This window comes from Pseudoalteromonas sp. 3D05, from assembly GCF_002723455.1.
GTDB lineage: Bacteria > Pseudomonadota > Gammaproteobacteria > Enterobacterales > Alteromonadaceae > Pseudoalteromonas.
Window position 1 is genome coordinate 115,343 of the sequence record NZ_PDUS01000006.1, and the last position, 94,147, is coordinate 209,489.

84 protein-coding genes and 1 pseudogene (1 of these 85 only partly in view) are annotated in these 94,147 nt (G+C 41.2%); 29 read left to right on the top strand and 56 right to left on the bottom strand.

What is annotated here, in order from left to right:
* The 3 genes in view from hslV to CSC79_RS08375 are tightly spaced (at most 54 nt apart) and all read left to right on the top strand, a layout consistent with a single transcriptional unit that may run on beyond the window.
* Positions 1–88, top strand: partial view of an ATP-dependent protease subunit HslV gene (gene hslV, locus CSC79_RS08365; RefSeq protein WP_099295373.1) — the final stretch only. Its footprint begins 431 nt before the window's first position; the window shows 88 of its 519 coding nt (coding positions 432–519); its start codon lies off the left edge, out of view; it ends in the stop codon at positions 86–88.
* Between the two features lie 11 nt (positions 89–99).
* Positions 100–1,428: an HslU--HslV peptidase ATPase subunit gene (gene hslU, locus CSC79_RS08370; RefSeq protein WP_099295374.1), complete on the top strand. Its 1,329-nt coding sequence runs from the start codon at positions 100–102 to the stop codon at positions 1,426–1,428.
* Between the two features lie 54 nt (positions 1,429–1,482).
* A complete protein-coding gene (locus tag CSC79_RS08375; protein ID WP_099295375.1) occupies positions 1,483–1,857 on the top strand; it encodes a gamma-butyrobetaine hydroxylase-like domain-containing protein in 375 nt (124 codons plus the stop codon).
* A gap of 282 nt (positions 1,858–2,139) precedes the next feature.
* Here CSC79_RS08375 and CSC79_RS08380 read toward each other — a convergent pair whose 3' ends face one another.
* From CSC79_RS08380 to CSC79_RS08400, 5 genes are all read right to left on the bottom strand, one after another.
* Positions 2,140–2,475, bottom strand: coding sequence for a hypothetical protein (locus CSC79_RS08380; protein WP_099295376.1), 336 nt, complete (start codon positions 2,473–2,475; stop codon positions 2,140–2,142).
* 452 nt (positions 2,476–2,927) lie between these two features.
* Positions 2,928–3,314, bottom strand: coding sequence for a hypothetical protein (locus CSC79_RS08385; RefSeq protein ID WP_237113990.1), 387 nt, complete (start codon positions 3,312–3,314; stop codon positions 2,928–2,930).
* Positions 3,315–3,561: 247 nt separating this feature from the next.
* Positions 3,562–5,442: a HAMP domain-containing methyl-accepting chemotaxis protein gene (locus tag CSC79_RS08390; RefSeq protein WP_099295377.1), complete on the bottom strand. Its 1,881-nt coding sequence runs from the start codon at positions 5,440–5,442 to the stop codon at positions 3,562–3,564.
* A 117-nt stretch (positions 5,443–5,559) separates the two neighbouring features.
* Entirely contained in the window at positions 5,560–6,588 is a 1,029-nt protein-coding gene (locus CSC79_RS08395; protein ID WP_099295378.1) for an MJ1255/VC2487 family glycosyltransferase, read from the bottom strand.
* Positions 6,585–7,124, bottom strand: coding sequence for a phosphatase PAP2 family protein (locus CSC79_RS08400; RefSeq protein WP_099295379.1), 540 nt, complete (start codon positions 7,122–7,124; stop codon positions 6,585–6,587). The genes CSC79_RS08395 and CSC79_RS08400 overlap by 4 nt, the downstream gene beginning before the upstream one ends.
* A 207-nt stretch (positions 7,125–7,331) precedes the next feature.
* Here CSC79_RS08400 and rraA point away from each other — a divergent pair, with 207 nt between their 5' ends.
* Together rraA and CSC79_RS08410 are read left to right on the top strand one after the other, a co-directional pair.
* Positions 7,332–7,826, top strand: coding sequence for a ribonuclease E activity regulator RraA (gene rraA / locus CSC79_RS08405; protein WP_099295380.1), 495 nt, complete (start codon positions 7,332–7,334; stop codon positions 7,824–7,826).
* Positions 7,827–7,829: 3 nt separating this feature from the next.
* Entirely contained in the window at positions 7,830–8,876 is a 1,047-nt protein-coding gene (locus CSC79_RS08410) for a formimidoylglutamase (protein ID WP_099295381.1), read from the top strand.
* 21 nt (positions 8,877–8,897) lie between these two features.
* On the opposite strand, the gene CSC79_RS08415 is transcribed toward CSC79_RS08410, so the two are convergent.
* Both CSC79_RS08415 and hutI read right to left on the bottom strand, forming a co-directional pair.
* Positions 8,898–10,556, bottom strand: coding sequence for a GGDEF domain-containing phosphodiesterase (locus CSC79_RS08415; protein WP_180270409.1), 1,659 nt, complete (start codon positions 10,554–10,556; stop codon positions 8,898–8,900).
* Positions 10,557–10,686: 130 nt separating this feature from the next.
* Positions 10,687–11,931 carry an imidazolonepropionase gene (gene hutI, locus CSC79_RS08420; protein WP_099295383.1) on the bottom strand — a complete coding sequence of 415 codons (1,245 nt, stop codon included), beginning with the start codon at positions 11,929–11,931 and terminating at the stop codon, positions 10,687–10,689.
* Between the two features lie 111 nt (positions 11,932–12,042).
* On the opposite strand from hutI, the gene hutC reads away from it, so the two are divergent.
* From hutC to hutH, 3 genes are all read left to right on the top strand, one after another.
* Positions 12,043–12,750 carry a histidine utilization repressor gene (hutC, locus tag CSC79_RS08425; RefSeq protein WP_099295384.1) on the top strand — a complete coding sequence of 236 codons (708 nt, stop codon included), beginning with the start codon at positions 12,043–12,045 and terminating at the stop codon, positions 12,748–12,750.
* Between the two features lie 76 nt (positions 12,751–12,826).
* Entirely contained in the window at positions 12,827–14,500 is a 1,674-nt protein-coding gene (gene hutU, locus CSC79_RS08430) for a urocanate hydratase (protein WP_099295385.1), read from the top strand.
* Positions 14,501–14,502: 2 nt separating this feature from the next.
* Positions 14,503–16,035, top strand: a complete 1,533-nt coding sequence (hutH, locus tag CSC79_RS08435; protein ID WP_099295386.1) for a histidine ammonia-lyase — start codon at positions 14,503–14,505, stop codon at positions 16,033–16,035.
* A gap of 16 nt (positions 16,036–16,051) precedes the next feature.
* On the opposite strand, the gene CSC79_RS08440 is transcribed toward hutH, so the two are convergent.
* Positions 16,052–16,822, bottom strand: a complete 771-nt coding sequence (locus tag CSC79_RS08440; protein WP_099295387.1) for an NADP-binding protein — start codon at positions 16,820–16,822, stop codon at positions 16,052–16,054.
* Positions 16,823–16,955: 133 nt separating this feature from the next.
* Here CSC79_RS08440 and CSC79_RS08445 point away from each other — a divergent pair, with 133 nt between their 5' ends.
* Both CSC79_RS08445 and hemN read left to right on the top strand, forming a co-directional pair.
* Positions 16,956–18,983: a methyl-accepting chemotaxis protein gene (locus CSC79_RS08445; RefSeq protein WP_099295388.1), complete on the top strand. Its 2,028-nt coding sequence runs from the start codon at positions 16,956–16,958 to the stop codon at positions 18,981–18,983.
* Between the two features lie 114 nt (positions 18,984–19,097).
* The gene (gene hemN, locus CSC79_RS08450; protein ID WP_099295389.1) at positions 19,098–20,471 is read left to right on the top strand and encodes an oxygen-independent coproporphyrinogen III oxidase; all 1,374 of its coding nucleotides are present in this window, start codon (positions 19,098–19,100) and stop codon (positions 20,469–20,471) included.
* Positions 20,472–20,530: 59 nt separating this feature from the next.
* Here the strand turns inward: hemN and CSC79_RS08455 are convergent, their stop codons facing one another.
* From CSC79_RS08455 to CSC79_RS08465, 3 genes are all read right to left on the bottom strand, one after another.
* On the bottom strand, positions 20,531–21,046 hold the full coding sequence (locus CSC79_RS08455; RefSeq protein ID WP_099295390.1) for a DUF2489 domain-containing protein: 516 nt from the start codon (positions 21,044–21,046) through the stop codon (positions 20,531–20,533).
* Positions 21,043–21,633 (bottom strand): Der GTPase-activating protein YihI, encoded by a 591-nt coding sequence (gene yihI / locus CSC79_RS08460; RefSeq protein WP_099295391.1) that lies wholly within the window; start codon positions 21,631–21,633, stop codon positions 21,043–21,045. Before yihI ends, CSC79_RS08455 begins: the two co-directional genes overlap by 4 nt.
* A 735-nt stretch (positions 21,634–22,368) precedes the next feature.
* Positions 22,369–23,001 carry a c-type cytochrome gene (locus CSC79_RS08465; RefSeq protein WP_099295392.1) on the bottom strand — a complete coding sequence of 211 codons (633 nt, stop codon included), beginning with the start codon at positions 22,999–23,001 and terminating at the stop codon, positions 22,369–22,371.
* Between the two features lie 282 nt (positions 23,002–23,283).
* Here CSC79_RS08465 and yihA point away from each other — a divergent pair, with 282 nt between their 5' ends.
* Positions 23,284–23,940, top strand: a complete 657-nt coding sequence (gene yihA / locus CSC79_RS08470) for a ribosome biogenesis GTP-binding protein YihA/YsxC (RefSeq protein ID WP_099295393.1) — start codon at positions 23,284–23,286, stop codon at positions 23,938–23,940.
* Here the strand turns inward: yihA and CSC79_RS08475 are convergent.
* From CSC79_RS08475 to polA, 3 genes are all read right to left on the bottom strand, one after another.
* Positions 23,937–24,461 carry a DUF1285 domain-containing protein gene (locus CSC79_RS08475; protein ID WP_099295394.1) on the bottom strand — a complete coding sequence of 175 codons (525 nt, stop codon included), beginning with the start codon at positions 24,459–24,461 and terminating at the stop codon, positions 23,937–23,939. The two genes, yihA and CSC79_RS08475, sit on opposite strands and share 4 nt — an antisense overlap.
* 128 nt (positions 24,462–24,589) lie before the next feature.
* Positions 24,590–25,177: a YceI family protein gene (locus tag CSC79_RS08480; RefSeq protein ID WP_099295395.1), complete on the bottom strand. Its 588-nt coding sequence runs from the start codon at positions 25,175–25,177 to the stop codon at positions 24,590–24,592.
* A 513-nt stretch (positions 25,178–25,690) separates the two neighbouring features.
* The gene (gene polA / locus CSC79_RS08485; RefSeq protein ID WP_099295396.1) at positions 25,691–28,426 is read right to left on the bottom strand and encodes a DNA polymerase I; all 2,736 of its coding nucleotides are present in this window, start codon (positions 28,424–28,426) and stop codon (positions 25,691–25,693) included.
* Positions 28,427–28,981: 555 nt separating this feature from the next.
* On the opposite strand from polA, the gene elbB reads away from it, so the two are divergent.
* From elbB to CSC79_RS08500, 3 genes are all read left to right on the top strand, one after another.
* Entirely contained in the window at positions 28,982–29,632 is a 651-nt protein-coding gene (gene elbB / locus CSC79_RS08490; protein WP_099295397.1) for an isoprenoid biosynthesis glyoxalase ElbB, read from the top strand.
* A 198-nt stretch (positions 29,633–29,830) separates the two neighbouring features.
* Positions 29,831–30,223 carry a cytochrome c5 family protein gene (locus CSC79_RS08495; RefSeq protein WP_099295398.1) on the top strand — a complete coding sequence of 131 codons (393 nt, stop codon included), beginning with the start codon at positions 29,831–29,833 and terminating at the stop codon, positions 30,221–30,223.
* 189 nt (positions 30,224–30,412) lie between these two features.
* Positions 30,413–32,992: a diguanylate cyclase gene (locus CSC79_RS08500; RefSeq protein ID WP_099295399.1), complete on the top strand. Its 2,580-nt coding sequence runs from the start codon at positions 30,413–30,415 to the stop codon at positions 32,990–32,992.
* On the opposite strand, the gene rep is transcribed toward CSC79_RS08500, so the two are convergent.
* Entirely contained in the window at positions 32,993–35,011 is a 2,019-nt protein-coding gene (rep, locus tag CSC79_RS08505; RefSeq protein WP_099295489.1) for a DNA helicase Rep, read from the bottom strand.
* A 116-nt stretch (positions 35,012–35,127) separates the two neighbouring features.
* Here rep and CSC79_RS08510 point away from each other — a divergent pair, with 116 nt between their 5' ends.
* The 4 genes and pseudogenes from CSC79_RS08510 to map all read left to right on the top strand — a co-directional run bounded on the left by CSC79_RS08510 (position 35,128) and on the right by map (position 36,745).
* Positions 35,128–35,388: an accessory factor UbiK family protein gene (locus CSC79_RS08510; protein ID WP_099295400.1), complete on the top strand. Its 261-nt coding sequence runs from the start codon at positions 35,128–35,130 to the stop codon at positions 35,386–35,388.
* 124 nt (positions 35,389–35,512) lie between these two features.
* Positions 35,513–35,719, top strand: a complete 207-nt coding sequence (locus CSC79_RS08515; protein WP_099295401.1) for a ParD-like family protein — start codon at positions 35,513–35,515, stop codon at positions 35,717–35,719.
* Positions 35,712–35,852, top strand: a pseudogene (locus CSC79_RS08520) (type I methionyl aminopeptidase); the annotation flags it as partial. The gene CSC79_RS08515 and the pseudogene CSC79_RS08520, both read left to right, overlap by 8 nt.
* Positions 35,853–36,022: 170 nt before the next feature.
* Complete coding sequence (map, locus tag CSC79_RS08530; RefSeq protein WP_343255692.1) at positions 36,023–36,745, top strand: type I methionyl aminopeptidase; 723 nt, start codon at positions 36,023–36,025, stop codon at positions 36,743–36,745.
* A gap of 17 nt (positions 36,746–36,762) precedes the next feature.
* On the opposite strand, the gene can is transcribed toward map, so the two are convergent.
* The 7 genes from can to ilvG all read right to left on the bottom strand — a co-directional run bounded on the left by can (position 36,763) and on the right by ilvG (position 45,195).
* Positions 36,763–37,419, bottom strand: a complete 657-nt coding sequence (gene can, locus CSC79_RS08535) for a carbonate dehydratase (protein WP_099295402.1) — start codon at positions 37,417–37,419, stop codon at positions 36,763–36,765.
* A gap of 16 nt (positions 37,420–37,435) precedes the next feature.
* The gene (locus tag CSC79_RS08540; protein WP_099295403.1) at positions 37,436–38,614 is read right to left on the bottom strand and encodes a methyltransferase; all 1,179 of its coding nucleotides are present in this window, start codon (positions 38,612–38,614) and stop codon (positions 37,436–37,438) included.
* Between the two features lie 31 nt (positions 38,615–38,645).
* Positions 38,646–39,698 carry an ABC transporter substrate-binding protein gene (locus tag CSC79_RS08545; RefSeq protein WP_099295404.1) on the bottom strand — a complete coding sequence of 351 codons (1,053 nt, stop codon included), beginning with the start codon at positions 39,696–39,698 and terminating at the stop codon, positions 38,646–38,648.
* Between the two features lie 100 nt (positions 39,699–39,798).
* Positions 39,799–41,349, bottom strand: coding sequence for a threonine ammonia-lyase, biosynthetic (ilvA, locus tag CSC79_RS08550; protein WP_099295405.1), 1,551 nt, complete (start codon positions 41,347–41,349; stop codon positions 39,799–39,801).
* 2 nt (positions 41,350–41,351) lie between these two features.
* Positions 41,352–43,208, bottom strand: coding sequence for a dihydroxy-acid dehydratase (ilvD, locus tag CSC79_RS08555; RefSeq protein WP_099295406.1), 1,857 nt, complete (start codon positions 43,206–43,208; stop codon positions 41,352–41,354).
* A gap of 95 nt (positions 43,209–43,303) precedes the next feature.
* Positions 43,304–43,549, bottom strand: a complete 246-nt coding sequence (gene ilvM / locus CSC79_RS08560; protein ID WP_099295407.1) for an acetolactate synthase 2 small subunit — start codon at positions 43,547–43,549, stop codon at positions 43,304–43,306.
* Positions 43,546–45,195, bottom strand: coding sequence for an acetolactate synthase 2 catalytic subunit (gene ilvG, locus CSC79_RS08565; RefSeq protein WP_099295408.1), 1,650 nt, complete (start codon positions 45,193–45,195; stop codon positions 43,546–43,548). Before ilvG ends, ilvM begins: the two co-directional genes overlap by 4 nt.
* Before the next feature lie 640 nt (positions 45,196–45,835).
* Between ilvG and CSC79_RS08575 the strand changes: the two genes are divergently transcribed.
* Positions 45,836–46,714: a TraB/GumN family protein gene (locus CSC79_RS08575; RefSeq protein ID WP_099295410.1), complete on the top strand. Its 879-nt coding sequence runs from the start codon at positions 45,836–45,838 to the stop codon at positions 46,712–46,714.
* A gap of 842 nt (positions 46,715–47,556) precedes the next feature.
* Entirely contained in the window at positions 47,557–48,174 is a 618-nt protein-coding gene (locus CSC79_RS08580; protein WP_099295411.1) for a hypothetical protein, read from the top strand.
* 247 nt (positions 48,175–48,421) lie between these two features.
* On the opposite strand, the gene CSC79_RS08585 is transcribed toward CSC79_RS08580, so the two are convergent.
* The 23 genes from CSC79_RS08585 to cutA form a co-directional block, all read right to left on the bottom strand.
* Positions 48,422–50,149, bottom strand: coding sequence for a response regulator (locus CSC79_RS08585; RefSeq protein WP_099295412.1), 1,728 nt, complete (start codon positions 50,147–50,149; stop codon positions 48,422–48,424).
* Between the two features lie 298 nt (positions 50,150–50,447).
* Positions 50,448–52,781: a fatty acid cis/trans isomerase gene (locus tag CSC79_RS08590; protein ID WP_099295413.1), complete on the bottom strand. Its 2,334-nt coding sequence runs from the start codon at positions 52,779–52,781 to the stop codon at positions 50,448–50,450.
* 4 nt (positions 52,782–52,785) lie between these two features.
* Positions 52,786–53,148, bottom strand: coding sequence for a hypothetical protein (locus CSC79_RS08595; RefSeq protein WP_099295414.1), 363 nt, complete (start codon positions 53,146–53,148; stop codon positions 52,786–52,788).
* Between the two features lie 140 nt (positions 53,149–53,288).
* Positions 53,289–53,954, bottom strand: a complete 666-nt coding sequence (locus CSC79_RS08600) for an SDR family oxidoreductase (protein ID WP_099295415.1) — start codon at positions 53,952–53,954, stop codon at positions 53,289–53,291.
* A gap of 103 nt (positions 53,955–54,057) precedes the next feature.
* Positions 54,058–54,864 carry a VOC family protein gene (locus tag CSC79_RS08605; protein ID WP_099295416.1) on the bottom strand — a complete coding sequence of 269 codons (807 nt, stop codon included), beginning with the start codon at positions 54,862–54,864 and terminating at the stop codon, positions 54,058–54,060.
* Positions 54,865–54,968: 104 nt separating this feature from the next.
* Positions 54,969–55,682, bottom strand: coding sequence for a hypothetical protein (locus CSC79_RS08610; RefSeq protein ID WP_099295417.1), 714 nt, complete (start codon positions 55,680–55,682; stop codon positions 54,969–54,971).
* Between the two features lie 112 nt (positions 55,683–55,794).
* Positions 55,795–57,588, bottom strand: a complete 1,794-nt coding sequence (locus CSC79_RS08615) for an alkaline phosphatase (RefSeq protein ID WP_099295418.1) — start codon at positions 57,586–57,588, stop codon at positions 55,795–55,797.
* A gap of 11 nt (positions 57,589–57,599) precedes the next feature.
* Positions 57,600–59,189, bottom strand: coding sequence for an alkaline phosphatase (locus CSC79_RS08620; protein ID WP_099295419.1), 1,590 nt, complete (start codon positions 59,187–59,189; stop codon positions 57,600–57,602).
* 254 nt (positions 59,190–59,443) lie between these two features.
* Entirely contained in the window at positions 59,444–60,067 is a 624-nt protein-coding gene (locus tag CSC79_RS08625; protein ID WP_099295420.1) for a tetratricopeptide repeat protein, read from the bottom strand.
* 115 nt (positions 60,068–60,182) lie between these two features.
* A complete protein-coding gene (locus tag CSC79_RS08630) occupies positions 60,183–61,496 on the bottom strand; it encodes an adenylosuccinate synthase (protein ID WP_099295421.1) in 1,314 nt (437 codons plus the stop codon).
* A gap of 218 nt (positions 61,497–61,714) precedes the next feature.
* Positions 61,715–62,593, bottom strand: a complete 879-nt coding sequence (hflC, locus tag CSC79_RS08635; protein ID WP_099295422.1) for a protease modulator HflC — start codon at positions 62,591–62,593, stop codon at positions 61,715–61,717.
* 5 nt (positions 62,594–62,598) lie between these two features.
* The gene (gene hflK / locus CSC79_RS08640) at positions 62,599–63,765 is read right to left on the bottom strand and encodes an FtsH protease activity modulator HflK (protein WP_099295423.1); all 1,167 of its coding nucleotides are present in this window, start codon (positions 63,763–63,765) and stop codon (positions 62,599–62,601) included.
* A 106-nt stretch (positions 63,766–63,871) separates the two neighbouring features.
* Entirely contained in the window at positions 63,872–65,155 is a 1,284-nt protein-coding gene (gene hflX, locus CSC79_RS08645; protein ID WP_058560838.1) for a ribosome rescue GTPase HflX, read from the bottom strand.
* 16 nt (positions 65,156–65,171) lie between these two features.
* The gene (gene hfq / locus CSC79_RS08650) at positions 65,172–65,438 is read right to left on the bottom strand and encodes an RNA chaperone Hfq (protein WP_058560837.1); all 267 of its coding nucleotides are present in this window, start codon (positions 65,436–65,438) and stop codon (positions 65,172–65,174) included.
* 80 nt (positions 65,439–65,518) lie between these two features.
* Positions 65,519–66,436: a tRNA (adenosine(37)-N6)-dimethylallyltransferase MiaA gene (miaA, locus tag CSC79_RS08655; protein ID WP_099295424.1), complete on the bottom strand. Its 918-nt coding sequence runs from the start codon at positions 66,434–66,436 to the stop codon at positions 65,519–65,521.
* Between the two features lie 10 nt (positions 66,437–66,446).
* Positions 66,447–68,282, bottom strand: coding sequence for a DNA mismatch repair endonuclease MutL (gene mutL / locus CSC79_RS08660; RefSeq protein ID WP_099295425.1), 1,836 nt, complete (start codon positions 68,280–68,282; stop codon positions 66,447–66,449).
* 16 nt (positions 68,283–68,298) lie between these two features.
* The gene (locus CSC79_RS08665) at positions 68,299–69,642 is read right to left on the bottom strand and encodes an N-acetylmuramoyl-L-alanine amidase (protein WP_099295426.1); all 1,344 of its coding nucleotides are present in this window, start codon (positions 69,640–69,642) and stop codon (positions 68,299–68,301) included.
* 30 nt (positions 69,643–69,672) lie between these two features.
* Positions 69,673–70,140 carry a tRNA (adenosine(37)-N6)-threonylcarbamoyltransferase complex ATPase subunit type 1 TsaE gene (tsaE, locus tag CSC79_RS08670; protein WP_099295427.1) on the bottom strand — a complete coding sequence of 156 codons (468 nt, stop codon included), beginning with the start codon at positions 70,138–70,140 and terminating at the stop codon, positions 69,673–69,675.
* Between the two features lie 144 nt (positions 70,141–70,284).
* Positions 70,285–71,625, bottom strand: a complete 1,341-nt coding sequence (gene accC, locus CSC79_RS08675; RefSeq protein WP_099295428.1) for an acetyl-CoA carboxylase biotin carboxylase subunit — start codon at positions 71,623–71,625, stop codon at positions 70,285–70,287.
* A 26-nt stretch (positions 71,626–71,651) separates the two neighbouring features.
* Complete coding sequence (gene accB, locus CSC79_RS08680) at positions 71,652–72,116, bottom strand: acetyl-CoA carboxylase biotin carboxyl carrier protein (protein ID WP_099295429.1); 465 nt, start codon at positions 72,114–72,116, stop codon at positions 71,652–71,654.
* Positions 72,117–72,149: 33 nt separating this feature from the next.
* Entirely contained in the window at positions 72,150–72,602 is a 453-nt protein-coding gene (gene aroQ / locus CSC79_RS08685; protein ID WP_099295430.1) for a type II 3-dehydroquinate dehydratase, read from the bottom strand.
* A 225-nt stretch (positions 72,603–72,827) separates the two neighbouring features.
* The gene (locus CSC79_RS08690; protein WP_099295431.1) at positions 72,828–74,663 is read right to left on the bottom strand and encodes a protein-disulfide reductase DsbD; all 1,836 of its coding nucleotides are present in this window, start codon (positions 74,661–74,663) and stop codon (positions 72,828–72,830) included.
* Positions 74,663–74,983 carry a divalent-cation tolerance protein CutA gene (gene cutA, locus CSC79_RS08695; RefSeq protein ID WP_099295432.1) on the bottom strand — a complete coding sequence of 107 codons (321 nt, stop codon included), beginning with the start codon at positions 74,981–74,983 and terminating at the stop codon, positions 74,663–74,665. Before cutA ends, CSC79_RS08690 begins: the two co-directional genes overlap by 1 nt.
* Positions 74,984–75,147: 164 nt before the next feature.
* Here cutA and CSC79_RS08700 point away from each other — a divergent pair, with 164 nt between their 5' ends.
* The 5 genes from CSC79_RS08700 (at position 75,148) to CSC79_RS08720 (ending at position 80,974) form a co-directional block, all read left to right on the top strand.
* Positions 75,148–75,624 carry an FxsA family protein gene (locus CSC79_RS08700; RefSeq protein ID WP_099295490.1) on the top strand — a complete coding sequence of 159 codons (477 nt, stop codon included), beginning with the start codon at positions 75,148–75,150 and terminating at the stop codon, positions 75,622–75,624.
* A 151-nt stretch (positions 75,625–75,775) separates the two neighbouring features.
* Positions 75,776–76,063, top strand: a complete 288-nt coding sequence (locus tag CSC79_RS08705; protein WP_016709118.1) for a co-chaperone GroES — start codon at positions 75,776–75,778, stop codon at positions 76,061–76,063.
* A 47-nt stretch (positions 76,064–76,110) separates the two neighbouring features.
* A complete protein-coding gene (groL, locus tag CSC79_RS08710; protein WP_099295433.1) occupies positions 76,111–77,760 on the top strand; it encodes a chaperonin GroEL in 1,650 nt (549 codons plus the stop codon).
* 242 nt (positions 77,761–78,002) lie between these two features.
* Positions 78,003–78,635, top strand: a complete 633-nt coding sequence (locus tag CSC79_RS08715) for a biliverdin-producing heme oxygenase (RefSeq protein WP_099295434.1) — start codon at positions 78,003–78,005, stop codon at positions 78,633–78,635.
* Entirely contained in the window at positions 78,632–80,974 is a 2,343-nt protein-coding gene (locus tag CSC79_RS08720; RefSeq protein ID WP_099295435.1) for an ATP-binding protein, read from the top strand. Before CSC79_RS08715 ends, CSC79_RS08720 begins: the two co-directional genes overlap by 4 nt.
* 10 nt (positions 80,975–80,984) lie before the next feature.
* Here CSC79_RS08720 and CSC79_RS08725 read toward each other — a convergent pair whose 3' ends face one another.
* The gene (locus tag CSC79_RS08725; protein WP_167850812.1) at positions 80,985–81,713 is read right to left on the bottom strand and encodes a LexA family transcriptional regulator; all 729 of its coding nucleotides are present in this window, start codon (positions 81,711–81,713) and stop codon (positions 80,985–80,987) included.
* A 200-nt stretch (positions 81,714–81,913) separates the two neighbouring features.
* Between CSC79_RS08725 and CSC79_RS08730 the strand changes: the two genes are divergently transcribed.
* On the top strand, positions 81,914–82,363 hold the full coding sequence (locus CSC79_RS08730) for a response regulator (RefSeq protein ID WP_099295437.1): 450 nt from the start codon (positions 81,914–81,916) through the stop codon (positions 82,361–82,363).
* 19 nt (positions 82,364–82,382) lie between these two features.
* On the opposite strand, the gene CSC79_RS08735 is transcribed toward CSC79_RS08730, so the two are convergent.
* Complete coding sequence (locus tag CSC79_RS08735; RefSeq protein WP_099295438.1) at positions 82,383–83,894, bottom strand: NAD(P)H-hydrate dehydratase; 1,512 nt, start codon at positions 83,892–83,894, stop codon at positions 82,383–82,385.
* A gap of 222 nt (positions 83,895–84,116) precedes the next feature.
* Between CSC79_RS08735 and CSC79_RS08740 the strand changes: the two genes are divergently transcribed.
* Positions 84,117–84,305: a hypothetical protein gene (locus tag CSC79_RS08740; RefSeq protein WP_143483825.1), complete on the top strand. Its 189-nt coding sequence runs from the start codon at positions 84,117–84,119 to the stop codon at positions 84,303–84,305.
* 18 nt (positions 84,306–84,323) lie between these two features.
* On the top strand, positions 84,324–84,764 hold the full coding sequence (locus tag CSC79_RS08745) for a hypothetical protein (RefSeq protein ID WP_099295440.1): 441 nt from the start codon (positions 84,324–84,326) through the stop codon (positions 84,762–84,764).
* A 97-nt stretch (positions 84,765–84,861) separates the two neighbouring features.
* Here CSC79_RS08745 and speD read toward each other — a convergent pair whose 3' ends face one another.
* The 9 genes from speD to CSC79_RS08790 form a co-directional block, all read right to left on the bottom strand.
* A complete protein-coding gene (gene speD, locus CSC79_RS08750; protein WP_058560823.1) occupies positions 84,862–85,674 on the bottom strand; it encodes an adenosylmethionine decarboxylase in 813 nt (270 codons plus the stop codon).
* A gap of 87 nt (positions 85,675–85,761) precedes the next feature.
* Positions 85,762–86,175, bottom strand: a complete 414-nt coding sequence (locus CSC79_RS08755; RefSeq protein WP_099295441.1) for an OsmC family protein — start codon at positions 86,173–86,175, stop codon at positions 85,762–85,764.
* A gap of 78 nt (positions 86,176–86,253) precedes the next feature.
* A complete protein-coding gene (locus CSC79_RS08760) occupies positions 86,254–86,601 on the bottom strand; it encodes a DUF3802 family protein (protein WP_058560821.1) in 348 nt (115 codons plus the stop codon).
* A gap of 146 nt (positions 86,602–86,747) precedes the next feature.
* On the bottom strand, positions 86,748–88,217 hold the full coding sequence (gene astD / locus CSC79_RS08765) for a succinylglutamate-semialdehyde dehydrogenase (RefSeq protein WP_099295442.1): 1,470 nt from the start codon (positions 88,215–88,217) through the stop codon (positions 86,748–86,750).
* Between the two features lie 15 nt (positions 88,218–88,232).
* A complete protein-coding gene (gene astA, locus CSC79_RS08770; RefSeq protein WP_099295443.1) occupies positions 88,233–89,249 on the bottom strand; it encodes an arginine N-succinyltransferase in 1,017 nt (338 codons plus the stop codon).
* A gap of 86 nt (positions 89,250–89,335) precedes the next feature.
* Positions 89,336–90,541, bottom strand: a complete 1,206-nt coding sequence (locus tag CSC79_RS08775; RefSeq protein ID WP_099295444.1) for an aspartate aminotransferase family protein — start codon at positions 90,539–90,541, stop codon at positions 89,336–89,338.
* Between the two features lie 515 nt (positions 90,542–91,056).
* The gene (locus CSC79_RS08780) at positions 91,057–92,217 is read right to left on the bottom strand and encodes an HDOD domain-containing protein (protein ID WP_099295445.1); all 1,161 of its coding nucleotides are present in this window, start codon (positions 92,215–92,217) and stop codon (positions 91,057–91,059) included.
* A 50-nt stretch (positions 92,218–92,267) separates the two neighbouring features.
* Positions 92,268–92,849, bottom strand: coding sequence for an aminodeoxychorismate/anthranilate synthase component II (locus CSC79_RS08785; RefSeq protein ID WP_099295446.1), 582 nt, complete (start codon positions 92,847–92,849; stop codon positions 92,268–92,270).
* Between the two features lie 140 nt (positions 92,850–92,989).
* Entirely contained in the window at positions 92,990–93,394 is a 405-nt protein-coding gene (locus CSC79_RS08790) for a thioesterase family protein (RefSeq protein WP_099295447.1), read from the bottom strand.
* Positions 93,395–93,417: 23 nt separating this feature from the next.
* Between CSC79_RS08790 and CSC79_RS08795 the strand changes: the two genes are divergently transcribed.
* Positions 93,418–94,122: a 2OG-Fe(II) oxygenase gene (locus CSC79_RS08795; RefSeq protein ID WP_099295448.1), complete on the top strand. Its 705-nt coding sequence runs from the start codon at positions 93,418–93,420 to the stop codon at positions 94,120–94,122.
* Positions 94,123–94,147: the final 25 nt, after the last annotated feature.

Below are 94,147 nucleotides of genomic sequence, written 5' to 3' on the forward strand. Positions count from 1 at the left end.
CGCCCGTGATATCGTAGAAAAAAGCCTCACTATTGCAGGCGACATTTGCGTATTCACTAATAACTTCCAAACTATCGAAGAATTGTAATAGGAACCGCTATGTCTGCTATGACTCCAAGAGAAATCGTTCATGAACTTGACCAACATATCATTGGTCAAGCTAAAGCCAAAAAAGCCGTTTCTATTGCGCTTCGTAATCGCTGGCGCCGTATGCAATTAAACGACGACTTACGTGCTGAAGTTACCCCTAAAAATATCTTAATGATTGGGCCTACCGGTGTGGGTAAAACTGAAATTGCGCGCCGTTTAGCAAAACTTGCTAACGCGCCATTTATCAAAGTTGAAGCCACTAAATTCACCGAAGTAGGTTATGTCGGTAAAGAAGTTGAAACCATCATTCGTGATTTAGTCGATGTGTCGATTAAAATGACGCGTGAACAGCAAACTAAAAAGTTTAAGCACCGCGCTGAAGAAGCTGCAGAAGAGCGCATTTTAGACGCCCTATTGCCACCAGCGAAAGACTCATACGGTGAAGCTCAGCGTGATGACAACTCATCTACACGCCAAACGTTTCGTAAAAAGCTTCGCGAAGGTCAGCTAGACGACAAAGAAATTGATATTGATGTTGCTCAAGCGCAACCTAATGTTGAGATCATGTCGCCACCGGGCATGGAAGAAATGACCAACCAGCTGCAAAGCATGTTCCAAAACATGTCATCTGATAAAAAAGCGAAACGTAAGCTGAAAATCAAAGAAGCGTTTAAACTATTAGCCGAAGAAGAAGCTGCTAAATTAGTGAACCCTGAAGAGCTTAAAGAACAAGCTATCTTTGCGGTTGAGCAAAACGGTATTGTGTTTATCGATGAGATAGACAAAATCTGTAAGCGTGGTGAATCATCAGGTCCAGACGTAAGCCGTGAAGGTGTACAACGCGACTTACTACCATTGATTGAAGGTTCAACCGTCAACACTAAACATGGCATGGTTAAAACCGATCACATGCTATTTATTGCCTCTGGTGCATTCCAAATGTCAAAACCATCTGACATGATCCCAGAACTGCAAGGTCGCTTACCAATTCGTGTTGAGTTAGAAGCACTTACAGCTAATGACTTCAAACGCATTCTTACCGAGCCTCATGCATCGCTTACCGAGCAGCAACGCGAACTGCTTAAAACTGAGAAAGTGAATATAGAGTTTGCCGATGATGCTATTGAACGTATTGCAAAAGCCGCTTGGCAGGTAAATGAAAAGACCGAAAATATCGGTGCTCGTCGCTTACATACTGTGATGGAAAAACTAATGGAAGAAATTTCATTTGATGCTTCTGAGCAAGCAGGTTCAAATCTTGTGATAGACGCCGCTTATGTTGAAAAACATTTAGGCGCATTAGTTGAAGATGAAGACCTAAGCCGCTTTATTCTTTAATTTTCAAACTAGGATCTAGGGCCTAGGTTCTAGGTTAATCACAAAGGTATAACAATGAAACAAGTGATCAAGGTACACCATCATACCGTTAGCAAAACCCTTGATGTTTATTTTGATGACGACTCAACATGCACTTTCAGCAGTGAGTTTCTGCGTGTTCACTCCCCCTCTGCCGAAGTACAAGGCCATGGCAATGAGCCAATGAAGCTAGTACTGGGTAAATCACAGGTTGGCATTAGTAAAATAGAACCTGTTGGCCACTATGCTATTAAGCTCATTTTCGACGACAACCACAACAGCGGCTTATTTAGCTGGAGCTACTTCTCGCACCTACAAGCTAAGCATGATGAGTTATGGCAAACATATCAACAACGTGTCACAGAGCATCAAGCGAGTAAAGATAGCGTACCAATAAAGTTTGTGCCTTGATAAATTGGCGTGAGTAAAGTTAGCAGTTAAAAGGTTCAAGATAAAAGTTCACAGCTCAAAAAGTCATCTAAATAAGTCTTAGTAAGCCTTTAAAATTAGTGAAAATTCAACCAAACCTAACAACCCCGTTTGTGCTAATACAGTCTTTGAACATTAGTAACGCCCGCACAAGGAGCCGGTAATGCTTGGATAAAATTGTATAGTGAAGCGAAACCAAGCCAAACTTTAGCAGTCTCGTCACTTTATGCGCTTGCCATACACTTCTAGCGTTTGCCGAACCAATTAAGGCAATATAACTAAAGGCGCTTGAGCAAGAAACATTATCGCTGAGCCCCAGAAAAATGCCCACACCCCACCATGAACACCACGGTATTTTATAAGGACTTGACTGACAGCTAGTAATGCTAAAGGCAGCGATATGCATGAAAAAATAGACACTAATTTTATGTTTAGGTTACTGAGGTCATAACCTGAATACTTGGTTGCCAAGGGTGATTCTAGCGAAACTGAAAATAGATGAATACTGATTAATACCATCAGTAAAGATGCAGAAACCAAAAACATGGCTCTATTAAGAGTGATAGTTGGCTGGTTAATACGCGTAAAAACTTGTTCCATGAGTGTTCCTTTTTGCTAAGCCCTCTGGCAGAGAAGTGTATAATATTTTAGTATTTATGCGACACGCAGCTTGTTTTGCAAGGTCGCTTGTTGGACTGAGGCGTTACCTGCTCGGTGTGTCAGTGTGGGTGTTGTTTATGCTATGGACTTAACTATATAGAAAGGCTTTTTATGAACTAAGTTTATCAAGCCAATTTCATTGGCGTGCCTATCGTTTCTAAGCTATCCCTGCATTACTCAGCGCTTACCACGTCCCCATTATTAAACCAAACGTTTAACATTTAAGCAATTGCTATTTTTCTCAAGTGCATATGCTACTTACCTGAGCAGTTAAACTCATTAGTGTTTGATTTTTTAATAAGTAGTTTGCTAACTAAATCTTCTTTATTAGTCGCCATACCTTGACTCATCACTTGAGTAGCATCGACTATATCATCACTTTAGATTAGCTATTACTTGCTTTCTGGCAGCCTAACTTTTTTATACGTTTTATTACACTTCTGGCAAAAGAGGTCTAAATCAAATTTATAATTTACACATTGAAAAAAGAAACCATATATTTTGCTACCAAGTTTTATAAAGGTAAGCAAAAATGCCGTCGCAATCATTAAGCTAAACTCATACATTCCAGCCTGTTCAAGAGCCCAATCAATGACAAGCTCAACGATTAAAAGTACAACTACTTTTTCGTGTTTTTTAATTACAGCAAAAATGAGAACTACAAAAGCAATAAAACGAGCAAAACTTTGCGATTCCTCGGCTAAGAAAGCCACAATTCCAATGGGTATAGCTAAACAAATGCTAAGAAAGATAAACCCAATCATGTCTATTTTTGACATCCAAAAATGTACTTTGAAGTCTTTTTTAACCGCACACTGATTACACTTTAGCAATGAGGCTCCAATTAACTGGTTTATCGTCGAGGAATAAAACTGAGAGTAACCTTTAACTTAAAAATAGAAAAGAGTACAAACAAAAAAGCCATAAGTTTCAAGCAACTCAGGGCTGCTTAAAATTTATGGCTTATAACTTTAAAACTGACGGCTGACGGCTGACGGCTGACGGCTGACGGCTAACGGCTGACGGCTAAACCTTAAACTTATCTATCGCTTGATGAAGTACTTTCGCTTGCTCTGATACTTCTTCACTGGTTTGTGCGTTCGTTGTGGCATGAGTCGACGCATCCTCTGCAATATCACGAATACGTACTACATTTTTATTCACTTCTGACGCCACTTGGCTTTGCTCATCAATAGCGGCGGCGATATGCGTACTCATATCCATAATTGTTTGTACATCTTCGGTAATTGAGCCCAGTAATTCACCCGCTCTAGTGGCTTGTTCAGCGCTCTCACCACCTTGTGTACGGCAGCGTTGCATTATGCTTACCACTTCTTGCGTACGACCTTGTAGCGTTGAAATAATACTTTCAATTTCTTTCGTGGATTCTTGCGTACGTTGGGCAAGTGAACGCACTTCGTCTGCAACCACCGCAAAGCCTCGACCTTGTTCGCCTGCGCGAGCTGCCTCTATGGCTGCGTTAAGGGCAAGTAAGTTTGTCTGCTCGGCAATACCACGTATTACGTCAAGAACCGACCCAATGGTTTCACCGTCTTTTTCTAGCTGCGATACAACTGCAGACGCATCACCTAATGAATTAGATAACTGGTTAATATGATTAACTGTTGATTCTACTTCTGAACGACCTTTCTGCGCATTCAGATTGGTTGATTCAGCTTTTTTAGCTGCGGCTTCTGTGTTGTGTGAAATATCTTGAATCGTTGCCTGCATCTCTGTTGCAGCCGTTGCTACCATATCAGCTTCATGCAGTTGCTCTTGCATACCAGAACTAGTTGCAGCGGTTGTTTCTGATAAGTTGCCAGTGGCAATATTCAGTGTGGTCAACGCCGTATTTACTTCATAAATTAGCTTTTTAAAATCACCAATTAAGCTATTAAAGTCTACGGTCATTGTAGTTATTTCGTCTTTACCTGTTTCTTCAATAAATAAGCTTAGGTCGTTGTTACGCCTGATATCATTTATTGTGTGATACACGCGCTCAATAGGCTGGATAATTGAACGGCTAGTAAAGTACACCAATAGCATAACAATTAGCCCTGCAATACCAAAAATAGCAATTGCCAACATTTGCACTCTATCGGCGGTATCAGTAACTTGTTGCTTTGTTGCACTGGTTATTCTAGATACAACTTCATCGCTTTTCTTTACACTTACTCTCATTTTACCGAGCGCGCCAGAATTAAGATCTAGACCGAGTGACTTTTGTGCATCCACCAATGCTGTAAATTTGCTTTCATAACTACTTAACAACGATACTAATTCATTACGAGTACTACTATTAATACTTGAGCTTTTAATTTGCTGCTCAAGGTCATTCGCTATACCTTCAAAGCGCGATAAATACTTTATATCCAAACGCAGCATAAAGTCTTTTTCAGCGCGGCGAAGTTGTAACATTAAGGTAAGTAATTGATAGTTATCTTGCTCATTTAACAGAGTTTCTATCTGGTGTACTGCACTTCGTAGCTCACCATACAGCGCATCTTTTGGGTGCAAACCAATTGCTCTTTGAAATTCAACTACGACCTGAAAATCATCGTAGTATTTTTGAGCTAGCACTCCAAATTGATTCACATCCGCAGTCGCTATCCCTAACTCGTTTGATAATACCTTTAGTTTGTCTAGCTTAACTTGAAGCTGCTGATACTCTTTATCAAACAACGCTAATTTAGATTCATCTTTATAAAATAAGAAGTCTTTTTCGTATTTGCGCATTGATAATTCATGAATATCTAGCTCCTCCGCATACTGAATAGTTTCATTTAATTTCAGCATGACTCTTGCTTCATAAATGATGATAAATAACATAACTATCATTGCTAAACCAACAACGAGCGCATTAATTTGTAGCCGACGCTTTATCGTCAAGTTTTGGAGAATTGTCATCTACTGCAGCCTTTTAGTTAGGGTCACTAGATTTTCTAGTAAAGTGTTTAACCTATAGTGTAGATTATCCCACGAATTTATCACTATTCACTACAAAAAAATGTGTCCGATTACAATTTAGCACACTGATTTCCATAAGCTTTGATGTAGTTTTTCTGTATTTTCCCATTGTTTATCTACCAACCAATTAACTAATGGCTTAGGGTCACTGGGAAAGTTAATCCGCTTATGCGCTTTGCTCACAATCCACTCATCTAACGCACAGGGGTTTAAGTAACGCATAACATGCGCAGCATTCATTGCTAATAATGTATGTGCATTTGCATCTTGCTCAAATTGCCCAGCTAACGGTTTTAGCAACAATTTTTTACCCAATTTAAGGGCTTCACTTGATAGCTCAAACCCAGCATTTGCAATAACACCGCTGGTGTTAGCTAAATCATTTAAAAAGCCACTGCGTGATGGCTTACGCAAATGTATATGCCCTTGAGAACTATTTTGTGCGCTGGGGTGGTAGCAATAAAACTCTTTATCAGGAAAGTCTTTTAAGTAGTCTATAACACTTGCAAGCTCTTCAAAGGGTAAATAGACCAACACCTTATTATCTATACTCACTGGGTTATTATGCCAATGACTGGCAATAAAAGGAGGTATAATATTATCTGCAAACGGCTGCCAATGGACGCCTAAATATATATTTGCAGGTGCATAATAACGAATTAAAGACCGATGCAGCAAAGCATTACCAGTCATAGGTACCTTAGGTGATAAAAAAGCTGCTTGGTGGCTCATGCCAATAACAGGCACGCCTTGTCGCTTGGCAGCCCAAGCTGAAACAGGTTCAAAGTCATTAAAAACAAAATCATAACCAGATACATCAAGCTGCTTTATGTCATGCACCAGCTTACATAATTTGGCATTTTTTACTGTGTCATAGCTTTTAATTTTGCCGTTTTGTGTTGAAAAAGATAAACCATGAAAGCGCCGGTAATCTGAAAACTCTTCCATGTCAAAATAGTCTTGTTCTGCGCGACCTGAAAAAACATAATCAACGTCAATTCCCATTTCAGAAAATGCATTCGCCATCACGCGCGCGCGGGTGATATGCCCATTACCAGTCCCTTGAATGCCATACAGTATTCTCATAGGTAACCCACCAACAAAATAGCCGTTAAACCACAACTTGCTCCCATTAAGGCCCCAAGCACAACATCAGCAGGAAAATGGACACCCAAAACAACGCGAGAAGCAGCAACACCACTTGCCCAAGCGAACCATAAACCAATTAAGTCAGGAAAATAATGCGTAAGTATAATGGCAACTAAAAATGCACCTGCGCTATGACCAGAGGGCAAACTAAATTTATCACTTGGAATTATATAAGCGCCTTTGACTAAACAATCACAAGGGCGAATTCGCGCAAAACTTTTTTTCGCTACAAAGTAAATAGGCCTTTCAATCACAAAGCCCAGCAACAAAGTAACCGACAACATTTGTAGCTGTTGCGCCTGCCCAAACCAACCACATGCCAGGGCTAACACAACATATAAGCCTCCATCGCCACTTTTTGATAACCCCAAAGCAGAGTTTTTTAGCCATGTTGGTGAGTTACCATTAAATAGCTTTAGAAATAAGTGTTCATCCAACTGTGCCATTTTTTTAAATATGTTGTACTGACTCATGGTGTGACCCTTTTTTATACAATATTTTTAGCATAGGCGCTCAAAATAACAATTGGGTGACGCTTTTAAGACACTAATATTGCTTTTCCTGATTTAGCACAATTGCTGCTTAAAAATAGGCCAATTAACTACCATTAAGTCGTTGTTATTGCATTTAAGAGAGGTATACTGAGAACTCGCTCTTATGTCTTTTAGAAGGATAGAAAAATGGATTACAGCACCTCTGATTTATGTGACCACTTCGCCGATGTGGTTGATGTGCTCGAACCTATGTTTATCAATTTTGGTGGACGTCACAGTTTTTGCGGCCGAATCAAAACCGTTAAATGTTTTGAAAATAATGAATTGATCAGGGAAATCCTGAGCGAAGACGGTGATGATTGCGTTTTACTTATTGATGGCGGTGGCTCAACACGCCGCGCACTAATTGATATTGAATTAGCGGAATTAGCTGTTCAGAACAACTGGCAAGGTATTGTTGTTTATGGCGCAGTTCGCCATGTTGACGAACTTGAAGAAATTGATTTAGGCATTCAAGCCATTGCGTCAATTCCTGTAGCAGCTGATAGCCAAGGAGCTGGAGAAGACGGCATTGGTGTTAATTTTGCTGGCGTTTCATTCTTTGATGATGATTTTGTCTATGCCGATAGCACTGGTATTGTATTATCTGCAGAAGAGCTTGAGCTGGAAGTCGTAGAATAATAAATGACTGACTATTTACAAATCTACGACGAAGCGACTGTTAAACCTTGGTGTAGCAGTCGCTTGAATGAAAAAAAAGCCTGGCAATCTATTGCTCTTTTAGACACCCAAGTTAATCCTTTACAAGCACTGCAAGATGCCGCCCAATTTGGTATTAAATATGTACTCGTGGGTGTTTGCGAAGATATAGGCCCACGAGCAAATTTAGGTAATGAGGGAGCAACTGATGGCTGGCATGCCTTCATCAAACGTTTTCTAAATCAGCCTGACAACCAATTTCTAGCCAACGAAAAAGTCTTATTACTTGGCGAAGTAGCAGTTGAAGACCTTTGCAAAGCTGCTGCGCATTTAGACAACAAAATACCTGAGCAACTAGGTCAATTGCGCGACTACTGCGAACAAATAGACAGTCGTGTAGAGCATGTTTTAAGCTTAATATTTAATGCAGGCCTTGAGCCTATTATTATTGGTGGCGGCCATAATAACTGTTTAGGAATTATTCGCGCTTTAAGTAAGCATAAAAATAAGCCTATTAACGCAATGAATTTTGACCCCCACGCCGACTTTCGTGACTGTGAAGGGCGCCATTCAGGTAATGGATTTCGCTATGCGTATAATGAAAAACACCTGCACAATTACCATGTTATCGGCTTGCATGAACTAAAGAATAACCAAGCGATTCTGGATGCACTAGCCGAGGCAAACTTTCATTATGATAGTTATCAATCCTTACAAGTTAGACGCGAAAAGTCGTTAACAGAAGCCTGCCAACAGGCACTTGATACGCTTTGCGATCACCCGCTTGGCATTGAAGTGGATTTGGACAGTATTTCACTTATGCCAGTTAGTGCTTATACTAACTGCGGTTTTAGTGTGAGTGATGCTGAACATTTTGTACATCTAGGGGCAAGTAGGCCTAATAGCTGTTACTTGCATTTATGTGAAGCAGCCCCAAACCAGCACCCTAGCGGTTTAAAAGCAGGTTTAAATGACGCAGCTCAAATAATAACGGCGCTGGTTAACGCCTACTTACAAGCAAAAGAGAGTTAATCTCTTTTGCTTGAGCACTTTTTATGAATGCTCTATTTGCCATTGTTTCAACCACGTGATCATACCGACACTGCTTAATGGGTGGCTGAAATAATAACCCTGAGCCGCAAATACGTTAAGACTATTGGCAAAGTTTAATTGCTCTTGTGTTTCAACGCCCTCACAGATAACTTTACTATTTTGTTGATTGTGCATTTCAACCATACCGCTTACTAAGCTTCGTATGTGCCCTTGTTGACTAAAGTCAGCCGTTAACGAAGGCGCCACTTTTACATATTCTACAGCCAAATTTGGCAGTTTAGCTAGCCATACAGGGCTATCGCCAAGGCCATCTACGCACATTTTTACACCTTGACTACTTAACCGTGCAACCATTGCCTTACCTTGTGCATCTAAGTTTAAAAACACCTCTAGTGGGCATTCTATAATTAAGTCTCCAGGCAATAGTTTATGTTCATTAAAAACCTGATCAATAAAGGATATAAACTCTTCATTTAGCATTTCAGAGCCAAATACATTAATGCTCAATGGCATTTTTATCCCTTCCATGCGTAGCGCCATTATGAGCTCAGCCGCTCTTTCAATAACAAACTCAGCTAACGGGTAAGCTAATCCCGCAATGCGAATATCATCAATAAACCGATTGGCGGATAAAATACCTTGCTTGGGATGCTGCCAACGTAATAGTAATTCTAAAAATTCAATATTCTCATCTGCGCTACGTATAATAGGTTGAAAATAAAGCTCCAATTCACTTGAAAAATCAATACTAGCCAGTTCTTTAAGTCGCGCTTGTTGCTCTAATCGCTCTACCATCATGTGCTGTTGATACGCGACTATTTGCTTATTTGGCTGGCTATCGAGTGCTAAGTAAGCATGCGATATTAAACTATCAAAGCTGACTTCATCCGTGTCGCACTTTACAAAACTAGCCCGCGCCTTAACTTCAATAGTACAGTTAGCCACATTAAAAGGCTTGAGTGTTGCGCCGAGTATTCGGTCGATTAATTGCTCATGCAGATGATTTTGGTTATCTAAGCTGCAAATAAATGCAAAGTTTAAACCGCCTAGGTGCGCTAGCTTTTCAGAGCTACCTAGACTGACAACTTCATCGAGCATTAAAAGCTCTTTAATTCTATTTGCCGATTGCGCCAACAGTAAATCACCAAAATCCCGCCCAATATGCTGATTAACCTCTGCAAATCCTTCTAATCGAATAATGACAAGTGCGCCCATGTGAGGGGCCTCTTCTCGCCAATGATAAAAGTAAGCTTGTAATTGCGTACGATTAGGGAAGCTAGCGAGGGGTGATAGTGTTAGCGCATGTTCATTTACTACGGCATTTGGCTCAATGTCATCCGCAGGCTCTTCATCAATAAAATACCCTGAGCTGGCAAGAATTAATGTTGCTACAACGAGCCAATGAATTGGCAAGGCAACTAACCCATTAGCAGCGTACAAGATCAAAAAACAAAGTGCGGCGGCAAAACTAATACTGAGCATAGTCCAGTTATTTTGCTTTGATACGAGCCATACATGGGTAACGGTCGCTAACGCTAAGAGTAATTCAATGTAGGGAGGATGGAAGCTTAATAATGCTAGCGCAATAAAAGCATTAATAATATAACTTAGTCGCAGAGTGGCTTGTTTAGCAACGCATAAAGCACACACCATCGACATAAGAACAGCCCCGCTTAAAAAAACGGGTACTTGTGTATTTGTAAATAAAGCACTCCCTGCTACCGATTCAAATCCAGTATTTGTTAATAGTACGAGTAAAGACATTAAGTAAATACAACATAGGGTAGGTCTAATTAAGTCTACCTAATATCCACAGATTTAACAGTTTATTTACGCCCAATTGATAACTTAATTGTGCTGGGTGAGATATTTGCCAATGAGCAATGTCGGCTCGCATACCCACTTTAAGTATTCCACGGTCTTTTAAACCCAGTGCTGTAGCCGCATTGCGAGTGACTCCCGCCAAGGTTTGCGCCGGTGTTAAGCGAAACAATGTACACCCCATATTCATCATTAATTGCAAAGAACACAATGGCGATGTTCCCGGGTTAAAGTCTGTTGATAATGCAATTGGCACATTGTGCTGTTGCAATAAAGCAATGGGGGGTTGTTTTGTTTCACGTAAAAAATAGAACGCTCCAGGTAAAAGTACAGCCACAGTGCCAGCTGCTGCCATTGCTTTTACTCCCGCTTCGTCTAAATATTCGATATGATCCGCTGATAAGCCTTTGAATTCTGCCACCAGCTCAGCACCTTGTTGGTTTGATAGTTGTTCCGCATGACATTTTACAGGTAGGTTGTGTTTGCTCGCGGCTTCAAATACACGACGAGTCTGATCATTGCTAAAGCCCACATTTTCACAAAATACATCGACTGCATCAGCTAAATTTGCTGCAACAACGTGTTCCAACATCTCGTTGCAAACAAGCTCTATGTATTCATCACTTTTACCTTTATATTCGAGCGGTAATGCATGCGCGCCAAGAAATGTTGTTTTGATATCAACTGGGTGGTTTTCGCCAAGTAACCGAGCAACTTCAAGGATTTTTATTTCATTCTCGCAATCAAGTCCGTAACCAGATTTAATTTCAACGGTTGTCACACCCTCTGCGTAAAGCGCATTTAATCTGTCTTTTGCCAGCACGAATAACGCTTCGTGGTCAGCCTCACGAGTCGCTTTTACGGTACTCGCAATTCCGCCACCTTGGGCTGCGATTTGCTCGTAGCTCACACCTTGTAATCGTTGCTCAAATTCTTCTGCCCGCGAGCCTGCAAATACCAAGTGTGTATGACAATCTATTAATCCTGGTGTAAGCCATTGGCCTTTGGCCGATATCGTCGGTGTTGCAAAAGCATCAAACGTAGGTAAGTCAGTTTGCTTTCCAAGCCAAGCGATATGACCATCTTTAATCGCTAAGGCGGCATTTTCAATTGCACCATAAGTATCATCAATGTCGCTATCCATCGTAGCAACATTGGCGTCTGTGATTAATAAATCCCATTCATGAGATGACGTATCTGCAATTGAATTCATGTGAGCACCCTTAATAATGTTTTTTATAGTTTAACAAGCCATCTTGTATATACAAGGTAATTGTGTCATCTTATATTTAACAAGCAATTCACAAGTAGTGTTTTTAAACTAATGACGACGCCAAAATTCGCACAAATAAAGCAATTCATTGTTGATAATATTCGCTCTGGCGCATGGCTTGAAAACCAACGCGTACCGTCTGAAAATGAGTTAGCAGAGCAGTTCAGTGTTAGCAGAATGACTGCACGACGTGCTTTAAGTGAATTGACTGAGGCAGGTATTCTTACCCGAAGCCAAGGGCTTGGAACGTTTGTTGCCAGCTTTAAGTCGCAATCGTCATTGCTTGAAATTAAAAATATTGCTGACGAAGTGAAGGCACGTAATGGTAATTATAGCTGTACCGTGTTGGTACTTGAGTCTATCAACGCGCTAGCACCTATTGCAATTGCACTGGGTGTTGAAGCCGATAGTGTTGTTTATCGCAGTGTATTAGTGCACAACGAGAACGATCAACCGTTACAAGTTGAAGAACGTTTTGTAAACCCTTCACTGGCAAGCAGCTATTTACAACAAGATTTTACTCACTTGACGCCACACGAATACCTATCAAGTGTTGCACCACTGACTGAGGCACGTCATACCGTTGAGGCCATTATGCCTACCAGTGAAATGTGTCAGTGGTTAAATTTATATCATGAAGAGCCTTGCTTACAGGTTATACGCCGTACATGGTCATCGCATGGCATAGTTAGCTTTGCTCGTCTCGTATCCCCAGGCAGTAAATACCGTCTTGGTGGGCACTTAACATTTAAAAAATAATCTAAATATCAATGAAATGCGCTTAACTGCGTATTTTTTGAAATCAAATAGCTTGTATATACAACAGGAGCATATTATGAATAATAGACTTGACGAATCGCGTATTATCCGCGCCCCGCATGGTGATAAAATCAGTGCTAAAAGCTGGCTCACCGAAGCGGCTAAACGTATGCTAATGAACAACCTCGATCCTGAGGTTGCTGAACACCCTCATGCACTTGTTGTATATGGTGGTATTGGCCGTGCTGCGCGCGATTGGCCATGCTTTGATAAGATCATCGAAACATTAGACCGACTTGAGGACGACGAAACCCTGTTAGTGCAATCAGGTAAACCTGTTGGCGTGTTTAAAACACACAGCAACGCACCTCGTGTATTAATTGCCAACTCTAACCTTGTGCCCCACTGGGCTAATTGGGATCACTTTAATGAGCTCGATAAACTTGGCCTGATGATGTACGGACAAATGACAGCGGGCTCTTGGATTTACATCGGTTCGCAAGGCATAGTGCAAGGCACGTATGAGACCTTTGTCGCGATGGCTAAACAACACTTTAACGGTGAAGCAAAAGGCAAATGGGTATTAACTGGCGGTTTAGGCGGAATGGGTGGCGCACAACCTCTTGCTGCAACTATGGCGGGCTTTAGTGCGCTAGTGGTTGAATGTGATGAAAGCCGCATCGACTTTAGAATTAACACCCGCTATGTTGATGTAAAAGCCACTGACCTAGATCACGCATTAACCCTTATTAATGAAGCCTGTGCAAAAGGCGAAGCCTTATCTGTGGGCTTACTTGGCAATGCTGCAGATGTATTTAGTGAACTTGTTAAACGCAATATCACCCCGGATGTCGTTACAGATCAAACGTCAGCTCACGATCCTCTTAATGGTTATTTACCGCAAGATTGGAGCATGGAACACGCCGCAGCAATGCGCGAACAAAACCCACAAGCTGTTGTAAAAGCTGCGAAGCAGTCAATGGCTGTGCAAGTTAAAGCGATGTTGGCATTACAAAAAGCCGGCGCTGCAACAACTGACTATGGTAATAACATTCGTCAAATGGCATTAGAAGAAGGGGTAGAGAATGCCTTTGACTTCCCAGGTTTTGTACCTGCTTACATTCGCCCATTATTCTGTGAAGGTATTGGCCCGTTCCGTTGGGTTGCACTTTCTGGTGATCCAGAAGACATATATAAAACAGATGCTAAAGTTAAAGAGCTTATCCCTGATGATAAACACTTACATAACTGGCTTGATATGGCCCGTGAGCGTATTCAATTTCAAGGGTTACCAGCACGAATTTGCTGGGTTGGCTTAAAAGACCGCGCTCGCTTAGCGCTTGCGTTTAATGAAATGGTGAAAAATGGTGAGCTTAAAGCGCCAGTGGTTATTGGTCGTGATCATTTAGATTCAGGTTCAGTTGCTAGCCCTAACCGTGAAACAGAAGCGATGAAAGATGGCTCTGATGCTGTATCCGATTGGCCATTACTAAATGCACTTCTGAACACAGCTGGTGGTGCAACTTGGGTATCACTGCATCATGGTGGTGGCGTAGGTATGGGCTTTAGCCAACACTCAGGCGTTGTTATTGTTGCAGACGGCACAGACGAAGCCGCCGCACGTGTAGGCCGCGTTTTATGGAACGACCCTGCCACAGGCGTGATGCGCCATGCGGATGCAGGTTACGACATTGCAATTAATTGTGCCAACGAGCAAGGTTTAGACTTGCCAATGCTTAATAAGGAATAATCATGTTTGAATACACTCTCACACCCGGCCAGCTTGATTTAGCGACATTGCGTAAAATAAACCAATCGCCAGTTGCACTAACATTGGCCGCTGACAGCGAGATAAAAATTGCTGCCAGTGCGCAAACAGTACAAGATGTGATTGATGAAAACCGAACTGTATACGGTATTAACACCGGGTTTGGTTTATTGGCTAACACCAAAATAGCTGAACATGAGCTTGAGTTATTACAGCGCTCAATTGTACTGTCTCATGCCGCTGGTATTGGTGAGTATATGGATGACAGCACGGTACGTTTAATGATGGTTTTAAAAATCAATTCGTTATCACGTGGCTTTTCTGGTATTCGCTTAAAAGTGATTGAGTTTTTTATGCAATTACTTGCTGCAGAAGTCTACCCTTGCGTGCCTAAAAAAGGCTCTGTGGGCGCATCGGGTGATTTAGCTCCATTATCACATATGTGCTTACCTTTATTAGGTGAAGGCGAAATGCGCCACCAAGGCAAACTTATAAAAGCCACTGAAGGACTTGAAATTGCAGGGTTAGCACCACTTACTCTAGCAGCAAAAGAAGGCCTAGCATTATTAAACGGCACACAAGCATCTACCGCTTTTGCTTTACAAGGTTTATTCCGTACTGAGAATCTGTATGCACAAAGTTGCGCCATTGGTTCTATGAGTATCGAAGCCGCTATGGGTAGTCGCTCTCCTTTTGATGCACGTATTCATGAAGTGCGCGGTCAACGTGGACAAATTGATTCTGCGGCTATTTTTCGTAACATGTTGGATGAACATTCTGAAATTAGTGAAGCGCATATTGATTGTGAAAAAGTACAAGACCCTTACTGCTTACGCTGCCAACCCCAAGTTTTAGGTGCTTGCTTAACACAAATTCGCCAAGCCGCTGAAGTATTATTGTGTGAATCAAATGGTGTGACTGATAACCCGCTCGTATTTGCTGATGTAGGCGATATTATTTCTGGTGGTAACTTCCATGCAGAGCCCGTTGCAATGGCAGCAGATAACTTAGCCTTAGCTATTGCTGAAATTGGCGCACTCGCTGAACGTCGTATTGCCTTATTGATCGATTCAAACCTATCGAAACTGCCCCCGTTTTTAGTTGAAAATGGCGGCGTTAACTCAGGCTTTATGATTGCCCAAGTTACGGCAGCTGCACTCGCGTCAGAAAACAAATCACTCGCGCACCCGGCATCGGTAGACAGCTTACCGACCTCTGCAAACCAAGAAGACCATGTATCAATGGCGACGTTTGCTGCTCGCCGGTTGGGTGAAATGGCAGACAATACACAAGGCGTACTCGCTGTTGAGTGGTTGGCTTCTGCGCAGGGCTTGGATTTTAGAGCGCCACTTAAAGCATCTGCTAAAGTAGAGCAAGCAAAAGCAACCTTACGCGAGAAAGTGAGCTACTACGATAAGGACCGTTACTTTGGTCCAGATATCGAAGCGGCAAACACTTTGCTAGCGCAAGGCGAGCTTTGTAGCTTATTGCCTAAAAATGTACTGACATCATTCTAAGTAATAAACACAGGGTTTAAATATCGTATTGATACGTAAACCCAAGTGACTCTATAGCCGAGCCATCAATAATTCGCTCGGCTTTTTCATGACTTGAAAACGTAGGAGGTTGTGTCCCATTTTGCGTACATTTTTGTTGGTAGTAATCAACCTTGCTTGGATGCGATGGGTTAACCACATTATAAATTGGGTCGGCCTCCTGCCAATGTTCAAACACTGAAACAATCGCGTTAATCACATCCTGCTGGTGCACCATGTTTACCACTTGCTGACTAGAACTATTCAGCTCCTTACCTGCTACAAACTGACCGGGGTCACGGTTTGGGCCAACTAGGCCAGCTAAACGTAAAACTTTACCACCGGTATTTAACACACTTTGCTCAGCATCGATTAGCTTTTGCTGGCGCTCACTTGAGCCAGTAATAGCAATACTCTCATCGTATACTCGGGCTTCTTGATTATAAATACCTGTGGATGAACACAAGACAAATCCTCGCATATTCATGTTTTTTGCAAGCGATAAGCACTGTGTAAGTGTTGCTTGATAGTCGCTGTCTTTTTTTCGACTACGGGGGGGAATGGCACAAACCCACCACGCATTTTCTAAATCGAGTTGATGATGAAGGTGATTGTCTTTAAATTCCAACTGACGTAAAAAATCATGGTCATGGTCAGTACTTCTATGTGTTCCTTGCACTAACCAATCATGCTCAAGCCTATCGAAACATAAAGCTTGACCTAACCAACCGGCGCCTAATACAACTAATCGCTGTTTATTTTCACCCATAAAATAACTAAATCCTTACATTTTTGTAATATTCGACATATTTGTCTTACCTCAGAATATGGCGAATAAGACAAAGATATGATTAGATACATACTTACTGCTTACTTTACTAAATAATAAGAATGTGTGCATCATGCTTAAAAATCTATCACTGCAAAAGAAAATATTATTCCTAATTGGGGGAACAATTAGTGTATTACTGCTTATTGCTTCAGCCTATTTTGTTAATCATATCGCCTCACTCTCTCGACAAGGCATTGAACGTGAAGCTCATAGCTACTTGCAAAGTGAACAACTATCCATGCAAGGCTACTTTGCTAAGTACGGTAAACTAGTCAGTACGTTTATTAATAATCCACATCTCGTTAATTGGTTTGATGCGTGGGATAAACGCGATCAACCTCTTGATAACGCGCCTGGCTATGATGAAGTTGACCAAGATTTTGTGCGGATCAGCAGCAGTGACGAGAATGTTTTGTCAGCATTTTTTGCCTCTGCGAAAACCGGTGAATACTTCAAAGAACACGAACGCACTACGCACTACAATGGCCAACCATACTATGCATACAAGCGTGGATGGTGGCAAGATGCACTCAAACTCAATCGACTTTATGTTGGCCCAATATCTGTTGATTTAACTACAGGTAATGCGTCTGCGGTGGTTCAACAACCTGTATATAACCAGCAAAACGAATTAGTGGGTTTTGGTGGTGTTGATTTGCAGCTTAATAAAATCAATAAAATGGTTGAAGATATTCGCTTTAATGGGCAAGGCTATGGCTTTTTACTCGATGGCGATCAAAAAGTAGTGCACCTTTCAAACCGCACTAACCATAAGTTATCTGTGACCGACGAAGGCCCTAATGGTAAAGAAGGCTTAGAACAATTAGAAAAGCAATTCAGTAATACCAGCGGCTTTAGCGAGCTTAACCTTGCAATGAAAAACAACACACGTGGAGATGCGAGCGTTACCCTGCAAGGACAAGAATACTTTGTTGTTTACGACCGCCTACAATTAGAAGAACCTTACCTAAACTGGTACGTTGGTATTTTAGTCCCGCGCTCAATGATTGATGAACCCGTTAATCAAGCCGTCACCACCACAACCACCTCTGTGATAATTATTCTTATAATTATTATCGCTATGATCGTTTGGGCCACCCATATGATCTCAAAACCAATTAAAACACTCACTAACATCATGCGTGATATCGCCTCAGGAGATGGTGATTTAACCCAAAAAATCACTATTGATAGTAAAGATGAAGTGGGCCAATTAGCTCTTCACATGAATACTTTCATCGATAAGCTTCGCGCCATGATGTTAGATACTGCCGCACAGGCTGAACAATTGACGAATGCGGCTGCTCAGTTAAAGTCAGTTTCAACAAAAACTAACGACGAAATCCAGCAAGAAAAGCAACAAGTTGATAGTGTCAGTGCTGCGGTTACAGAAATGGCTACCACCGTGATGGAGATTTCGCGTAATGCTCAGCACACCAATAGTGCCGCAGAAGAAGTGCAACATATTACCGCTGACGGCGCCTCTCGTTCGCAAAACGCCCAAAGTGTGATGACTGCATTAGCTGATCACATTGGTGAGGCATCAAAAGTGGTTGCAGGATTAGAGCAAGAAAGTGGCAATATAGGTGCCGTTGTAGACGTTATTAACTCGATTGCAGAACAAACCAACTTGCTGGCACTGAACGCCGCAATAGAGGCCGCGCGTGCTGGTGAACAAGGTCGTGGCTTTGCGGTTGTTGCAGATGAGGTTCGCTCGCTCGCCAGCCGTACTCAAGAGTCAACAGATGATATTCGCAATATGATCACGCGCCTGCAACAAATTGCTCAGCAAGCATCCACCATGATGCAACAAGGCCAAGAGCGCGCTCAAGGCTCTGTTGAGCAAACGCAAGAAGTACTTGATGCTCTGAAAAACATTGCAGACTCTGTGACCAAAGTACAAGATCAAAGTCATCAAATAGCAACTTCTACTGAGCAGCAAACAGTAGTCGCTGAAGATATTAATAGTAGCTTATCGGCTATTAATAATTTAGTGAACAGTACCGCAGATCACGCTTTGGAACTTGCCGACGAAGCACGTGATCTTAATGACCTTGCCAGCTCTCTCAATAATACGGTCAATCAGTTTAAACTTTAAAGCTGATTTAAACATACAAAAAAGAGTGCCGAGTGCACTCTTTTTTGTTGTAGATCAATAACGCTTCACTGCAATTTTTTATAATGACGCAAACTGAATATAAAGGTGCGCGTGATGATAAATTTACCCAAGTGGGATCAAAGCTTAATAAATAAATACAATGTATCAGGGCCAAGGTATACCTCTTACCCGACAGCTTTATCCTTTAATGAAGGTTATCAGCAAAATGACCTTATTGATGCTATAGCGTCTTCATCTAGCAATAGCTTGTCTTTATATATACATATTCCGTTTTGCAGTCAGCTTTGTTATTACTGTGGCTGCAACAAGGTGATTACACGCCATCAATCGAAAGCCGACCTTTACCTAGATTACTTAGAAAAAGAAATCATCGCGCAAGCACCACTTTTTAATCATTATCACGTTGAGCAACTTCATTTAGGCGGCGGCACCCCTACATTTTTAACCGCCGAGCAAATGACTCGTTTAATGACCTTATTAAGCCAGCATTTCAGTTTTACCGACGATGCTGAACGAGGGATTGAAATAGACCCCCGCTCGCTTGCTGACGGCATGCTTATTCACTTAAGCAGTCTAGGCTTTAACCGCGTATCATTTGGCATACAAGACTTTAATGATGCAGTACAACTGGCGGTTAATCGCCCGCAAAGCGCTGAAGACGTGAAAGGTCTTATAAGCCAAGCGCGTGAATTAGGTTTTTCATCGATTAATGCTGATATGATTTATGGCTTGCCACTGCAAACACCTGCAAGTTTTAAAGAGACAATAGAGCAGCTCATTGAACTGAGCCCTGATAGAGTGTCCGTGTTCAATTATGCTCACTTACCTGATCGTTTTGCTGCACAACGAAAAATAAAAGACGCAGATTTACCAAGCGCTCATGACAAACTTACCATGTTTAAAAATACGCTTGAGCAAATGACAAAGGCTGGTTATCAATTTATCGGTATGGATCACTTCGCAAAAGCTGACAATGAGCTTGCTGTTGCACAAAATAATCAACATTTGCATCGTAATTTTCAAGGTTATACAACCCATGGAAATTGTGACTTATTAGGTTTAGGTGTGTCATCAATTTCACAAATTGGTACCTCTATTTTACAAAACCAAAAAGAATTAAAGCATTACTATAGTGCCTTAGAAAACCAAGCGGGTTGTGCTGTCATAAAAGGAATGAAATTGAGCAGTGATGACGTGATCCGCGCAGATGTTATCAAGCAACTGATCTGTCATTTTGAACTTGATATGCAACATATCGCTGCAAAATATCAATTAGCATTTGATACTTACTTTGAGGATTCGTTACAAGCATTAAAGCCATTACAAGAGGATGGCTTGGTTACCATAGAGAATCATCGCATTACCGTTACCGCACGGGGCAACTTATTTATTCGTATTATTTGTATGTGTTTTGATGCGCACTTACAACAACAAATAAGTGCCACTCGGTTTTCTCGGGTCATTTAGAGAATAATAAAAAAGCAGACCTAGGTCTGCTTTTTTAATGCATTCATTGATAGAGTCGCTTAGTTAAAAACCACGTTCTCACTACCAGGAGCCGCTTTAAACTCCTCGATGATCTTTTTACAGTCCGCTTTAATTTGAGCTGCATGCGTTTCTTCTGCACGCCAACGGGCCGTATCTTGTTTGAAAATTTCTTTTTTTGAATACTTTTTACGTGCATCGTGAGTTGGCATTTCTTTCACCACTTCATACATTGCAAAAATACCCGGATAGCGAAGTGTTAAATCACTCTCTTGTGCAAAACTGTACTGCGACATTAACACCCATATGCGTAAACTGCCCTCAGAGAACTCACATTGCTCTTGCTCCATAGCACGGGCAATTAGGTGAATACTATCAGCAAGCTTTGCATTACGCTCCATACGCGATTTAGCAAGCTGTTGTTGTTGCTTAGCTTGCTCCTTCGCTATTTGCTCGTTTTGCGCTTTGAGCTTATAGAGTAGTTGCCCTGCGTAAAACGCTAGCCCTGCGATGATCACAGCGCCCACACACAGAGCCAAGACCATCATATTCATTATTTATCATCCTCATCATCTAGCCACTCATTAGCTAGATCGTTTGACAAGTATTGATCAAAATCACTATTGCCTTGATCTTCATATTCTTCATCTTCAAAGTCGTCTTCTGGCTCATCTTCAATGCCCAGAATTTCGCATAACACTTGATGACGATCTATTCGGCTATTAAAGTATTTAGCATCTTTACCTGTTAGCATTTCACCTTGCTCATGGCGCTCAACAAGCTTTAACAAGCGCTCATCATTCTCTAATGCTTCAAGCTCTTGCGCTGGTGATAACTCTGGCTCAGTGACTTTTACAAGCTCAACCTGAGGCTTTAGGTTGCGTTTCAATTCAACTACTGGCTCAGGCGCTTTAGCAACTAAAGGTACAGGCTTTTTACTGCCCACACGCTTGTCTTTATTCTGAGGATTGCTACTTTTTGTTTCCTGCTCGAGCGCATCTACGGCGTTACGAGAGCCCGGTTTTGCACCTTTGTGCTTTTTAACGCGCTGCTCTTTCAAAGCACGTATTTCCTTTAGCTTGTCTTGACTCAAACGAACCGGTCCGTTTGATGGAATTTTACGTGATTTTTTCTTTCTACTCATATCTTGATCGTCTCACTTAAGAGGTTTTGAACAACACACACTATGGCGTTGCAGTGCTGGCCTTGCCAGAAGAATTCGGTCAGTGCTGAATGAGGTTGGGTTACTCGACTACTAGCGCACTTTTTCGCTCGCTATTGTAACAGGACAAATAAAAAGGCGGTAGAGAAAACATCTCTACCGCCTACTAATCTGAGCGCCATAATTCTGGACACTTCTCCCTTCGACTTTTTAGTCTTTATTATTTTTATTATTGCTGTTCCATTTTGTTATTGTTATTACCTTCCCTGTAGCATTCCATTTTATTGTTATTATCAAACTTCCATGATTTTTTATTATTCTCGGTCTTCAATGACACTTTTTTAGTATTTCCTTTGAGTACATCAATCGATGTAAATCCTCAATATTGACGCTAACTACTTTCCTTATAGCTAAATCCATTTTGTTTTTATTGTTCGTTGCGACAGGGGATAATTTACGCATTAATAATTTTGTTACAACTAATTTATATATTTTTTCTTACAAGAAACAAGTTGAAACATTACCAAGGTAATAATTTACAATAACTTACGAAAAATTTAAAAATAAAAATAAGACTTTACTCACACATGACTATGGTCAATGTCTTACAAAGTGACGGGGGGAAAACGATGAATTTTAGATACAAAAAAAGCAGCGTGAGCTGCTTTTTCGCTAATATGTAGTTTAGTACTAGTTAAAAAACCAGTCTATACTACTTTAGTGTAGTCCACCTAGGTACTGAGAAAGTACTTCAATATCTTTGTCAGTTAGCTTTTTAGCTATATCTTGCATCATACCGTTTAGGTCATTGTTACGACTGCCATCACGAAACTTTTCAAGCTGCGATTTTATGTAACCTGGGTGCTGAAACGAGATCTTAGGAAACTTAGCCAGTGAAGAGCCATTACCTCGTGGGCCATGACATGAAGCACATGACGGAATGCCACGCTCAGCATCACCTGCTTTGTATAGCATTGCGCCTACTTCAACTACATCTTTAGGTGTTGACCCTTCAGACATATTCAGTGAAGAAAAGTAAACCGCTATATCTTTCATGTCTTGATCACTAAGAGGCATTGCCATAGCGCTCATAACAGGATCCATACGACCCTCTTTACCGCCAGACGTCATACCTGATTTGAACTCGACTAATTGTTTATAAATGTAATCTGCGTGTTGACCTGCAATCTTAGGGTAGATATTAACCGGCGCATTACCGTCTGGGCCGTGACAAGCCGCACACGTTGCTGATTTTTCTTTACCTGCGTTTACATCGCCATCAAATGCTGTTGCGTTGCTTGCTGACAACGCACCAAGCAATATAGTTAAAGATAGTGCTATTTTTTTCATGGTGAATTCTCTGTTTCCGACCCTGTATCATCTACAATATGGATGTTGCGATTTATATATTCTACACGATAATAAATTCTCTGGCACGTTTTCTACTCATATTAAACTTATAAATTATAGGGTTTTGACCTAGATTAAGCTTTATTCACATGCTTTTGCTTTATTTGAGACACTTTTGTTGCCTTAAATCCGCTTTTTAATGTGTTGGTAATAGTATAAAATACGCGCCCTGAGTAAACTTAGTTTACTTTTTATTCTTTTTCACTGTACTTAGGAAAGCCTGTGCTTAAATCTCGTATCAAATACAACACTGCGTCGTTCGTTACCAGCGCTCCAGATATCACTAAATTACCTGCTGATACGGGAATTGAAGTTGCTTTCGCGGGTCGTTCCAATGCTGGTAAATCAAGTGCATTAAACGCACTAACCGATCAAAAACTAGCACGTACTAGTAAAACACCTGGACGCACGCAACTAATTAATACCTTTGAATTAGCAGATGTTGATGACATGCGGCTCATTGATTTACCTGGCTATGGATTTGCCAAAGTACCTATTGAAATGAAAAAGAAATGGCAAAAGTCATTAGGTGAGTATTTACAAAAACGCCAAAGTTTAAAAGGTATTGTGGTACTCATGGATATCCGCCACCCACTAAAAGATCTCGATTTAGATTTAATTAACTGGGCTATTGGTAGTGATATTCCAGTATTAGCGCTTCTAACCAAAGCAGATAAGCTCAAGCAAGGTGCTCGTAAAGCACAAGTTCTTCAAGTACGCCGTGAATTAAGCAATCTTGAAGGTGATATTACAGTCCATGCATTTTCATCTTTGAAAGGTACGGGCTTACCTGAGTTGGCTAAAAAGCTAGATGAATGGTACCTAGGACCTGTTGTTGCAGTTCCACCGAGTAATGATACACCCGACTCAGAGGCTTAATTAGCCAAGTAAAAGCGCTGCGATGCGGATTGAATGAAATAGCCCTGCTCATCCGCTTGTGCTATTTCTTCTGCCCATTGATAAAAAACACTTCGCGTTACTCGTGCACTACACCCATTCGGCAATTGTAAATACGGTACTTCATTACCTTGATAGTGTTGCATTATTAAAGGCTGCTCAGGGGTTACTAACCACACTCGCTCAAGATTATCAGTACAACATAATACGTCACCCTGCTCTGTTTGTTCATAACGCCAACTCACAACCATAAATGGTGCATCAGCAACAGTTATCGCAATCTTTTCTGCAGGTGTTTTTAAATAAAATGCTCCCTGCTCTTTACATAAGACAGACGCAAACAACTTTACCAAGTTCAATCGCGTTATCTCGCTGCCTTGATAGTACCACTTTGCATGGCAATCTATTTCAATCGGCAATGAACCACACAATGAGGGGTGCCATTGTTCAAATGGCTTACTGGGCTGAGATAACAATGCCGCTAAATCTGAAACTGACTGCATAAATTACCTTAACAATAATAAAAATTGATTTTTTACCATATGCATTTGTATTGAACAAATGCATATATACCCAAACCAGCTCAATAGGCCGAATTCAGCGTTTTACAGGGGCTTGGGTATACTACATATTATTGCGCTTTTTCTAGGGTGAGTGAATAACTTATAGGCACAGCGGTGGCTATCGCAGACAGCCCTGCTAGTTTTTGTAGTGTTGCAATTCCCTCTGTAACAGAAAAATCAGCCGCATTAATAATCAAAGGCGATAAAGACGAGACTGTTATATCACCATCTTGAGAGACATTTACTAACACGTCTGTGCTGATCTGTTTTTGTTGTCCATGAAAGTTAAGCTCAGCTGAAACTGCTTTCAGTGTATGCTGGCCAGTCTTAAGCTGGGGCAGTTGCTTACTTAAATCCGCACGTAAAATTGCTTTTGGGAATTTGGCGGTTTCAAATACAAATTCAGTCATACGCTGGTTGCGAATTGGGATCATTGTCTCCACTGATGCTAGATCGATATTCACTTTAAAGTTGCCTTGCTCAGATAGTGAACCAGATACAGCATTAAAATAATGTACTTCAGCGATACTACTATTCTTGATTGAAACAAAACTCACTTTGCTTTTATCGTTGTTTAACTGCCAATCAGCATGTGCGGTGTTGCTCACAAATATACTTGCCAATGAAAAGCCTAATACAGTAAAAGATTTAACCACGACACTATCCTTTCAAAAATGAAAATGAGGTCAAATGGTATCACTTAGACACTTTAGTGCAATAAATAGTACGGCGGAAACACACGTTGAAGACAAGAAAAAACGGCTCTGTAAATACATACAGAGCCGGTATAGCAAACTGGGGAGAAGCTATCAATAAGTTGCACCCTTTCGAGTGCATCATCAACAGGATGTCCTACAGGATGAGGACGGCGCGGACTTTAGCAAATCAATTAGCATAAATAAACAAAATACACTGACCAAATCGCATAATTGATAAACATATAACGTAACCTACAAAATATATTTCATTTTAACATTTAAATAACACTGTAAATGAGTGAAATTTGTTCTACTTATCTGGATAGAACATATACTCAACTGTTATTGGTGACTCACTAACAACACCTTAAAACGCAATAAAACGACGCTTTTAGCGCCGTATTCTCAAACATAAAAAAGCGCGGCCAAATTGGCTGCGCTTTTTATAAGCTCATTCACTAATCGCAATTACTAGTGCGCTTGTTCCCAGTTATCGCCGGTGTCGGCTTCAACAATCAATGGAACATCTAATTTAGCGGCATCAGACATCAACTGACAAATTTGAGCGGTGTATTGCTCTGCACACTCCGCTTTAATTTCAAACACTAATTCATCGTGTACTTGCATCAATAGTTTTACCGTATTGGGTGCTTGCTCATTGACCCACTTGTGTACAGTGAGCATCGCCTTTTTAATGATATCAGCAGCAGTACCTTGCATTGGTGCATTAATAGCTGCGCGTTCTGCTCCTTTTCGACGAGCGCCATTACGGGCATTGATTTCTGGTAAATGTAACCGACGTCCAAAAATAGTCTCGACGTAGCCATTCTCAGCAGCTTTCTCGCGTGTTGATTCCATATAATCAAGTACACCAGGGAAACGCTCAAAGTACTTATCAATATAATGCTGCGCTTCATGACGTGGCACATCAAGTTGACGCGCTAAACCAAATGCTGACATGCCATAAATCAAACCAAAATTGACCGCTTTAGCTTTACGACGCATATCTGTGGTAACGTCTTCAAGCTCAACACAAAATACTTCTGCAGCAGTTGCACTGTGTACATCGAGGCCATTAGCAAAGGCATTTAGTAAGCCTTTATCTTGCGATAAATGCGCCATTATGCGCAGCTCAATTTGGCTGTAATCGGCCGCAACTATTTTATACCCATCAGCAGCAATAAAGGCTTCACGGATACGACGCCCTTCTTCTGAACGAATTGGAATATTTTGCAAGTTAGGATCGGTAGAGCTTAATCGCCCTGTTGCTGTAACAGCTTGATGGTAAGAAGTATGAACACGGTTGGTTTGTTCATTAACCATCAGTGGCAATTTATCGGTATAAGTCGATTTAAGTTTAGATAATCCACGATGCTCAATAATAAGTTTTGGCAATGGGTAATCATGCGCCAGCTCTTGCAATACCTCTTCAGCAGTTGACGGTGCACCTTTTGGGGTCTTTTTAATTACAGGCAGTTCAAGCTTTTCAAACAATAACACTTGGAGCTGTTTCGGTGAGCTTAAGTTAAATGGTTCGCCGGCAATTTCAAACGCTTCTTTTTCAAGCTCTATTAATCGCTCACCTAAGCGTTGACTGTGTGCTGCCAGCATTTTACTGTCAATGGCCACACCTGTACGTTCTATATCTGAAATAACGCTTACTAAGGGTAATTCAATTTCTTCAAAAACTGATTTTAGTTTTTCATCTGCTTCAATTTTAGGCCAAAGTACTTGGTGTAAACGCAAGGTAATATCGGCATCTTCAGCAGCATAAGGCGCTGCTTTTTCAAGTTCTATTTGATTGAACGTTAACTGCTTTTTGCCTTTACCTGCGATATCTTCAAAACTGATATTCTTATGCCCTAAATACTTAAGCGCCAATGAATCCATATCGTGGCGTGTACCGACGCTATTAAATACATAAGACTCTAGCATCGTATCGAACTTGATCCCGTTTAATTCAAAGCCAGCATTCGCTAACACACTCTTATCATATTTGAGGTTTTGACCAACTTTGGCTTTATTCGCATCGGCTAAAATAGGACCAATTTTAGCCATTACGGTTTCAACCGATAGCTGCTCTGGCGCATCAGGATAGTCATGTGCCACAGGTAAATAGAACGCTTCACCTGCTTTAACTGCAAAGCTCATCCCCACTAACTGCGCCTGCATATAGTCTAAGCTTGTTGTTTCAGTATCAAAAGCAAACAGCTCTGCATCATTTAATTGCTTAACTAATGTATCTAACTGCTCGGCTGTTAGAACCGTTTCGTAATGAGCTTCTGCCACTTTAGGCAGTTCATTGGCTTCACTTGGTACTGCTAGGTTTGTATCGGCATCTTTTGGATTATCAAGTAGCTCTGCTAACCAACGGCGGAATTCACATTCACCATATAATGCAATAAGTTCATCACGGTTAGGCTCTTGCAGCTTAAATGTATTTAAGTCTGATTCTACCTCAACATCACATTTTATAGTTGCAAGCTCATAACTTAGCGGTAAGTGATCAACTGCCGCTGCCAGTTTTTCACCAATCTTGCCTTTTATCTCACCCGCATTATCTAATACGCCCTGTAATGAACCGTATTTTTGTAACCATTTAACCGCTGTTTTTGGACCACAGCCATCAACACCTGGAATATTATCAACCTTATCTCCCATTAAAGCTAAATAATCGATAATCAACTCAGGGCCAACACCAAACTTTTCAACAACCGTGACAGGGTCTGAAATGCTATCTGTCATGGTGTTGATCAAGGTAACGTGCTCATTTACCAGCTGAGCCATATCTTTGTCACCAGTAGAGACAAGCACATGTCGCTTCTGCTCAGTTGCGATACGGGCAAATGTACCAATCACATCATCCGCTTCAACACCTTCGATACTAATTAGCGGAAACCCCATTGCTTTAATGATGCTGTGTAATGGTGCAATTTGCGTACGCAAATCGTCAGGCATAGGCGGTCGATTCGCTTTATATTCACTGTACATATCATTTCTAAAGGTTTTACCTTTGGCATCAAAAACAACCACCATATGCGACGGATCATATTGTTTGATCAAGCTTTTAAGCATATTGATCACGCCATAAATTGCACCTGTTGCTTCTCCTTTAGAGTTAGTTAAGTGCGGAGGAGAATGATAAGCACGAAATAAGTAAGAAGAGCCATCAACTAAAATGAGTGGGTTTTCTGGGATCTGAGCCATGGTGTAATTGGATCCTAAATAAAAGATAAACAGAATTATGATAAGCATGCCATAAGGCAAAACATAAAACGACTGTGAATTAGTGAACTAATTTTTTAATGATAGAGTAAGTTGTGGATAACTTTGTAGATAACAAGCACAAGAAATTCTTCCAAAGTAGTTAATACGACCTAGAAATGATATAAGTGTTTGTTTTTATATAAAAAGATAATACGACGTTCTTTTTTATTATTTTTTGGCAAATGTGGAAAAGCAATTTTAACTCTTTTACATCTAGCCTTTTACACGGTTATTTTTTACCCTTCTAAATAACCGGACGAGCATTCTACCACAATGGATCAAAGATCATAGTGATCCTTTATAATTTTTTCCTCTTATAAGGGATCAATAAAAGTATATGCCCTGATTTTACAATGCATAAATAAGATTGAGGGCGCTACTTTCACAAAAATTAATTTTAGTTGCATGCTAAACTCGGGTCTGTTGACCTTTCAAGATTAAATTTGCAAAGGTCAACAGACCCTAAGCAATATTCGCAAAAGGAGAACCTCTATAATGAAAAAAATAGCAGTCATTTTATCAGGCAATGGTGTGTACGACGGCGCAGAAATAAATGAAGCAGTGCTAACCCTACTGCATATCGCAAAAGCCGGTGCGGCGTATCAATGTTTTGCACCAGATATAGACCAAATGCATACTATTAATCATTTAACCGGCGAGCCAATGGATCAAAATCGAAACGTATTGATTGAAGCTGCGCGTATTGCAAGAGGCGATATCAAGCCACTTACTGAGCTTAATGCAGAACACTTTGATGCAGTGATCTTACCTGGCGGATTTGGCGCTGCAAAAAACCTCTGTGACTTTGCAGTAAAAGGAGCTGAAGCACAGCTTCAATCTGATATCAAAGTTGCTTGTCAGCAGTTCGCATCACTTAAAAAACCTGCTGGTTATATCTGTATTGCTCCCGTTATGATCCCACTAATTTACGGTGCAGGCGCTAAAGCAACAATAGGTAATGATGCTGATACAGCCGCCGCAATCAATACTCTTGGCGCAGAACATATTAATTGCGCAGTTAATGATATTATTGTCGATAAGCAGCATAAATTAGTAAGCACACCCGCATACATGCTTGCAGAATCTATTTTAGAAGCGGATGCCGGGATCGAAAAGCTCGTTACAGCCGTAATAAATATGTGTTAATCCAAATAAAGCAGCTAAAACCGCGATCAAATTAATGATCAGTAAATCGATATTTTTTGCGTTAAAGCAAAAAATGTCGATTTTTCAAAATAAAAACGACTCACAGCGTTTTATAAATTGTAGCTAAGCGTTATAATCGTTCTAAATTCCGTCATCTATCGTGATTGATCACGTTCAAATCGAAGTGAGCAAGGCAAAATGAAAAAACTATCAGCAGCATTATTATTGCTAGCAACCACCGTAAACGCACAAGCATATGATAACTCTATGACTGAAGATGCGATCAAAAAACGTATCGCACCAATCGGTGCAGTATACTTTGAAGGCGATAAAGCCGCTGCTGCTGAAGTACCAGCAGGCCCTCGCTCTGGCGAACAGGTGTATCAAGCCTCGTGTTTTGCATGTCACGGAACAGGTGCACTAGGCGCGCCTAAATCTGCTGATGACTGGGCTCCTCGCCTAGCTAAAGGTGCAGAGACATTATTAGACCATGCAATAAATGGTTTTAATGCGATGCCACCAAAAGGCACATGTATGGATTGTTCTGATGATGAAATTCAAGCAGCCATCACATTCATGACTAAAAAGTAATACTTAATTACTAAATAAAATAAAAAAAGCTGAATTTATTCAGCTTTTTTTATGTTCAGCGAAATAAAAACACATACTTTATGACTGCTAATTATTATTTTTCTCTAATACTATTATCTACTTGACGGTAAGCATAAAAAATGAAAATATAAGGACAATAATTATACAATAATAGATGGTTCAACATCAGTGGAAGATAAAGTAGCTTTACTCAAAAAGCTAGAGCACAAAAACGCACGTTTATCCGCCTTAGTAAAAAAGTATAAGCAGTCCCACCATTTACAACATGCACTGATACAATTATCAGAGCAGGCGAGCAATGTTGCAGAATTGACGCTGCTTTATCCTGCTATTCACGATATTCTTCAAGATTATGTTCCAAGTAAAAGTTTCTACGTTGTTTTATTAAATCCATTCACAAACACATTAGAGCTTTCTTACTTCGCTGACGAAAAAGACGGCATTGCCATTCCCCTCAATCAAGATCACAATTTTAGTCAAGGTGTTACAGGCTATGTATTCAAACAGGGGAAAACAACCTATTTCCGCGGTGAGGAAATGCAAGCGGCTGCTGACGAGGGCAAGTTTAAAGTACTAGGCACACCCGCTGAGCATTGGGTGGGCGTACCTGTTTATCGTAACAAGCAAATCATTGGCGTATTAGTTGCGCAAAGCTATGATAAAAAACAAAATTATTCAGATCAGCAGATTGAGTTGCTTGAGGTTATGTCGATGTACCTCTCGACTGCTATCGAACGTGTTAAGAAACGTGAACTACTAGAATCAGAAGTTAAGATAAGAACTCGCGCATTAACGCAAAGTAACGAAGCACTTAATTTAGAAGTAGAGCAACACAAAAAGACCCTCGAGCGTCAGCATATTTTATTTAAAATATCTGAACTGGCAACGCAAAGTAAACAAATTGAAGAAGTCTATCAGCAGGTCCACGAGATAATAAAATCAATAACATACGCTGATAACTTATACATAGCACTGTATGACAAAGAGTCTGCTTGGCTAACATTTCCGTATTGCGTAGATGAGTTTAGTAGTAATACCCAGCCACGTCCCTTTGCTAAAGGCTACAGTGAATTAGTGCTAAGCACTGAGCAAACTCAACTTCTAGATACTAAACGCTCTGAAAAACTCATTGCGCAAGGTGTTATTGAGCGACCTGAAAAAGTACCCGCTAAGAAAACCGCAACAAGTTGGTTGGGTGCTCCACTAAAAACATCCCAGGGCGTGATTGGCTTGATTGTTTGTCAAGCTTACCAAAATAAGCATATTTTTAATCAAGATGATTTTGAGCTGATTACGTTTGTTTCTCACCAAATAGCCACGGTATTACAAGCACATTTAGCACACCAAGCGCTTAAGCAAAGTAATCAAAATCTTGAGCATCGTGTAGCAGAAAAAACAAAAGAAATTCGCCAAACCAATATGCATTTACAAATGCAAATTGAAGAGCGAAAGAAAATAGAGCAACAGCTATATCATGACGCTCATCATGACTCATTAACGGGTTTACCTAATAGAAGCTTGTTTTTAACCCAATTAGAAAAAACATTGCAGCACAATCAACGTTTCCCCGAACAACAATTTGCAGTGCTATTTATTGATTTAGACAAATTCAAAGATATCAATGATCAATTAGGTCACCAAGCTGGCGATCAATTTTTAATTGGTGTCGCTGAGTCTTTCTCGCAATGTATTCGTGAGCATGATTTATTGGCGCGCTTAGGTGGCGATGAGTTTGTTATTTTGTTGACCCACTTAACTGAACGTCAACAAGCTGAAGATGTTGCAAAACGCATTATTAAATTAATGAAAAAGCCGTTTTGCATGAAGGGAATATGTGTACAAAGTGGTGCCAGCGTAGGCATTACATACTCTAAAGTTGGCTATAAGCACACTGATGAAATTATCAGAGATGCGGATGCCGCAATGTACTATGCCAAAAATGCAGGCAGAAGTCGGTTTGAGTTTTTTCATCCACTACTTAATGCGGGCTCCAATCCACATGAATTTGAGGCTAATCATCATTTAGATACTCTACCTATGCATTTTCGCAGCTCAGAGATAATCACATTGGATGAGAAATTCCAGCCCGAAGTGCTGATTGAAGCATTTGGTGAACACCCAGTTCTTGGCAGTACAAGCTTTGATATATTGAAAAAGTTTACAGCGGATAAAGCACAGCAACTAGAGGTTGAATTACAGCTTTTAAACCAAGTTTGCCAACAAGCAAGCGCAGCTAAACTAAATCTTGTATTAGTGCCTTGCTCGGCCTTATTACTAGAAAAAGTCGAATTTCAGTCACTGTGTTTAACACTCAATAACCAAACAAACAAAAAGCAATTGTGCTTGTTATTTAATGAACAAGAGATTCGGTATGCATCTGCAGTGCAAATCAATAACCTCAAACAATTAAGTAAACTTGGCTTTGCGATTGGTTTAAATGACTTCGCTAAAGATCGCTGTGAATTAAACTTACTCACCGAGATTGATTTTAACTATGTGCTGCTCAGCTCAACATTTAGCAAACGTGTACTGCAACAACAAAGCTATGATTTGCAGTTACAAGGCGTATTAGCAATTACTAAAATTAAACAGATAAAAGTCATCGCAAAAGGCCCCTCTATTTTAAACTTTAGAGCTCTATTAGACACCCACGGCCTTTCGCTTTTTGTTGGTAAACAGCACGCAATGACAATACCAGCTGAAAATACTTTAACGCCAGATGATGACGCGGAACAACAGTTAAACTGATTAGTTTGGTTTTTTTAGCATTGCCCGTAAGTTAGCAACTCGGGCTTGGCCTTTTTCCATTCGCTCGGCTTGGGTATTGGGTGCCTTTTTGTTTTCAAACGCCAAATCATCTTGTGGCAACTCTTGTACAAAACGACTTAACTCAGTTTGTGATGTTTCGCCAAATTGCCGGCGTATTTTCGCATAGGTCATGGTGAGCTCTTGTTGTGCACGCGTGATACCTACGTAAGCTAAACGTCGTTCTTCATCAACATTTTCTTCATCAATACTCACTTGATGCGGCAGCAGGCCTTCTTCCATCCCTACCATAAATACGTACGGGTATTCGAGGCCTTTTGAGGCATGCAGTGTCAACAGTTGCACTGCATCACTTTCATCTTCCTCTTCGTTGCGCTCAAGCATGTCGCGTAATGTTAATTTACTGACAACCTCAGCGAGTGTCATAGGCGGGTTATCAGCATCCCCTGTCAACATGTCAGTGATCCAACGGTATAACTCAGAGACATTTTTCATCCGCATTTCAGCTGCTTTGGCACTTGGCGATGATTCGTATAAATAGGCTTCGTAATTAATTTGCCTGATCAAATCTTTTACCGCTTCGAGTGTATCACCCCGTACAGCATTATCAGACAACTCAACCACCCAACGCGCAAACCCTGCTAACGAGTTTAAGCCGCGCCCTTTTAAGCGATAGCTAAGATCGTTATCAAAACAGGTGGCAAATAAACTCGCATGCTTTTCATTCGCTAATGTGCCAAGCTTTTCAAGAGTAACCGTGCCTATTTCTCGGCGCGGTGTATTAACAATACGTAAAAATGCATTATCGTCATCTTGGTTCACTAATAAACGCAGGTACGCCATGATGTCTTTAATTTCAGAGCGTGAGAAAAACGACATACCACCGCTAATTTTATACGGAATACGGTTACTCATTAATGATTTTTCAAACCCACGAGCCTGATGATTACCCCGATACAAAATCGCATAATCTTTATAGCTAGTGCGTTTCATAAACTTATGAGAAATAATTTCCGCCACAACCCGCTCAGACTCATGTTCTTCATCACGACAACCAATCACTTTAAGTGGCTCACCATACCCAAGCTCACTGAATAGTTTTTTATCAAACTCATGAGGGTTATTGGCTATTAATATATTAGCGGCTTTAAGGATTCGCCCCGCGCTGCGATAGTTTTGTTCAAGCTTAATAAGCCTCAGGCCTGGAAAATCTTTACTTAGTAGTACAAGGTTTTGTGGACGAGCACCACGCCATGAATATATCGATTGGTCGTCATCCCCTACCACCGTAAAGCGCGCGCGTTCACCTACTAATAGCTTTACTAACTGGTATTGGCTGGTGTTGGTATCTTGGTATTCATCCACCAGCAAATAGCGAAAACGTTGCTGCCACCGTTCACGAGACGTGGCATTAGTGGTTAATAACAAAGTTGGGATCATGATCAGATCATCAAAATCCAGTGCATTATAAGCGCGTAACTGTGTTTGGTAACGAGCATACAATTGAGCGAATAAGGCCTTTTGTGGCTCTTTGGCCTCGCGAATTGCTTGCTCAGGTAGAATGAGCTCATTCTTCCAACTGCCAATTTGCATTTTCAACAAATTAAGTAAGTCTTTATCTTTTTTCAGCTCATCTTCTGTCAAATCACCTAAGAGCTGATTCGTATCTTGATCGTCAAACAGTGAAAAACCCGGTTTAAAACCTAATGTTTTTAATTCTTTTTTAATGATTTCAAGGCCGAGTGTATGAAACGTAGATACCCATAACCCTTTTGACTCTTGCTTACCGAGCGTTTGCATGACTCGTTCACGCATCTCTTTGGCTGCTTTATTAGTAAAGGTAACTGCGGCAATATTGCGTGCTTGATACTCACACTTTTGCACTAAGTAAGCGATTTTATTAGTAATAACTCGTGTTTTACCTGAGCCTGCTCCTGCTAGCACCAAACACGGACCACTAATATATTTTACCGCTTCATCTTGTTTAGGATTGAGTTTCATAACGACCAAAGAGATTGCATTAAAGACGGGCAATTTTAACGTAATCACTACAATACGCCTAGCCAATAAGGTAATATTATAGCTATTATCATTTTACGCGACACCGAGGGATAGATATGATCAACCCAGCAAAAATTGAAGAAATCGCCAAGCAAATCTCTAGCAACATGCCACAGGGTGTTAAAAACCTCGCGGATACATTTGAAGCAAAAACCAAGCAAGCTATTCAAAGTAAGCTATCTGAAATGGACTTTGTTAGCCGTGAAGAATTTGATATTCAGAGCAAAGTACTCATTCGTACGCGTGAAAAGCTAACTGAACTTGAAGAGAAGGTTGCGCTGTTAGAACAGCAATTAGCAAATAAAGATGATGCATAATTAGCGCATCAACTCACTATAAAAGGCAGCATTCGCTGCTTTTTTAATACCTGTAAAAAAATTATGCTTGAAACACATTTTAAATAATATACGATATGTATACATTTCGTATATTGGTAGATTCATGGGTATTGTAAAAATTAGCGACGAATTGCACGAAGAAATTCGTAAGGCCAGTGGCACTATGGTGCGCTCAATCAATTCGCAATCTGAGTACTGGATAAAGATAGGTATGCTTGCTGAGCTTAACCCTACGATGACTTACGCTGAAATTTTAAAGCAGCAACTGGCGCAAGCTGATGTCAATGCAGGACAACCTGACCATGAGTGACATAGTAATCAAAACACCTGAGCAAATTGCTTTAATGCGTGAATCTGGCCATTTACTTGCACAAGTGTTTGCCTATTTAGATGAACATGTGAAAGTCGGTGTTACCACAATGCAAATTAATGATTTAGTTGAGCGCTAAATACCCAAACCACCTCAAGATGCAGAATTCAGCGTTTCACAGGGACTTAATATCAAGGCGTTACTTTGCAAGAATGGCCATCCCTTTTAAGAAGTAACAACGATGAGAGTAAGTTCCTGTGAAGCGCCCAATGGGTTGGTTTAAAAGCGATTTATACTGCGTTATTGATTTTAACAATAGAACCACTATTACTTGCAATCAATGCCTTGCCTAAATCGCTTTTAATTCCAACTGAAACTCGTATCTTGAGGTGGTTTGGGTATATTGAACAGCTCGCATCACGTCCTGCAAGTAAAGGCCAATACGATTACCCTTACGTATTAAATAGCTCGGTTAACGAAGTTGTTTGCCACGGTTTCCCTGATACTAAACGTATTTTAAAATCTGGTGATATAGTTAATATTGATATCACACTGGAGAAAAATGGCTATATTGCTGACTCCAGCAAAATGTACATGATTGGTGATGTATCACCACTGGCGAAACGCTTGGTTGATAAAACCTACCAAGCTATGTGGCAAGGCATCAAAATGGTCAAGCCTGGAGTACGCTTAGGTGACATAGGCAACGCCATTGCAAACTTTGCTCATAGCAATGGCTACAGTGTGGTAAAAGAGTATTGCGGACATGGTATTGGCGAGCAAATGCATGAAGAACCACAAGTACTACATTATGGTAAGCGTAATACGGGTGTAGAACTCAAAGAGGGTATGACATTTACTATTGAGCCTATGATCAATCAAGGTGCGGCAAAGATAAAAACCAAGCCTGATGGCTGGACGGTAGTAACGCGCGACAAAAAACTATCGGCACAATGGGAGCATACAATCGCTGTAACTGCTAATGGTTATGAGGTACTCACTTTACGCGCCGAAGAAAACGCGTAAAGTGATTTGTGTAGTCGTTACTTACGACTACGCTCAAACACTTTTTTCGCTGCACTTTTATAAGTCTCAGTTACTTCATCAGAGCATGTTACTACCGTTTCTAAATCAGTCAGATGGCCATTAGCTAAGCCATATACCCAGCCATGAATTGTCAAATCTTGCCCACGTAACCATGCCTCTTGCACAATATTAGTACGGCATACATTGCGCACTTGCTCAATCACATTAAGCTCAATTAAACAATCTAATCGCGCTTGTTCTGGCATGTTATCGATGTTGCTAATGTACTTCTCTTTAACATCACCTACATGACGCAACCAATTATCGATAAGGCCAAACTTGGCATCATTCAGTACCGCTTGCACACCGCCACAGCCGTAATGACCCACTACCATAATGTGTTTTACTTTTAACACTTCAACAGCGTATTGCATGACAGACAAACAATTATGGTCAGTGTGAACCACCACATTCGCCACATTACGATGCACAAATAGCTCACCGGGCATTAAATCAACAATTTCATTCGCTGGTACTCGCGAGTCGGAACACCCAATCCATAAGTACTCTGGATTTTGTTGCATAGATAAAATTTTAAAAAAGTCTGGATCGTCTTTACAAGTACGCTCTGCCCAGCGTTTATTATTTTCAAATAAGTTTTTTAACTTTCTCATTGGATCTCTTATCTATTTATATCGGTAAGCGTGCTTTGATCAAGATATTGCGAGGTGTTAATTGCTTTTCACAAAATGTGTTCACGGTGACTTGATAACCTTGTTGCTGCAAATATAAAGCACGATCGAGCACAAGCCAAACTTCAATTGCTCTGCGGAACACATGTCGAACCAGTTCGATGCGCTCTGTGACCTTTTTTCGCACCTGACCTTTCAATAAAAAATATTCATAATCAATACCTTGTGGTATTTCTAACGCTTTTTTATCTGCCGCCCATGCACAAAATGATTTAAATGAATCTGAGAACACCGCTTTATTTACTGACGGTACACTGACATACGTTGTAGAACCGGTAATTTCTTTTCTCATAGCATCAAAGCCTAACCGCCATTCAACTTCCGTTTTACGTACTTTAGCAACCCGTGAAGGGGCGGTAACCGTTTCCTGTAAAGCTAGTTTGAGATCTCGGTGGCGCATATTTAACTTACTGCATTTAGCCAATTCACTCATTGCCTCATACATATCATCGGTGAACAGGTGGTAACAACATGGAGATAAGCTAATTTGTTGTGTTTGAGCACTACAGGCCTGCTGCATAAAGCTCTGATGCAAAGCGCCACATGCGTGCAAAGCAACTGCATGTTGTTGTGTCTCGAAATAATGAGCTACATCGTCGGTTAACACATCCGCTTGGCTAAACTTCATCGCAAGGCCTTGCTGTTGGGCGCTATGTTGTCCTTGTTCGCATAAATGTTGTTGCAACTCAATACTGTGCACATTCGGCGCTTTATTATATGCCAGCATGCGTCCTAAGTGCCCTTTACCTGCACACCATTCAAGTACTGGCTCGGTTGGCACACCTAGTGCCGCAACAAAATCCTGTAACTGCTCGAATTTACGTCCTTTAATACCATTACTGATCCAAAAAGGATAATCAGTACGCTTAGCCTGCGCCGCCGATAATGCACTTAATTTGGGCAGTTGTTCAACACCTTCAATTAGCGGACTAAAAAATCTGTAGAGCGCATCTTGATCGCTGTCTAACTTTGCAACGTCGTTATCAGATAACTGCGCGAGTGGTGCTGACAAGGATGCCCATGGAAGTTCATCATAATCAAACGCAGTACACTGCCAATATTGGCGTGTTGCATAAAGGAGGTTATCTAGGGCTGTAAACTGCTCAGCAAGGGTCATAAAGTTTAACGATTAGGAATTATTTTTACCATTATACGCTTTTTTTAAACATCAGTCGTAAATAAAGCGGGAGGAATAAAATACTCAGAACAATTGCAGCGATGAGCATCCACGACAGTTCAATCTCTTCGGGTGTATCGTAATGATAGATAAAACCGAGCTTAACCTTATCAAAGCTACCCGCCTCAAGGTTATATAAATCGGCTATTAAGCGCCATTTAGGCATCGACATCGCACCAAGTTTGGTATCTGGTGGTAAAATGTAATCACTGAGTACTTCAGCTTCATTGGTTAACTCATCAAGACTTTTATGAGTAGCATATTTTTCTGCGGTAATCGCTATCGACTCTTCTAAATGCATCATTGCATAGCGCCAACCTTTTAAACTTGCTTTGTAAAATTTTTCGACCATTTTGGGGTTGGCGGCAAGTACGCTCTGTGTTGTGTAAAGAATATCACTGTAAACATTAATACCGTATTTTTGCGGGCATATAAGTCGATGTTCGATGCCTTTTTGCAACATTTGAAACGGCTCATTGGTGACGTAAACTTGCATCGCGTCTAACTCACCGTTAAGCCATTCTTTTTCAGCATCGATACCGTGATAAACAGGAAGTTGTTCTGTATTAATACCACTTTGCTCTAACATCACCAGGAGTTCGGCACTTTCTTTTCTACTAATACTGCTAACACGTTTATTTTTAAAATCGTGGGGATGGAAGATATCTGAACTTTGTTTAACCATCCAACAATAAGGCGAAAATTGCAATATTGACGCCATGGCGACTAAAGGTTTACCGTCAATACGATGCTGAAGAATACCAGAGTGGCCAACCCCAAAATGAGCCTGTCCCCCGAGAACTTTATTAAAGGTATCAGGGTCACTTTTTATTGCTGGGACAATGTTCACAGTAAGCCCGGCTTCTTCGTAAAAGCCTTTTTCCTGTGCCATGTAGTAGCCTGCAAACTGAAACTGATGAGTCCACTTAAGCAACAAGGTTACGTTTTTTGTTTCAGCTACTGCGTGAAAGCAACATAATCCAAAAACGACACTGACCGTTGCAATAAATCCTTTTAATAGCAATGTTTTTTCCTGCACCGAACCGTTTAGATATAACTATAGGTAATGATATCAATAAGGCAACGTTTCTGGCCCAGTATTCACCTGGACCAGAAACTGGCAATTAATTGTTGGCAGCATAAGCTGTTGTTGTGGGAGGCTGAGTTGTTAAAAACTGAGTAAAACATGGGTTTTGTGTTTCGTCCTGTACATTGTAGCCCAAGCGGTTTAAGTGTTCATTAAACACCTCGAATTGACTTGGCTCAATGGCAAAACCAGCCAATACATTACCCATAGACCCGCCATGATTGCGATAATGAAATAAAGTGATATTCCAATTACTACCTAGGGTATCTAAAAATCGAGCTAACGCGCCTGGGTACTCTGGAAATTCAAAGCGCAGCAAGCGTTCTTGCATTTGCTGGGGCGCTTTCCCCCCAACCATATAACGCACATGCAATTTAGCTAATTCGTTATCTGATAAATCACAAAATGCATAACCGTTAGTGGTTAAGTCGTTTTTAAGCTCGTCAAGTTCTTGCTGACCTTGACGCAACGCCACACCTACAAATATTTGTGCTTCACCAGGTCCTGCATAACGGTAGTTAAACTCTGTAATCGCTCTGCCACCAAGAGAAGTGCAAAACTGTTTAAAACTGCCTTTTTCCTCGTGAATTGTGACTGCTAACAAGGCTTCGTTTTTCTCACCTAGTGCTGTGCGCTCTGCAACATAGCGCAGACGATCAAAGTTTAAATTAGCACCAGATAAGATAGCCGCTAAATGCAAACCTTTAAGCCCGCTTTGTTGACTCCACTTTTTAAGCCCCGCAGTGGCGAGTGCACCCGAAGGTTCAGCAATAGCACGGGTTGAAACAAAGATATCCTGCATCGCTGCACATATCTCATCACCCGACACTGTAACCACTTCATCACAAAACTTTTGTGCTAAGCGAAAGGTCTCACGGCCAATAATTTTTACGGCTACACCATCGGCAAAACTCCCAACGCGCTCAAGTTCAACAGGTTCGCCCGCCTCAAGTGCCGCTTGTAAACAAGCGCTTTCTTCGGCTTCAACGCCAATTACTTTGATATCCGGGCGTAATGATTTTATATACACCGCCATTCCAGCAAGCAAGCCACCGCCACCTACAGGAATAAACACCGCATCAAGTTGGTTAAGTTGCTGCATTAACTCGCGTGCCACTGTGCCTTGGCCAACAATAACATCAGGATCGTCAAACGGCGGAACAAATACCCCATTACGCTTTTCAGTAAGTTCAAGCGCATGGGCTTTGGCCGCATCAAAATGATGACCATGCAACACCACTTCGCCACCAAGGGCGCGTACTGCATTAACCTTTATTTCAGGCGTTGTGACAGGCATGACAATAGTTGCCTGATGACCTAAATGTGATGCACTAAGCGCCACGCCTTGCGCGTGATTACCCGCAGAAGCAGTGATCACCACTGAGCCTTTGGGTAATTTTACTAATTTATTATATGCGCCACGCAACTTAAACGAATATACTGGTTGCTGATCTTCGCGTTTTAACCAAACATGGTTCCCAAGGCGTTCACTCAAGGTAGGCATTTCGCTTACCTCTGTGACTTTTGCCAGTGGCTCCATGTTAGCCTGAATGATAGCGCGAAAATAATCGAGCTCTTGAGAAACCATAATTAACTAAGCTCCTCCAGTTTAGCCAAATCACGCACAGCACCTTTGTCGGCGCTGGTTGCTAATAATGCATACGCTTTTAATGCAGATGATACATAACGGTCGCGATTAAGTGGTTTATATGCCTGCTTGCCTCGCGCTAATTGTTTTTGCTTACGTGCTTCAAGCTCTTCATCAGTTAAGGCAAGTGTGATTTCACGAGTCGCAATATCAATAATGATTTTGTCGCCATTTTCAACATACGCTATTGCACCGCCACTTGCGGCTTCAGGTGATACGTGACCAATTGATAAACCCGATGTACCACCAGAAAAGCGACCATCTGTAATAAGTGCACACTTTTCAGCAAGACCTTTTGATTTTAAATAGCTGGTTGGATAAAGCATTTCTTGCATGCCAGGGCCACCTTTAGGGCCTTCATAACGAATGACCACTACATCACCGGCTTTTACTTCGTCATTTAATATGCCCTCAACAGAATCATCTTGTGATTCATACACCACGGCTGTGCCTTCAAAATGCAGCATTTCATCTACCACGCCTGCACTTTTCACAATACAGCCATCAACGGCCAAATTACCCGCAAGTACCGCTAAGCCACCATCTTGACGAAATGCATGTTCGACACTACGAATACAGCCATTTTCACGGTCATTATCACCTTCATCCCAACGACACTCTTGGCTCATTGCCTTTGTTGTTCTAATTCCAGCAGGGCCTGCGCGATAAAACTTTTGCGCCGCTTTATTATCAGGATCTGTGGCATCCCATTTCTTAACGAGCTCCCCCATCGTCATGCCAGCCACATGGTTCACTGATAAATCCACTAAACCGGCCTTACCAAGCTCACGCACAATAGCCATCATGCCACCTGCGCGGTGTACGTCTTCAATGTGGTACTGTGCAGTAGCGGGTGCCACTTTGCATAAAAACGGTGTTTTACGAGATAATTCATCTATATGTGACATATCAAAATCGACACCAGCCTCTTGAGCGGCAGCCAACAAATGCAATACTGTATTTGACGAGCCCCCCATGGCAATATCAACCACCATCGAGTTCATAAAGGCCGTTTTATTTGCAATCGCACGTGGCAATACATCTTGGTTATCTTTTTGGTAATACTCGCGGCATAAATCGACAATACGTGCACCCGCTTCAACATACAGTTGTTTGCGGTCTTTATGGGTCGCAAGCGTTGTACCATTGCCCGGTAGTGCAAGGCCAATGGCTTCTAATAAACAATTCATTGAGTTTGCAGTAAACATGCCTGAGCATGAACCACAGGTAGGACACGCTGAGCGCTCTACTTGCTCTGAATCAGCATCACTTACAGATTCATCAGCACCTTTAACCATGGCATCAACTAAATCGAGTTTAATATCAATATTGGCTAGCTTGGTTTTACCCGCCTCCATGGGGCCGCCAGATACAAAAATCACGGGGATATTTAAACGCAGTGCCGCCAGCATCATGCCTGGGGTGATTTTGTCGCAGTTTGAAATACAGATCATGGCATCAGCACAGTGACCGTTAACCATATATTCAACCGAATCGGCAATTAAATCACGTGAAGGCAATGAATACAGCATGCCACCGTGGCCCATAGCAATGCCATCATCAATCGCGATGGTATTAAATTCTTTTGGTACACCGCCTGCTTGGGTGATGGTTTCAGCCATTAATTCGCTGAGCTGATTAAGGTGAACGTGACCAGGCACAAATTGCGTAAACGAATTCACAACAGCAATGATCGGTTTACCAAAGTCAGTGTCTGTCATACCTGTTGCACGCCATAATGCACGTGCCCCTGCGCGTTTACGACCTTCTGTTGTTGTTGCACTTCTTAATTTAGCCATAGTTACCTCAATTTTCAGCCGCGAGGCTGTTCCTCATTCTTAAAATTTTATTGCTGGTAGGCTAACCCATCAGCTCTGTTGATTTTGCTGTCGCGCTACACCGCTTGCTGCTGATGCACACTTTGTAATGTGACCTGTTTTACATCAACTAACTTAGTTAGTTGGGTGGTCAATAAATAGATAGGTTTATCACTATCGACCGTCATGGCCACATGATATTGACCATCGTCTACATTGAGCTGAAAATGGGTTAAGTCGAAGCCACGATGACGAACTACTCGTAAAAAGCGCTCAACAGCAACACTCTGATTTTTTAAGGCAATGGTTAAACTGTGTTTCATTTTGCACTCTCCGTCATCATTTGATCATTTGCCGCACCAGGGGGAACTAACGGCCACACATTTTCTTTATCATCAATACAGGCATGCACTATGTAAGGACCTTTACTATTAACCAACGCAGAGATTGCATCATCCACTTGGTCAGCATGTGTAATTGTTTGCCCAGGAATACCAAACACCGCAGCTAACTGCACAAAGTCAGGATTATCCGATAGGTTTGTTTCACTGTAGCGACCTTCGAAAAACAGCTCTTGCCATTGACGCACCATACCTAAGCGTTGGTTATCAAGGATAAGTATTTTTACCGGCAAATTGTTACGGCGAATCGTGGCCAACTCTTGAATATTCATCATGATTGAGCCATCACCAGATACCGTCATTACAAAATCATCTGGGCGGGCAACCTGAGCGCCAATAGCGGCCGGTAAACCAAATCCCATAGTGCCTGCACCACCACTGCTTAAGTGATTACTTGGGTGACTAAATTTCATGTGCTGTGCAACCCACATTTGATGCTGGCCTACATCGCAACACACTACGCCAGTGCTGGGCATGCGCTGACTAAGTTGATTCAATAAATACGGCGCAAATACTTTTTCACCTGGGTAGTCATAACGCCATGCATGTTTTACCATCATCTCTTTACTGTGCTCACGCCAAGCGTCGGGGGTTACAAAGCATTCAAGCTGAGGCAGTGACGTTTTTAAATCTGCAATTAACGACGCTTTAGCAGGTTTGCGTTTACCCACTTCAGCAGCATCGATATCTAAGTGGATCACGTTTGCTTTTGCTGCAAACTTACCTAAGTTACCAGTTACACGGTCGTCAAACCGTGCACCTATACACACCAGTACATCACACTCTTGTACGGCTAAATTAGCCGCTTGACCACCATGCATACCCAGCATGCCTAAATCATACTCGTAATCGGGCAATACACTGCCAAGCGCTTTTAATGTTGAAACCGCTGGCATTTGGGTTTTTTCTAGAAATTGCATCAGTTCATTCTGCGCACCCGCTGCCTGCACACCACCACCTACGTAAGCAACTGGGCGCTGCGCTTCGCTTAACAGCTCATTCGCAATGGCAACTTGGTTTAAATCAAGCTGAGGTAAGTAATCATCTGCGGCAAGCCAAGGTTGAAAAGGCACTTGAGCCATTTGAATGTCTTTTGGGATATCCACTAAAACCGGACCAGGTCGGCCACTTTGTGCTAAGTGGATCGCTTCTTGTAATATTTCAGCCAAGTCCTCAGCACGCTCAACCATGTAGCTGTGTTTTGTACATGATAACGACATACCTAAAACATCGATTTCTTGAAAAGCGTCAGAGCCGATAGCCGCAGTGGGTACTTGCCCTGTAATCGCTAAAAGAGGCACAGAATCCATCATGGCATCAGCAAGAGCGGTGATTAAATTTGTAGCCCCTGGTCCCGATGTTGCAAAGCATACTCCTAACTTGCCCGTGCTGCGTGCAAAGCCTACTGCTGCAAACCCTGCACCTTGCTCATGACGAGTCAAATAATGCTTTACTGGCGCGCCGTACAAAGCGTCGTAAATAGGCATGATGGCACCACCTGGGTAACCAAATACATCCTTTACGCCATGCTTGGCTAATAAATCGATTGTTAACTCTGCGCCTGTCATTAATAAATCCCCATTCCTCAGTGACATTTTAAGCTCAATTACTAAATCTATACCCTGAAACTAAAAAGCCCCCCGACTTGTTAAGTGCGGGGGGCTTTTCGATGCTTTACAAATTTAAAGCACTAAGTAGCCCCCGCGGTAATAATAATCACCACGACGTTAATTAGGACTAGGTTTAGTGTGTTTGTAAGCATGTAATAAATACCGTAAATTTGTTTAATTAGCGCAGGAGCGTTTGCATCCTCGCTGTCTTTATCTATTAGTACCGCGATGCCCGCGTTAAGTCAACCCTAAAAACAATCTAAAAAACCTTACAACAATTGAGTTTACTGGTTTAAAAATTCAAAATTTAGAAAAATACGAATTAAGCTTTCAGATATAGCAATTTATTGATAATTCATACCTAGTAATACCCGTTTCAAGGTTTGATTCATTTTTAGCAAAACTTGCATAAACTTTCGGTATATTTAAATGATAAAATCCAAAAGAAGCCATATCAGAAACAAAAAGCATTTTGTAATAAAATAACAACTGCTCGCATAATTAAGGCACTTGGGTATATGATTGCAGTAGCAACTCATCGCCTAATTAAGGCACTTAGGTATATGATTGCAGTAGCAACTCAACAATAAGGATAATTATGAACTTCACGCAGCGTATAAGTAGCTACTTTATTTTAGCTATTTTACTCACACTCAGCTTTGCCAGTAATGCAGAGCCCGGCCTTTGGCAACTTGAAAAAAACGGTGTTAGATCGTATCTGTTTGGCACTGTTCATGTGGGTGATACCAGCATGAAAGGTTTACCAAGCAAAGTTACTAAAGCCATTGATGCAACTGATAAAGTAATTGTCGAGGTCGACATCAGTGCAATTGGGCCGATGGAAATGCAGCGCCGCTCTATGCCATTTATGATGCTAAAAAACGGCAAAACCCTGCAAAGTGAATTGTCTGAACAAAACTACGCAAAATTAAAAGAATACTTCAGCAAAAAGTCGATTGATATTGCCATGTTTGACGGCCTTGCACCGTGGGCAGTCATGGTCACCATGATGCAAATTGAATTTCAAAATGCCGGATTTTCAGATCAAAACGGCATCGATAAGCAAGTACTTGCTTATGCTAAAAGCAAAAACAAAGCCGTGGGCGAACTCGAAACGTTAGAGTACCAAATGGAAATGTTTAACCACATGTCGCTGCTAAGTAATGAAATGATAGAAGAAACGTTTGAGCAACTCGCCGATGTTGAAACCTACTTTATTGCACTTGTAGATGCATGGAAAAATGGCGACATGGCAATACTAACCAAGTACTACAACGAAAGCTTTGACGACAGTAACTACGGCGAAATCAGCGAACAAGTGATGCTGATTGAACGTAATAACAACTGGGTAAAAGAGCTCACCCCACGCCTAGCTAAAGAGCAATTATTTATTGCTGTAGGCGCCCTGCACTTACCCGAGCAGCACGGTTTATTAAAGCAGTTTAAAGACCAAGGGATAACCGTTACTCGCTTGTAACTAAAAGCTCTAATGTAGGTCGTCATTTATGGCGACAACCTGCGCCTTTTGAGATTGACGCGCTAAAGCACGACCTACATGTGCGCAGCACTACCAAACGATTTAAATGCTTGGACAACTCAGCTAGAACGCTCAAGAAATCTTTTTAAAAGCAGCCTGTTAGATTATTTTTCCCGAATAAAAACAAACCGTCAAAAGTGCGGTACCTAGAGTCAATATCAATACATTAGTACATCTCTTAACCAGAGTTCAGGTTATGTACTAAATAGCCATGGCAATACAAATAAAGCGGTCACAAAAAATATTAGACCAAGAATATAACCTTTATTTTGAGATTTTCGCCAAAACAATGTTTAAGCTTCCTGCTCTGATTGACTTAATAAATGCTCACAGTGCGGACATCTATTGCCTAAATACATTATCAAGTTGCAGCTAGGGCATTTTGCTGACGGTTCAAATTCACGCATTGCCCAAATTGTAGGCTTTTCTGGCTTCATAGCTTCCTTGCTAACTAACGAGCATTTAAAGTAACCCGCTTTTAATGTGTTTTACTAATAGATTAACCATAGCTGAGTTCCTGTTTTGATTCAATCGGATGATGATGCTCGTATTGGCTTATCAATTATCAACACTAACTGCTCGGCTCCCGTTCATTCATTACTCATGATGCAAATAGATTTAAGTCTGTTATTCACAAAGAGTTCAAGAGGCGCTCCGCTTTAGAGAAGTACTAAGGTGCTAAATGGGTGGCTCAACTTTGATAAAATAATTTGCCGTGCTTTAAACCTTTTATAATTCCTTTGCGACTAATTAATAAATACATACACACAACAGGTAACGTTATGAAGAAATTATTATTATTAACGGCATTAACAGCGTTTTTGAGTACACAAGCATTAGCAAAATCAGAACATCAAATAAATCAGTCTTTTGCGGTTGATACACAAACTACATTAGATATTAGCTTTCCTGTGGGTAGCCTTGATATCAGCACGTACGATGGCAATGAAGTTAAGGTGACGGTCGAATTAGAAACAAAAAATAATGGCTGGTTTAATAACAGTGACGAAATTGAAAGCCTAACCATTGATACTCAGCAGACGGGCAGTGAGCTGGCCCTGAGCTTGGATAATGACGATGTTCAACAAACATGGACTGTTACCGTGCCACGCAGCTTAGCCGTTAATTTAGACTTGGGCGTGGGTGATATTGAAATCAATGACTTTGCTAATAGCGCTGATATTGAAGTCGGTGTTGGTGCTGTACGTATTGATAGCCAAAGTGATGATTATAAATATATTTCGCTAGATAGCGGTGTGGGTGATACACGAATTTCTGGGTTTGTAAGTGATGCAAAAACAACTCGTAAAATGGTGAGCTCTGAAAGTGAATATTCTGGTAGTGGCACGCACACAGTAAAGATTGAAGTGGGTGTAGGCGATATAAAAGTAAAACATTAGGGTCTGTTGACCTTTTAAAGTTAAGTTTGCAGCAGTCTGTTTGGTATTTAGGCAAGGCAGCGCCTATGTGGTGTGGTTATTTCCCATAAATAGGTGAAAACGCAACATCAATGCTAAACAGGCTTTGCCCGATTTTGACTTAGCCCACTAGGTTACAAACCTCGCGCCGCGATTAAACCGCCCAGGTTTGAACGAATTTTAATCCGCAAAGGCAACAGACATTAAACTTTTTAGAAAAAATCCTTGGTTAGCCCTTATTGATTGTGTCGGTAAGGGCTTTTTTGATTGTCTCTAAATTAATTGGTTTAAACACATGTGCATTTGCACCTAGTAGTACCGTACGATCAATATCAGTTTGTGACATATTCGCAGTAACAACAATAATAGGCATGGTTAAGTTTAATTCTTGGCGAATAACTTCAATCGCTTTAAACCCATCCATGACAGGCATGTTTAAATCCATAAACACGAGATCATAGCTGTTTTCTTCTGCTTTGGCGGTCGCAATCAAGCCATTTTCAGCTAAATCATTGGTGTAACCTATCTCCTTTAATATCCCTTTAAGTATCATTGCATTTAACGGGTTGTCTTCAACTATCAAACAATGCAAGTTAGTAGGTAAAGGCTGTTGTGTTTGAGGTTGTTGTATTGCTATAGGAAGCAAAACATTTATGCATGCGCCGTGGGGCTCGTTTTCTGAAAACTCAATATGGCCTTGTTGCATTTGTAAAATATGTTGAACACGCGCCAACCCCACTTGCATTCCTTGAAAGTGATTATCTTGTTGAGTATGTTCATTGGTTGATAAGTAAGGGTAGTAGTTTTTAAAGCCTGTGCCAGTGTCAGCAACTATTAATTTAAGTTGCTGATTATTTGTAATAGACGCTTCAATGGTAATTTTACCTGATTCGGTAAATTTTAATGCATTAGATATCAGTTCACTCACCACCTGTTGAAAACGACGATGATCCAGTTCAACCATACAATCTAAAGAGTCTGCTAAGTGTTTTTCTAATATTAGCCCTTTTTCCTGACAGGCAAATTGATAGGATTGAATAACTGTATCAAGGGACTGCCGTAAATTTGCTTTACTCGGTACTAACGTCCATTGCCCCAAGCTCATTTGTTGAACTTCATTTAACTCATCCAAAATATTAAGTAGCCGATGTGAGCAGTAATGCGCTTGTTGCTGCAAAGCATTTTGCGCATCTGACGTCTCTAACTGCTCCACTGCATTGAGTAGGCCTTGCAGTGGTGTTCTCAATTCGTGGCCTGCTCTGGCAATAAAGCGCTGTTTATTTTGACTAAGAGATTCGGCATGTTGTTTTTGCTTTTGATATTTATCGAGTGTGGTTTTTATATGTTTTTCCATTGGTTTAAAAATAAACCTTAATTCCACAAGCAACAGTAATAAAGTGAATAACCAAACACCTAATTCAATGTTAGACACCATAGTGACTTTATTATTGGATTGGTCCTCAAATAAGCCGACGGCGTGATCAAGTTTTTTTAATAAAAGCTCAACAGTTTTGATACTTAAACTATCAGGTATATTGCTGTCATTCTCGAAGTCAGATTGCACAAATGCAGTGGCAGCTGCGATAAACAGTTCACTGTGTTGCGCTAAATTATTTGGTGCTAAAAAGTAATAATCTTTGAGCGCGTCATTAAGAAGAACGTACTCACCAGCCGCATTGGTTTGCAATAAAAAGTTATGCCCCTTTTTAAAGGCTGTAACTGCTTGCTCTAGAGAATGACGATGTTGAGCGTCATCTTTCTGGCTAACTACATTGACATGCCAGGCTATTTTTTGTGAAAGCATGCGCTGTTTACCAGCGATATTGATTACATGGGCATCCGTTTTTTGGATTGATAAGAAGAATTGCAAAATTAGAGCTGCGGCGGTACTTAAAATCGCAATCGCCAACAAAGCAAGGCGATAACGTGACCGAATTTTAGCAATTACCTCTATCATAGCCCCCCCTTGTTACTTTAAATTTTATTTATACCCAAGCCATCTGAAAATGTGAGCGTCGTTGGAATTAAAAGCGATTTAGGCAAGGCATTGATTGCAAATAATAGTTGTTCCTTTTTAAAAGGGAGTGCCATTCTTGCAAAGTAACGCCTTGATATTAAGCCCCTGTGAAACGCTGAATTCTGCACCTTGAGGTGGCTTGGGTATAATTGTAGCCTAGCAATGCAAAAGTAACACTTTGTATAAAATAAAAAACCTCGTATAAAACGAGGTTTTTTTTGATACTCTCTTCGTAAACTTAACGATTCTCTAAGCGGTTATAATCAAATAAACCATATTCAATTTGCCGATATTCTTTAGCCACATCATGTAAAATATCACTATATTGCCAAAATTGAGGATGTGTTCTGCGGATCGCAAACTGGCTCTTTAACGCTCTGTAATCCGCCTCATCTTTTATTTTAGGCAATTGCTGTGTAAAGCTATCCACTTGCTGTTGATTGTTTAAATACCAGATTGCTTCTGGATAATCACCAATGAAGCCAGGCACAATTGTCACTGTATCTTCAGCATATGCTCGCTGACCTTCCTCATTTAGTAAGCTAGAAATATTATAATGTGCGTTGTGGTGAATTAAGGTATACGCCTGATGTCCAGTGTCACCTTCTTTAACCAACACGTAAGAAATTTGCGGTAATAGGTTAACTGCTTTTGCTGGCATATTATTTAACTTTTGCAAGGGCTGAGGTACTTTTGTAAAGTCGTAACGCGGGCTTAATACGGGTTTTAATACCTGTTTAATTAAACCGTAAAGCTCTTGTTGATGGTGATTGGTTTTGTATTCAATACCCGTTGCTTGGCTAAATTGCTCACCATATTTAAAAAAGTTAGTCAGACTTGTCGGTGATTTACGGTACCAATTAGCATTCAACTCTTTTCGCTGTTGTTTTGGCAGCAACGCTAAAAAGTTTTGTTCGCCTTCGAGTCTTAAAAAGTCCATGTATAAACGCGTTATTAGTTGGTGACCGATATTGCCATACACGTCAAAGCCTGCCACTAATAAATAGTGAATACGTTCAAATAGCGCATAATCAAGTACCCACATGGTTTTTGGCTCTTGCCCTATAAACCCTTTTACAACGGTTGCGCTATCAAAGTGGCGGAAAATAGTCAGTGCGGCATTGTCATTCACACCTTCACCACGCCATAAAAGATCCGTGGTTAAATGCTCGCCATTTTTAAACATTTCATTGGCAAGTTTTACTTTAGCTTCAATGTATGTGCTTTGACGGTTAGCGTATTTTACCCAGCTAGAAATTGGTAATGCGTTACTTTCTTCTGCTGCAGGAAGTGCCAGTGCATCTTCATGTTGCAGGAGCATTTGGCCAACTTGTGGTGTCGCCGCTTTATCTGGATCCGCAAACGCGACCCAAAAATGGTCGTTAATCACATTTAATGCAATTTGCCCACGGCACACAGGTCCTTTAATAAAGCCCATTATAATTAGCTCAGCTTCATCCAGCATAAACTGATACTTTGATTTTACCGGTATAACAGCAAAGGCTTTAAATGGATTAGATGCCACTTCAGGCTTGTAGCTTGGCATTTTTTTAACTGTGTAATCTGGCTCGATAAACTGGCTGTATATGCGTGCTAACTTGCTATCGTTTAGGGCTAGGGGAAGATGCGTTTTAGCTAAAATAGTGGAGCGCTCATGCATCAAGCGGTAGTAAACACGATCCACTTTTGGATCATCATATGGACGGCGCGTGTTAATAAGTTTAATTGCTTGTCCTGGCGGCGTACTAGAGCGTACCAATTTGAAAAAGCTCTGTTCGCCTTTTTGCTCAAAGTATATATGCGCTAAATACCAATGCTCGTAAATATAGCGTGCAGCCAGCTGATGCTTTAAGCTGTCTTGATTTAAAAAGCTTTCCCAGCGCTGAGCTTGCGCGGTTGCCTCTTTACTTGGTGGCTCAATATGAGCCATTTTGCCACCGCTTTTAAGCCACTTTTCTAGGTGTTTAAATTCGCTTCGGGTAATACCTGGTAGGCCATAGGGCATGCCTGCATGTGGTTGGCTTTTTGCTAAGCGGTCAAATTCTTCTATGCCCGTGCATGATTGGGTGCGATCTAGTGCAAAATCAAATTCGTCGCCCAAGACGTCATCTTCTGGTAGAGGTGAGCTCATTTTTAACACTAAACTGTTATATAAAACGCTCCCTGCTAAATTACCTTGCTCTGTTTGACCGCGCTCGTTGAGTACCGGTGAGAAATTTTTCTCACGCCACCCAGCAGTATCAGCTGCATCATAAAGTAAGCGGCTAGGCTTTGAAGCAAGTAAACGCGTGCCGTCATACACTAATTCTTTACTCAAGCCACGGTCAATACCTTCCGGTGAAGATAGTTTCAATTGGCAAGGAGCATCGTAACACCCATGACAAACAACACATCGAGTATCTAGTACAGGTTGCACATGCTGTAAAAATTCGCGACCAGCGCCTGAGTCATGTTCTACAATTCGCTGCTGAACATTTTCGGGCCCGAATAGTTCATCATAATGAGCAGCCCCAAGGTATGCGCAACCGGTTAATATAATAATCGCCACGCTTAGCAATAAGGATTTTTTCATGCGTTTACTCGTCCTCATCACCTAAGTCAAATGTTGGCATCATATCCATCTGTGGTGATACGAATGTCATGTCATTTTCAGCATCTAACATTGCACTGAGTAATGGCCCGTGTGTCAGTGTTAATTGCGCTTGGTGAGCCAATTCTGTCAGTGCAGCAAAGCTTTCATTCTGTGCGTCTAATTGGTATTCATTGATAGTGATCCCGATACTGCTGTCAACACTTGGGTTTTGGCAAAGCTGTGTTAACAACTCATCGTCTAATACGATTGTTAATAATAAATCAGGCTGCTCTAAATCACGTTGGTTTAACGTTTCATCAAAAAGAAATAACGGAAGGGTTAAGTTGCTATCTTGCTCTAATTCCATGTGCGGCTCTCTAAAAGGGGCTGTTTGGGCTTACATTCAAACGATTATAGCAAAAAATAGGATCAAAATTAGGGAAAGATTTTAATAGCGGTGCGCTTTAAAGGCACCACTATTTATACAGATTAAATTACAAACAACTATTACCAAGGCAAGGTCTCACCATTTGAATGCCAAAACCCGCCGGTACTTTCTAGGTTGAGTTCATCAATACGTTGAGTTAAGCGTTCCGCAGCTTGCTCTGGTGAAATATCACCAGCAAAATTAACCATTTGAGTTTGAACAAAGCCGGGGTGAAAAAGCCCTACCGCTATATTTTTACCTTTTAGCTCGTGAGCTAAACTTACAGATGCTGCATTAAGTGCGGCTTTAGACATCCGATATCCAATGTATCCACCTGAGCCATTATCTGCTATTGACCCCATACGACTGGTGATCATTGCCACTTTCGCATCAACACCTAAGCTGTGAAGTAGTGCATGAGTAACCCTAATTGGGGCAACTGCATTAATTGTTAGTTGTTGATTGATAGCAGCAAAGTCCATATCTGCCATGCTTTCATTTGAAAACACGCCCGCATTATTGATTAATAGATCAACTTTATGTCCATGCAACTGATTTTGTAGCGCTACAATGTCGCCCTCATTTGCCACATCAATATTACTAATAATAGTAACATCGAGCGCTTTTAACGCATCACTTGGTTGGCGAACGATTGCAGTAACCTGATAGCCTTTTGCTAAGTATTGTTGGCATAAACTTAGGCCTATACCTCTATTTGCGCCTGTAATAACTACATGCTTAGTCATAAATTAGCTCCAATAAAAATGATAACAATGTACTTGGGGCAAATAAAAATAAAAAAAGCGCCTCAGCGCTTATTTTGGTAATTTATAAAACACTATGCTCAAACTAACCGCATTTAACATCATCCATTGCGGAGGTCATAATTGAAAACACTGCCCCTTGCGGGTCTGTGATCACACTAAAGCGCCCTACTTCTGGTATATCTGTGGGAGGTACACACACTTCACCACCTAATTGCTGGGCTTTTGCTGCTGCCTCATCACAATTGCTTACTGCAAAATAAATCATCCAATGAGCTGGAATGTCAGCTGGCCACTCTTCGGTCATTTCAATCATGCCGGCCACAGGCTTACCAGCGACATTAAACAGAGTATAGTTCATGCCTTCCATGGGCTTTATTTCACTTTCCCACCCTAAAAGTTGGCAATAAAATTCACGGCTTTTTTCACTGTCTCTACTGGCTAGCTCGTGCCAATATGGTGTATTTAGCTCCCCCAAGCGCTGGCACCCAACATGCTGGTTACCTTGCCATAAAGCAAACATGGCGCCACCGGGTTCATTTATAAGCACCATTCGGCCGGCATCCATAACATCATGAGGACCTGCAACTATTTCAGCACCTAACTGCTGCGCTTTGGCTGCCAAGGTATCAATATCATCAACAGCAATATAAGTAAGCCAATGACTTGGCACATTCGCGGCTTTTTGCTCTTCTGGCATCTGGTACATAGCGGCAATATCATCGCCTTGCTTTTGTAGCATGGTGTAATATAAGTCATCACCTATAGGTTGGTCATCATAGCCCCACTCGAATAGCCCAGTGTAAAATGCTTTACCTTTAGCCCAGTTGTGCGTACATAATTCTGACCAACAAAACACCCCGTGAGGATGGTTTACTTTTTGTGTGCTCATGGCTTTCTCATTATTTGATGTTGATACACTAAAGTTAAAATAGGAAGCTTTATTTTACCAGTTTTAAACGTAAACTAATTACCCCGAAAAAACCCATACGCATATTAGTGGTGATGATGATTGCTTTTTAAAGTCTTCCCATTTGTATCGTAAAAACCAGTCGCGCCATGCTCAACAAAGCCTAGGTTAATCATTTTGGCTAAAAACGGGTCACTTTCGTTGTCGCCAATATCCGCATAGTCTGTGGTTTGGTACTTATCCCAACGAGCAAACTGCTCAAGTACTTTTTGTTTGTTAAAGCTCACTGATTGTAATGATATTTTGCGGCTGTAGTTAGCCTTTTGAATCTGCATTGATTCGACTAATTGCTGATTACTTAACCAAACAACCTCAATAACAGTATCTGCTTTTTTCAAACGGTAATATTGCTTTGTGTCACACCCATCGCCCTGCTCACTTTGCAGTTGCATCTTTGCCAGTAGCTGATCACTGATTAATTGATACTTACTGCTAAAATCTAACTGACCCTTTACTTCAGAGGGATGATATTCAATTCCTCGTTTTGCCTGAGTAAAGTAGCGAATAGGACGAATTTGCTGATTCCTCAACTGCTGCCACAACTCAACCAGCTGTTCACTTTGTTGCGCAACTTGACGCGGAGTACGCCATAATGTGAATAATTGCTCCTTTGCAGACAATTTGTGGCTAGTTTGCTCGCTTACTTTGTAATTAGCTTGCACATATTGATTATCGGTTTTGCACTCAACAGCACTGGCAAATGGGCTTAACAAAAGCATAGATAAAATAAGTAGTTTCATGGCATGTAATTTCTTTGATTAGAGTAGGTATTACTGTATCGCGTTGATTTGGCATATTTATGACAAGAGCAACTCAGGTGAGTTGCTCTTTAATTGCAAATTAACTGACCAATTACTTGGCTAGTTTTGCATCTGCATTTTTAACAAGGTCACCAGCATAATCCATTACATGGAACAGGAAGCTTTGTTCGTTTGTGCCTGTTACCAGGTGTGCGCCTGGGCCTATTGCATAAACACCAACATCTTCACCTGCATGTGTCTCTGAACCAAGTGGTACCGTTGCTTCTTGGTGAAAACCAGGGCTCATTGTGTCGACTGATGTTAAATCAAAACGACCCACTGCTGGTCCCTCAAGGTAGGATGCATCTGCATTCGTTTCGTCCCCTAAGTCTCTGTAACCTAAACCATTAGTGTAACCAACCGTGGTATATGGCATGCCGTCTGCAGCCATGCTTGGCTCAGTTTTACCAACCGCTACCACTTTTCCTAATATTGGGTTACCTCGTTTTGGGTAGCCTGCAATTGTGAATACATGGCTGTGGTCGGCCGTTACAATGATCAAGGTGTCTTCAATACTGGTTTTATCCATAGCAACTTGAACAGCCTTTGATAGTTCAATGGTGTCATTTAACGCATTGTAAGCATTGCCTGCATGATGAGCATGGTCAATTCGTCCTGATTCAACCGTAAGGAAAAAACCCTTGTCGTTATTATCAAGTACATCAATCGCTTTAGACGTCATTTCTGATAATGATGGTTCACCAGCGATATCATTCGCACGGTCTGCTTCATACTGCATATGCGATTCATTGAACAAACCAAATACTTGCGAAACACTTTCTGTATCAAGATTATTGAACCCAGCTTGGTCCATAACATATTGACCTTCAGGGTATTTAGCCTGCCACTCGGCTGTTAAATCACGCTCATCTGTGCGATCCCCTTCAACAGCACTCATTGCATCTGAAGAGTTGAAAGCGGCATCTTTTGGTAAAAAGTGACGACGACCGCCCCCCATTACTACTTCAAGGCCATCTACATCAACACCTGCAAAGCGTGCTTCTAAGTTAGCTTCAAAGTTAACAAGCTGAGAGGCAATATCTTCACACCCACCTGTTACGGCATCTTCAGGCATGTCGGATACATCTTCCCAGTTACGGTCTGCAGATTTTGCATATGTCGCAGCAGGTGTTGCATGAGTGATGCGAGCCGTCGATACAATACCAGTTGCTAAACCATTAATTTCAGCAAGTTCAGTCGCGGTGACAAGCTCATTACCAGCAACCGTTGAGCAGTCGCCGCGCTCGATGTCTTCATCAACACCAATTACGCCTACGTCGGTTTTAACACCCGACGCCATTGCTGTCATTGTGCCTGCTGAATCCGGTGTTTGAGCATCTACATTGTACGTTTTAGAAAAGCCAGAGAACGGCATGGTGTCAAAGCTTAATAGGTGCTCTTCACCCATTTTACCTTCAAGCTGACCTGCAAGAATACGTGCTGCTGTCACGGTTGATACACCCATGCCATCGCCCACAAATAAAATAATATTTTTTGCTTTGCCTGATTCTTTTACTATTTTTTCAATATTGTCTTGGCTTGTTGCCATTTTCACTTTTGCATCTTTAAACCATTGGTTAGTCGATAAATTTACTAACTGCTGAGGTGTTAAAGAACTTGCTGGATCATTACATGTAACTGTAGTTGTTAATACCTCATCGGCATCTAGCTCACCGTTACGGTTCGTATCTTCACCTTCAAGCTTTTCAGTGCCGCCATTGACGCACTGCTCAGACCCTACTGGCAAAGTGTTATTTACAATTAGAGATTTATAATCTTTATCGTCATCTGAGCAGCCAGTTAATGCGACTACAACAGCTAAAGATAGTAGGTTTAATTTTTTCATGTTAGCCGCCATTATTGTTTAATTAATTCGAGTGCTTGATTAACTAAGTGAAACACTACATTTTGCTCTACTACACCTTGCGCAAGTTGTGCACCCGGTCCTTTGGCATGAAGTGTAATGTCTTCACCAGCATGTGTTTCAGAGCCAAGAGGTACTGTTGCCTCTTGGTGAAAGCCGGCACTTGTGGTATCAATAGTGGTTAAATCATGACGGCCTACATTAGGGCCTTCAAGATAAGCAGCATCTGCGTTTGTTTCATCACCTAAATCTCTATAGCCTAGGCCATTTGCATAACCTACCGTTGTATAAGGCATGCCATCTGCTGCAAGCGTAGGATCTTCTTTACCTACCGCCACAACTTTACCTAAAATTGGGTTACCCCGTTTTGGATAACCTGCAATCGTAAATACATGGCTGTGGTCGGCTGTTACTAAGATGAGTGTTTCTTCAGGGTTGGTATTATCAACCGCAGCTTGTACAGCCTTAGCAAACTCAATAGTATCGTTTAACGCGTTATAGGCATTTCCGGCATGGTGAGCATGGTCAATACGACCTGACTCCACCGTCAAAAAGAAGCCTTTTTCATTATTACCTAGGATATCAATGGCTTTTGCTGTCATTTCAGATAACGAAGGCTCACCTGCGATATCATTCTCACGATCTGCCTCATACTGCATATGTGATTCATTAAACAACGCCAATACTTGCTTTGTATCCGCAGAGATAGCCTCAAAACCTGCTTTATCCATTACATATTGGCCATCAGGATAGCTTGCTTGCCATTCAGCTGTTAAGTCACGTTCATCTGTTCTATCGCCTTCTACTTCGCTCATTGCATCATCTGAGTTAAAAGCAGCATCTTTTGGTAAAAAGTGACGACGTCCGCCACCCATTACAACATCTATACCATCAACATCAGTACCTAGAAATCTTGCCTCTAAGTTTTTTTCAAAATTCACTAACTGCGATGCAATATCTTCACAACCATCGGTCACTGCATCTTCTGGCATATCAGATACATCTTCCCAGTTACGATCTGCTGATTTGGCATAAGTCGCTGCTGGTGTCGCATGAGTAATGCGCGCGGTTGATACCACACCCGTTGCCAAGCCTTTAATTTCAGCCAACTCTGTAGTGGTAATTAATTCATTACCAAACACGGTAGAGCAATCGCCTCGTTGAATGCTTTCATTAACACCAATCACACCCACATCGGTTTTCACACCAGAGGCCATTGCAGTCATTGTGCCTGCAGAGTCTGGTGTTTGCGCATCCACATTGTATGTTTTTACTTGAGCTGAATAAGGAAATGCTTCAAAACTAAGCAACCCTTCTTCACCCAGTTGACCTTCACGTTGACCAGCTAATATACGTGCTGCAGTTAACGTGGATACACCCATGCCATCACCCACAAACAAGATCACATTTTTAGCTTTAGTTTGTTGTTCTTCTTGAGCTTGGTTTTGCTTAGTAGCAAGTGTAGTTTGAGCACTTTCGTACCACTGGCTTTGTGTTTGGCTTTGCGGTAAAACACCTGCATTTGCTACTGCAGATATCGCCAATGTAAACCCAATTGCGGTCGCAATTTTATTGATTTTCATTCTAAATTCCGTCTCTATGTTTTTGATATAGAATCGTTAGCCCCAAGGGGGATGAGTTAAAGTACGGGAGAGATATTAGTGAAGATTTATGAAGCTAACGGTGATTATCAATGACAATGAGGTTAAGAAAAAAAGTAATATTTATTAAAATCAATAATTTAGATATGATATACCATAACAAAACGTAATGATGTCATTTCTTCAATGAGTACCGACAAGGTCTTGTTAAATAAAAGAGATAGAGTTAAATCTAGTTACATCGGTAAGCGAGCGCGAGCGATAACACTATCAGGCATTTTTTTCGCTAGTTGGCTTAGTGCACGTTCTATTTTTTTATGGGTTGCCTTGTCAGCAACCATGGCATGAAATAACCATCTATAGGCATCTTCATAATCACGTGGGCTGCCAAAACCATCGTTAAATAGTTTAACTAACCTTAATTGGGCTTTTAAATTACCTTGCGCTGAGGCTTCACGTAGGTAAGTGACTGCCATAGCTTTATCTTTTTGCACTAGTTGGCCAACGTCATAATAGCGGCCAAGTTGTTCCAATGCCGCTGCCAAACCTTGATTTGCAGCTTGGCGCATATAATAAACGCCTAGTTCAACATTGCGATCAACACACACAGCATATGCCAGCATATCGCCATATAAAAACTGATAAGACGGCAGTGCCATTTTATTGGCTCTCGCTTCAATATCTTGCACTAACTGGCAATCATCTGCCTTTACGCGAGCTAAATGGGTATTTTTATTGATCAGCGCTAACAGCTCTGTTTCAGTATACAAAGGGACAGCCGTTAAAGGCTCATCTGCTTTGGCGTAACTAACAGGCAGCATTGATAACAACACTAATGATAAACAAGATAACAAACGCATTTAGGCCACTTTAATTTTAAAACCATCTTAATAAAGTTTATACAAAGATCGTTCCATATTGAAATAAAGACACAAAAAAAGCTGCACTAGGCAGCTTTTTTAGTACTAATAGTATTTATGCAAACGGGCTGCGTAATACCATAGTTTCTACACGATCTGGGCCAGTAGAAATAATATCAACAGGTACGCCTGTGATTTCTTCAATACGCTTGATGTAATCAAGCGCTGCTTGTGGTAACTGATCAACAGACGTCGCGCCGACTGTGTTTTCAGACCAACCTGGCATTTCTTCGTATACTGGCGTTACTTTCTCGTAACCTTCAGCAGCAAGTGGCGTTACGTTAGTAACTGTGCCATCTTCAAGTTTGTAACCAGTACAGATTTTTAACGTTTCTAAACCATCAAGTACGTCTAGTTTAGTTAAGCAGAAACCTGAGATTGAGTTAATTTGTACCGCGCGGCGCATTGCCACTGCATCTAACCAACCTGTGCGACGAAGGCGACCCGTTGTTGCCCCAAACTCATGGCCAACTGTACCTAAGTGCTTACCGATTTCGTCTTGTTTTTCAACACCATCGTAAAGCTCTGTAGGGAAAGGACCAGAACCTACACGCGTTGTGTATGCTTTGATAATACCTAACACGTAATCAAGGTTTAATGGACCAAAACCAGCACCCGTTGCAACACCACCGGCAGTCGTATTAGACGATGTTACGTATGGGTAAGTACCATGATCGATATCAAGTAACGTGCCTTGAGCACCTTCAAACAAGATATTTTCGCCAGCAAGACGAGTTTGATCTAGTAATTCAGTAACATCAACAACCATTGCTTTAAGGATATCAGCAACAGCCATTGCATCATCAAAAGTCTGTTGGAAATCAACTGCATCTACTTTGTAGTAGTTCACTAGTGTGAAGTTATGGTATTCCAATACTTCTTTAAGTTTTGCAGCAAATAATTCAGGGTTGAATAAATCACCGATGCGTAAACCACGACGAGCTACTTTATCTTCGTAAGCTGGACCAATACCACGACCTGTAGTACCGATAGCTTTATTACCACGTGCTTTTTCACGGGCTACATCTAATGCGATGTGGAAAGGCAAAATTAGCGGACATGCTTCACTGATCAATAAACGTTCACGTACTGGTACGCCACGTTCTTCAAGCATGCCAATCTCTTTCATTAGCGCTTCTGGTGAAACTACAACACCATTACCAATCACACACTTAACATTGTCACGTAATACACCCGATGGAATAAGGTGTAAAACTGTCTTTTCACCGTCGATTACTAAAGTATGCCCTGCATTGTGGCCACCTTGGTAACGAACTACTAAAGATGCTTTGTCTGTAAGGAGGTCAACTACCTTACCCTTACCTTCGTCACCCCATTGGGTGCCTAATACAACAACGTTTTTGCCCATTGTAAATTCACTTAGAAAAAATTAGGACGAGATTTTACCAGAAAATGAGGGCAAAGATCACCCCGTTTAGGTTATTTTTTCTGCGAGAGGCGAAAGCAATACCTACAATAAAAATTAACTGGTTGAATAACATTAAGTTATTCATAAAAATTCGTTTTACTAAAAGAAAAACCCTGCATACACAGGGTTTGGATTTGGTCTAGTTATGAAGGAAAAAATTACTGCGCTGTAGCGCCCTTCATGTATTTAAAGAAATCGCTATCCGGTGATAATACCATCACATCTTGCTTATCTTTAAACGTTTGCTTATAGGCTTCTAATGAACGAACGAAGCTAAAGAATTCAGCATCTTTGTTATAAGCATTTGCGTAAATAGCCGCTGCTTGCGCATCACCAGCACCACGTACTGCACGCGCATTTCGCTCTGCATCAGCAAGCATTACTGTTACACGACGATCAACTTCTGCACGAATTGTTTCTGCTTTTTCCTGACCTTCAGAGCGATGCTCTTTTGCCACAGCAGTACGCTCAGCACGCATACGTTGGAAAATCGAGCTACTTACTTCTTGTGGTAAGTTGATTTGCTTAACACGCACATCAAGCACTTCAATACCCAGCTCTTTTGCGCTTTCAGAGGCTTGCACTAATGCTTCTTCCATCAACTCACTACGCTCACCAGATACAATTTCACGAATTGTACGTGAACCAAAGTTAGTACGTAGGCCGTTATTTACTTTTTGCTTAAGTAGTGTTTCAGCATATTGCTTATCACCACGTGCACGTAAGTAAAAAGCGCTAAAGTCGTTTACTCGCCATTTTACAAACGAATCAACGATTAAGTCTTTTTTCTCACTGGTTACAAAACGGTCAGGTGCACCATCTAGCGTCTGAATACGCGCATCCATACGGCGTACTTGACTGAAAAAAGGTACCTTGAACTGTAAGCCAGGGCTGTAGACAATGGCTTTATCGTCACTGTCTTTTTGTACTTTACTAAATAGCATCACAATTGCTTTTTGCCCTTCAGGTACGACAAATACCGACGAAAATGACAAAACAACGGCAGCTAATAATAGAACTAAACTAAAGTTTTTCATTACGCTTATCTCCCGTCGTTAAAGCGATCTGCGCTAAAGCGGTCTGAACCTGAGTTCACGGTGCTATTGCGTGATGTATTTATTTTATTACGTAAATCATTTATATCACTAGAACTCGGTAACGCTACACGAGTAGCTGTGCCTTGTTTTTCCATGATTTTATCAAGCGGTAAATACATCATGTTATTACCACCTTTCACGTCGACTAACACCTTAGAGCTATTGCCTAGCACTTCTTGCATAGTATCAATGTATAAACGTTCACGTGTTACTCTTTTAGCAGCTTGATACTCTGGTAATAGCTTCTCAAAACGAGCAACTTCACCTTGTGCTTCTAAAATGATACGTTCGCCATACCCTTCTGCTTCTTGGGTCATACGCGTAACTTGACCACGTGCACGCGGTTCAATTTCACGAGCATAAGCTTCAGCTTCACGAATAAAACGCTGCTCATCTTCTTGTGCTGCAATAGCATCATCGAAAGCGTCTTTTACTTCAGCAGGTGGGCGTGAATCTTTAAAGTTCACATCGGTAACGATTAAACCTAAGTTGTAAGGTTCAATGATTTGATTAAGTTCATCCCACGTTTGTTGACGCACAATTTCACGGCCATTTGTTAAAACTTGATCCATTTTAGAATGACCAACAACATAACGTAGCGCGCTTTCTAGTGCCTCTTCTAAGCTAGAGTCAGCATTTGTGACACTGAACTTGTAAAGGTAAGGGTCAATAACACGGTACTGAACTTGAAACTCAACGCTTACTACGTTTTCGTCTTCAGTTAGCATGAAACCTGATGTTGATAACGAACGAACAGCCTCAATGTCCACTGGTATAACCGTTTCAATAAACGTCATTTTCCAACGAAGACCTGGTTGTGCAATTCGGTCGTATTGACCAAATTGTAAAACGATACCACGCTCAGCTTCTTTAACAGTGTAAATACCACTCAATGCCCATACAATTGCAGCAATAATAAGCACGAATGATAAACCCGCGCCACCAAGCCCGCCGCCATCTTTACCGGATTTATTACCGCCAAAAATGCCACCAAACTTATTGCTGAATTTACGGAACACCTCGTCTAAATCAGGTGGGCCTTGATCACGTCCGCCTTTTTTGTTCCACGGATCTTTGTCATTGCCATTATTACCCGGTTCATTCCAGGCCATAGCTATACTCCATTGTTATCTAAATAATTTAGGTAATTGTGTTAAATCTACCAAATATACTGCCGTTCTCATACTAAAAACGACAGCATGCAGTAAATTTTTACATCTATAAAATAAATGAATCGATTTCTGGGCCAAACTCTTTCTTTAATTTGTTCCATTCAACCATTGGCATACGCGTGGTCAACAACCACTGCCCGTGTTCATCAAAATCTTCTTCATGCACAGCGTTTAAACTAAACAATGAAGCGCGCAAGCGCCCATATTGCGGTGCAAGTTTGAGTGTATGCGCGAACATTTTCTTAGCAAGCAGTTCGCTTATCGCCTCTGAAAGCAACTCACAACCAAGACCACTTTGTGCAGACAACCATACTCTTATAGGCATGCCTTCGTCGTCACGATCAATTCGTGGAGCAACATCTTCCAGTGCATCAATTTTATTATAAACGAGTAATTGCGGCACTTCATCTGCCTCAATTTCTTTTAAAACCGATTGTACCTGCTCTATATTTTCTTTGCGACGTGCATCAGCCACATCCACAACATGCAACTGTAAGTCAGCTTCACGGGTTTCCGTCAGCGTCGCTTTGAAAGCAGCAACTAAGTCATGAGGTAGATGACGAATAAAACCAACCGTATCGGCAAGAATGACTGAACCGACATCGCCTATTTCAAGTTTACGTAATGTTGGGTCTAGGGTTGCAAACAGCTGATCCGCTGCATAAACATCTGAGTTGGTAATGCGATTGAATAAAGTAGATTTACCCGCATTAGTATAACCAACTAAAGAGACGGTTGGAATTTCATTACGGTTTCTCGCTCTGCGTCCTTGCTCACGTTGTACTGCTACTTTATCTAAGCGTGCACGGATACTTTGAATACGCGCGCGTAATAAACGTCTATCGGTTTCGAGCTGTGTCTCACCTGGCCCACGTAGACCAATACCGCCTTTTTGGCGCTCAAGGTGGGTCCAGCCTCGTATTAAACGAGTCGACATGTGACGCAACTGTGCTAACTCAACTTGCAACTTACCTTCATGGGTACGCGCTCGCTGAGCAAAGATATCAAGTATCAGGGTCGTTCTATCAAGCACTCGACATTGACAAACAAGCTCTAAATTACGCTCTTGAGAGGGTCTGAGTTGATGATTGAATATGACGACATCTGCATTGTGGATTTTGACAATCTCAGCAATTTCTTCTGCTTTACCGCTACCGACGAATAGTTTCGGATGTGGTGATTGACGGCTGCCTTGCACAACCGCCAAACTGCTAACACCAGCAGAAGATACTAACATTTCCAGTTCATGAAGATCTTCGCGATCTCCTTCTTGAGGAAAGTCAATATGAACTAAGACTGCCTGTTCGCCGGCTTTATAACGGTCAAACAAGCATTACGCTCCTAATTTAAAAATTTCCAGGTTCTGGCTGCTCATCACCTTCTTCACTTCCTTGAACACCTTGGAAGTTTACTGCGCGAGCAGGGACTACTGTTGAAATGGCGTGTTTATACACCATTTGATTTACTGTGTTTTCAAGTAAAATTACAAATTGGTCAAACGACTGAATCTTACCTTGTAGCTTGATGCCATTAACCAAAAAGATTGATACTGGAATACGCTCACGACGTAGCGCATTCAAAAATGGGTCTTGTAACGATTGGCCTTTTGCCATGTTATTATCCTTCGTTCTAGGTGTTATTATAATTAAGTGGCTGAACTCATTTAACAAAGCTAAAAAATATTCAACTACTACTAGCTTAGCGAACTTACAACACGTTGCAAGTTTTCTTCATCACCGGTCGTTAACCAAGTTACCTCGGGCCAGCTTCTCAACCAGGTCAACTGACGTTTAGCAAGTTGTCGAGTGGCTGCAATACCGCGAAACACCATGTCATCATAGTCTGTCTCGCCAGCAATGTAATCCCACATTTGTCTATACCCTACACAACGAATAGAGGGTAAGTTTGGGTGCAAATCATTACGTTGATATAGGGACGAAACTTCTTTTTCAAACCCCTCATCAAGCATTATTTTAAACCTTTGTTCTATACGCTCATGTAAATCAGCGCGATCATCAGGCGCAATAGCAAATTGATGAAACGTATAAGGTAACTTTGGCTGCTTTTGTTTTTGCAGCTGAGTCATTGTTTTACCTGTTAAACGATAAACCTCTAACGCACGATTAATACGCTGAGAATCGTTTTCACTCATTTTTTCTGCCGCTTGCGGGTCTACCGCAACCAGCTCCTTATAAAGCGCAGGCCAGCCATGCTGTTGTGCTTGTGCTTCAAGTTCAGCTCTAATAACAGGGCATGCCTCTGGCAACGGCGACAAACCATCAATGAGTGCTTTAAAATACATCATTGTCCCCCCAACCAATACAGGCACTTTACCCTGTTTATGAAATTGATCAATTTTTTCAATCGCATCACGACGAAAATCGGCCACAGAGTAACTTTGGGCAGGATCTATCATATCAATCAAATGATGTGGTGCTAGCGCTAACTCTTGCGCGTTTGGCTTAGCTGTACCGATATCCATATCTTTATACACTAAGGCTGAATCAACGCTGATTATTTCGGTTTTTAAATGCTGACAAAGCTCAATAGCGAGTGCAGTTTTGCCTGCTGCTGTTGGACCCATTAAAAATATGACCGGTAAATTACTCAACGCGTTAACCCTAATCTAGCTGTGTTAAATAGTGATGTAGGTCTATTTTAACTGCTTTTTCGCGCAAACGTTGAATTGTTTGCGGATTATTTTTCATTTGTTGTAACTCGCCTGCAAATGTTTGGCTTGAAAAATAGCGTTCAGGCACGTTGCTCTGCAGCCAATTAAGCCAATCTAATAGGTTATCGAGTTGTTTTTTACTGATTAGCAGCAATGCGTCAATGGCTTGGCTTACATCTAGTAAATACAAACTATGAGGCAGCTTTTTCACCATTACAAATTGCTTTTCAATATTGAGCTCAAATCCTAGTAAATTAAACCATGACTGTTGCTCGGTTAATACTTTTTGGTCGTCAACACTAATGTTGACGCGCACAGGGAGCAGTAATGCTTTACCTTCAAGGCTTGCTTGTTCTGTAATTTGCTGCTGCCAGTAATCAGCTAAAGCATATTTAAAATGAGAACAATAAAGTTGCTGTTGCTCAGTGAAAACACAACTACCATCTTGTTGTACTATTAATGAGGTTGTACTAATACTCTGTGCAGGCGCTAAGACTGGTGTGTGTTGTGTTGTTAAGGTGGCTACACTATCAAAATGTGCGGCATGTTGTTCACTTACCCCTTGGTAAAATGCGTTCACATCATGAAGCGACGCTTTACTTTCTCTTTGTCCTGAAGGCCCACTCGCAGCAGAGCCACCTGCACGGGATGAGCCACCCGAATAGCTAACAGGTTGACTCGGTTGCAAAGGCGTTTTTGGGTAATCAAACACGTCAGCTTGCTCAACTGACGTCGCACTTGAGAAGCGTTCACTTGGTTGCGCCTGCGCTAGTATTTGCGGTGCTACAAAGTCATCCTGCAAAGGCACAACGACTTGTTTTACGGCTTGTAGAATAAAGTCATGCACTAAGCGCCCCTGATGAAAGCGTACTTCATGTTTTGCCGGGTGCACGTTTACATCAACTTGGCGCGGATCAATATCAATATATATCACAAAGCCGGGTAACTCTTCTTGTCCTGCCACTTCTTCAAATGCTTGGCGAATAGCATGCAAAATCAGTTTATCCCGCATCATCCTATTATTTACATAGGTGTATTGCGTGGTATTGCTTGAACCCACAGGTAATACCCAACCGTGTAACTGCAAACCTGTATCACCGGACTCAATATACAAACCTTGCTCAGCAAATGCTTTACCAGCAACTTGCGCGACCCGGGTAATTGCTTGGTTAGGATCTATTTTGGCGCGATATTGGCGTACCACTTTAGCGTTATGCGTTAAGGTAATCGATACATCAAAGCGGCTTAGGGCAATCCGCTTAATGAGCTCATCAATGTGGTTAAACTCGGTCTTTTCAGTACGTAAAAACTTACGCCGTGCTGGCGTATTAAAAAATAAGTCTTTTACTTCAATCGTGGTGCCGTCAGGGTGGGCGGTCGGTTTGACTTGCACTGCCATATCGCGACCCTCAGCACAAGCTTGCCACGCTGCCTCTTGCGCTTTAGTCTTCGAACTTAGCGTCAACCGAGACACTGAACTAATTGATGCTAAAGCTTCACCACGAAAGCCCAATGAACAAATATTTTCTAAATCATCCAGGGATTTTAGTTTACTCGTAGCATGACGAGACAGCGCCAATGTAAGCTCATCTTTATTAATGCCTGAACCATTATCTCTAATTCGAATAAGTTTGTGGCCGCCACGCTCAATATCAATTTGAATACGCGTTGCACCTGCGTCTAAGCTATTTTCAACCAACTCTTTAACAACTGACGCTGGCCTTTCAACCACTTCACCTGCTGCAATTTGGTTAGCCAATCGCGCTGGTAATATTTCAATACTCATACTCATCCTAACGATTTTAGCTTTGTGGGATATCGAGCTCTTGGCCGATAAATAAAGTGTTTGATTTGAGTTTATTGGCGCGTTTTAATTTATTCACACTCACCCCATAGCGATTCGCAAGTAAGCTTAATGACTCTCCTGGACGAACTTTATGTGTGGTCGGGTGTTGCGATTTTAATGATGCAAACAACGAATCATCGGGTGGGTTTTTAAGGTAATAATTTTTCAATGAAGTAAAGATTGCTCTCGCCAGCCGCTCTTGATAGTCCGCTGTTTTCAACAAGCGCTCTTCACGTGGGTTGGAAATAAACCCAGTTTCAACCAGTATTGACGGGATATCTGGAGACTTTAATACCCCAAAGCTTGCCGCTTGCGGACGCTTTTTGTGCATTTTGGCTACTTTTTTTAGTTCATCCATCACTTCTTCAGCAACGCTAAAGCCCGTTTTCATGGAATGATCCATCGACATATCAAGCAACGCTTGTGCTAAGTATTTCTCGCTGGCGGTATTTTTTATTACACCTGCTGCACCGCCAAGAAGTTCCGAATGTTTTTCTTTATCCTCAAGCCATTTACCTATTTCAGAGTTGGCACGGCGCAATGATAAAACCCACACAGACGCACCACTTGGCTGAGGACTAGTAAATGCATCAGCATGAATTGATACAAAAAAGTCTGCTTTTTTTTCTCGCGCACGATTAGTTCGAGTGTTTAAATTAACAAAGTAATCACCTCGGCGTACCATTCTAGAAATCATACCTTTTTCGGCATCAATCATACGCTCTAAACGTTTTGCAATTTGCAATGTAATTGTTTTCTCATAGGTGCCTGATGGCCCTATGGAGCCAGGGTCTTCACCACCGTGGCCTGCATCAATAGCAATCACAATGTCGCGTTGTTTACTTAATTCACGTTTCTTAACTGCGGTATTGCTACTTTGTGCAACGGGTTTTGCCTGTTCTTTGTTGTAAAGGTCTACCACTAAACGATTTTTATATGGCCCAGTTGGAGCCAAAGCAAATAATACCGGTTTAACTGAACCGGTTAGCTCAAAAACAAAACGTACACCTTTACTATTTTTAGCTTTGGAATAACGCAGTTTACTAACAATTTGATGTTTTTTAGGAATGCTAGGCAGGTTTTTAATTTTATTAGTATGTTCTAAGTCAACCACGAGGCGTAACGGATTCTTCAGCATAAAGTAGCTAAAGTCTGGTTTGTCAGTTAAATCAAAAACAACACGAGTGCTATCAGGAGACGGCCACACACGCACACTGTTAATAGTGTTCTGTGCAAAAACCCCTTGGCTTATTGCAAATAACAAACAAGCACACACCCATTTAATGACTACTCGACCCATCTGATCCACTACACCTTTAATTATTATTTTTTAATCTCGAGTTAATTGCTCTACTACTGCTTTGCCGCGCTGGCTCACGCTGCAAACTTCAATTTCACGGGCTTCACCAACATAGCGCATTGTAATATCTAAGTCAGGAACAGGTATACACTCCCCGCCTTTCTCAGGCCATTCAACAACACAAATTGCATCATTTGAAAAATAATCACGAATACCCATATATTCTAGCTCTTCAGGGTCACCCAAGCGGTATAAATCAAAGTGGTACACATTGGCTTTTGCTAATTCATAAGGCTCGACTAATGTATAGGTTGGACTCTTAACCTTACCTTGATGGCCGAACCCTTGCACTATACCTCGTGTTAATGTGGTTTTTCCGGCGCCTAAATCACCATGTAAATAAATAACCACGCCTTGCTCAGTTAAACTTGCAAGCTTATTACCCATTGCGACCGTTGCTGCTTCATCAGCAAGTTGAAAACCAACACTCAGGGTCATTATTACCTCATGAAAAACAAATAAGTTATTACTGTATTAATCATACCAGATTATTTTTGTATCGCGAATACAGTGCCACTGTTCGTTAGAGCTAAAAAAACCGGCAAAGTTGCCGGTTTTTTAAATTATTAGTTTTATAAATGCTTATAAACCTAATTTCTTCTCAAGATAGTGGATATTGGTTCCACCATTTTGGAAGTTTTCATCTGCTAAGATTTTCTTATGCAGTGGCGTATTGGTTTTAATACCGTCAATCACTAACTCATTTAATGCATTACGTGCACGGGCAATAGCTACATCACGGTTTTCACCGTAAGTAATGAGCTTACCAATCATTGAGTCATAGTGTGGTGGTACTTTATAGTCTGCATAAATATGGCTATCCCAACGAATACCTAGGCCACCCGCAGGATGGAAACGGGTAATTTTGCCCGGCGAAGGAATAAACGTTTCAGGGTCTTCTGCATTGATACGACATTCAATAGCATGGCCACGAATAACCACGTCATCTTGTGTGAATGACAACGGCTGACCAGCAGCAATTTTTAACTGCTCTTTAATTAAGTCAACGCCACTAACCATTTCAGTTACAGGGTGTTCAACCTGAATACGGGTATTCATTTCGATGAAATAGAACTCGCCGTTTTCATATAAGAACTCAAACGTACCTGCACCGCGATAACCAATCTCGATACACGCACGTGTACAGCGTTCACCAATGAATTTACGTACTTCAGCAGTGATACCCGGCGCTGGCGCTTCTTCAACTACTTTTTGATGACGACGCTGCATTGAACAGTCACGCTCACCTAAGTGAACCGCGTTACCTTGACCATCAGCAAGTACTTGAATTTCGATATGGCGTGGGTTTTCAAGGAATTTCTCCATGTAAACCATGCTATTACCGAAGAACTGTTTTGCTTCTTGCTGAGTCAGTGCGATTGAATCTATAAGCTCTGATTCGTTACGTACAACACGCATACCACGACCACCGCCACCACCAGCTGCTTTGATGATTACCGGGTAACCGATACGCTTAGCAATTTGCATGTTGCGCTCTTTGTCATCTGATACTGGACCGTCAGAACCTGGAACACACGGCACACCCGCTTTACGCATAGCATTGATTGCCGATACTTTATCGCCCATTAGGCGAATAGTATCGCCTTTAGGACCAATAAATACAAAACCGCTTTGCTCAACTTGGTCTGCAAAATCAGCGTTTTCAGCAAGGAAACCATAACCTGGGTGAATCGCAACCGCATCGGTTACTTCTGCCGCAGCAATAATACGCGGAATGTCTAAGTAACTTTCAGTTGCTGAAGGTCTACCGATACAGATTGTTTCATCTGCTAACAATACGTGCTTAAGATCGCGATCCGCCGTTGAATGCACAGCAACCGTTTTGATCCCAAGCTCTTTGCAGGCGCGCAATATACGAAGTGCTATTTCACCTCGATTTGCAATGACTACTTTATCTAACATGAGAGTTGGCCTCTAAGGTTGCACTATTATTCAATGATGAATAAAGGTTGATCAAATTCTACTGGCTCACCATTTTCAACTAAAATAGCTTTTACTGTACCGGCTTTGTCTGACTCAATTTGGTTCATCATTTTCATTGCTTCGATGATACAAAGTGTGTCACCCACATTAACTTTAGAACCCACTTCAACATATGCAGGTGCTTCTGGTGATGCTGCTGCATAAAAAGAACCAACCATTGGTGATAATACTTGATGACCGGTTGGTGCTGCTGGCGCTGCCGCTTCAGTTGATGCTGCTGGAGCCGCAGGTGCTGGTGCCGCTGCTGGAGCTGGTGCATACTGAGGAGCATATTGTGGAGCGTAAGCTGGACCTGCGCTCATATTGTTACGGTTTATACGTACTGACTCTTCACCTTCGGTGATTTCTAATTCAGCAATACCTGATTCTTCTACTAGTTCAATTAGTTTTTTGATCTTGCGAATATCCATGAACGACCCGCCTTCTAGTTTGTGTGTTTAAAATTAATTTGCGTTTTGCAACCGACTAACCGCCGCTTCTAATGCTGCGCGGTAACCCATTGCACCTAATCCACATACCACGCCTTGTGCTACATCCGAAAAATACGAATGATGACGAAACGCCTCCCGCGCATGCACATTAGTTAAGTGCACTTCATAAAACGGGATATCAACACTTAGCAATGCATCACGTAAAGCTACGCTTGTGTGCGTAAATGCTGCTGGATTGATAATTATGCAATCAATAACTTGCCAAGCACTATGTATATGCTCAATTAAAGCTTGTTCACTATTACTTTGATAATGCGTTAACTCAACATCTAGACCATGGGCGAGGGTTGTTAGTTCGCTCATAATTTCGCCCAGTGTTTGTGAACCATATTTCTCTGGTTCACGCTTACCAAGCATATTTAAGTTAGGGCCATTTAGAACAAAAATCTTAAATTTTGCAGCCATAATACGCGATAATCCTATAAATAATGAGTTAAGCCATTTTCACTATAAAACCCACTAATTAGCTTGGGGTTAAACATAAAATAACAAGTATTTCTCACGTTAACCACCTATTATAGCCAGTTCGATGTAAATAGCAGCAAAATACTGGTCTAATGACTAGGTATACCCAAGAAACAAAAACGCCACTGCAGAGAGTGGCGTTGTATTAAATTGTACAAAAAGTAGTTATTTAGCATACTCACGAACATTTATAAGCTGTTCAGTAAAGTCGTCTGCGTCTAAAAAGCCTGTCACACGTTGCGCTGCAAGCTCTTCACCTTGCGTATTAAAGAACAAGATACTTGGTAAACCAAATACCGTATATTCTTCCATCACTTCAATGGTGGTTTCATCGCTTTCAGTGAGATCAATCTTTAATAACTCAAAGTGAGCAAACTCGGCTTGCACATTTTGTTCAGGGAAGGTGTATTTTTCAAACTCTTTACATGCAACACACCATTCAGCATACAAATCTACCATTACCAAACGACCTTCATCGTTTGCATCACTAATTGCTTGCTTCAGTTCAGCTAAATCAGCAACCAATTTAAATTCACGTTTTTGTGATTGCTGTTCAGCAGGAGCTGTCACCACTGGCGTTGGCCAAATGTAATTTTTAGCCAAGCTGGCACCCGCAATAACTAACAAGGTTGCTGCAAACCACAGTGCAGTTTTGAGCTTGCCTTGGTTTTGAGAACTTTGCCAATGATGTAAATAAAGCGCTGTTGCCAGTGCTAATAAACCCGCCATTAATAGTATGATGTCAAAATCAACAATACGCTCTAGCAGTATTAACGGCACAACCAACATAATAAAACCAAATAGGGTTTTAACTTGCTCCATCCAACCGCCTGCTTTAGGCAGTAATTTTCCGCCTGAGGTACCTAACAACAATAATGGTATGCCCATACCAAGGCTTAAAACATAAAGCGTTAAACCGCCAACTAAGTAATCGCCGCTTTGCGCAACAAATAATAGAGCTGCTGATAATGGTGCTGTTGTGCAAGGTGATGCTATCAGGCCAGATAAAACCCCCATCAAAAATACACCAATATAATTGCCGCCTTTTTGATTATTGCTCACTTGAGTGAGCTTATTCATCATAGAGCTTGGTAACTTTATTTCGTACCACCCAAACATCGACATGGCTAATAAAACAAATAACAAACTAAAGCTGATCAAAACATAGGGGTGCTGTAAGTAGCCCTGCACTTGCCCACCTAACGATGCCACCACTAAGCCCAATGCCGCATAAGTCACCGCCATGCCTTGAATGTATACAAACGATAGTGCAAATGCTTTTTTTGTGGAGAGGTTTTGTTGCCCTGCAATCAAGCTCGACAAGATAGGAAACATAGGAAATACACAAGGAGTAAATGCTAAGCCAATGCCCACTAAAAAGAAAATAGCTAAATTAGTTAGCAAACCTTGTGATGCCAGTTTTTCGGTAAAGTTTTGTTCTTTTTCAACGTCATCTTGTTGTACAGCAGCAGTTTCATTTACAACTGATGGAGCACTATTAAGAGCAGCTAATGCGTTTGATGTGTCTGTCGCGCTATTATTTGAGGGCGGGTTTTCACCTGAAATAACGCTCAGTGGAATGGTAATAATTTCAGGAGGGTAGCAAAGTCCTACTTCGGCGCAGCCTTGATAGCGCACTTTCACTACACCTTGTTGCGCTACATTGCTTAATTTACTTACCACGCTAAATGAGTCGAAGAAGACCTCAGTTTTACCAAAAAACTCATCTTCAATCACCACCCCTTCACCTAGTTCTGGGACCTTGATATCAGCTTCTTTAGCAATGATCTCAAGCTTCTTTTTATAAAGGTAATAACCTGGGGCAATGTCCCAGCCAATAAATAAAGTACTTCCTTGCTGATCAAAGTCAAAACTAAAGGCTTGATCTACAGGTAAAAACGTTTGCTCAGCAGGCTGTAGTAAATCATTCAATAAATTATTAGACGCAGCCTGTGCTGGCATAAACCACAGCGTACAAAGCAAGAAAACAAAAAACCGCATTAATTAAGTACCTCATCCATCCAATTAAAATAGGCTAAATTGCCCGTTGATACATCAACCACCTGAATTTCAGGAATCTCATAACTATGTAACTGCTTTATAGTTTGGATAACTTGATTCATTTTTTCAGACTTAGTTTTAATCAGCAGCTTGCATTCTGTAGCCTGCGTTACTTCACCTTCCCACATATAAACTGACTCAACATTGGGTAAAATGCTAACGCACGCGGCTAATTTTAGGCTAACCAACTGCTCTGCCATAGCACGCGCCTCAGTAGCGTTTTCACATGTGGTAAAAACTAGTCGAAAATGAGTTGTCATCATATTGAACCTTTAGTTGTTAATTCTGCCCAACTCATAGTAGCTGATAGCTAAAGCAAAGTGTAGCGATGTACTTACGCTATACGTTTACTATTGAAAAAAGACCTGTAAGCCCATATTTATATTTCATCACGATGTTACGTGAGCACACTTTAGAGAGCTTTATGTTTAGATTTTTATTTTTGTTATTTATTCTCGTACCAATTATTGAGATCGCGTTACTCATTCAAGTAGCCGATGTAATTGGTGGCTTTGCCACTATTGCACTAGTGATTTTAACTGCTATTTGCGGTGCAAAACTAGTTAGACAGCAAGGCATGGGCGCACTGCAAAATGTGCAAACACAAATGGCCCAAGGGCAAATGCCCGCCAAAGAATTATTTACTGGATTATGTGTGATCATTGCCGGTGTTTTATTACTAACCCCAGGCATTATGACCGATGTATTTGGCTTTTTACTACTCACTCCAGCGATTCGCAACAAACTAGCCGCAGGACTTGCCAGCCAAGCAACTGTTCGCATGAGTGCAGGAATGCAGCAAGGTCCTTCACCTTTTACGCAACAGACTCATCAAGAGCCTGAACCGCGTAAAATGAGTGAGCCAACCACAATTGATGGTGAATACGAGAGAAAAGATTAAAATTTTTATTTTTTTCTCTTGGATTTTTCCGCATTACCCCCATTACTGAGTACAACTAAATCGATGCAGTTAAATACAACTGAGTTAGCTGCACGAGTACACACAAAACTTTTTTCTGTCCTGTTCAGAAACTGTTAGGAGAACTAAACAAATGAACATTCGTCCTTTACATGATCGCGTGATCGTTAAGCGTCTAGAAGAAGAAACCAAGTCTGCTGGCGGTATTGTATTAACTGGCTCTGCTGCTGAGAAATCAACGCGCGGAGAAGTTGTCGCTGTTGGTAATGGCCGTACTCTAGATAACGGTGATGTGAGAGCATTAGAAGTTAAAGTCGGTGACACTGTGTTATTCGGCTCGTATGTTGAAAAAGCTGAAAAGATCGAAGGTCAAGAGTACCTGATCATGCGTGAAGACAACATTTTAGGCATTGTAGGCTAAACCTACTTTTCGTTTAACAAACATTTAAGAATTTAGAGGAAAAAATCATGGCAGCAAAAGAAGTACTTTTTGCAGGTGACGCACGCGGTAAAATGTTAGCTGGCGTAAATATCTTAGCAAATGCAGTTCGTGTAACGTTAGGCCCTAAAGGTCGTAACGTTGTATTAGACAAATCATTTGGCGCTCCAGTGATCACTAAAGATGGTGTATCAGTGGCAAAAGAGATCGAGCTTGAAGACAAGTTTGAGAATATGGGCGCACAAATGGTGAAAGAAGTTGCATCTAAAGCAAATGATGCAGCGGGTGACGGTACAACTACCGCTACAGTTTTAGCACAATCTATTGTAAATGAAGGCCTAAAAGCAGTTGCTGCGGGCATGAATCCAATGGACCTTAAGCGCGGGATTGATAAAGCAATCATCGCTGCTGTTGCAGAGCTTAAAGAACTTTCAGTACCATGTGCTGATACTAAAGCGATTGCACAAGTAGGTACTATTTCAGCTAACTCTGATAAAGAGATTGGCGACATCATTGCAGAAGCGATGGAAAAAGTAGGCCGCAACACTGGTGTTATCACTGTTGAAGAAGGTCAATCACTTGAGAACGAACTTGATGTTGTAGAAGGCATGCAGTTTGACCGTGGTTACTTATCGCCATATTTCATCAACAACGCTGAAAAAGGCGCGGTTGAACTAGATAACCCATTCATTCTACTTGTAGACAAAAAAGTATCGAACATCCGTGAGTTACTTCCTACATTAGAAGCCGTTGCTAAAGCAAGCAAACCATTACTTATCATTGCTGAAGACCTTGAAGGTGAAGCACTAGCAACACTCGTAGTAAACAACATGCGCGGCATCGTTAAAGTATCAGCTGTTAAAGCACCTGGTTTTGGCGACCGTCGTAAAGCAATGCTACAAGACATCGCGGTATTAACAGGCGGTACTGTTATCTCTGAAGAAATCGGTCTTGAGCTTGAAAAAGCAACAATCGAAGACTTAGGTACAGCTAAGCGCGTAGTAATCACTAAAGATGATACAACGATCATCGACGGTGCTGGCGAAGAAGATGGCATCAACGGTCGTGTTTCACAAATCAAAGCACAAATCGAAGAAGCAACGTCTGACTACGACAAAGAGAAACTACAAGAGCGTATGGCAAAACTTGCCGGCGGTGTTGCAGTAATCAAAGTTGGCGCAGCAACTGAAATCGAAATGAAAGAGAAAAAAGACCGCGTAGAAGATGCACTACACGCAACTCGCGCAGCGGTTGAAGAAGGCGTAGTGCCTGGTGGTGGTGTTGCACTAGTACGTGCTGCTAGCAAACTAGCTGCACTTGTAGGCGACAACGAAGACCAAAGCCACGGTATCAAAGTAGCACTACGTGCTATGGAAGCGCCACTTCGTCAAATCGTAACTAACGCAGGTGACGAAGCGTCTGTAGTCATTAACGCAGTTAAAGGCGGCGAAGGTAACTACGGTTACAACGCAGCATCTGGCGAATACAACGACATGCTTGAAATGGGTATCTTAGATCCAACTAAAGTAACGCGCTCTGCACTACAATTTGCAGGTTCGATTGCGGGTCTAATGATCACCACTGAAGCCATGGTTGCTGAAATTCCAAAAGATGAGCCAGCTGGTGCCCCTGATATGGGTGGCATGGGCGGCATGGGTGGCATGGGCGGCATGATGTGATAAACATCACCTCCTAAGCACCTCGCTTATAAAAACCCAGCTTCGGCTGGGTTTTTGCCCTTGATTGATCGCTTCTTCACTTCCAAAAATAGATACTTACTTGCTATCGGGGTCGATTTTAAAAAAATAGCGCTTACTGATTACTCATGCACTTTAGTCTTAAATTTCTATTTAACATACTAGTACCTATGTATATACTGTTCGAAAAACATCACATCCACTAAGAAACTTTCAGGATAATAATGGACTCAGCTGTATCAGGCACCACAAAAATAATTAGAGATAGCAGTCATAGTAACATCCATACCTTTATAAAAAATCGTACAAACTCTCTTCACTCTCAGGTAGAAAAACAGCTAGGAGCTATATTGTTCGATAAGGATATGACGCAACAAACGTATTTAAATATTTTAATCGCGATGCGCAATAGCTATTCTATTATGGAACAGGCCATATCATCCTTTAAAGCTACACAGCAACTGCTTGTTGGCCGCAGTAAGCTTGACTGGTTAGATAAAGATATTGCTTATTTACAAGTATCTCGGCCAACCCTCCCTGCTAATTCGAACAAATGTATTGATCTAAATAAAATCTGCAACGTATCACAAGCATTCGGAATGATGTATGTAATGGAAGGCGCCACCATGGGTGGAGGTCACATATTTAGAGCGCTTAAAAAACATAATTGGATAAATGAGCTTGAAGGGATCCGCTTTTTCTATAGCTATGGCGATCTTAGAGGTGAAAAGTGGGCTCAATATATACATGCATTAAAACAATATCATGACCACAACACCAATTCGGATGATGATATTTTGTTGGGAGCGAACGCGGCATTTAGCATAATCTCCCAATCACTTGGAGATATAAATTGAACAATAAGTTTGAAGTCTCGTTAGATAATTGCCACAAAGAACCTATTCATATCCCTGGCTCTATTCAACCCCATGGATACTTGCTTGTTGTTGATCCTCAAACTCTCAAGGTATGCTATTTTAGCGAAAACATTTTACCACTTTTAAATATGCAAAAAGAGTGCTTATTAGGGTCACATATAAGTGATATTTTTGAGGCGAATACATTCAGCATCATCCAGAGAAACAAAGCTGAGCAAGACTTTCATACTATTAACCCCCTTGCCATTGAGATAAAAGGAAAACCGACCGACACCTCGCTCAAAGGCGCTATTTCTCGTAACGATGAATATCTACTCATTGAACTTGAGTTTAGCAAAAAGAAAGACCACTCAAGTTTTGACCCTATGAATTACCTGATGAAGCAATCACTTCATCTAATTACTGACTCAAAAGAGCTAAGCTCGTCATACGACACCGCAGTAAAAGAGGTTCGTAACTTAACCGGCTTTGATCGCGTTATGCTCTATCAATTTGACCATGAATATAATGGTCAAGTCGTGGCTGAAGCCAAAAAAGATGAGTTAAACTCATTCCTTCACCAACATTTTCCTGAGTCAGATATTCCAAAGCAAGCGCGCGCTTTATATTTACGTAACCCGATCAGGTTACTTGCCGATGTAAATGCAGAGGTATCGCCTATCTACCCACAAGATAAACCGGTAGATTTAAGCTCTTGTACAATAAGAAGTGTGTCTCCTATCCATTGCCAATACTTGCGCAATATGGGAGTTAAAGCATCAATGTCCATCAGCATTATTATTGCCGATAAATTATGGGGATTGATTGCTTGCCACCATTACTCGAGCCATGTTGTTCCCTTTGAAGCACGACAAGTTGCACAATACATGGGGCTGATGCTCTCTTATATTATCTCGCTCAAAACGCAATCAGCTGAAGCAATTCAAGAAGCCAATGCCACCTCAATCAGTGCAGAAATAGCAGAGCATATGTCTGAAGAGGTGTTTTTCATTGATGGTTTACGCAAACAAGCCCCAGCCTTACTTAGCATGCTACATGCTGATGGTGTTGCATGGCGGCTGGAAAAAGATATTGAACATTTTGGTAGTGTGCCTAAAAATGAAGATATTGATAATTTGTTTGAATGGATAAAAGAGCATCATTTAGAAGATGAGTTACTTTATCATAATCATCATTTATCTAATGAACAGGCTGAATTTGGAAAGTTTGCTAAGTTAGCAAGCGGCGTACTCGCTATGCCTATTTCTACCAATGAAAACCTATTTATTATGTGGTTTCGTAAAGAGGTTATTGAAACAAAAAATTGGGGCGGAAAGCCCGAAAAAATAATTGAGTTTCTTGATGATGGTAGCCATCGCCTGATGCCTCGCAGCTCATTTCGTCTATGGCAAGAAAATGTTCGCAATAAATGTACTCCTTGGCAAGCCAACGAAATATCTTGCGCCTTAAAGTTTCGCAATCATTTGATTAATCATGTAATTGAAAAATCAGAGCGACTTAAAAAGCTAAATAACGTATTAGAAACTAAAGTGAATGAGCGAACCGTCGCTTTAAAAGCGGAAATACTTACCCGACAGCAAGCCGAACTTGACCTTGAAATTGCACTTAGAACAGCTGAAGAGTCTAACAAAGAGTTAGAACGTTTTGCTTTTGTTGCATCTCATGATTTACAGGAGCCTTTACGTAAAATACAAATGTTCGGCGATCGCCTGCAAAACTCTAAAGAACCGATTGGAGAAAAAAACGCTTCGTATATCTCACGCATGATGGATTCTGCTGAAAGAATGCAAAAACTCATCAAAGGGGTACTGAGCTTTTCTAGAATTAACCGAAAAGGTGAAGATTTCCGTCGCTTTTTAGCACAAGATATTTTTGACGAAATTATTGATGATTTGGAGCTAATTATAGCTGATAAGTCAGCCAAGTTTCACATAGACGACATCGGTGAAATCTATGGCGATAAGCGGCAAATCCAACGCTTATTTCAAAATTTAATTCTCAATGCACTTAAATTCAGTCACTTAAATCAACCACCAGTTATAGAAATTAAGTTAATTGAACGATCGGATGAACATATAGTCGTTGCTGTTATTGATAATGGAATTGGTTTTAACAGTGAGTTTAAAGACAGAATATTTAACCTCTTTGAACGTGTTCACTCTAAACATGCCTACGAAGGAACAGGATTAGGCTTAGCAATTTGTAAGAAAATAATCGAACGCCACTATGGATCCATTACAGCACAATCAAGCATTAATGAAGGCGCACAATTTTACGTTACGTTGCCGCTAAGAGAAGTGGAGTTAAATCAGCTTTAGTATTTTACCGCTACGTTTGTGGCGGTAAAACTCTATTGATATGCTCTTTTAATTGTCTAATTTCATCTTCAATAGACTGAAAACGCTGATTTTGAATATAAGATTCCTGATCAGTTATAGAGCTTATTTTTGCCTTCACGTGCCAAACCTCTAAAATATCATCTGCGTGGATAGTGTAAGTTTTGTATTCCGGGTTATCACTTTTGAATAAGTAACTGACAGGTGTTGTTTCATGGCGAAAAAGGCGCTTAGCGACAATGCCATCCTTAGTGACAACAACGCAAACAGAACCGTTTTCTAACTGTATAATGTCTTTAACTTGCTCAGTGATAACCGTTTCTCTGGGGCGAATAGTAGGCAACATGCTGTCGCCTTCTACTTCAAAGAGTCGATAGTTACCATTTTCAAATCCTGGAATTTTATAGACATCTAAGGTATTTATATAGCCTTCATCGCTGCATTGGTCTATGTAACCTGCATGCGCCTCTTCCTTTACAAGTGGAATAAATGAAGACTCTAGGACCTTTTGATAATTCTGAAAATGCGAATCATCATACCCCTCTATTCCCAAAATAAGCCAATTGCAGTCAACATTAAACTCTTTGCTTATTTTAGTAATAGTACTGAGAGATAAGGTCGACTTCCCCGATTCTAATTGCGATAAAGCCCCTTGAGTTATGCCTATCTTATCTGCAAACTCTTGTTGCGATAGGTTCAACTTTTCGCGTAGAGCTGTCACTCTATTTGTACTACTATTATTTGATATCATCGCGTTATTAATAAACTTATGTTTGTGTTATGGGTATAAGCAAGTTAATATAACACCTGCTTAGCTGAAGTATATACTACTTGAGTAAAAAATTACTTAATTGTTGTTTTTAATGAAAAAGTAGCTAAATAACAAAGATAAGCCACATTCCATAAACTCAGGGGTTTCCAATGTTTAACGACAAATTATTTACTAAAAAATTACGCTCTGTGAGCTTTATTTTAGTTGCTGATGATGATCTTGATGATCAAGAGCTTATACGCGATGCCCTTGTTGAAAACAACGTCGACGAAAGTAAAATCCAATTTGTAGATGACGGCATGCAATTAATTGAAGCACTTGATAAAAATAAAATTTTACCAAGTCTTATCCTATTAGATTTAAACATGCCAAGAAAGGGTGGGAAAGAAGCATTAGTTGAACTAAAAAAATCGGAGCGTTACCGTCATATTCCGATTATTATTTTTACTACCTCAGATTCAGAAATTGATATTAAACAATGCTATAGCTTAGGCACGAATGCATTCATGACCAAACCATCAAGTTATTTTGATTTAGTTGAATCAATGAAAATGTTAACTCAATATTGGCTTGTTCAAGCTAGAATTGTTTTAGACTAAAGTTTAAAACCTTTTCTGCTCACCCCACAAACTTATCGTTGTTTGCCAATTTTTGCATCAGCTGCCTTACAACGATATACAAATCACTTGGTAACATTCCACGCTCTCCTTCAGCCTTTGCTAAAACATCGCCCGCTTTAGCATGCAAGGTAACACCAAAACACGCAGCTTGCTCAGTTGTTAACTCTTGTGCAATCAGGCCTGCAATAATGCCTGTGAGCACATCACCGCTGCCGCCGACCGCTAGCGCGGGGTTGCCATCAGTACATACCCACGCTTTAGTGCCGTCAGTGATAATGCTGCCTGCCCCTTTGAGTACACAGGTCGTTGAATATGTTTCTGCCAGTTTTTGTGCGCTTTGATAACGGTCTGACTCTATATCATTAATGGTACAATCAAGTAGCCGTGCGGCTTCGCCTGGATGCGGGGTGAATACCGTGTTTTTCAGTGTAATTGGCGCTGATTGCTGAGCAATAAGATTTAACGCATCGGCATCGACAACCATTGCTTTATTGTGGTCAACACAGTGTTGAATGACCGCCTCAAAAGTGGATTTAGCCCATGAGTCTTGGCCAAGCCCTGGACCAATGGCTATGCATGTAGCCCACTCGAGTGCTGAAGTTAAATCAGCCGTGGTGACCATCAGCTCAGGCCGACCAATACTCACTGCAAGGACTGACTCTGGATGAGTGTATACTTTTACCATACCTGCACCACTGCGCAGCGCGGCCTCACCTGTTAAGCGTATAGCCCCAGCAGTGCCCGCATTACCACCAACACACAGTAACTTGCCATGACTGGCTTTGTGGCTGTTGTTTTGTCGCTTAGTTAAGCCTTGAATGCCGTCATAATTAATAAGCTCTGCGCTGGGTGTAGCCAACTGGATAAACGCTTGACCAACGCCTAAGTCTGCAAATTCACATTTACCAGTGTGTGCTCTGCCCTCGCCCGTCACTAAGCCTTGCTTTATGCCAACAAAAGTAACGCTAAACTCAGCTTGAATAGCAACACCGTGTACAACCCCGGTGTCAGCATTAATGCCCGAAGGTAAATCAATCGCAACAATGGGTGCTGGGCTATTGTTGGCCGTTTTTATTAGCTTAGTAAATGGCTCTCGCACCTCATTTTTAAGGCCTGTTCCCAGTAATCCATCTATAATAATGTCAGCAGTTTTTATCGTTTTCGGGTCATAATTTGATATTTCACCGCCAACAGCCAACCACGCTTTTTGCGCTGTTAGCGCATCTCCTGTTAAAGGCTTATCTGGTAATGCAGCAATCACCGTAACCTGTTTACCTGCTTGTTTTGCTAAGCTTGCAACAATATAGCCATCACCAGCATTGTTGCCAACGCCAACTAAAATGACATAATTTTGCGCATGTGGGTAATGTTTAATTACCTGCTCAAACACTGCCTTCCCTGCACGCTCCATCAGTGTATACATAGACACAGCGCTTTGCTCTGCTGCACTAGGCTCGTATCTGCGTACTTGCTCGGCTCTAAATACACATTGGGGTAATTTTGCTGACATATTCGACCTTAATCATGGCTTTTTATCAGCATATAAGTGCTCACAAGAGCAGTCAAATAACAAGTGAGTTTCACTGACTTGATATTGTTCAATTAACCCACACTAACTATTTATTAGGAACTATATTGTAAACAAATGGATTTATTAGATAAGGTTGGACTTGGCATATTATTACTACATTGGCTTGCCGTCACCTTACTGTTACTTATTATAGTGTGGGCCATGAGAAAAATTCTGGCCTCGGGTCAAACCATGTCTCGGGGTGCATTTTTATTTTTGTCTTTCTGCCCGCTGATTTCGTTATTCCCTATTCCGCCTCCGCAATTTGAGAATGTTCAAAAAGCCAAACAAGAACAACGTAAGCGTAAAGAAGATTCTGGCGACCCTCCTGATGATGAAACTATAGAATGATAAAAGTAGATTTAGATCATGCAACAAAATAACACTGAGAGACTGTTAATCAGCGCAGGGGTTATCGCATTTGCCGCGGCTACCTGGCACTTACTCTGTATTTGGGGTGGGCCTAGCTGGTATGCTTTTGCTAGGGCGCCGCAAGCCTTAATTGAGTTAGCTCAACAAGGCACCTACCTTGCGCCTGCTGCCACCATTATAGTTGCTGGCCTTATGTTTACCTGTAGTGCCTATGCGTTTTGTGCTGCGGGTTTGATACGAAAATTACCTTTAATCACAGCGGCTTTATCAACCATAGCATTGATATGCGTAGCCCGTGCTTTAATTGCAATACCCTTACTTATTCGCTCAACTGAGCTTGATATTTGGCAATTAGTAGCCAGCTCGGTTTGGCTATACGTTGGTATTTGCTTTTTATTAGGCGCTAAAGCCTACTGGCAAGTTTACCACCAACACTGAGAACACTTTATTCAAACTAACTTTACTCTCACTAGCTTGCACAAACAAAAAAGGCGCACAACTTTCGTTATGCGCCTTTTTAAGAATAAAACTGAGCTTATTCTGTATCAGGTAAGTTACGGCCGTAGAAAATCTCTTGCATCTCACGGGTTAACTTAGAACGAATTTCTTCTTCTTCGTCATCTGATAAGTCATCTGTAGAAACACCAAATAAATAAGTATTTAAATCGGTCTCTTTTAGCATCATCTTAGTGTGGAACAAGTTTTCTTGATACACGTTCACATCCATCATTTGATACGCTTCTTTGGTATCTTCAGTCATGTAATTCTGAATCGAATTAATCGCATGATCAATATAATGTTTTACACCATCTACATCACGGGTAAAACCACGTACACGGTAGTCAATTGTCACCACGTCTGAATCCAAGCTGTGAATTAAGAAGTTCAATGCTTTTAGTGGCGAGATAATGCCACACGTAGATACTTCTATATCAGCACGGAAGGTACAAATACCATCATCAGGATGTGCTTCAGGATACGTATGAACGCAGATATGGCTTTTGTCTAAATGCGCAACAACAGTGTCAGGCAATGGCCCTGGTGTTTCGTCAACATCATACGTTTGCTGCTGCTCGATTGGCTCCTCAGACACCAATATTGTGACACTGGCACCTTGCGGATCATAATCTTGGCGAGAAACATTCAGAATGTTTGCGCCGATAATATCAACCACTTCACCTAAAATATCGGTTAGTCGATCAGCATTATACTGTTCGTCGATATATTCAATATATTCTTTACGCTGTTGTTCGGTCTTTGCGTAGCAAATATCGTAAATACTAAAGCTTAAACTTTTGGTTAAGTTATTAAAGCCATGTAGTTTAATTTTATCGAAGGGTTTGTTCATGATAAACCAACCTATAAACTAGTGAAATCTGCCACTGCAGAATGAAAGTTCGCGGATTTTATACGAATTTCACCACGGGAAAAAGCGTTATTTTACCTGTTGTTGCACAACTTCGTGACTGTGGGTAATTTCTACTGTTTTATCAAGCATTAATGCAACTGAACAATACTTTTCAGCAGACAGTTGCACCGCACGTGCAAGGTGCTTTTCAGAGACGTTATCGCCAGTTACAACAAAGTGTAGGTTGATCTTGGTGAATACACGAGGAGCTGACTCAGCACGTTCTGAGCTTAGTTGCACTTGAACGTCAGAGAAGTTTTGTTTAGCTTTTTTAAGAATGCTTACCACATCTACAGATGAACAACAGCCAACAGACATTAATACCATTTCCATTGGACTTGGTGCTGCGCTGTCACTGCCGGCATCAAATACTACATTATGACCAGAATTTGAAAGACCAATAAACGTATCGCCTTCAACCCATTTTACATTTGCTTGCATTTTTCTACTCTAAAAAATTGTTTTCTTGATTGTATGCAAGTCACAAATAGATGCAATAAAAAGCGATAATCAGCTTATTTAAGCCCCTTCAGCAACAGCATTATCAAATAAATTCTTCACTAATCCGGCAAACTCATCAATAAAGGCATGCTGCTCTATGGTCACCTGTTTGCTAGTAACACTGCTGAGCACTTCTTGTAAATCATAAACAATGCCATCAACCTCACGCACTATCATGCCGCGTTGCTCTGTTGAAAGCTCACTGTGTTGCTCGCATAACAACATAACGTTTTCAGCGATATCGTCTTCAATTAACTCCATTATCGTAGGAGCGCCAGGTTTTATTTCGCCGGGCTTCTCAAATAACGCTAAATTTTGAGTAAGATACATGATGAGATCATCATACCCTTGCCTATCTAAAACCATAATTAAAACACCTGTAATAAAATTATTGGGACTCTAATGATTTAAGCAGAAAGCGCTTTTAATTGCTACCTTTGCCCAGCAACCAATACAAAAAAAGCAGCCGAAGCTGCTTTTTTAATTATTTAGTACCAAACTAGAGCACAATATTAGTCAATTTTTAGACCTGGGCTCAATGTTGCTGGCATCGCGACTTTTTCAAGTTCGACAGAAGCAACTGGGTATGCGCAGTAATCTGCCGCATAATATGCACTTGCTCTATGATTACCTGACGCTCCAATACCACCAAATGGTGCTGCGCTTGATGCACCTGTTATTGGACGGTTCCAGTTAACAATACCCGCGCGAATGCGACGTAAGAAGTGATCATAATCAGCTGCGTTATCACTTAGTAAACCAGCCGACAAGCCAAAACTTGTGTCGTTTGCTTTATCAATTGCGCTATCAAAGTCTGTAAAGCGGAATACTTTTAATAAAGGACCAAAATGCTCATCATCTGGGAAGTCAGTAACATTACTACACTCTAAAATACCAGGTGTTACAAAACCGGTATTTTCAGTGTGTGTAAGCTCAACTAAAACTTCTGCACCTAGTTCAATTAGTTGCTGTTGTGCTTTAGCCATACCTGCAGCGGCAGCTGATGAAATCATCGACCCCATAAATGGTTGATCAGCATCATCGTAGTTACCTACTTTGATTGCCTTAGTCGCGGTAATTAAACCAGCAAGAATTGCGTCACCTTGCTCGCCTGCTGGTAAAAATAATTTACGAGCACACGTACAGCGTTGACCACTTGAAATAAATGCAGATTGCAAAATATCGTGGATCGCCGCTTTTGTGTCAGCTACATCAGTAATGATAAGCGGGTTATTACCACCCATTTCTAATGCGAGAATTTTACCTGGCTGGCCTGCAAACTGTTCATGTAAAATATGGCCAGTGCGTGATGAACCGGTGAAAAACAAGCCATCAATCTCTTTATGTGCAGCGAGTGCTTTACCTGTTTCAACTTCACCTTGCACAAGGTTAATAACCCCAGCTGGTAAACCGGCTTTTTCCCATAGCTTAAGCGTTAGCTCAGCTACCATAGGCGTTAACTCTGATGGTTTAAATACCACTGTGTTACCGGCTAAAAGCGCAGGAACAATATGACCGTTAGGTAAATGTCCTGGGAAGTTATAAGGGCCAAATACAGCAACAACACCGTGTGGCTTGTGACGGATCATCGCGCGACCTTGTGGCATTGGGTTTTCAACGTCACCGGTGCGATCTAAAAAAGCCTTTTCAGAAATAGCGATTTTTCCTACCATGGCACCCGCTTCTGTACGGGTTTCCCATAATGGCTTACCTGTCTCTTGTGCAATCGCTACAGCAAGTTCTTCGCTATGTTCTTTAAGCGTTGCTGCAAACGTTTTAACAATCGCTAAACGCTCTTCGAATGATTTGTCTGCCCAGCTGTAAAAAGCTTCACGCGCTGAGTTAACAGCAACATCTACTTGCTCAGCAGATGCCGAGTTCGCTTGCCAAATAACGTCGTTATTTGCAGGGTTTACTGAATTAAATGAATCGCCTTGGCCTTGTGACCATTGACCATTAATAAATTGTGCAGGATGAGTCATATACTTTCTCCTAAATTATAAGCTTGTTGCGGTAACGGTATCGCCCGCTTGTAAATGAAGTGCGTCTGCCATTGCTTGTGGCAATGTAAGCTCTGCACTTGTCGCATCGAAGTTTAACTGTGCGACAGTTGCTCTAAAGTCATTTAATTTATCATTCGCTAGCATTACTGGCGTATCACCGCTGTTTTCACCAATTTTTACGGTAACGTTTTTGGCATTACGAATAGTCGCAATATTACCTACTTTCGCTTCAACAGTCGGGCCCGCATCAAAAATATCAACGTAGCCATTAAAGGTGAAGCCTTCACTTTTTAATAACTCAATTGCTGGGCGTGTATTGTTATGGACTTTGCCAATCACTTCTTGTGCACCTTTACTTAACAGGTTCACGTAAATTGGGTATTTAGGCATTAGTTCAGCAATAAACACTTTTTGGCCAATGCCAGTTAGGTAATCTGCCGTTGGGAAATCCATTGAGAAAAAGTGCTCTTCGAGCCATTGCCAAAATGGGCTATCACCATTTTCATTCGATACACCACGCATTTCTGCAATAACTGTTTCAGCGAAACGCTGCTGATGTTGTTTTATAAACATAAAGCGTGCTTTTGACAGCAGTTTACCGTTATTATTTTTACGGTAACCATCTTTCAAAAATAACGTGCACAATTCAGTAGCGCCGGTGTAATCGTTACAGAGCGTTAAAATATCAACCGCTTTGTATACATCAAGCGTACGTGATGAGTGAATCACTTTACTTAAATGATAATGGTAAAATGCATCATCTAAACCTACAGCGGCTTCAATAGCCGAAGTTCCGACGACTTCACCTGTTTCGCTATCTTCAAGAACAAACAAGTAACCTTCATCACCCGGGTGAGATGCACTTTTTGCGAATGAGCTTAATGAATGGTCTATTTTCTTTTGTAATAACGCTTCGTTATTCGGTAAAGACGTAAAGCCATGGCCCGATTCGTGGGCTATTTTCAATAAAGCTGGGTAATCACATTGCTGGATTGGGCGAAGGATCATCATGAGTCCGCTTGCTCCCTTATATATAACGGTAAATTAGAATGTCAGGGCAAGCTTTCTACTTGCCCTAAATAAGATGAGACGGGTAATTAACCGTTCACAACTTTAGCAACTGCTTTTTCAAAACGTGCCATACCTTCGCGAATATCTGCTTCTGGTATTACAAGAGAAGGAGTAAAGCGAACAACGTCAGCGCCTGCAACTAATGACATAACACCTTCATTGATACCAGCAACTAAAAACTCTTTCGCACGGCCTTTAAACTGTTCGTTAACTACAGCACCAATCAACAAGCCTTGACCACGTACTTCAGAGAACACGTTGTACTTGTCATTGATTGCAGTTAATAACTCACGGAATAACGCTTCTTTTTCTTTAACACCAGCAAGAACCTCTGATGTATTAACTGTATCAAAAGCCGCTTCACCTACAGCACATGCGAGTGGGTTACCACCGTATGTAGAGCCATGCGTACCAATTTTAAGGTGTTTAGCTATTTCAGTCGTCGTCAGCATTGCACCAATTGGGAACCCACCACCTAACGCTTTAGCTGATGTAAGGATATCTGGCGTTACGCCTAAACCTTGATATGCATATAGCTCACCCGTACGGCCAACACCTGTTTGCACTTCATCGAAAATAAGTAGCGCATTGTGTTTGTCGCATAACTCGCGAACACCTTTTGCGAACTCGTCTGTTGGCGAGATGATACCGCCTTCACCTTGTAGAGGTTCCATCATTACGGCGCATGTTTTATCTGAGATAAGTGCTTCAAATGCAGCTAAATCATTGTAATCACAATGTACAATATCGCCAGGCTTAGGACCAAAGCCATCTGAGTAAGCCGCTTGACCACCCACAGTAACAGTAAAGAATGTACGGCCGTGGAAGCCTTTATTAAATGCAATGATTTGTGATTTTTCAGCACCGAATTCTTCAAGTGCTAAACGACGCGCTAATTTAAGCGCCGCTTCATTTGCTTCTGCGCCTGAATTGGCAAAATAAACTTTATCAGCGAATGTTGCATCAACTAGCTTTTTAGCTAGGCGAAGTGCTGGTTCATTGGTCATAACATTTGATAAATGCCAAATTTTTTCACCTTGCTCTTTTAATGCATTGACTAATGCAGGGTGGCAGTGACCCAGACAGTTAACGGCAATACCACCAGCAAAGTCGATATACTCACGGTCTTGCTGATCCCATACGCGCGAACCTTCGCCACGAACAGGAATTACGCTTGAAGGTGCGTAGTTAGGTACCATTACTTGATCAAATAATTCGCGATTGACTGTCATTTTAATTCCTCTTAATTGTGATATCGCAGAGAGTACAAAGCCGCTAGATTATAAACTTCACCACATGTTCAATGATGCAAATCAGCATAGCCTAAATTTAAAAAAAGACTCTCTGGTTCAATTTTCAGGTAACCATTATTTCAGAGTTTAACGCTATTGTCTCTTATAAAACTTTCATGAAACCCTTGTAAATAAAGGGATTGAGATATTATTTCATAGATAGTGAATAACTATTTGCAGTGAGCGCTTGTTTCTTTTTTAGAGCATCAAGCCGCTCTGTAACTCACTGCAGGAGTCTGTCACATTGAAATAGTGGAGAAAGAATGGACTGAATGATGAATGAATAGTCGCAAAAAAATTAACAATTATTTTATAATTAGTTGAGTTTTAGTCTGTAAAAATAAAAATATTACATGATTACGTTCAGAACTGCTGCAATCATATAGGCACAATTACCGATAGCAGAGCCAAAGTCAGGCTGGCTTTGCATTAACGTGGTCAATCGTAGCGTGTGATCAATCTAATTTAATATGGAAGTTCTGTAAATTAACCTTCTCTAAATGCTGCAACTCAGCTTTAGAAAAGTCTATATACTCAAACCACCGCTGTGCCTCATCGCTTTCAACCAATTGGTGCTCTGTAAGCGTAACATACTGCGAGTAACAGCGCGCTTTTTGCATTACCGCTGTTAAAGGCAACAGTGAATCGCCCTTTGCAAGCCCTGTAGTCAATTGCTCCATCACATAGTTAAAAGGCAAATAGCGAAATGCCATTTTTTCAATTACCTTTGCTGTTATTTTTAATGATTGCTCGCTGAGTAACGTACTCAAAAACAAAGGATCTGGCTTTAATTCTAGCAGTGCTGTATGTAAGTCTTTATGTTGTTCTTCTCTGGCTAAAGTGACTTTACGACGCCAAACTAATTCAAATGTACGCAAATACAAGCGAACCAATGCTATTTTGCCAACATCTAATAACATCCCGAGCGTAAAGGCATGAATGTCATTAACGCCATTTAATTTTGCAATTTCTTGTGCAGCAATTGCACATGCCATTGAATTATCACGCAGGCGACGTTTAAGTAATGGGAAAGGCTCTGTGCTATGCGGCATCCAATGGCGAACAGCAAATGTTGGCACCACAAACTTTAAGTTATCAAGGCCTATGTATCGTAATGCAAGTGAAGGACTGTCGACCTTAACTGAGGTGTGCTTATTACGCTGTTTGCGATAGTAGGGTAAGTTTACAAAAGTGACGAGCTCGCGTCCTAACCAACTCAAATCGTTTACAAGAGGCTCCAAACGACCGACAGACGCAGACTTAACAGACAAGATATCTAAAATAGCAGGCACATTATCTTCAATACCAATTGTTTCATGTAATACACTATCTATATCAGCAAGCTGTTTTTTCATAGCAGCTTCAATTGCATTGTGTAGCTGCTGGCTAGCCTGCGCGCGGTACTTATGGTGTGCTGTGCTCGTCTCTTTACGTTTCGTATGCGCCGCCATTTCTACTTCAAGTAATGTACGCTGCTTTATCGGCTCACCGTAATTGATCTCAAGCGTATGAATATAACCAATTTGACGTTGCGCAAAGTTATGACCAAGCAATAAGTCATGTGCTCGTTGCTCTAAAACATTGGCTGTGATCTGTTGGCGCTTGATGTCTGTCATTTAATCTTTTCTTTAATAAATAAGCGGAGAACGGTAAATTAACCCTAAGCCTAGAACCGAGTTAAAAAGTTGGCAAGTAATTCAAGCCCTTGTTCTGTTAATATTGCTTCAGGATGAAACTGCACCCCTTCTAAAGCAAGCTCTTTGTGCGCAAGCCCCATTATATACTCAAAGTCACCTGTTTGTGTTTGTGTCCATGCTGTTATATCAAGTTCAGCGGGTAACCCTTGTGGCTCAACAGCCAATGAGTGGTAGCGACATACGGTTAACGGCTTTGCTAAGCCTTTAAAAACACCTTGCTCACGATGATATACCGGTGATGTTTTACCATGCATAACCTGTTTTGCGCGCACAACATTTGCACCTAATGCTTGGGCAATGGTTTGGTGCCCAAGGCAAATACCTAGCACAGGAAAAACACCTTTTAATTGTTTCACCACATCGAGCGATATACCCGCCTCATTAGGTGAACAAGGCCCTGGTGAAATAACAACATGCTGCGGCTTTAATTGTTTTATCTGCGATATTGTTAACTCATCATTGCGCTTTACCAACACTTCTTGATCTAGGCGTTGAAAGTATTGCACCAAGTTATAAGTGAACGAGTCATAATTATCGATCATCAACAGCATGAATTTAGTAACCCAAAAGCATCATCAGAATAATGGGATGGCATTCTATCTTAATCACTGACAAGTTGCAGTGTATTGTCTTCTAAAAACATTCGAGATCTGTAAACAGTACCTGCTTGGAGACTCACTAACTAAAGGTCTTAAAGCTGTTCACTCATGACTAAATGCGCTGACAAAGCATCTTTTTCAGCTTTTGATAGCGCGACAGAACACTTACTTTCAAAGTCATAACGCACCATTACGGTTTTGCCTACGGCACAACATTGCCCTTGTTGATAAGCCTCTTGGCGAATAACAAAAGAGCTTGAACCAATATGCTCAATTGTGGATTTAACTTCAACGTCGTGACCATAAAAAAGCTCACCGACAAAACTTACTTCTACTTTAGCAATGATCAATTTCCAATCGTGAGGATTCAGATCTGGTGTAAAAAATTTGAAAATAGGCGCTCGAGCAGCTTCAAACCATACCGGTAGTACGGTATTGTTGATGTGTCCTAATACATCGGTTTCGCTAAAGCGCGGTGTAATTTTTTCTACAAACATAATAATTCCAATAAAGGCAGCTCATGACGGACTTTATTCGCGTTTACGATAACGCCCTAAGCAATGAATTTTGTGATAACTTTATCACGCTCTTTGAACAAAGCCCGCATCTAAAACAAGGTATGACTTCAGGCGGTGTAGATTTAGCTAAAAAAGACAGCCAAGATCTACATTTATATAATTATCCTGAATATTCAGAGCAACTAAAACACATTCAACAGACCACTGCAGGCTACGTATTTAAATACCTTGAAGAACATATTTTCATGATGATAGGTGCATTTGGACTAAAAGTGTATCACCCAAAAACAGGCGTACCGACCGATTTAACGCAAGCTAACTTTGATGAAATTGGCAAACCTCAACTACCTTTATTAGTGCAGCAGATTTTTCGCCTGGGCAATATTCAAGCGCAAAAATACGAGACAAACAAAGGCGGCTACCCTTATTGGCATAGTGAGGTTTACCCACAGGCTGGGCATAACGAAGCGCTGCACCGAGTGTTACTCTTTATGTTTTACCTGAACGATGTTGAAGAAGGTGGCGAGACTGAGTTTTACTATCAACAACGTAAAATTTCACCAAAAAAAGGCACCATGGTCATTGCTCCGGGCTATTTTACCCATACTCACCGTGGCAACAAGCCCATCTCTAACGATAAGTATATTTTGACTTCATGGGTGATGTTTAACCGTGCAGAGCAAATATACGGGACTCCGCAGAGTTAAACGAACGGTAAGCGGTAAGCGGTAA

Coding starts and splice junctions, on each gene's coding strand:
- hslU (WP_099295374.1), top strand. CDS start 100: ATGTCTGCTATGACTCCAAGAGAAATCGTTCATGAACTTGACCAACAT.
- CSC79_RS08375 (WP_099295375.1), top strand. CDS start 1,483: ATGAAACAAGTGATCAAGGTACACCATCATACCGTTAGCAAAACCCTT.
- CSC79_RS08380 (WP_099295376.1), bottom strand. CDS start 2,475: ATGGAACAAGTTTTTACGCGTATTAACCAGCCAACTATCACTCTTAAT.
- CSC79_RS08385 (WP_237113990.1), bottom strand. CDS start 3,314: ATGTCAAAAATAGACATGATTGGGTTTATCTTTCTTAGCATTTGTTTA.
- CSC79_RS08390 (WP_099295377.1), bottom strand. CDS start 5,442: ATGACAATTCTCCAAAACTTGACGATAAAGCGTCGGCTACAAATTAAT.
- CSC79_RS08395 (WP_099295378.1), bottom strand. CDS start 6,588: ATGAGAATACTGTATGGCATTCAAGGGACTGGTAATGGGCATATCACC.
- CSC79_RS08400 (WP_099295379.1), bottom strand. CDS start 7,124: ATGAGTCAGTACAACATATTTAAAAAAATGGCACAGTTGGATGAACAC.
- rraA (WP_099295380.1), top strand. CDS start 7,332: ATGGATTACAGCACCTCTGATTTATGTGACCACTTCGCCGATGTGGTT.
- CSC79_RS08410 (WP_099295381.1), top strand. CDS start 7,830: ATGACTGACTATTTACAAATCTACGACGAAGCGACTGTTAAACCTTGG.
- CSC79_RS08415 (WP_180270409.1), bottom strand. CDS start 10,556: ATGTCGATGGTGTGTGCTTTATGCGTTGCTAAACAAGCCACTCTGCGA.
- hutI (WP_099295383.1), bottom strand. CDS start 11,931: ATGAATTCAATTGCAGATACGTCATCTCATGAATGGGATTTATTAATC.
- hutC (WP_099295384.1), top strand. CDS start 12,043: ATGACGACGCCAAAATTCGCACAAATAAAGCAATTCATTGTTGATAAT.
- hutU (WP_099295385.1), top strand. CDS start 12,827: ATGAATAATAGACTTGACGAATCGCGTATTATCCGCGCCCCGCATGGT.
- hutH (WP_099295386.1), top strand. CDS start 14,503: ATGTTTGAATACACTCTCACACCCGGCCAGCTTGATTTAGCGACATTG.
- CSC79_RS08440 (WP_099295387.1), bottom strand. CDS start 16,822: ATGGGTGAAAATAAACAGCGATTAGTTGTATTAGGCGCCGGTTGGTTA.
- CSC79_RS08445 (WP_099295388.1), top strand. CDS start 16,956: ATGCTTAAAAATCTATCACTGCAAAAGAAAATATTATTCCTAATTGGG.
- hemN (WP_099295389.1), top strand. CDS start 19,098: ATGATAAATTTACCCAAGTGGGATCAAAGCTTAATAAATAAATACAAT.
- yihI (WP_099295391.1), bottom strand. CDS start 21,633: ATGAGTAGAAAGAAAAAATCACGTAAAATTCCATCAAACGGACCGGTT.
- CSC79_RS08465 (WP_099295392.1), bottom strand. CDS start 23,001: ATGAAAAAAATAGCACTATCTTTAACTATATTGCTTGGTGCGTTGTCA.
- CSC79_RS08475 (WP_099295394.1), bottom strand. CDS start 24,461: ATGCAGTCAGTTTCAGATTTAGCGGCATTGTTATCTCAGCCCAGTAAG.
- polA (WP_099295396.1), bottom strand. CDS start 28,426: ATGGCTCAGATCCCAGAAAACCCACTCATTTTAGTTGATGGCTCTTCT.
- elbB (WP_099295397.1), top strand. CDS start 28,982: ATGAAAAAAATAGCAGTCATTTTATCAGGCAATGGTGTGTACGACGGC.
- CSC79_RS08495 (WP_099295398.1), top strand. CDS start 29,831: ATGAAAAAACTATCAGCAGCATTATTATTGCTAGCAACCACCGTAAAC.
- rep (WP_099295489.1), bottom strand. CDS start 35,011: ATGAAACTCAATCCTAAACAAGATGAAGCGGTAAAATATATTAGTGGT.
- CSC79_RS08510 (WP_099295400.1), top strand. CDS start 35,128: ATGATCAACCCAGCAAAAATTGAAGAAATCGCCAAGCAAATCTCTAGC.
- CSC79_RS08515 (WP_099295401.1), top strand. CDS start 35,513: ATGGGTATTGTAAAAATTAGCGACGAATTGCACGAAGAAATTCGTAAG.
- can (WP_099295402.1), bottom strand. CDS start 37,419: ATGAGAAAGTTAAAAAACTTATTTGAAAATAATAAACGCTGGGCAGAG.
- CSC79_RS08540 (WP_099295403.1), bottom strand. CDS start 38,614: ATGACCCTTGCTGAGCAGTTTACAGCCCTAGATAACCTCCTTTATGCA.
- ilvA (WP_099295405.1), bottom strand. CDS start 41,349: ATGGTTTCTCAAGAGCTCGATTATTTTCGCGCTATCATTCAGGCTAAC.
- ilvD (WP_099295406.1), bottom strand. CDS start 43,208: ATGGCTAAATTAAGAAGTGCAACAACAACAGAAGGTCGTAAACGCGCA.
- ilvM (WP_099295407.1), bottom strand. CDS start 43,549: ATGAAACACAGTTTAACCATTGCCTTAAAAAATCAGAGTGTTGCTGTT.
- ilvG (WP_099295408.1), bottom strand. CDS start 45,195: ATGACAGGCGCAGAGTTAACAATCGATTTATTAGCCAAGCATGGCGTA.
- CSC79_RS08575 (WP_099295410.1), top strand. CDS start 45,836: ATGAACTTCACGCAGCGTATAAGTAGCTACTTTATTTTAGCTATTTTA.
- CSC79_RS08580 (WP_099295411.1), top strand. CDS start 47,557: ATGAAGAAATTATTATTATTAACGGCATTAACAGCGTTTTTGAGTACA.
- CSC79_RS08585 (WP_099295412.1), bottom strand. CDS start 50,149: ATGATAGAGGTAATTGCTAAAATTCGGTCACGTTATCGCCTTGCTTTG.
- CSC79_RS08590 (WP_099295413.1), bottom strand. CDS start 52,781: ATGAAAAAATCCTTATTGCTAAGCGTGGCGATTATTATATTAACCGGT.
- CSC79_RS08595 (WP_099295414.1), bottom strand. CDS start 53,148: ATGGAATTAGAGCAAGATAGCAACTTAACCCTTCCGTTATTTCTTTTT.
- CSC79_RS08600 (WP_099295415.1), bottom strand. CDS start 53,954: ATGACTAAGCATGTAGTTATTACAGGCGCAAATAGAGGTATAGGCCTA.
- CSC79_RS08605 (WP_099295416.1), bottom strand. CDS start 54,864: ATGAGCACACAAAAAGTAAACCATCCTCACGGGGTGTTTTGTTGGTCA.
- CSC79_RS08610 (WP_099295417.1), bottom strand. CDS start 55,682: ATGAAACTACTTATTTTATCTATGCTTTTGTTAAGCCCATTTGCCAGT.
- CSC79_RS08615 (WP_099295418.1), bottom strand. CDS start 57,588: ATGAAAAAATTAAACCTACTATCTTTAGCTGTTGTAGTCGCATTAACT.
- CSC79_RS08620 (WP_099295419.1), bottom strand. CDS start 59,189: ATGAAAATCAATAAAATTGCGACCGCAATTGGGTTTACATTGGCGATA.
- CSC79_RS08625 (WP_099295420.1), bottom strand. CDS start 60,067: ATGCGTTTGTTATCTTGTTTATCATTAGTGTTGTTATCAATGCTGCCT.
- CSC79_RS08630 (WP_099295421.1), bottom strand. CDS start 61,496: ATGGGCAAAAACGTTGTTGTATTAGGCACCCAATGGGGTGACGAAGGT.
- hflC (WP_099295422.1), bottom strand. CDS start 62,593: ATGAAAAACTTTAGTTTAGTTCTATTATTAGCTGCCGTTGTTTTGTCA.
- hflK (WP_099295423.1), bottom strand. CDS start 63,765: ATGGCCTGGAATGAACCGGGTAATAATGGCAATGACAAAGATCCGTGG.
- hfq (WP_058560837.1), bottom strand. CDS start 65,438: ATGGCAAAAGGCCAATCGTTACAAGACCCATTTTTGAATGCGCTACGT.
- mutL (WP_099295425.1), bottom strand. CDS start 68,282: ATGAGTATTGAAATATTACCAGCGCGATTGGCTAACCAAATTGCAGCA.
- CSC79_RS08665 (WP_099295426.1), bottom strand. CDS start 69,642: ATGGGTCGAGTAGTCATTAAATGGGTGTGTGCTTGTTTGTTATTTGCA.
- tsaE (WP_099295427.1), bottom strand. CDS start 70,140: ATGACCCTGAGTGTTGGTTTTCAACTTGCTGATGAAGCAGCAACGGTC.
- accC (WP_099295428.1), bottom strand. CDS start 71,625: ATGTTAGATAAAGTAGTCATTGCAAATCGAGGTGAAATAGCACTTCGT.
- accB (WP_099295429.1), bottom strand. CDS start 72,116: ATGGATATTCGCAAGATCAAAAAACTAATTGAACTAGTAGAAGAATCA.
- aroQ (WP_099295430.1), bottom strand. CDS start 72,602: ATGGCTGCAAAATTTAAGATTTTTGTTCTAAATGGCCCTAACTTAAAT.
- CSC79_RS08690 (WP_099295431.1), bottom strand. CDS start 74,663: ATGCGGTTTTTTGTTTTCTTGCTTTGTACGCTGTGGTTTATGCCAGCA.
- cutA (WP_099295432.1), bottom strand. CDS start 74,983: ATGACAACTCATTTTCGACTAGTTTTTACCACATGTGAAAACGCTACT.
- CSC79_RS08700 (WP_099295490.1), top strand. CDS start 75,148: ATGTTTAGATTTTTATTTTTGTTATTTATTCTCGTACCAATTATTGAG.
- CSC79_RS08705 (WP_016709118.1), top strand. CDS start 75,776: ATGAACATTCGTCCTTTACATGATCGCGTGATCGTTAAGCGTCTAGAA.
- groL (WP_099295433.1), top strand. CDS start 76,111: ATGGCAGCAAAAGAAGTACTTTTTGCAGGTGACGCACGCGGTAAAATG.
- CSC79_RS08715 (WP_099295434.1), top strand. CDS start 78,003: ATGGACTCAGCTGTATCAGGCACCACAAAAATAATTAGAGATAGCAGT.
- CSC79_RS08730 (WP_099295437.1), top strand. CDS start 81,914: ATGTTTAACGACAAATTATTTACTAAAAAATTACGCTCTGTGAGCTTT.
- CSC79_RS08735 (WP_099295438.1), bottom strand. CDS start 83,894: ATGTCAGCAAAATTACCCCAATGTGTATTTAGAGCCGAGCAAGTACGC.
- CSC79_RS08740 (WP_143483825.1), top strand. CDS start 84,117: ATGAGAAAAATTCTGGCCTCGGGTCAAACCATGTCTCGGGGTGCATTT.
- CSC79_RS08745 (WP_099295440.1), top strand. CDS start 84,324: ATGCAACAAAATAACACTGAGAGACTGTTAATCAGCGCAGGGGTTATC.
- speD (WP_058560823.1), bottom strand. CDS start 85,674: ATGAACAAACCCTTCGATAAAATTAAACTACATGGCTTTAATAACTTA.
- CSC79_RS08755 (WP_099295441.1), bottom strand. CDS start 86,175: ATGCAAGCAAATGTAAAATGGGTTGAAGGCGATACGTTTATTGGTCTT.
- CSC79_RS08760 (WP_058560821.1), bottom strand. CDS start 86,601: ATGGTTTTAGATAGGCAAGGGTATGATGATCTCATCATGTATCTTACT.
- astD (WP_099295442.1), bottom strand. CDS start 88,217: ATGACTCATCCTGCACAATTTATTAATGGTCAATGGTCACAAGGCCAA.
- astA (WP_099295443.1), bottom strand. CDS start 89,249: ATGATGATCCTTCGCCCAATCCAGCAATGTGATTACCCAGCTTTATTG.
- CSC79_RS08775 (WP_099295444.1), bottom strand. CDS start 90,541: ATGACAGTCAATCGCGAATTATTTGATCAAGTAATGGTACCTAACTAC.
- CSC79_RS08780 (WP_099295445.1), bottom strand. CDS start 92,217: ATGACAGACATCAAGCGCCAACAGATCACAGCCAATGTTTTAGAGCAA.
- CSC79_RS08785 (WP_099295446.1), bottom strand. CDS start 92,849: ATGCTGTTGATGATCGATAATTATGACTCGTTCACTTATAACTTGGTG.
- CSC79_RS08790 (WP_099295447.1), bottom strand. CDS start 93,394: ATGTTTGTAGAAAAAATTACACCGCGCTTTAGCGAAACCGATGTATTA.
- CSC79_RS08795 (WP_099295448.1), top strand. CDS start 93,418: ATGACGGACTTTATTCGCGTTTACGATAACGCCCTAAGCAATGAATTT.